The 115343-nt window shown below is 65.9% G+C and carries 97 protein-coding genes, 1 pseudogene and 1 riboswitch (2 of these 99 cut by a window edge); of the genes and pseudogenes, 40 read left to right on the forward strand and 58 right to left on the reverse strand.

Features of this window, described 5'->3' with window-relative positions; all coding sequences use genetic code 11:
* Positions 1 to 131, reverse strand: the 5' portion of a protein-coding gene (locus AC1DS6_RS04550) for a hypothetical protein (protein WP_441632395.1). Its footprint begins 130 nt before the window's first position; the window shows 131 of its 261 coding nt (coding positions 1-131); its start codon is at positions 129 to 131; the stop codon falls past the left edge of the window.
* 485 nt (positions 132 to 616) lie between these two features.
* Positions 617 to 2281, reverse strand: coding sequence for an S-layer protein (locus tag AC1DS6_RS04555; protein WP_477102170.1), 1665 nt, complete (start codon positions 2279 to 2281; stop codon positions 617 to 619).
* A gap of 333 nt (positions 2282 to 2614) precedes the next feature.
* Between AC1DS6_RS04555 and AC1DS6_RS04560 the strand changes: the two genes are divergently transcribed.
* Together AC1DS6_RS04560 and AC1DS6_RS04565 are read left to right on the forward strand one after the other, a co-directional pair.
* Positions 2615 to 4747 (forward strand): LamG-like jellyroll fold domain-containing protein, encoded by a 2133-nt coding sequence (locus tag AC1DS6_RS04560; protein ID WP_477102171.1) that lies wholly within the window; start codon positions 2615 to 2617, stop codon positions 4745 to 4747.
* Between the two features lie 182 nt (positions 4748 to 4929).
* On the forward strand, positions 4930 to 5391 hold the full coding sequence (locus AC1DS6_RS04565; RefSeq protein ID WP_477102172.1) for a YjjA family protein: 462 nt from the start codon (positions 4930 to 4932) through the stop codon (positions 5389 to 5391).
* Between the two features lie 33 nt (positions 5392 to 5424).
* Here the strand turns inward: AC1DS6_RS04565 and AC1DS6_RS04570 are convergent, their stop codons facing one another.
* Entirely contained in the window at positions 5425 to 6978 is a 1554-nt protein-coding gene (locus AC1DS6_RS04570) for a methyl-accepting chemotaxis protein (RefSeq protein WP_035865338.1), read from the reverse strand.
* Between the two features lie 296 nt (positions 6979 to 7274).
* Positions 7275 to 7530: riboswitch (cobalamin riboswitch) on the forward strand.
* Positions 7531 to 7654: 124 nt separating this feature from the next.
* On the opposite strand from AC1DS6_RS04570, the gene AC1DS6_RS04575 reads away from it, so the two are divergent.
* The 3 genes from AC1DS6_RS04575 to AC1DS6_RS04585 are packed head-to-tail and all read left to right on the forward strand — an operon-like array spanning position 7655 to position 12550.
* Positions 7655 to 9901, forward strand: coding sequence for a TonB-dependent receptor (locus AC1DS6_RS04575; RefSeq protein WP_477102173.1), 2247 nt, complete (start codon positions 7655 to 7657; stop codon positions 9899 to 9901).
* Positions 9902 to 9909: 8 nt separating this feature from the next.
* Positions 9910 to 11439 carry a PepSY domain-containing protein gene (locus tag AC1DS6_RS04580; RefSeq protein WP_441632406.1) on the forward strand — a complete coding sequence of 510 codons (1530 nt, stop codon included), beginning with the start codon at positions 9910 to 9912 and terminating at the stop codon, positions 11437 to 11439.
* Positions 11440 to 11491: 52 nt separating this feature from the next.
* On the forward strand, positions 11492 to 12550 hold the full coding sequence (locus AC1DS6_RS04585; protein WP_477102174.1) for a HoxN/HupN/NixA family nickel/cobalt transporter: 1059 nt from the start codon (positions 11492 to 11494) through the stop codon (positions 12548 to 12550).
* A 117-nt stretch (positions 12551 to 12667) separates the two neighbouring features.
* Here the strand turns inward: AC1DS6_RS04585 and AC1DS6_RS04590 are convergent, their stop codons facing one another.
* From AC1DS6_RS04590 to AC1DS6_RS04635, 10 genes are all read right to left on the reverse strand, one after another.
* Entirely contained in the window at positions 12668 to 12985 is a 318-nt protein-coding gene (locus tag AC1DS6_RS04590; RefSeq protein WP_477102175.1) for a HigA family addiction module antitoxin, read from the reverse strand.
* A 31-nt stretch (positions 12986 to 13016) separates the two neighbouring features.
* A complete protein-coding gene (locus AC1DS6_RS04595) occupies positions 13017 to 13295 on the reverse strand; it encodes a type II toxin-antitoxin system RelE/ParE family toxin (protein WP_441632412.1) in 279 nt (92 codons plus the stop codon).
* 168 nt (positions 13296 to 13463) lie between these two features.
* Complete coding sequence (locus tag AC1DS6_RS04600) at positions 13464 to 13967, reverse strand: vWA domain-containing protein (RefSeq protein ID WP_441632414.1); 504 nt, start codon at positions 13965 to 13967, stop codon at positions 13464 to 13466.
* Positions 13968 to 14125: 158 nt separating this feature from the next.
* Positions 14126 to 15190 carry a magnesium chelatase ATPase subunit I gene (locus AC1DS6_RS04605; RefSeq protein ID WP_441632416.1) on the reverse strand — a complete coding sequence of 355 codons (1065 nt, stop codon included), beginning with the start codon at positions 15188 to 15190 and terminating at the stop codon, positions 14126 to 14128.
* A complete protein-coding gene (gene cobN / locus AC1DS6_RS04610; protein ID WP_477102176.1) occupies positions 15187 to 19002 on the reverse strand; it encodes a cobaltochelatase subunit CobN in 3816 nt (1271 codons plus the stop codon). The genes AC1DS6_RS04605 and cobN overlap by 4 nt, the downstream gene beginning before the upstream one ends.
* Positions 19003 to 19026: 24 nt before the next feature.
* Complete coding sequence (cobW, locus tag AC1DS6_RS04615; protein WP_441632420.1) at positions 19027 to 20106, reverse strand: cobalamin biosynthesis protein CobW; 1080 nt, start codon at positions 20104 to 20106, stop codon at positions 19027 to 19029.
* A 162-nt stretch (positions 20107 to 20268) separates the two neighbouring features.
* Entirely contained in the window at positions 20269 to 24417 is a 4149-nt protein-coding gene (locus AC1DS6_RS04620) for a cobaltochelatase subunit CobN (RefSeq protein WP_477102177.1), read from the reverse strand.
* 8 nt (positions 24418 to 24425) lie between these two features.
* Positions 24426 to 24857, reverse strand: coding sequence for a DUF2149 domain-containing protein (locus AC1DS6_RS04625; protein ID WP_441636446.1), 432 nt, complete (start codon positions 24855 to 24857; stop codon positions 24426 to 24428).
* A complete protein-coding gene (locus AC1DS6_RS04630; RefSeq protein ID WP_441636448.1) occupies positions 24857 to 25531 on the reverse strand; it encodes a MotA/TolQ/ExbB proton channel family protein in 675 nt (224 codons plus the stop codon). Before AC1DS6_RS04630 ends, AC1DS6_RS04625 begins: the two co-directional genes overlap by 1 nt.
* Before the next feature lie 520 nt (positions 25532 to 26051).
* Entirely contained in the window at positions 26052 to 26555 is a 504-nt protein-coding gene (locus AC1DS6_RS04635; RefSeq protein ID WP_441636450.1) for a DUF6630 family protein, read from the reverse strand.
* Between the two features lie 539 nt (positions 26556 to 27094).
* On the opposite strand from AC1DS6_RS04635, the gene AC1DS6_RS04640 reads away from it, so the two are divergent.
* From AC1DS6_RS04640 to AC1DS6_RS04665, 6 genes are all read left to right on the forward strand, one after another.
* Complete coding sequence (locus AC1DS6_RS04640; protein WP_441636452.1) at positions 27095 to 27262, forward strand: hypothetical protein; 168 nt, start codon at positions 27095 to 27097, stop codon at positions 27260 to 27262.
* Between the two features lie 194 nt (positions 27263 to 27456).
* Entirely contained in the window at positions 27457 to 30213 is a 2757-nt protein-coding gene (gene mgtA, locus AC1DS6_RS04645; RefSeq protein WP_477102178.1) for a magnesium-translocating P-type ATPase, read from the forward strand.
* A gap of 137 nt (positions 30214 to 30350) precedes the next feature.
* Positions 30351 to 31073, forward strand: coding sequence for an MgtC/SapB family protein (locus AC1DS6_RS04650; protein WP_477102179.1), 723 nt, complete (start codon positions 30351 to 30353; stop codon positions 31071 to 31073).
* A gap of 1213 nt (positions 31074 to 32286) precedes the next feature.
* Positions 32287 to 33216: a Bug family tripartite tricarboxylate transporter substrate binding protein gene (locus tag AC1DS6_RS04655; protein ID WP_441636466.1), complete on the forward strand. Its 930-nt coding sequence runs from the start codon at positions 32287 to 32289 to the stop codon at positions 33214 to 33216.
* 96 nt (positions 33217 to 33312) lie between these two features.
* A complete protein-coding gene (locus AC1DS6_RS04660) occupies positions 33313 to 34512 on the forward strand; it encodes a CaiB/BaiF CoA transferase family protein (protein ID WP_035868222.1) in 1200 nt (399 codons plus the stop codon).
* Positions 34509 to 35348, forward strand: a complete 840-nt coding sequence (locus tag AC1DS6_RS04665) for a citryl-CoA lyase (protein ID WP_441636458.1) — start codon at positions 34509 to 34511, stop codon at positions 35346 to 35348. Before AC1DS6_RS04660 ends, AC1DS6_RS04665 begins: the two co-directional genes overlap by 4 nt.
* A 9-nt stretch (positions 35349 to 35357) precedes the next feature.
* Here AC1DS6_RS04665 and AC1DS6_RS04670 read toward each other — a convergent pair whose 3' ends face one another.
* The 7 genes from AC1DS6_RS04670 to AC1DS6_RS04700 form a co-directional block, all read right to left on the reverse strand.
* Positions 35358 to 36587, reverse strand: a complete 1230-nt coding sequence (locus tag AC1DS6_RS04670; RefSeq protein WP_441636460.1) for a GGDEF domain-containing protein — start codon at positions 36585 to 36587, stop codon at positions 35358 to 35360.
* Positions 36588 to 36858: 271 nt separating this feature from the next.
* The gene (locus AC1DS6_RS04675) at positions 36859 to 37587 is read right to left on the reverse strand and encodes an IclR family transcriptional regulator (RefSeq protein WP_441636462.1); all 729 of its coding nucleotides are present in this window, start codon (positions 37585 to 37587) and stop codon (positions 36859 to 36861) included.
* Between the two features lie 108 nt (positions 37588 to 37695).
* On the reverse strand, positions 37696 to 39309 hold the full coding sequence (locus AC1DS6_RS04680; protein WP_477102180.1) for an FAD-binding oxidoreductase: 1614 nt from the start codon (positions 39307 to 39309) through the stop codon (positions 37696 to 37698).
* A 21-nt stretch (positions 39310 to 39330) separates the two neighbouring features.
* A complete protein-coding gene (locus AC1DS6_RS04685) occupies positions 39331 to 39798 on the reverse strand; it encodes a hypothetical protein (protein WP_477102181.1) in 468 nt (155 codons plus the stop codon).
* 224 nt (positions 39799 to 40022) lie between these two features.
* Positions 40023 to 40805, reverse strand: coding sequence for an anti-sigma factor family protein (locus AC1DS6_RS04690; RefSeq protein ID WP_441637572.1), 783 nt, complete (start codon positions 40803 to 40805; stop codon positions 40023 to 40025).
* A complete protein-coding gene (locus AC1DS6_RS04695; protein ID WP_477102211.1) occupies positions 40802 to 41341 on the reverse strand; it encodes a sigma-70 family RNA polymerase sigma factor in 540 nt (179 codons plus the stop codon). The genes AC1DS6_RS04690 and AC1DS6_RS04695 overlap by 4 nt, the downstream gene beginning before the upstream one ends.
* Positions 41342 to 41387: 46 nt before the next feature.
* Positions 41388 to 41543 (reverse strand): hypothetical protein, encoded by a 156-nt coding sequence (locus AC1DS6_RS04700; protein WP_200876776.1) that lies wholly within the window; start codon positions 41541 to 41543, stop codon positions 41388 to 41390.
* 753 nt (positions 41544 to 42296) lie between these two features.
* Here AC1DS6_RS04700 and AC1DS6_RS04705 point away from each other — a divergent pair.
* The 3 genes from AC1DS6_RS04705 to AC1DS6_RS04715 are packed head-to-tail and all read left to right on the forward strand — an operon-like array spanning position 42297 to position 48279.
* Complete coding sequence (locus tag AC1DS6_RS04705; protein ID WP_441636815.1) at positions 42297 to 43547, forward strand: efflux RND transporter periplasmic adaptor subunit; 1251 nt, start codon at positions 42297 to 42299, stop codon at positions 43545 to 43547.
* A 15-nt stretch (positions 43548 to 43562) separates the two neighbouring features.
* Positions 43563 to 46763, forward strand: coding sequence for an efflux RND transporter permease subunit (locus tag AC1DS6_RS04710; RefSeq protein WP_441636813.1), 3201 nt, complete (start codon positions 43563 to 43565; stop codon positions 46761 to 46763).
* 1 nt (position 46764) lies between these two features.
* Complete coding sequence (locus AC1DS6_RS04715) at positions 46765 to 48279, forward strand: efflux transporter outer membrane subunit (RefSeq protein WP_477102182.1); 1515 nt, start codon at positions 46765 to 46767, stop codon at positions 48277 to 48279.
* Between the two features lie 18 nt (positions 48280 to 48297).
* Here the strand turns inward: AC1DS6_RS04715 and AC1DS6_RS04720 are convergent, their stop codons facing one another.
* The 3 genes from AC1DS6_RS04720 to AC1DS6_RS04730 all read right to left on the reverse strand — a co-directional run bounded on the left by AC1DS6_RS04720 (position 48298) and on the right by AC1DS6_RS04730 (position 51608).
* Positions 48298 to 49068 (reverse strand): class I SAM-dependent methyltransferase, encoded by a 771-nt coding sequence (locus AC1DS6_RS04720; RefSeq protein ID WP_441636809.1) that lies wholly within the window; start codon positions 49066 to 49068, stop codon positions 48298 to 48300.
* Positions 49069 to 49276: 208 nt separating this feature from the next.
* The gene (locus AC1DS6_RS04725; RefSeq protein WP_441636807.1) at positions 49277 to 50272 is read right to left on the reverse strand and encodes a hypothetical protein; all 996 of its coding nucleotides are present in this window, start codon (positions 50270 to 50272) and stop codon (positions 49277 to 49279) included.
* A 199-nt stretch (positions 50273 to 50471) separates the two neighbouring features.
* Complete coding sequence (locus tag AC1DS6_RS04730) at positions 50472 to 51608, reverse strand: 4-hydroxyphenylpyruvate dioxygenase family protein (protein ID WP_441636805.1); 1137 nt, start codon at positions 51606 to 51608, stop codon at positions 50472 to 50474.
* A gap of 407 nt (positions 51609 to 52015) precedes the next feature.
* Here AC1DS6_RS04730 and AC1DS6_RS04735 point away from each other — a divergent pair, with 407 nt between their 5' ends.
* Entirely contained in the window at positions 52016 to 52849 is an 834-nt protein-coding gene (locus AC1DS6_RS04735) for a shikimate dehydrogenase family protein (RefSeq protein ID WP_441636803.1), read from the forward strand.
* A 104-nt stretch (positions 52850 to 52953) separates the two neighbouring features.
* A complete protein-coding gene (locus tag AC1DS6_RS04740; protein WP_441636801.1) occupies positions 52954 to 54303 on the forward strand; it encodes an MFS transporter in 1350 nt (449 codons plus the stop codon).
* A gap of 55 nt (positions 54304 to 54358) precedes the next feature.
* Here the strand turns inward: AC1DS6_RS04740 and aroQ are convergent, their stop codons facing one another.
* Both aroQ and AC1DS6_RS04750 read right to left on the reverse strand, forming a co-directional pair.
* Positions 54359 to 54811 (reverse strand): type II 3-dehydroquinate dehydratase, encoded by a 453-nt coding sequence (gene aroQ / locus AC1DS6_RS04745; protein ID WP_441637382.1) that lies wholly within the window; start codon positions 54809 to 54811, stop codon positions 54359 to 54361.
* Positions 54812 to 54881: 70 nt separating this feature from the next.
* Positions 54882 to 55241: a Gfo/Idh/MocA family oxidoreductase gene (locus tag AC1DS6_RS04750; RefSeq protein WP_441637389.1), complete on the reverse strand. Its 360-nt coding sequence runs from the start codon at positions 55239 to 55241 to the stop codon at positions 54882 to 54884.
* A 300-nt stretch (positions 55242 to 55541) separates the two neighbouring features.
* Here AC1DS6_RS04750 and AC1DS6_RS04755 point away from each other — a divergent pair, with 300 nt between their 5' ends.
* The 8 genes and pseudogenes from AC1DS6_RS04755 to AC1DS6_RS04790 form a co-directional block, all read left to right on the forward strand.
* Positions 55542 to 58124: a type VI secretion system Vgr family protein gene (locus tag AC1DS6_RS04755; protein ID WP_441637384.1), complete on the forward strand. Its 2583-nt coding sequence runs from the start codon at positions 55542 to 55544 to the stop codon at positions 58122 to 58124.
* A gap of 7 nt (positions 58125 to 58131) precedes the next feature.
* Positions 58132 to 60090 (forward strand): zinc metalloprotease, encoded by a 1959-nt coding sequence (locus AC1DS6_RS04760; RefSeq protein WP_477102183.1) that lies wholly within the window; start codon positions 58132 to 58134, stop codon positions 60088 to 60090.
* A gap of 80 nt (positions 60091 to 60170) precedes the next feature.
* Positions 60171 to 61046, forward strand: a complete 876-nt coding sequence (locus AC1DS6_RS04765) for a hypothetical protein (protein ID WP_477102184.1) — start codon at positions 60171 to 60173, stop codon at positions 61044 to 61046.
* Between the two features lie 146 nt (positions 61047 to 61192).
* Positions 61193 to 62068 carry a hypothetical protein gene (locus AC1DS6_RS04770; RefSeq protein WP_477102185.1) on the forward strand — a complete coding sequence of 292 codons (876 nt, stop codon included), beginning with the start codon at positions 61193 to 61195 and terminating at the stop codon, positions 62066 to 62068.
* 14 nt (positions 62069 to 62082) lie between these two features.
* Positions 62083 to 63381, forward strand: coding sequence for a type VI secretion system protein TssL, long form (tssL, locus tag AC1DS6_RS04775; protein WP_477102186.1), 1299 nt, complete (start codon positions 62083 to 62085; stop codon positions 63379 to 63381).
* Positions 63382 to 63402: 21 nt separating this feature from the next.
* On the forward strand, positions 63403 to 63681 hold the full coding sequence (locus AC1DS6_RS04780) for a PAAR domain-containing protein (RefSeq protein WP_441629336.1): 279 nt from the start codon (positions 63403 to 63405) through the stop codon (positions 63679 to 63681).
* A gap of 48 nt (positions 63682 to 63729) precedes the next feature.
* Entirely contained in the window at positions 63730 to 64002 is a 273-nt protein-coding gene (locus AC1DS6_RS04785; RefSeq protein ID WP_441629338.1) for a hypothetical protein, read from the forward strand.
* Between the two features lie 167 nt (positions 64003 to 64169).
* Positions 64170 to 64343: pseudogene (locus tag AC1DS6_RS04790) on the forward strand (LysR family transcriptional regulator); the annotation flags it as partial.
* A 9-nt stretch (positions 64344 to 64352) separates the two neighbouring features.
* On the opposite strand, the gene AC1DS6_RS04795 reads toward AC1DS6_RS04790, so the two are convergent.
* Together AC1DS6_RS04795 and AC1DS6_RS04800 are read right to left on the reverse strand one after the other, a co-directional pair.
* Complete coding sequence (locus AC1DS6_RS04795) at positions 64353 to 64700, reverse strand: HigA family addiction module antitoxin (RefSeq protein WP_441629340.1); 348 nt, start codon at positions 64698 to 64700, stop codon at positions 64353 to 64355.
* Positions 64701 to 64768: 68 nt separating this feature from the next.
* On the reverse strand, positions 64769 to 65536 hold the full coding sequence (locus tag AC1DS6_RS04800; protein WP_441629342.1) for an IclR family transcriptional regulator domain-containing protein: 768 nt from the start codon (positions 65534 to 65536) through the stop codon (positions 64769 to 64771).
* A gap of 131 nt (positions 65537 to 65667) precedes the next feature.
* Between AC1DS6_RS04800 and AC1DS6_RS04805 the strand changes: the two genes are divergently transcribed.
* From AC1DS6_RS04805 to AC1DS6_RS04815, 3 genes are all read left to right on the forward strand, one after another.
* On the forward strand, positions 65668 to 67551 hold the full coding sequence (locus AC1DS6_RS04805) for a bifunctional sugar phosphate isomerase/epimerase/4-hydroxyphenylpyruvate dioxygenase family protein (protein WP_441629344.1): 1884 nt from the start codon (positions 65668 to 65670) through the stop codon (positions 67549 to 67551).
* Between the two features lie 33 nt (positions 67552 to 67584).
* The gene (locus tag AC1DS6_RS04810) at positions 67585 to 68406 is read left to right on the forward strand and encodes a 3-oxoadipate:acetyl-CoA acetyltransferase (protein WP_441629346.1); all 822 of its coding nucleotides are present in this window, start codon (positions 67585 to 67587) and stop codon (positions 68404 to 68406) included.
* A gap of 118 nt (positions 68407 to 68524) precedes the next feature.
* Entirely contained in the window at positions 68525 to 69073 is a 549-nt protein-coding gene (locus tag AC1DS6_RS04815; RefSeq protein WP_441629348.1) for a shikimate kinase, read from the forward strand.
* Between the two features lie 48 nt (positions 69074 to 69121).
* Here the strand turns inward: AC1DS6_RS04815 and AC1DS6_RS04820 are convergent, their stop codons facing one another.
* Positions 69122 to 70345 (reverse strand): benzoate/H(+) symporter BenE family transporter, encoded by a 1224-nt coding sequence (locus tag AC1DS6_RS04820; RefSeq protein WP_477102187.1) that lies wholly within the window; start codon positions 70343 to 70345, stop codon positions 69122 to 69124.
* A 132-nt stretch (positions 70346 to 70477) separates the two neighbouring features.
* On the opposite strand from AC1DS6_RS04820, the gene pdxR reads away from it, so the two are divergent.
* Positions 70478 to 71971, forward strand: a complete 1494-nt coding sequence (gene pdxR, locus AC1DS6_RS04825) for a MocR-like pyridoxine biosynthesis transcription factor PdxR (RefSeq protein ID WP_477102188.1) — start codon at positions 70478 to 70480, stop codon at positions 71969 to 71971.
* A gap of 58 nt (positions 71972 to 72029) precedes the next feature.
* Here pdxR and AC1DS6_RS04830 read toward each other — a convergent pair whose 3' ends face one another.
* The 6 genes from AC1DS6_RS04830 to soxC form a co-directional block, all read right to left on the reverse strand.
* Complete coding sequence (locus AC1DS6_RS04830; RefSeq protein ID WP_441629353.1) at positions 72030 to 72917, reverse strand: ABC transporter permease; 888 nt, start codon at positions 72915 to 72917, stop codon at positions 72030 to 72032.
* Between the two features lie 18 nt (positions 72918 to 72935).
* On the reverse strand, positions 72936 to 73787 hold the full coding sequence (locus AC1DS6_RS04835) for an ABC transporter ATP-binding protein (protein WP_441629354.1): 852 nt from the start codon (positions 73785 to 73787) through the stop codon (positions 72936 to 72938).
* A gap of 1 nt (position 73788) precedes the next feature.
* A complete protein-coding gene (locus AC1DS6_RS04840) occupies positions 73789 to 74823 on the reverse strand; it encodes an ABC transporter substrate-binding protein (RefSeq protein ID WP_441629355.1) in 1035 nt (344 codons plus the stop codon).
* Positions 74824 to 74891: 68 nt separating this feature from the next.
* Positions 74892 to 75818, reverse strand: coding sequence for a TauD/TfdA dioxygenase family protein (locus tag AC1DS6_RS04845; protein ID WP_441629356.1), 927 nt, complete (start codon positions 75816 to 75818; stop codon positions 74892 to 74894).
* A gap of 209 nt (positions 75819 to 76027) precedes the next feature.
* Positions 76028 to 76624 (reverse strand): c-type cytochrome, encoded by a 597-nt coding sequence (locus AC1DS6_RS04850; protein ID WP_477102189.1) that lies wholly within the window; start codon positions 76622 to 76624, stop codon positions 76028 to 76030.
* Complete coding sequence (gene soxC / locus AC1DS6_RS04855; protein WP_477102190.1) at positions 76611 to 77891, reverse strand: sulfite dehydrogenase; 1281 nt, start codon at positions 77889 to 77891, stop codon at positions 76611 to 76613. The genes AC1DS6_RS04850 and soxC overlap by 14 nt, the downstream gene beginning before the upstream one ends.
* A gap of 235 nt (positions 77892 to 78126) precedes the next feature.
* Here soxC and AC1DS6_RS04860 point away from each other — a divergent pair, with 235 nt between their 5' ends.
* The 5 genes from AC1DS6_RS04860 (at position 78127) to AC1DS6_RS04880 (ending at position 82824) form a co-directional block, all read left to right on the forward strand.
* Positions 78127 to 79224: an ABC transporter substrate-binding protein gene (locus AC1DS6_RS04860; RefSeq protein ID WP_477102191.1), complete on the forward strand. Its 1098-nt coding sequence runs from the start codon at positions 78127 to 78129 to the stop codon at positions 79222 to 79224.
* Positions 79225 to 79228: 4 nt separating this feature from the next.
* The gene (locus AC1DS6_RS04865; RefSeq protein WP_477102192.1) at positions 79229 to 80083 is read left to right on the forward strand and encodes an ABC transporter permease; all 855 of its coding nucleotides are present in this window, start codon (positions 79229 to 79231) and stop codon (positions 80081 to 80083) included.
* A gap of 24 nt (positions 80084 to 80107) precedes the next feature.
* On the forward strand, positions 80108 to 80929 hold the full coding sequence (locus tag AC1DS6_RS04870; RefSeq protein WP_441629361.1) for an ABC transporter permease: 822 nt from the start codon (positions 80108 to 80110) through the stop codon (positions 80927 to 80929).
* Between the two features lie 40 nt (positions 80930 to 80969).
* Positions 80970 to 81812 (forward strand): ABC transporter ATP-binding protein, encoded by an 843-nt coding sequence (locus AC1DS6_RS04875; RefSeq protein WP_477102193.1) that lies wholly within the window; start codon positions 80970 to 80972, stop codon positions 81810 to 81812.
* Between the two features lie 61 nt (positions 81813 to 81873).
* Positions 81874 to 82824, forward strand: a complete 951-nt coding sequence (locus AC1DS6_RS04880) for a TauD/TfdA dioxygenase family protein (protein WP_477102194.1) — start codon at positions 81874 to 81876, stop codon at positions 82822 to 82824.
* A 55-nt stretch (positions 82825 to 82879) separates the two neighbouring features.
* Here AC1DS6_RS04880 and AC1DS6_RS04885 read toward each other — a convergent pair whose 3' ends face one another.
* The 5 genes from AC1DS6_RS04885 to cyoA form a co-directional block, all read right to left on the reverse strand.
* Positions 82880 to 83992, reverse strand: coding sequence for a substrate-binding protein (locus AC1DS6_RS04885; protein WP_441629364.1), 1113 nt, complete (start codon positions 83990 to 83992; stop codon positions 82880 to 82882).
* A gap of 182 nt (positions 83993 to 84174) precedes the next feature.
* The gene (locus tag AC1DS6_RS04890) at positions 84175 to 84540 is read right to left on the reverse strand and encodes a cytochrome o ubiquinol oxidase subunit IV (RefSeq protein WP_477102195.1); all 366 of its coding nucleotides are present in this window, start codon (positions 84538 to 84540) and stop codon (positions 84175 to 84177) included.
* Complete coding sequence (cyoC, locus tag AC1DS6_RS04895) at positions 84540 to 85178, reverse strand: cytochrome o ubiquinol oxidase subunit III (protein WP_035866678.1); 639 nt, start codon at positions 85176 to 85178, stop codon at positions 84540 to 84542. The genes AC1DS6_RS04890 and cyoC overlap by 1 nt, the downstream gene beginning before the upstream one ends.
* Positions 85179 to 85186: 8 nt before the next feature.
* Positions 85187 to 87163: a cytochrome o ubiquinol oxidase subunit I gene (cyoB, locus tag AC1DS6_RS04900; RefSeq protein ID WP_441629365.1), complete on the reverse strand. Its 1977-nt coding sequence runs from the start codon at positions 87161 to 87163 to the stop codon at positions 85187 to 85189.
* Positions 87164 to 87171: 8 nt separating this feature from the next.
* The gene (cyoA, locus tag AC1DS6_RS04905) at positions 87172 to 88137 is read right to left on the reverse strand and encodes a ubiquinol oxidase subunit II (protein WP_276288204.1); all 966 of its coding nucleotides are present in this window, start codon (positions 88135 to 88137) and stop codon (positions 87172 to 87174) included.
* Positions 88138 to 88774: 637 nt separating this feature from the next.
* On the opposite strand from cyoA, the gene AC1DS6_RS04910 reads away from it, so the two are divergent.
* The 3 genes from AC1DS6_RS04910 to AC1DS6_RS04920 all read left to right on the forward strand — a co-directional run bounded on the left by AC1DS6_RS04910 (position 88775) and on the right by AC1DS6_RS04920 (position 92447).
* Positions 88775 to 89743: an aliphatic sulfonate ABC transporter substrate-binding protein gene (locus tag AC1DS6_RS04910; protein WP_441629366.1), complete on the forward strand. Its 969-nt coding sequence runs from the start codon at positions 88775 to 88777 to the stop codon at positions 89741 to 89743.
* Between the two features lie 111 nt (positions 89744 to 89854).
* Positions 89855 to 91129 (forward strand): O-acetylhomoserine aminocarboxypropyltransferase/cysteine synthase family protein, encoded by a 1275-nt coding sequence (locus tag AC1DS6_RS04915; protein WP_477102196.1) that lies wholly within the window; start codon positions 89855 to 89857, stop codon positions 91127 to 91129.
* Between the two features lie 505 nt (positions 91130 to 91634).
* Positions 91635 to 92447 (forward strand): MetQ/NlpA family ABC transporter substrate-binding protein, encoded by an 813-nt coding sequence (locus AC1DS6_RS04920; RefSeq protein ID WP_441629367.1) that lies wholly within the window; start codon positions 91635 to 91637, stop codon positions 92445 to 92447.
* 130 nt (positions 92448 to 92577) lie between these two features.
* Here the strand turns inward: AC1DS6_RS04920 and AC1DS6_RS04925 are convergent, their stop codons facing one another.
* The gene (locus AC1DS6_RS04925) at positions 92578 to 92994 is read right to left on the reverse strand and encodes an NUDIX hydrolase (protein WP_441629368.1); all 417 of its coding nucleotides are present in this window, start codon (positions 92992 to 92994) and stop codon (positions 92578 to 92580) included.
* 258 nt (positions 92995 to 93252) lie between these two features.
* Between AC1DS6_RS04925 and AC1DS6_RS04930 the strand changes: the two genes are divergently transcribed.
* Positions 93253 to 94251: an aliphatic sulfonate ABC transporter substrate-binding protein gene (locus tag AC1DS6_RS04930; RefSeq protein WP_477102197.1), complete on the forward strand. Its 999-nt coding sequence runs from the start codon at positions 93253 to 93255 to the stop codon at positions 94249 to 94251.
* 49 nt (positions 94252 to 94300) lie between these two features.
* On the opposite strand, the gene AC1DS6_RS04935 is transcribed toward AC1DS6_RS04930, so the two are convergent.
* Positions 94301 to 95131, reverse strand: coding sequence for an SDR family NAD(P)-dependent oxidoreductase (locus AC1DS6_RS04935; protein WP_477102198.1), 831 nt, complete (start codon positions 95129 to 95131; stop codon positions 94301 to 94303).
* A gap of 120 nt (positions 95132 to 95251) precedes the next feature.
* Here AC1DS6_RS04935 and AC1DS6_RS04940 point away from each other — a divergent pair, with 120 nt between their 5' ends.
* Entirely contained in the window at positions 95252 to 96205 is a 954-nt protein-coding gene (locus AC1DS6_RS04940; RefSeq protein ID WP_441629371.1) for a GlxA family transcriptional regulator, read from the forward strand.
* 37 nt (positions 96206 to 96242) lie between these two features.
* On the opposite strand, the gene dmpG is transcribed toward AC1DS6_RS04940, so the two are convergent.
* The 15 genes from dmpG to poxR form a co-directional block, all read right to left on the reverse strand.
* Positions 96243 to 97295: a 4-hydroxy-2-oxovalerate aldolase gene (gene dmpG / locus AC1DS6_RS04945; RefSeq protein WP_441629372.1), complete on the reverse strand. Its 1053-nt coding sequence runs from the start codon at positions 97293 to 97295 to the stop codon at positions 96243 to 96245.
* A 24-nt stretch (positions 97296 to 97319) separates the two neighbouring features.
* The gene (locus AC1DS6_RS04950; RefSeq protein WP_441629373.1) at positions 97320 to 98285 is read right to left on the reverse strand and encodes an acetaldehyde dehydrogenase (acetylating); all 966 of its coding nucleotides are present in this window, start codon (positions 98283 to 98285) and stop codon (positions 97320 to 97322) included.
* 55 nt (positions 98286 to 98340) lie between these two features.
* A complete protein-coding gene (locus AC1DS6_RS04955; RefSeq protein ID WP_441629374.1) occupies positions 98341 to 98661 on the reverse strand; it encodes a 2-hydroxymuconate tautomerase in 321 nt (106 codons plus the stop codon).
* Positions 98603 to 99391 carry a 2-oxo-3-hexenedioate decarboxylase gene (gene dmpH / locus AC1DS6_RS04960; protein ID WP_441629375.1) on the reverse strand — a complete coding sequence of 263 codons (789 nt, stop codon included), beginning with the start codon at positions 99389 to 99391 and terminating at the stop codon, positions 98603 to 98605. Before dmpH ends, AC1DS6_RS04955 begins: the two co-directional genes overlap by 59 nt.
* Positions 99392 to 99430: 39 nt before the next feature.
* The gene (gene dmpE / locus AC1DS6_RS04965; protein ID WP_477102199.1) at positions 99431 to 100213 is read right to left on the reverse strand and encodes a 2-oxopent-4-enoate hydratase; all 783 of its coding nucleotides are present in this window, start codon (positions 100211 to 100213) and stop codon (positions 99431 to 99433) included.
* An 8-nt stretch (positions 100214 to 100221) separates the two neighbouring features.
* Entirely contained in the window at positions 100222 to 101676 is a 1455-nt protein-coding gene (locus AC1DS6_RS04970; RefSeq protein WP_477102200.1) for a 2-hydroxymuconic semialdehyde dehydrogenase, read from the reverse strand.
* Between the two features lie 121 nt (positions 101677 to 101797).
* On the reverse strand, positions 101798 to 102730 hold the full coding sequence (locus AC1DS6_RS04975) for a catechol 2,3-dioxygenase (protein ID WP_441629378.1): 933 nt from the start codon (positions 102728 to 102730) through the stop codon (positions 101798 to 101800).
* A 66-nt stretch (positions 102731 to 102796) separates the two neighbouring features.
* Positions 102797 to 103138, reverse strand: a complete 342-nt coding sequence (locus tag AC1DS6_RS04980) for a 2Fe-2S iron-sulfur cluster binding domain-containing protein (RefSeq protein WP_477102201.1) — start codon at positions 103136 to 103138, stop codon at positions 102797 to 102799.
* A 13-nt stretch (positions 103139 to 103151) separates the two neighbouring features.
* Positions 103152 to 104219: an NADH:ubiquinone reductase (Na(+)-transporting) subunit F gene (locus AC1DS6_RS04985; protein ID WP_035866709.1), complete on the reverse strand. Its 1068-nt coding sequence runs from the start codon at positions 104217 to 104219 to the stop codon at positions 103152 to 103154.
* A gap of 56 nt (positions 104220 to 104275) precedes the next feature.
* Positions 104276 to 104635 (reverse strand): phenol hydroxylase subunit P4, encoded by a 360-nt coding sequence (locus AC1DS6_RS04990; RefSeq protein ID WP_035866711.1) that lies wholly within the window; start codon positions 104633 to 104635, stop codon positions 104276 to 104278.
* A gap of 39 nt (positions 104636 to 104674) precedes the next feature.
* Positions 104675 to 106189, reverse strand: coding sequence for an aromatic/alkene/methane monooxygenase hydroxylase/oxygenase subunit alpha (locus tag AC1DS6_RS04995; RefSeq protein WP_276287562.1), 1515 nt, complete (start codon positions 106187 to 106189; stop codon positions 104675 to 104677).
* A gap of 41 nt (positions 106190 to 106230) precedes the next feature.
* Complete coding sequence (locus AC1DS6_RS05000; protein WP_035866715.1) at positions 106231 to 106503, reverse strand: MmoB/DmpM family protein; 273 nt, start codon at positions 106501 to 106503, stop codon at positions 106231 to 106233.
* A 10-nt stretch (positions 106504 to 106513) separates the two neighbouring features.
* The gene (locus tag AC1DS6_RS05005) at positions 106514 to 107509 is read right to left on the reverse strand and encodes an aromatic/alkene monooxygenase hydroxylase subunit beta (protein ID WP_441629381.1); all 996 of its coding nucleotides are present in this window, start codon (positions 107507 to 107509) and stop codon (positions 106514 to 106516) included.
* A 66-nt stretch (positions 107510 to 107575) separates the two neighbouring features.
* Positions 107576 to 107794 (reverse strand): phenol hydroxylase subunit, encoded by a 219-nt coding sequence (locus AC1DS6_RS05010; protein ID WP_045239875.1) that lies wholly within the window; start codon positions 107792 to 107794, stop codon positions 107576 to 107578.
* Between the two features lie 1276 nt (positions 107795 to 109070).
* Positions 109071 to 110783, reverse strand: a complete 1713-nt coding sequence (gene poxR / locus AC1DS6_RS05015; protein WP_477102202.1) for a phenol degradation transcriptional regulator PoxR — start codon at positions 110781 to 110783, stop codon at positions 109071 to 109073.
* Between the two features lie 176 nt (positions 110784 to 110959).
* On the opposite strand from poxR, the gene AC1DS6_RS05020 reads away from it, so the two are divergent.
* Both AC1DS6_RS05020 and AC1DS6_RS05025 read left to right on the forward strand, forming a co-directional pair.
* Positions 110960 to 111916 carry a patatin-like phospholipase family protein gene (locus AC1DS6_RS05020; protein WP_441629383.1) on the forward strand — a complete coding sequence of 319 codons (957 nt, stop codon included), beginning with the start codon at positions 110960 to 110962 and terminating at the stop codon, positions 111914 to 111916.
* 81 nt (positions 111917 to 111997) lie between these two features.
* Positions 111998 to 113215, forward strand: a complete 1218-nt coding sequence (locus AC1DS6_RS05025) for a CaiB/BaiF CoA transferase family protein (protein ID WP_441629384.1) — start codon at positions 111998 to 112000, stop codon at positions 113213 to 113215.
* Positions 113216 to 113304: 89 nt separating this feature from the next.
* On the opposite strand, the gene AC1DS6_RS05030 is transcribed toward AC1DS6_RS05025, so the two are convergent.
* Together AC1DS6_RS05030 and phaZ are read right to left on the reverse strand one after the other, a co-directional pair.
* Entirely contained in the window at positions 113305 to 113958 is a 654-nt protein-coding gene (locus AC1DS6_RS05030; protein WP_035862536.1) for a peroxiredoxin, read from the reverse strand.
* A 166-nt stretch (positions 113959 to 114124) separates the two neighbouring features.
* A protein-coding gene (phaZ, locus tag AC1DS6_RS05035) for a polyhydroxyalkanoate depolymerase (protein WP_477102203.1) crosses the window boundary here: on the reverse strand, positions 114125 to 115343 show its 3' portion. It continues 8 nt past the right edge of the window; 1219 of the gene's 1227 nt are visible here — the last part of the coding sequence; its start codon lies beyond the right edge, outside the window; it ends in the stop codon at positions 114125 to 114127.

Below are 115343 nucleotides of genomic sequence, written 5' to 3' on the forward strand. Positions count from 1 at the left end.
GGTAGCGGCGCGGGCTGCACCTGCGACGCCGGGTCGCGCCCCGCTTCGGCGGCGGCCTGCATGCGGCGCAGGTCGGCGAGCACCAGCGGCGAGATACGATCGAGCAGACGGCTGGACCTTAGCTTGTTCATGGCGGCCTTCCCCGGATGGATGTCGCCAGTGTAGGCCGGCGTCCCGGCCGTTGAATGTGCCCTGAGACACGCTCCGGAGCGGATTTCGCGCGATGTCACGCTCCGCGCGGCCAGGCTCTCCGGGGCCAGGCTGCCTTTGAACTGGTGCGCGAGTGGGTTCTGTTGATCGAGGGTGGTCCGCTGGTGTCGCTACGTCTTCTTGCTGACGCTGGGGGTAATGGCCATGGCGATCCGTGTCCTTGCTCCAGGAGGCTACACAAGCGCGCCTGCCATTGCCGGGCAGGCCGCGCCGCTAAGGGCCGGTGCCTTGCGCGTCCGGCCCGCCAGTGAAAGCCGATTCATCGCTGTCGTCAAGACGCGGTGCCGCGTAATCGTGCCGCCGGCATGGCAATGCGCAAAGATCTGAACACTGCAATCGAAAACGTTCAGATCGCATGGTATCGCCATGCCGGTCCAGCGGCTTGCGGCCTTACGTGCCTACGCGCTTACGCGCCGGACGCGACCGTCACGAACACCGGGTTCGAATAGAACCACAGGTCGTTGTAGTTGCGCGCGTTGATGGCATCGAAGCGTGCCGCATTCTCGACCAGGTCGGTCTTGGTGTCGGGCAGCGGGTTGCCGTTCGCGGTTTCTCCCGGCACGTTCAGCCCGAGATTGGTGCCCCGCAGGCGGAAGTACTGGCTCTTGGCCGCGGTGAACGTGTAGGTCACCGTGTTGTAGCCATCCTTGTCCAGCTTCCAGTCGGTCTTGGTGAAGGTTGCGATGACCTTCGTGGAATCATTGGTCTCCTTGCTGTATTCCGGCGTACCAGGCGCGGGGCGACGGGTGACGTCGCCGGCGATCAGGTCGATATGGTCCACGGTCGGCCTGACGTTGACATTGACGCCGCTGTCCAGCGGATACTCGAACCGGTTCCGGTCCGGGCTCTTGAAACGGATCGTGACAGTGACCTTGTCACCCGCCTTGGCCATGAGTTCGCCGCCCATCTCGCGCTTGGTGCTGCCGGCCGCCACATTGAAATCCAGTGCATTGATCAGGTCGCCGAACACCGAGAAGGACTTGCCCGCACGCAGGCTGTCCAGCAAGCCCTTGATGCCGGTGCCTTCCATCCACAGGTAGTTGCGTGCGTATTCGCCCGGGAAGTAGCCGCTGCTGAACTGGCCGCCCGCGGTCTTGAAATGGTGGTCCGAGTTGGCGAGGTTCCAGAAGCGGCGCCCGTCGCCCAGCAGGGCATCCCAGATGCCACCGACTTGTGCCACCACATAGTCCACGCCGCCATAGGTGCGCGACTTCAGGTTGGCATCGATATAGGCGCTGTTGTAGCCGCCGCGATCCGGCTCCATCTGGTTGCCGACCATGCCTTCCACCGCGAACACGATATTCGGCGCGAGGTCGTTCAACTCACGATAGTTGGCGGCGGTGTACTTGCCCGGATTGCGCGACGGGTGGTTGATCAGCGCGTAGCTGCTGTCCGGGTAATTTGTCTTGAGCCAGTTGAAGGCCAGCAGCGCGTCGGCGTGCGTGGTAAAGGCGCGCGGGCCTTTGGCATTCCACGCCGCCACGTCCACCGGATTGAACAGGGTGTCGGCGCGGTTGGTGAAGAAATACTCGAACTCGTTGGCGGCCTTGAGGGCCGGTGCGAGCGCGGGCGAGCCGGAGAAGATGCCCACGTTCATGTGGTCGTGGGTCGGCATGTCCCACTCGAAGGCGGAGAAGATCAGCTTGCCGGGATAGCGGCCGTCAGCCTGCATTTGCTTGACGGCAGGCACTTCGTAGTCCGCCATGCCCTTCGAGAATGCCACCGAGCCGCCAGGGATGGCCGTGCCGGCCGGGTCGCGATCCGAGACGCGCAGGTGGTTCGACAAGGCCATCCAGTCGAGGTTGCTCGCGGTGAACGCCTGGTCGAGCACCGTGGCCAGGGGGCTCTGCGCATCGTTGGACTGGATCGTATGTACATGCAGGTCGCCGGTGGTCCACTTGCCCGTGACTTCCGCGACCGGCGGGGTGACCGGCGCGGCCGGCGCGGCCGGTGCGCCGGGGGTGGCCGGAGTGGCGGGGCTGGATTGGTCGCCGTTGCCGTTGCAACCGTAGAAGCCGCCGGCGATGCATAGCGAGGCGGCCAGGCCGATGATGGATTTGGAGTGACGCATTGGATTTCCCTGGTGACGTTTTACGTATTGACCCGATCTGTCCGCGCGCCCTGGGCCGCCGGGCGATGCGTGTCACTGGCATCACCCCTCGCCCGGACGCACTGGCAAAGATTCTTGTGGGCGCCGATGTTGACGATCGTTAGTGACAGAAAGGTGACGTCGGGAAAACAAATCCTGTTTTTTGGTAAAACGATACACTTAGCCAGCCTAATGTCGCCTCTTCGAGACAAAATTCCAACCTACAGAACAAAAAACAAATGCCTGCGACATCTCTTCATGCGCATGTCATCTCTGCTGGCTAGCTTTGCCGCTTCTTGTTCCACATGGAAAGTCATGACAAAGAAGCACGAAGCCGATGCGCGGCAACAGGTACAGAAGACAACAACCAGCGTGCCGGACGAACGCCGCAGGAGCTTGCTCAGGGCCGGACTGGGTGCGACGCTGCTGCCGGCAGGCGGCAGTGCATTGCTGGCTGCGTGCGGGGGTGGGGGTGGCGACGACGCGCCCGCCGCGCCGAGCACCGGCAGCCCGGCACCGCAGCCACCGGCCGGCCCGCAGCTGGCATCCAATTTCGCGCTGGCGGTACTGCCCGATACGCAGTTCTACTCGCGCTATGCAACGCTGGCGGAGAACGACCAGTTCGGCCGCAAATTCAACAGCGAGCCGTTCCAGGCGCAGACCAACTGGGTCGCGGACAATGCCAAGGCGCTCAACATCCCCTTCCTGATCCATCTCGGCGACGTCGTGGACCAGCAAGGCAAGCCCGAGCAGTGGGTGGTGGCCGACCAGGCCATGAAGGTGCTTGAGAGCGCCAAGATCCCGTATTCGATCCTGGCCGGGAATCACGATGTCATTCTCGACCTCGACTACAGCGGCGGCCCGAACGACACCGGCACCGACACGGAGCGCACGCTGGCCAACGAGCCCTACCTGAAGACGTTCGGCACGGCCCGGGCCAGCAAGCAGGCCACCTTCGGCGGCCGCGACCCGAGCGGCTTCCACGAGTACCACGTGTTCGAAGCCGAAGGGCAGAAGTTCCTGGTGCTCTCGCTATCGTGGCGCGTCTCCGACAACGGCATCGCGTGGGCACGCCAGGTACTGCGCAACAACCCGACGCTGCCAGCCATTCTCGCCAACCACCAGTTGATCAATATCGACAAGGACGGGGTTACACCGCTCGAGGTGCCCTACGGCCTGCTGCTGTGGGAAAAACTGATCAAGGACAACGACCAGATCTTCATGACGCTGAACGGCCACTACCACGGCGCCGCGCGGCTTACCAAGACCAATGTCTACGGCAACGCCGTCGAGGAAATGGTGGTCGACTATCAGATGGCCTACCAGGGCGGCAACGGCCTGATGCGGCTGTACGAATTCGACCTCACCGCCAACCAGATCAAGGTGCTGTCATTCTCGCCGTGGGTGCCGCAAAAGCCCAAGCACACGCTCAATGGCTTCGACCAGGCCGTGCTCGACGCGCCCAACGAGACCTTCACCATCCAGATGGACTTCGCCAAACGCTTTGCGCGCTTCAATCCGGGCTTCAAGGCCGCCACGGCAACGCGTACATCGCTGGCGGACCAGGCCAAGGCGATGATTCTCGCGGGCTTCAAGGAACCTGTGAAGGCCGAACAGAAGCCTGCCAGCAATTCGGAGGACTATCCGCACGTGGCGCAAACCGTGGCGCACTGGCGCTTCTTCGGGGGCGCCGCGGGCAGCGCGGTGCCGGTGGGACAGGTCGTGGCCGACCAGTCCGGCGCCAACCCGCTAAGCCGCGCCGCGCTCAATGTGGACGGCGTGACTGCCGCCCAGCTGGGCGATGTGGTGTGGTCCGACGACCACCACTACCTGTCGGCCGCGCCGGGCAGCGTGCGCTTCCTGAACACCAACAAGAACGCGCCGCTGCGCATGAGCTATTTCGTCACGGGAAGCACGGCACCCATCAATGCCGCCACCCTGGAAAGCGGCTACACCGTCGAAGCTTTCATCAAGATCGACAAGAACTGGAGCGCCGGCAACAACGCGTGGATGAATATCATGACGCGCGACGGCAAACGCGGGAGCCTGGCCGGCTTTACCGGGGGCGACCCCGAGTCGCCGCCGCTGCTGTTCGCCATCTCCAGCCTGCGCGAAGTGCAATGGGAAGTCGTGCCGGTGCTGAGCGGCAGCCGCGACGGCAAGACCAACTGGTCCGGCGAGATCATTGCCGACAAGTGGCTGCACGTGGCCATCGTCAACGACGATGTCAGCCATGAAACCATTCTCTACGTGGAAGGCGCGCCGGTGCTGCGCAATGCCGGCAACGCCCCAGGCCTGGCCACGCTCGCGGCGGACATGCCCTGGGTAATCGGCGGCGGTTCCTGGGACGGTGCGCGCGCCGACGGCTTCTTTGGCAGCATTGGCGAGATCCGCATCGTGGGCAAGGCCCTGCAAGCCGCCGAGTGGCTGACGGCACGCAAGGCCTGAGGCCGGATAGGGGGTGTAGCCGCGGCGTCTCCCGGCGCAGCCTGGCATCGGGGCGGACGGTGGCGGATTGCGCCCCGATTGCACCTGGATTGCACCTGGATTGCGCCCGGATTGCGTGCAATGGCAATCCGGGCACGCACTATAGTGGAAGCTGGTTTCCACCAAGCCGGGAGGATCGCCGCATGAACGCCAGAATCTATCGCAACACAGTCGTGAAGATCCTGATCGCCACGCTGATGCCGGTGGCGGCAGCGCACGCGCAGCTCGGGGACATGCTCAAAGGCGCGACGCAGGGCAACGAGGGCGCCATCGGCGGACTCGGCAGCCTGGGCGGGATGGGCAGCATGCCTTCGCTGCAATCCCTGACGTCCGGCAGCACCGGCAATATCGCCGGCATACTGGAATTCTGCGTCAAGAACAACTATCTCGGCGGCGCCAGCGGCGCCGCTTCCGTCAAGGACAAACTGCTGGGCAAGGTTGAAGGTGGCTCGCCCACCGCCGATAGCGGCTATACCGACGGTGCCAAGGGCATCCTGCACAACAGCGACGGCAAGCAGTTCGACCTGAGCGGCGGCGGCCTCAAGGATCAGGTCACCAGGCAGGTCTGCGACAAGGTCCTCGCCCAGGGCAAGTCGCTGCTGTAAGCAGCGGCTTGCCGCCCCTGCCGGGGCGGATACTCAGGCAGCCAGGCGGAACGCCGACACCGCGTGATGCAGTGCGTCGGCCTGATCTTCCAGCGAAGCGGCGGCGGCGCTCGCCTGCTCCACCAGCGCCGCGTTCTGCTGCGTCATCTGGTCCATCTGCGCGACCGCGCGATTGACCTCTTCGATGCCGGTGCGCTGCTCCGCGGTGGCCGATGCGATGCCATCCATGATGGACGTCACGCGGCTGACCGCGTTGACGATCTCGGCCATGGTCTGGCCAGCCTGCTCGACCAGGGCAGAGCCGCTGTCGACCTGGCCCACCGACTCGACGATCAGCGTCTTGATCTCCTTGGCCGCGCCCGCGCTGCGTTGCGCTAGATTGCGCACTTCCCCCGCCACCACGGCGAAGCCGCGCCCCTGCTCGCCGGCGCGAGCGGCTTCCACCGCGGCGTTCAGCGCCAGGATATTGGTCTGGAAGGCGATGCCGTCGATCACGCCGATGATGTCGTTGATCTTGCGCGAGCTGGCGGTGATGCCGCGCATCTTGTCCACCACCTGGCTCACCACGCTGCCGCCCTGCTGCGCAATCTGCGAGGCGTCGGCCACGTACTGGCTGGCCTCGGTGGCGTTGTCGGCATTCTGGCGCACCGTCGCCGTGATCTGCTCCATGCTGGCCGCGGTCTGCTGCAGCGAGGCAGCCTGCTGCTCGGTACGGCTCGACAGGTCGGTATTGCCGGAGGCAATCTCCTGCGCGGCCGAAGTAATGGATTCGGCCGACTGCTGGATCCCCGAGACCGTGCGCGCGAGCTGGTCGCGCATATGGCCGATCGCGTACATCAGGCTGGCGCGGTCATCCGGGGCGACCGTGACCTGCGCGGTGAGGTCGCCGCCAGCCATGCGCAACGCAAGCGCCGCCGCGGTGGCGGGCTCGCCGCCGACCGAGCGCTGGATGCTGCGGATCAGGAGCGTCGCCACCACGGAAATCACGATGCCGAGCAACACCAGCAGCCCGAGCGACTGATACAGCGAGGTGCGGAATTGCGCCTCCACGTCATCCATATAGGTGCCCGCGACGAGGTCCCAGTTCCACGGCTTGTAGCGTGCCACGTAGCCGACCTTCGGGCTTGGCTGGTCGCTGCCAGGCTTGGGCCACCAGTAGTCCAGATGACCCGAGCCTTCCGCCGAAGCGCCACGCGCCGCGATATCGACGTACAAGGCGTTGCCCTTGGCGTCCTTGAAATCGCGCAGGTTCTTGCCATTGAGCTTGGCGTTGATGGGATGCATCAGCATCACGGAATCCGCGCTGACGATGGTGATGTAGCCGTCCTTGCCATAGCGCTGCGCGGCGATGCGGGCAGTGGCCTGGGCCTTGGCCTCATCCTCGGTCATCTTCCCCTGGCGTGCCTGCTCGGCATAGTCGCGCACCAGGGACAGCGACATATCGACCACGTTGGCCAGTTCGCCACGACGGTCCGCCATCTGCAACTGGCGGGTCTGGAAGGCGTGCATCACGGTCAGCAGGAGCAGACCTAGCCAGGCCAGCACGAGAGGGATCCACAGCTTTTTTCGCAAGGTCAGTTGATTCATGAAGTTCGCTTTTTCTAGGCAAGTACCAGCGATGCGGGAGACACGCGGCATCTCCGGGATATCGGAACGGCTTGCGCCTTCTTTAGCGTCAACTGGGGAAAGCCCGCAAGAAAAAAGCAAGAAGCGGCATCTATATCGTACAAAGCACCACAGTGAAGAGAGATCCCGTCGTGACGAGGACGCCGGCACTCTCATGGTGCATTGCCGGCCACCCGAATATGCCTGTCAAAAACCACTGGAATGCGGCTACAATCCGCCTCGCATTCGGATTCACTGTTGCAAGTGAATTGCAATTGGAATGCAAATGGTTCGAAGGTGCCCTCGCGCGCGTCAAGCGGCGGGGGTTAAACGGGAAACAGGTGCGCCACGGCCAGGCCGCGGCAAATCCTGTGCTGCCCCCGCAACGGTCAGCAGGTACAAAGGTGTCACGCCGCGCCCGTAGGCAGCGGCAGCCACTGCGCATCGATGCGTGGGAAGGCGGCACCCCGGACGCGCCCCAGTGGCAGGCGTCCCCCTGCGAGCCCGGATACCGGCCTTCGACCGATCACCGAGGCTGCGGACGGGCGGCCAGGCGTGAGGCGGCTGGCCATGGGCCCGCCGCCACTGCGCGCTCGTCCGTGGCTTCTTCGTTCATTGCCGCCAGGCGGGGTCGCCTGCGGCCAACGATGGAAAGTCCATGTCCGCGCGCCCTCGCATTGCCCGCACCCCCCTGCCGGGCTCCTCCAGGCACCTTTTCACTCCCGCCCCGCGCAAGCTGGCGCACCACTGCGCGCTCGCGCTCTCGCTCGGGGCCTTTGCCACGCTGGGCACGGACGCGGCCTGGGCCGCGGACGATACGCCAGCCTCGGAGCGCTCCCAGCCGTCTCGGAAAGACACCACGGTGCTACCGGCGGTGATGGTCACCGGTGACTCGCAGTTGCCAGGGCTGGCACTGTCGGAGCCCACGGGCACGGGCAGCCGGCTTGGCCTGACCCCGCTGGAAACGCCTGCCAGCGTCGAGGTGCTGTCCGGCGAGACGATACGCGAGCGCGGCGACCAGTCGGTGCGCGAAGCCGTTACCCGCACCACCGGCATAACCTCCAACGGCGCCCCCGGCAACGGCGGCACGTCGCTCACGGCGCGCGGCTTCTCCGGACAAGGCTCGGTGATGCAGCTGTACGACGGCACACGGCTCTACGTCGCCTCCGGCACCGTGACCTTCCCCTTCGACACCTGGTCGGCGGACCGCATCGAAGTCCTGCGCGGCGCGGCCTCGGTCATGTACGGCGAGGGCGCGATCGGCGGCGTGGTCAACGTGATCCCCAAGAAGCCGCTGCGCGCGCCGATCGCCAACGAGCTGCAGCTCACCGGCGGCACCCAGCGCACCGCGCGCGCCGCCTTCGACAGCGGCGGCGCGGTCAACGAGAATCTCTCGTACCGCTTCAATGCCAACTACGCGCGCTCCGGCGGCTGGGTGGACCGGGGCGATTCGCGCAGCCTGGCGGTGTCGGCCGCGGTGCGGCTCGACGTATCGCCGGAGTTCAATATGACGCTGTCCTATGACGACGGCGACCAGCACCCGATGCAATACCTGGGCACGCCGCTGGTCAGCGGCAGCCTGGACACCTCCCTGCGCAAGAAGAACTACAACGTCGGCGATGCCGAGATCACCTACCGCGACCGCTGGACCCGGCTCGCCGCGCAATGGCAGCCCAATGAACGAGTGACGGTGCGCAACCAGTTCTACTACCTCACCAGCCAGCGCCACTGGCGCGATGCCGAGTCCTATACCTTCCTGCCGGCAACCGGCCAGGTGCGCCGCACCGACTACCTGGAAATCCTGCACAACCAGGAGCAGGTGGGCGACCGCGCCGACCTGAAGATCGACGGGCAGCTGTTCGGCATGGCCAATACCGCCCTGGTGGGATTCGACGTCAACCGGATCAACTTCACCCACAGCAACAACTCGCCCTACGGCGGTACCTCCACCGTGAATGCCTACCAGTTCGATCCGGGCCAGTTCTTCAGCCCGCCGGGCATCGTCACGTCGCCGCGCTTCCGTACCCACACCACGCAATACGCGCTGTTTGGCGAAGACCGCCTCAAGCTGACTCGGCAATGGTCGGTGATCGGCGGCGTGCGGCTCGACCATGCCGAACTGGAGCGCGGCAACCTGGTCTCCGGCGACGACTGGACCCGCAGCTTCAACAACGTCACCTGGCGCGCGGGCACGGTCTACGAATTCACACCCGCCTTTTCCGTCTACGCGCAGTACGCCACGGCCACCGACCCCCTTGGCGCACTGATCACCACCTCGGATGCGCAAAAGGACTTCAAGCTCGCTACCGGCAGGCAGATCGAAGCCGGGGTCAAGCAGTCGTTCTGGAACCAGCGCGGCGAGTGGACCTTTGCCGCCTACCAGATCGTCAAGAAGAACCTCCTCACGCGCAATGCCGGCAACCCGGCGCTCTCGGTGCAGGTAGGCGAGCAGTCCTCGCGCGGGCTGGAAGCCTCGGTCAGCGTGGAACTGATGCGCGGCCTGCGCGTGGATGCCAACGGCACCTTGCTGCGGGCCCGGTACGACGACTTCACCGAAAGCGTGAACGGCGCCCTGGTCTCGCGCAACGGCAACGTGCCGACGAACGTGCCGCAGCAGGCGGCCAACCTGTGGCTGACCTGGGCCTTCGCGCCGCGGTGGCAGGCCGGCGGCGGCCTGCGCTACGTGGGCAAGCGTTATACCAACAATGCCAACACGACGGCCATGCCGTCGTACACGGTGGTCGATGCCTCGCTGCAATGGCGCATATCGCGCAAGACGGCGCTGACACTGCGGGTCTACAACCTGTTCAATCGCGACTACGCCGAATCGTCCGGCAACAGCGGCGCCCAGTGGCTGCTGGGACGGCCGCGCGCCGCTGAGCTGTCGGCCAATTTCTACTTCTAGGCCAGGCCATGGCGAGCACGCCCCTGTCCTGGCGCGAGTCCTGCTGGCGCTTCACGCGCCGCTGGCTCTATCTGGTGCACCGCTGGGCCGGCATCGCCGGCTGCCTGCTGATCGCCATGTGGTTCCTGTCGGGACTGGTCATGATGTATGTGGCCTTTCCCGCGCTGACCGACGCCGAGCGCCTCGCGGGGCTGCCGCCGCTGGACGTGGCCACGGTGCGGGTCTCGCCCGATGCGGCGATGGCCGGCGCAGGCCTCGCCCGCTTTCCGCGCAGCCTGCGCCTGGAAATGATGGGCGCGCACCCCGTCTATCGCATGGTCGACTGGAACGGGAAGCCACACACCGTGTCCGCGCGCAACGCGGCCCGCATCGAACAGGTGGATGCCCCCGCCGCGCAAGAGATCGCCCGGCGCTTCTCCGGCGCCGCCGGCGCGCGCTGGATCGAGACCGCCGAGCGGGACCAGTGGACCGTGCCCAACGGACTGAATCCCTGGCGCCCGCTGCACCGCATTGCGCTGGACGATGCCGCCGGCACCGAGCTGTATGTCTCCGCGCGCACCGGCGAAGTCATGCGCGACACGAACCGCAACGAGCGATTCTGGAACTGGCTTGGCGCGGTCCCGCACTGGCTTTACTTCACGCCGGTGCGGGCCGATCCGCCGCTGTGGCGGCAGGTGGTGCTGTGGACATCCGGCGTCTGCATCGCCGTGGCGATCAGCGGCATCTGGATCGGCTGGCTGCGCCTGCGCGTGCGCCGCCGCTTTGCGCATGGCAGCGCCGGCGGCACCTCGCCCTATCACGGCTGGATGGCCTGGCACCATATCGCCGGCCTGGCCGGTTCGCTGTTCCTGCTGGCCTGGCTGGCAAGCGGCTGGCTATCGGTCAATCCCAACCAGTGGTTTCCGGGGCGCGCGTTTGCGCAGCCCGCGCTGGAGCGCTATGCGGGCGAAGTCCTGCCGCGCTTTCCCGCCAGGGACGCCACGGCGCTTGCGGGGATGCCGCCTGGCACCGGCGCGCCCCCGCGGGAAATCAAGATGGCCTGGCAGGCCGGATTGCCGGTCTTGCTGGTGGCGCGGGCCGCTGCCGGCGCCGCGGTCACGACGCAGGCTTACCGTGCCGACACCGGGGCGCCGCTTGCGATCTCCGCCGGGGCGCTCGCGCAGGCTGCCGCCCGGCTGGTGCCGGACGCGGCTGTCGCTGGCAGCGACCTGCTGCAACAAGACGACGCCTACTGGTACAGCCACCACCAGCCGCGCAAGCTGCCGGTGCTGCGCGTGCGCTTTGACGATGCCGCCGAAACCTGGGCGTATATCGATCCCGACAACGGCAACCTGCTCGGCCGCAGCGACAGCAGCCGGCGCGCCTACCGGTGGTTGTTCAATGCCGCGCATAGCTGGGATCTCGGCTGGCTGCTGCGGCATCGCCCCGCCTGGGACCTGGCGGTCTGGCTGCTTTCGATCGTCGGGCTGGCAGGCGCTGTCAGCGGCGTGGTGATCGGCTGGCGCAGGTTGTTTCGCAGGCGCCGCCGCCGGGCATGAATCCCGGCGGTCGCCCATTTACCCAACATTCCGGACCGTTCACGGAGCCCCCATGTTTCGCTTCCTCGCCAGCATCTTCAACGACCAGGACGCCGACGTGCGCCGCAAGGTCATTGCGCTCTATGTCTTCCTGATCGCCGCCAACGCCGGGGCGTGGGTGTGGGCGCTGGTGGCGTTCCGCGAGCACCCCATGCTGCTGGCCTCGGCGGTCCTGGCCTACACGCTCGGCCTGCGCCACGCCGTCGATGCCGACCATATCGCAGCCATCGACAACGTCACGCGCAAGCTGATGCAGGAAGGCAAGCGCCCGGTGACGGTCGGCTTCTTCTTCTCGCTCGGCCATTCCACCGTGGTCACGCTGATGTCGATCGGCATCGCCGTTGCCGCCGCCGCGCTGCAAACGCGCTTTGCGGACATGAAAGCCGTGGGCGGCATGATCGGCACCAGCGTGTCCGCGCTGTTCCTGTTCCTGCTGGCCTTCTTCAACCTGCTGATCCTGATCTCCGTGTGGCGCGCCTTCCGGGCGGTCAAGCGCGGCGAGGCGCTCAAGGAGCAGGACCTGGACCTGCTGCTGAACAACCGCGGCGTGCTGTCGCGGCTGTTCCGCCCGCTGTTCCGGCTGGCCAGCCGCAGCTGGCACCTGTTCCCGATGGGGCTGCTGTTCGGCCTCGGCTTCGATACCGCCACCGAGGTGGCGCTGTTCGGGCTATCGGCGGCGGAGGCGGCAAAAGGCGTGCCGTTCTGGACCATCATGGTGTTCCCCGCGCTGTTCACCGCCGGCATGTCGCTGGTGGACACCACCGACGGCATCCTGATGCTGGGCGCCTACGGCTGGGCCTTCACCAAGCCGATCCGCAAGCTCTACTACAACATGACCATCACGCTGGTATCGGTGATCGTCGCGGTAGTGATCGGTGGCATCGAAGCGCTCGGACTAATCGCCGACAAGCTCGGGCTGGAAGGCGGCCTGTGGGACGTGATCGGGGAGCTGAACGAACATTTCGGCATGCTCGGCTATGTGATCATCGGCGTGTTCGTGCTGAGCTGGCTGATCTCGATGGTGGTGTACCGGGTCCGGCGCTACGATGAGATCAAGGTGCGGATGGGGTGAGGTCTGGCGAGGCGGACCTGCGCCGCTCGCTGAAATGGGAACCACATCGGCGCCCTTGCTCAAGCCATTGAGCGAGTGTGGCCGGAGCGGAACTTATATGGGCTTCCCGCCGGTGCCCTATGCGCAGGACGGCTCCGCTTCGTCCATGACCGGACGAGCAATCGGCTTGATGTGTTTCCGGGGCTTCTGCGCGGCCATCCAGAGGTCGTAGGCCGTCTGCATACCGCACCACATCTCGCGGCTGGCACCCAACGCTTCTTCCAGGCGAATGGCAATATCGGGCGTAATTGCCGCATGGCCGTTCACGATACGGGAGAGCGTGGCACGCGTCACTTCGATGTGCTCGGCGAACGCCGTGATCGTCATGTCGTCGAGGCCCGCCAGCCATTCAGCGAGGACCGTGCCGGGATGCGGAGGCTTGTGCATCCGAGTCATGATGGGCTCCTTGATGTCAGTACTTTGAGGGTCAGTGGTAGTCGCGGTAGTCCACAACCAGCGCATCACCATCCTCGAATCTGAAGGTAATGCGCCAATTCCCATTGACGCTGATTGACCAGTGTCCGGCCATGCGGCCTTTGAGTTCGTGCAATCTCCAACTGGGCACGCCCATGTCCTCCGGCTTGATGGCGTGGTCTAAAGCACCAAGCTGTATCCGAAGTTTCTCGGCATGCCGAGGCTGAATCCCGGCTTTCGATCCGGTCTCGAAGAATCGCTGCAGGCCGGAGTGAGCGAAGCTTTTGCTCATTGCAAAATCATGAGAAATGTATAGCCTGACTATACGAATGACAAGCCTGACGCCAACGCCCAAGGCCGCCATCCAGGCCACCGAGTGTACGTTTCGCTTTCACGCTCATGATCCGGCGGAGGAAATGGCATCCTACACCACACTGTATAAACATACAGTGCTGGTATCTCACCCGATCAACGCATCCGCCACCAGATACTCTCCCTCCCACCTCTGCGCCAAATGCCGGCAACGCCCCAACGCCACCGCCTGCCGCTCGAAATCCACCACCATCACCGCATCTGCCCCATGCGGACGCGGCGGCTGCTCCATGCTGCGGCCATCGCTTAGCAGCCACAACCAGCGCTGCTGCGCCGGACGGCGGTGCGCAGCCTGCGCCAGCAGCTGGCCGGCACGCTCCATGCCAAGCGCCAGCGGCGTACCGCCGCCACCGGCAATCGGGCGGATCCAGGCTTCGCTCCACGGACGGGCCCGCGCTGGCTGCAGGCGCACCTCCGCCCGGCCTCCGGCGAAGCACACCAGCGCCACTTCGGCGCGCGCCTGGTAGGCGCGCTCCAGCAAGCGCAGGAGCACGCCTTTCGCAAGCGCCAATTGGCGGCCATGGAGCATCGATGCCGAGCAGTCGAGCACGAAACAATGCAACACGCCGGCATGTGCCTGCTGGGTTCGCATGCGGAGGTGGCCGGCGGCCAGCGGTTCGGTGCGCTTGGCCGCGAGCGTGCGCGGCCAGTGGATGCGCAGGCCTGCCGGGAGGCCTCGGGGAGAGGCGAAACGGGGTGCCTGCCACCGGTTGCCGCCTTGCCCGGAATCGGCGGCGGCCTGCCGGTGGCTCAGGCTTTTTTTGCGGGCAGCGGCCTCACGGATTTGACGGCGGCGATGCCCGTCGTGCTGGCCGCCGACGGCGGCGGAAGCGCTCCCCAGGGGTTGCCGGCGCCCGCCGCGCCGGTATCTGCCCTATCGCCCCCGCCATCGCTGGCACGGCTGGATTCCCCGGCATCGCTGGCATCGCCATGCCTGTCGGCATCGGGCGCCGCCTGGCGCCGATGGTGCAGCACCAGTTCCGCGACGGCATCCACATGCGCCGGCACCACCGCCGCATCGCATTGCAGGGCCGCCAGCGCGCGCGCCGCGCGCAGCATCACCAGGTCGGCGCGCACGCCGTCGACGGCAGCGGCCAGGCACAGCGCGCTGACATGCTCGTGCACGGCATCGCTGAACGATAGCGACGGCAGCGCCGCGCGCGCCAGCCGCACCTGCCGCGTCAGCGTGTCCTGCTCGGCGGCAAAGCGCGCGCGCAGCGCCCCGGGATCGCTGTCGAACGCCAGCCGCGCCTTGACGATGGCCTGGCGCTGCGCGGGATCGGTGCAGTTCTCCAGCGCCAGCGCCAGACCGAAGCGGTCCAGAAGTTGCGGACGCAACTCGCCCTCCTCCGGGTTCATGGTGCCGACCAGCACGAAGCGCGCCTCGTGCTGGTGCGACACGCCGTCGCGCTCCACCACGTTGACGCCGCTGGCGGCTACATCGAGCAACTGGTCGACCAGGTGATCCTGCAGCAGGTTCACCTCGTCCACGTACAACACCCCCTGGTGCGCTCGCGCCAGCAGGCCGGGCGCGAAGCGTACCTCGTTCTGCTGCAGCACATGGCCTAGGTCAAGCGTGCCGGTCAGTTGCTCTTCGCTGGCGCCCAGCGGCAGCGTGACGAACTGGCCCTCTGGCAGCAGTTCGGCCAGCGCGCGCGCGGCGGTCGACTTGGCCGTGCCGCGCGGGCCGCTGACCAGTACGCCGCCGATGCCGGGGTCCACCGCGGCGAGCAGCAGCGCTTGCCGCAGACGCTGCTGCCCCACCAGGGCACTGAAGGGAAACGGCACGCGCAGGAGCCGGGCGGTCGCATTCATGAGGGCATTCCTTCAAGCGCCTGCTCGCTGTCGAGCAGGTGTTGTTCCAATTGGGCGCGGCGTGCGCCCGGCTCCTGCCACAGGCCACGTTGCACCGCTTCGAGCAAGCGCTCGCAGATGGCGTGCAGCGCGCGCGGATTGTGCTGCCGCAGGAAGGCGCGGGTGTCCGCGTCGTTCACATAGGCATCGGTCACCAGGGCGTACTGGTGGTCGGCCACCACGCGCGTGGTGGCATCGAATCCGAACAGGTAGTCCACGGTGGCGGCCATCTCGAAGGCGCCCTTGTAGCCATGCCGCTTGACGCCGTCGATCCACTTGGGATTGACCACGCGCGCGCGGATCACGCGGCTGATTTCTTCCTGCAGGGTACGGATGCGCGGCGCCGCCGGATTGCTGTGATCGCCGTGATAGATGGCCGGCTGGGCACCGCCGAACGCGCGCGCGGCGGCCACCATGCCGCCCTGGAACTGGTAGTAATCGTTGGCGTCGAGCAGGTCGTGCTCGCGGTTGTCCTGGTTCTGCACCACCGCATCCAGGCTGGCCAGCCGTTCGGCAAAGCTGGCGCGCGCTTCGACGCCATCCGTGCCCTGTCCGTAGGCGTAGCCGCCGGCATGCAGGTAAGCCTGGGCGAGATCGTGGTCGTCCTGCCAGTTGCGGCTTTCGATCAGATCCTGCAGGCCCGTGCCGTATCCGCCCGGCCGCGCGCCGAACACGCGCCAGCCCGCGCGGCGGCGCGCCTCGGCGGCCGGCACGCCCTGCGCTTCCAGCCGCGCTCGCTCGCTTTGCACGCGTGCTCGCACCGGGTTGAGTTCGGCCGGCTCGTCCAGTTCGGCCACCGCCTGCACGGCGGCATCGAACAGGCGCATGACGTTGGCGAAGGCATCGCGGAAAAAACCCGACACGCGCAAGGTCACATCAATGCGCGGGCGGTCGAAGATCGTCATCGGCAGGATCTCGAAATCGGTCACGCGGTAGCTGCCGGGCGCCCACTTCGGCCGCACGCCCAGCAAGGCGAACGCTTGCGCGATGTCGTCGCCGCCGCTGCGCATGGTGGCGGTGCCCCATACGGAAAGCCCGATCGACTGCGGATATTCGCCGTGCTCCTGCAAGTGGCGCTCGATCAGCTGGCTGGCGGACTTCAGGCCCAGCGTCCAGGCCGTGCGGGTGGGCACCGCGCGCGTATCGACCGAGTAGAAATTGCGCCCGGTAGGCAGTACATCGGGCCGTCCGCGCGAAGGCGCGCCGCTGGGGCCGGGCGGGACGAAGCGCCCGGCCAGCCCGCGCGACAGTTGCAGCATTTCCTGCGGGCCGCAGGCATCCAGGCGCGGCATCACGTCCCGCTGCAGGCGTGCCAGCACGGCAGCGGTCCGCGGCAGGGAACGCGCCATGCCGTCACCGGCGTCCGCCGCGTCAAGCAATGCCGTGGCCAACATCTCCAGCCGCTCGCGCGTATCGCCATGATGGCGCCACGGCCCCGCGTCGAGCGCCGCCATTTGCGCCGGACGCGGCCCTTCCCATGGCGCGGACCAGTCGGCATCGAGCGGATCGAAGCCGCCGCCCAGCGCCAGGTCGGCGGCCAGCGCCGTCAGCAAGCTGGCCTGCGCGCCCTTGCCGTCGCCCACCGGAAAGCGCCCGAGCGCGAGCAGCGTGTCGCGCCGCTGGCGGCCCGCCGGCGACACGCCGAAAACATGCAGGCCATCGCGGATCTGCGATTCCTTCAGCTCGCACAGGTAAGCGTCGGTGCGGTTGAGCAGCGCGTCCTCGCCATCGCTGTCGGCGGGGGCATCCAGCCCGAGCTCGCGATGCAGTTGCTGGTCGACGATCAGCGTCAGGATGGCCTTGCGCAGCAGCCGCGCGCGGCGCGGGTCCACCGCCAGCGCCTCGTAGTATTCGTCGACCTGGCGCTCCAGGTCTTGCAGCGGGCCGTAGTTCTCGGCGCGCGTGAGCGGCGGCATCAGGTGGTCGATGATGACGGCCTGCGCGCGCCGCTTGGCCTGCGCGCCCTCGCCCGGGTCGTTGACGATAAAGGGATAGAGATGCGGCAGCGGCCCCAGGATGGCATCCGGCCAGCAGCTGTCGGCCAGCGCCACGCTCTTGCCGGGCAGCCACTCCAGGTTGCCATGCTTGCCCACATGGACGATGGCATCGGCGCCGAAACTGTGGCGCAGCCAGAAATAGAAGGCCAGGTAGCCGTGCGGCGGCACCAGATCGGCATCGTGGTAGCTGGCATAGCCCTGGGTGCCCGCTTCGCCGGGCAGCGCGTACGCGCGGGCCGGCTGCAGCCCCACGAACAAATGGCCGCTGCGCACGCCGGCGATCATGAAACGGCCTTCGCGCACCATCGGATCCTGTTCCGGGCGGCCCCAGCGTTCGGCAATGGCGCGCCGGTTCTCTTCCGGCAGGGCGGCCAGTTGCCGCAGGTAGTCCGCCATCGGCAGGCTCTGGAAAGCCGGCCGCAGGTCGCGTTGCGCCAGGTCGTTGGTGATGCCCCGGGTCAGCCCGCGCATCAGGTCGTCGCCGTCCGCCGGCAAGCCTTCGCAGTGGTACCCCTGTTCGCGCAGCATGGCGAGAATACCCACGGCCGAGGCGGGCGTATCCAGGCCCACGCCGTTGCCGATGCGCCCTTCGTTGGCCGGATAGTTGGCCAGCACCAGCGCTACGCGCTTGTCCGCATTGCCGAGCTGCCGCAGGCGGCACCAGCGGCGGGCCAGCTCGGCCACGAAGGCGATGCGCTCCGCGTCAGGCTGGTAGCGCACCACGTCGACCTCGGTGTAAGGACAGCGATAGGCCAGTCCCTTGAAGCTGACCGCGCGCGTGATGATGCGGCCATCGACCTCGGGCATGGCGATATGCATGGCGACATCGCGCGCCCCGAGTCCCTGGCTGTCGCGCAGCCAGTCCTCGCGGTTGCCGCCGCTCAGGATGACCTGCAGCACGGGCGCATCGCCGGCAAGTTGCGGCGATTCGGGCGCATCGAGCGAGGAAACCGCGAACGCCGTCGTGTTGAGCACCAGCGCCGCGCCGTGCTCCGCGCACAAGTGCTGCATGACGTCGCGGCACAGCGTGTCCTTGAGCGAACTGACCGCCAGCGGCAGCGGGCGCATGCCCTCGGCGCGCAAGGCCGCGATCAGGGCATCGAACACGGCCGTGTTGCCGGCCTGCAGGTGCGAGCGGTAAAAGACCAGCGCCACCACCGGCCCGTCCGGATGGCCGTCACGCTCCCATTCGCGCTGCCAGTCCGCCGCCGTGGCCACGCCGTGCGCCGGATGATAGATCGCTGCCTGCGGCAGCACGCGCGGCTGCAATGCCGGCTCGCCCCAGCCAAAGGCATGGTGCGCGAGGCAGCGGAAGAACTGTTCCGCGTTGTCCGCGCCGCCTTCGCGCAGGTAGCGCCACAGGTTGCTGGCCAGCGCTTGCGGCGCATTGCTGCGCGCAAGCAGGTTGGCATCTTCGGCCAGGTCGCCAGAGAACATCACCAGCAACTGGCCGCGCGCGCGCGCCAGTTCGGACAGCCGCTCCAGGCCGTAAGCCCAGTCGCTATCGCCGCCGAGATGATCGACCACCACCACCCGCGCGTGCTGCAGCACATCGTCGACGTACATGTCGAGCGAGGCCGGCTGGCGCAGGTACATCTGGTTGGCCAGCCGCACCGTGGGGAAGTCCGCGCCCAGGCGCGGAAAGACGCCGGCCAGCAGCGACAGCGTGGTATCCGCCGCGCTCAGCACCACGATCTCGGCCGGGCTCTGCTCGATGCGCACCACGCCGGCGTTATCGTCGACGAAGCCGCCCGGGCGGGTGGAAAGCAGATGCATCGGGTGCCTGGGCTAGGGTCTGCCTCAAGCCACGCGCACGGCGCCCGCCAGCGCGGTTTGCAAGGCGGCCTGCAGGGCGGGCTGGTCAAGATCCTGCCCGATCAGCACGATGCGGGTGGACTGCGTCTCGCCCGCTTGCCAGCGGCGGTCGAAGTAGCTGTCGAAGCGGCGGCCCACGCCATGCAGCACCAGGCGCATGCCCTTGCCCGGCAACGCGGCGAAGCCCTTGATGCGGTAGATCGTATGGCTTTCCACCAGTTGGCGCAGGCCATCGATCAGTGGATCGCGGTCCACCTCGCCGAGCTCCACCACCACCGAATCGAACTCGTCGTGATGGTGGTCGGCGTGATCGGGATCGTCCGCCGAGCCGTGGTGGTCGGGCCGCAGGTGAATGCTCTCCTCCGAGGCACGGTTCAGCCCCAGCAGCAGCCCGATATCCAGCTTGCCGCCCTGCGCGCCGACGATCTTCACTTCGGCGGGGATTTCCGGACGGATCAGCGCTTCCACTTCGGCGCGCTGCGCCGCGTCGATCAGGTCGGTCTTGTTGAGGATGACGAGGTCGGCGGCGCCTAGCTGGTCTTCGAACAGTTCATGCAGCGGGGATTCGTGGTCGAGATTGGGGTCGGCCTTGCGCTGCGCGTCCACGGCGTCCGGATCGGCGGCGAACTGGCCGGCGGCGGCCGCGGCGCCGTCCACCACGGTGACCACCGCGTCGACCGTGAAGGCGCTCTTGATGCTGGGCCAGTTGAAGGCCTGCACCAGCGGCTTGGGCAGCGCCAGGCCGGATGTTTCGATCAGCACATGGTCGATGTCGGCGCGCCGCTCCAGCAATTGCTCCATCACCGGGAAGAATTCCTCCTGCACCGTGCAGCACAGGCAGCCGTTGGCCAGTTCGTAGAGCTGGCCATTGCTCTCGCCGGACTCGTCGCAGCCGATGCCGCAGCCCTTGAGGATCTCGCCGTCGATGCCCAGTTCGCCGAACTCGTTGACGATCACCGCGATGCGGCGGCCGCCGGCGTTTTCAAGGATATGGCGCAGCAAGGTGGTCTTGCCGCTGCCAAGGAAGCCGGTGACGATGGTGGCGGGGATTTTACGGGTCTGCATGGGCGGATTTGCGAATTCGGCGTTGGGGTTGAACCGGGGCTTGCGAAGCGATGCGGGCGTTTGGCAAGTTATGCACCACGCAGCCGGTAAGCGGCGGCGGTCCCGGCCGCTGCGAGGGGATCAGCATAAAGAGATACGGAGGTGCTGTCCACCGGCGCCGCGTCAGCTTTGCGCCGGTCCGCGCCGCCGGCCGCGCCACCACTCGGCGCCCGCGCCGGCGCCAACCAGCAGCAGCATCAGCACGGCGGCCCGGAGTGCCTCGCGGGGCGCAAGGCCCGTCAGGGGCGCGGGCGGCGCGAGCTTGAGCACGCGGCTTTCCAGCAAATGGCCGGTGACTGGCCCGGTGGCCGGCTCGGTGGAGGGACGCGGCGCCGGTGGCTGCGGCGCGGCCTGGCGCGCAGGCCGTGCCGCAAGCGTCTCGGCCAATCCCGCGCGTGCGCCCTGCGCGGCCGGCTCCCGCCCCGGCATGGCGCGCGCCAGCCGCTCGGCGAATGCGCGCAGCGTATCCGACGGCAGCCGGGCTTGCTGCCCCAGCCCGGCGATGTATTGCATCAGCACCGGATTGCCGCAGCTATTGGCCGAGCACGACAGTCCGTCGCGGTTGACCGATTCCACATAGCGCCGCGCCATATCGGCGCGCTCTTGCGCCGTGAAGCGATAGCTGCCCTGCCGGTCCACCTCAAGCAACCGTGCCAGGATGCCCTGCCGCGCGTGCGGGTTGCTTTGCGAAAAGAAGCGGTCCATGCCCAGCCCGTGCTTGTCGGCCACGTAGACTTCATACGTGTTCTGCCAGAAGCTGCCGCTCATCTGCTCCGGGCTCGTGGCCTGGAAGCCATAGAGATGCTCGATCTCCTTGAACATCTCGCGCGCGCCGGCATAGCCGGAGCGCTGCATGTTTTCGATCCAGCGCGGGTTCCAGTTGCGCGCGTTGAGCTCGGTTGCCAGCCAGGTGCGGGCATCGACAGTCTGCTCCTCGCCGGCGCGGCGCAGGTTGTGCAGCCAGAAGCGCGGCGCCTGCCCGCTGACCGCGCGCGTGGCCATGTTCAGGCCGCCGGCGTACTGGTAGGTATCGTCGTTGTCGAGCGCGCCGTACAGCGTGCTGGCGCGCGAGAACAGCACGGCCTGGTTGGACTTGAGATGGCTGGCCAGCGCCTGCGGCGCGGTTTCGCCCCAGCCTTCGCTTGAAAACGCGAAGTTCATATAGCGCAGGTATTGCCGCGCCAGCGCGCCCGGCTGTTCCCCGGCCTGCGGCACATCCTTGCTCTGCTCCACCATCTGCTGCACGCCGATGCTGTAGTTGCCGGGCTTGGCGGCAAACACGCGGGCGCGGGCCAGGCGGCCGGCCAGTTGCGGTTCCACGCCGGCCGCCAGCAGCGTTGCCCGCGCCTCGCGGTCGTGGCGGCTGATGGCGTTGTCGCCGGCGGCGGCGGCCAGGCGCGCGGCCTTGTCCAGCAGCGCCACCTTGTCGCCGAAACCGTCGCGGTAAATGCCGGAAATGGTGAACAGCACGTTCACGCGCGGGCGGCCGAGTTCGGCATCGGGAATCAGGCGCACATCCTCAACCACGCCGCGGGCATTCCAGACCGGCTCCACGCCCATCAGGTAAAGCGCCTCGCTCTCCATCGCGCCCTGGTGGCGTTCGGTCTCGCCGTACCACAGCACCATCGACACCTGTTCCGGCGCGGCGCCGGTTTCCTCGCGATAGCGCGCCAGTGTCTGCGCCGCCAGTTGCTTGCCGAGTGCCCAGGCGGCCGGCGTGGGGATCAGCGCGCCGTCGAAGGCATGCAAGTTGCGCCCGGTGGGCAGGCCCTGCGGGGTGCGAACCGGATCGCCCAGCGGCGCGGTCGGCAAGTAGCGGCCCGCCAGCACGGTGATCAGGCCGTCGAGTTCGCGGCGCGGCGATTCGCGCAACCGCGCCAGCCACTCCCGCGCCATCGACAACGCGGCCTTCGCCTTGTCCGCCAGCGGCTGCCCATCGCCGACGCCGGCGGTGTCGGGCTCGCGTCCCTCCACCAGCGCGCCCGCCCAGCGGGACAAGGTATCCTGGCCGATGCGGCGCGTCTCGCCCGCGTCAAAGGCGCTCCCCAGCACGGTGGCCAGCGCCTGCTGCTGGATATCCGGCGGTGGCAGTTCGCCTAGCGCATGGATGCCCAGCGGCACCGGCTCGGCCTCGACCTTGTGCAGGAAGCGGTGGATCACCGGCTCGACCTGCGCCCAGGGCGCGCCGAGGTCCAGCCCGAGCTGGCGGTCCAGGCCCAGCGCGCGGATCTGCGCCAGTGCCTGCAAACGGTATTGCTCGGCAAGTGCCGGAGAGCTGTCGGCGGCGGCTTCCTGCTGCTCGATCACTTCGTCCAGCTTCGCCAGCGCGTCCGGCCAGCCCGCGCGGGCGATCAGCGGCGTCAGGTGGCTGACCAGCACGGCCGCGCTGCGGCGCTTGGCCTGGATCGCCTCGCCGCCGCCGTCCTGGATGTAGTAGTAGGCGTTGGGCAGGTCGCCCAGCAGCACTTCGGCACTGTCGCCGCCGCTCTGCCCCACCTGTTTGCCCGGCAGCCATTCCAGCGTGCCGTGGCGGCCAACGTGGACCATCGCGTCGGCGCCAAAGGCGTGGCGGCACCAGAGGTAGGCCGCGATATAGGAGTGCGGCGGCGGGGTCACCGTATCGTGCGAGCTGTCCATCGCACGCGCGAACGTGGAGCGCAGCGGCTGGGGGCCGACGAACAGGTTGCCGAAGCGCAGGCCCGGAATGACGAAATCCTGCCCGCCGTGGCCATCGCCAACCAGCATCAGCGGATTGCGCTCCGGCGGCCCCCAGGCTGCCAGCACCGACTGGCGGAACGCCGCCGGCAAGGCGTCGAACCAGCGCTTGTACTGCGGCATCGGCAGCAAGCTGACCCTGCCGCGCGACACCATCTCTGCCAGTTCGCCGGGCGACCATTCTTCCATGTTGCGGCCGTTGCGTTCCAGCAGCGCGGTGAGTTCGGCCGTGTCCGGCAACGCGGTGCCGGTGCGGTAGCCGGCTTCCCGCAGGCGCGCCATGATTTGCACCAGCGACGGCAGCGTGGCCAGGTAACTGGCGCCGATATTGCCGCGGCCCGGCGGGTTGTTGTAGTAGAGGATGGCGATGCGCTTGTCCGCCGCGGGCTTGTCCTGCAGCGCGATCCAGCGCCGCACGCGGGCCACCGCGGCGTCCGCGCGCTCCGGCACGGCCCGGCTGGTCTTGGCGCCGCCCTCGTCCTCCAGCGTGGCGAACAGGATCGGCTCCGTGGCGCCGGCACGCTCGGGCGTGTTGAGCAGCAGCGGCAACCGCTCGCCGCCGATGCCGCGCACGTCCGCGCGCCACGCTTCCTGGCTGTCGCGCGTGGCGATCAGGTTGATGGCATGCAGGCCCCGGCGTTCCAGCCAGGACTTGTCTTCGGCCCGGCTGATAGTGAGGTTCAGCGTCAGCAGCGCGCGCAAAGGGCTGTGGCCGTCGGCCGCCAGCATCGGTTCCAGCCCGGACAGCGGCCAGCCAAACGCCGGCACCGCGCCGATGCCCTGGCGCTCCAGCGCCGCGATCAGGGCATCGATATGCGCAAGGTCCTGCTGCCGATAGTTGCTGGCGTAGAAGGCGATGCCGACCAGCGGCGCCTGTGCAGGCAGGCCGCCGGCTCCGCCGCCGCGATACCAGGCCAGGTAGTCCTTGAGCGTGGCGAAGGGCTGCGCGGCGCGCGGATGATAGATGCCGGCCGTGGGCAGCGGGCGCGGCGGCGGCACGGCGATGGCTTGCTCCCCGCGCACCGCGGCCACCAGCCAGGCCAGCCAGCCGGCCAGGTTGTCGGCGCCGCCGGCGCTCCAGTAAGCCTCGGCGGCCTGGTTACGCGCGGCGTCCATGCCGATGCCCCAGGCGGCCTCGGCGGAGGCGGCCGGCGCCGCCAGCACCAGCGCGCCGCGCTGCCGCGCCTGGCGCACAGCCGGTGCCACCTGCCGGAGCACGGCAGTTGGCGCGAAGTAGGCGTAGACGACATCGGCGGCGGCCACCTGCGCGGGATCGGGCGCCGTGGTGACGGCGTCGAGCCGCACCCTGCCCGGTCCCGCCAGTTCACGCAGGCGCGCCTCGGCGGCGGGCAGCAGATGGGTATTGGTAGTGATCAGCAACACGCGGACAGGGGCACGGCCGCCATCGGCTGCGGGTTGCACCAACCCCGCCGCGTGGGCTCGCCCGCACAGCAGGACAAGCGCGAGCAACAGCCAATGCAACGGGCGGGACCGGAACATCGCATCCGCCAGCATCGTCATCGGTGCGAGGGACACCGTGAACGGCGTGCGCGGCATCGAACCCATCAACGCGCAGCCGGCGCCGATGCCGCCGGGACAGGCCGGGTGCCCGGCGCCGCGCCTTCCGGCACATACACCACGCTGCCGTCCGGCAACTGGTAGGCCACGCCCAGCCGCGTGCCCTCGCCGGTCTTTTGCTGCGCGGACATTTTGCTGACCTTGACCTCCCTGCGGTTCTTCTCCAGCAACTGCAGCTCGCCGGTCCGCGGGTCGCGCTGGACCATGGTGAATTGCGAATCGGGATTGAGCAGTTGGGTCAGGCTGAAGGCTTGCGTGAGCGCCACCATCAGGCCCACGGCAAAGACGATGGAGGCGTCGAACAGGTTGGCGACGCCGGCCAGCGGGTCTTCCCGGTGCACCGACGCCAGCTCGCCCTGCGCGCGGCGGCGCCGCACAAAGCGCCGGCGCCTGAACTGGTGTCCTTGACCCGCGTCCATCAGGCGTGCGCTCCGGCGAACTGCGCCGCGCCGCGAACATGCGCTGCCTCGGGCAAGGCCCGCAGCACCAGCTCGCACAGGTTTTCCATTTCCTTGAGGTCGACCCGCGCCCAACGTTCGCGGGTCAGCGTCAGCACGTAGGCGATGCCGCCCAGCACCAGTCCGCAGACCACTGCGCCGAAGCCAATCACCAGGTGATTGACCATGCCGGCCATGTCGCCGGCCAGCAGCGATTGCAGCGCCGGCCCGAGCGGGATGATGGTGCCGGCCAGGCCCAGCATCGGCGCGATGCGAACCAGCGTGCGGGTCAGATCGAGCCGGTTGGCCACGCGCATTTCCTCGCGTTGCAGCGTTTCATCCAGCCACAGGTCGAGGTGTTCGTGCGAATCGAGCCGGGCCAGCCGTGCTTCCAGCATGTCCCAGAATCGGGCGAGCGAAGGCGACAACGATGCCGCGCCCAGATGCGGCCGCGTGCCGTTGCGCAGGCTGGCGGCCAGCGCATTGGCCAGCGCGGGCAGATCGCTGGCCGGCGCATTGGCGCGGCGGCGCGACTGCACCAGCAGGCTGCCGAGATCGGCCAGCGAAAGGACAAACAACGCCAGCAGCGCCAGCGCGACCGGCCAGAAGAACGCCGTGGAAAGGCGGTAGAAAATCTCGGTGACGGCGCTTTCCATCGTGATTGGCGGCTAGGAGTTGATGCGGATTGGCGAACCGGGTGAGGGCCCTGGCGAGCCCCGGCGCAGCATTGTACGTCGGCGCCGGCGCGGCGCAATCACGCACGCCGGGGTAAGTGCCGCTCCCAGGCAAAAAAGCCAGGCCACATTGCATGGCCTGGTTGGCAAAACGGCAGCAGGGGGCACTGCTGCCGGCGGGTATGAGATGCCGCAAGGGACACCTCGGCGAACAGGTTAGCGCCTTGCGATTGTGGTAACGCGAGGGGACTGACGCGGCTTGCCCGGCGCCCGCCACAATGTTGTCCTCAAGGGAACGGCGCGTGCTTCGGTGGGAAACGATAAGAGCCAGGCCGAACGCATCCGGCGGATCGTGGAGGAGGCTGGCTTTAGCTGCGCGAGCCAAGGTCGGCGAACGGGAAAGCCGACGGCAATGCGCAACGCGCGCAAATGTCAACAAATGTGAATGCGAGCGACATTCGCGCCGCGGCCCCGTTTGCAAGTGCGGGGCCGCGGCGGCGGCTCAGTAGGTTTCGTCGGCGGGATCGATCATCAGGTGCAGGCGGCTGGCGAGTTCAGCCAGCGCGGCCTCGTCGCGGCTGCGGATCATCCATCCTGCGTAGGCATCGGCCTGTGTGTCCCAGCACCACAAAGTAAAGCCCGCCGCGCGCAATGAAGCCTGCGCGATGGCCATCAATTGCGGCACATCGTGCCGCGCGAGAAAGGCACTTGAAAGCGGATCGGTCACGCCCCAGCCGACACGCACGCCGACGCGGTCGCACAGAGCCTGCACGCTGCGGACCAGGGCGGCAGTGTCCTTCCATTCCACGTAGAAGCCCGCCGCATGGCCGATCGCCTCATTCAGGGGCCACAGCAGCATTTGGCCGTCGCAGCCTGTTTCAGCGCGCGCTAGCGCCCGCTGAAACGAGGCCCAGTATTCTTCCGCGGCATCCTGATCGTGCAAGGAAATCAGCAGGATCAACTCACGCAAGGCAGCCTGCGTTTCACTTGGGAGCACTATGGTCATAGACTTCTTGCTGGTTGAGGAACACAGGAAACCGAAGGGATCCGGTGCGTGCAGGGCACAACGCGATGCCGCGCGGATCGCAGCCCCCTATTCTGACAAAGGTTGGTGCGAGGCGCCATATGAAAGCGCAACGAGATCGCACCCGCGGACACGCCGGCGTAGCGGCGCACGGTCCGAACGGCATGAAATTTAGGACTCGTCTTAGCGCGCGACGAAGCCGGAAGAAAAGGGTTGCCAAGCGCGCATCGGCTTTGCTACGCTTCGCCCCGTTATCGCTACGGAGTCATCTCCATGGACAGTTGTTCTAGTTGGCCTCCGGCCAAACTCTGAACGGCTAGGCAAGTCCAGGCGTCTTATCGCCACTGCCTAGCCGATACCGGCGGGTAGTGGTCCGTTGCACGGGTTCTCCGTGCGACTCCCTCCCAGTTCGTTGCAAAAGCCTGCGGCTATCCAGCCACGGAGCGCGCTCGTCCGCGCCCCGCGATGTGGTACCCGCCCCTGCCAGCGCGCGCCTTCGGGCCATCGCGCAAGGAGGCCTCATGCCGTCTCTCCTCATCGCACAACACGCCTTGCTGGCGCTGCAGATGCTGCGCTGGCACGCCGGCCGCCCCGGCCGCGCCGCCGTGCTGCTGCTCGCACTGGCGCTGCCGCCGGTCTGTCCTGCCGAAGCGCGTCATGACGACGCGCACCGCCCCCCGCCGGGCTGACGCTCGCACCCGGCCTGGCGCCGCATTGCCGGCACGCCGGCTCGCACCTGCGTACGAGCCCTGGCGAGGCTGGCCTCCCACGCTGCCCCCCTGTTCTTGCACTTGCAGTATCCGTCCATGGCGGCGCCTCGCCCTAGCCGCCCCGATCACGCATCGCCGCCCGGCTCGCCGGGAACCACTGGGAAACCGCACCGATGAACCTGATGAAAACGCTCTTCGTCGCCTTCCTGCGCACGCGCCGGGCGACCCACCACTTCCGCCGGCTGGCGATGTTTGAGTCGCTGGGCAAACCGGGCCCCTCACGCACGGTGCCGGAGCAACTGGCGCAATCCCTGAAGCGCGCCGCCAGAGAAGACGTGCCTGACGTGCTGGTACGGATGCGCTCGCACGAGGACGGCCTGACCGGCGCCGAGATGGAGGAACGGCTCAAGCAGTTCGGCCCCAACGAAGTCGACCATGAGAAGCCGCTGCCTGCATGGCTGCACCTGTGGCATTCCTACAGCAACCCGTTCAATCTGCTGCTGACGCTGCTGGCGGTGATTTCCTATTTCACCGAGGACATGAAAGCAACGCTGGTCATCGGCACCATGGTGACGTTGTCCACCATCCTGCGCTTCGTCCAGGAACGGCGCTCCAACCAGGCCGCGGAAAGCCTCAAGGCCATGGTCAGCACCACCGCCACGGTGATCCGCCGCGACCTGGCCGCCGGCGTTGCCGCCGTCAGCGCGGAATACTTCAACGTGCACGTGCACTCCCGCCCGCCGGCCAGGATCGAAGTGCCGATCCGCAAACTGGTGCCGGGCGACCTGGTAGCGCTTTCCGCCGGCGACATGATTCCCGCCGACTGCCGCATCATCGCCGCCAAGGACCTCTTCATCAGCCAGGCGGCAATGACGGGGGAATCGCTGCCCGTGGAAAAATTCGCGGAACTGCGCGACCGGCAGGACAGCCCGCTCGAACTCTCCAACATCGTCTTCATGGGCACCAATGTGGTCTCGGGCGCGGCCACCGCCGTGGTGCTTGCCACCGGCAACCAGACCTACTTCGGCACGCTCGCCGCGCGCGTCACCAGCACCGAACGCTCGGCCACCGCCTTCCAGGCCGGCGTCAACCAGGTGAGTTGGCTGCTGATCCGTTTCGCGCTGGTGATGGCGCCGCTGGTGCTGCTGGTCAACGGCTTCACCAAGGGCGACTGGATGCAGGCCTTCCTGTTCGCGCTATCGGTGGCGGTGGGCCTGACGCCGGAGATGCTACCGATGATCGTCACCTCCACGCTGGCCAAGGGCGCGGTGATGCTGTCGCGGCGCAAGGTGATCGTGAAGCGGCTCGACGCCATCCAGAATTTCGGCGCGATGGACGTGTTGTGCACCGACAAGACCGGCACGCTGACCCAGGACAAGATCGTGCTGGAGCGGCATACCGACGTGCTCGGCCGCGTGAGCACCGACGTGCTCAAGCACGCCTACCTGAACAGCTACTACCAGACCGGGCTGAAGAACCTGCTTGACCGCGCGGTGCTCGATCATGTGGAGTTGCAAAGCGAGTTGAAGCTGACGCAGCATTACCGCAAGGTCGATGAGATCCCCTTCGATTTCGAGCGGCGGCGCATGTCGGTGGTGGTGGCCGAGCGCGAGGACCACAACGAACTGATCTGCAAGGGCGCGGTCGAGGAAATGCTGGGCATCTGCTCGCGCGTGCAGATCGATGGCACGGCGCAGGCGCTGGACGCCGGTATGCTGGCACGCGTGCGCCAGGTGACGCACGACCTCAACGAGGAAGGCTTGCGCGTGGTGGCGGTGGCGATGAAGGAAACGCCCACCACGCAGACGCAGTACGGCGTGGCCGACGAATGCGAGCTGACCCTGGTGGGCTACATTGCCTTTCTCGATCCGCCCAAGGACTCCACCCGCCCCGCGCTGCAAGCGCTGGCGGAACACGGCGTTACGGTCAAAGTGCTGACCGGCGACAACGAGCTGGTCACCGCCAAGATCTGCCGCGAAGTGGGGCTGCCCGTCACGCGCGTGCTGCTGGGGCCGGACATCGAGAAGATGGACGCGCCCACGCTGGCGCGCGCGGTGGAAGAGCACAATGTGTTCGCCAAACTGTCGCCGCTGCACAAGGAGCAACTGGTGCTGGCGCTGCGCGCCAACGGCCACGTGGTTGGCTTCATGGGCGACGGCATCAACGACGCGCCCGCGCTGCGCGCGGCCGACATCGGCATCTCGGTGGACAGCGCGGTGGATATCGCCAAGGAAGCCGCCGACCTCATCCTGCTGGAAAAGAGCCTGATGGTGCTGGAGGAAGGCGTGATCGAAGGCCGCCGCACCTTCTGCAATATGCTGAAGTACATCCGCATGACGGCCAGCTCCAATTTCGGCAACGTCTTCTCCGTGCTGGTGGCCAGCGCCTTCCTGCCGTTCCTGCCGATGCTGCCGCTGCAACTGCTGGTGCAGAACCTGCTGTACGACGTCTCGCAGATCGCCATCCCGTTCGATCGCGTGGACAAGGAACTGGTCTCGCGCCCGCTGCGCTGGAACCCGGGCGATATCGGCCGCTTCATGGTGGTGTTCGGCCCGATCAGCTCGATCTTCGATATCACGACCTATGTGGTGATGTGGTACGTGTTCGCCGCCAACAGCGTGGAGGCGCAGGCGCTGTTCCAGTCCGGCTGGTTCGTGGTCGGGCTGCTCACGCAAACGCTGATCGTGCATATGATCCGCACGCCCAGGCTGCCCTTTATCCAGAGCCGCGCGGCCTGGCCGCTGACCATTGCCACCGTGGCGATCATGGCGGTGGGCATCTGGCTGCCGATGGGACCGCTGGCGGCATACTTCAAGCTGGAGGCATTGCCGCCGGGCTATTTTCCCTGGATGATCGGCATCGTGCTGGGTTACGCCTTGCTGGTGACGGTGGTCAAGCGCTTCTATATCCGGCGGTTCGGGTGGCAGTAAACGCCCGGCGGCGCCCCCGCCACCCTTGCGGGGGGCGCCGCCCGTGACATCAGGATGACACCTGGCGGGCGTAAAAGCAGGCACGACAGAATGACAGGTACCAAAAACAATAACTTTCAAGACCGGGGAAAACCATCATGTCCCTCCAAGCTTTCCAGAACATCAACCTGGACTCGCTGCTCGACACCACCGTCAGCCTGACCACCGCCTTTGTGCTGGGCGCGGTGATCGGCTACGAGCGGCAGATCCGCCAACGCACCGCCGGCCTGCGCACCAATGTGCTGGTGGCGGTGGGCGCCGCCATCTTCGTCGACATGGCCAACCGCATGGCCGGGCACGACGGCGCGGTGCGGGTGGTGGCCTATGTGGTGTCGGGGATCGGCTTCCTCGGCGCCGGGGTGATCATGCGCGAGGAAGGGAATGTGCGCGGGCTGAATACCGCCGCCACGCTATGGGGCTCGGCGGCGATCGGCGCCAGCGCCGGTGCTGACCTGATACTGGAGGCCGGGCTGGGGTGCCTGTTCGTGCTGGCCGCCAATACGTTGCTCAGGCCGGTGGTTAACCGGATCAACCAGCAGCCAATGGATACGCCTGCGGTGGAAGTCACCAATACGGTCTATGTGATCGCGCCGCGTGCTTCGCAGAAACAGGCCTTGCGGTTGCTGGAGCAGACGCTGGAGGCGGGGAATTATCCTACGCGGGATCTTGAGGTGCATGCGTTTGGGGATAGCGATGTGGAGATTGAGGCGGTGTTGACTTCGACTTCCGTCGATGGGGATGTGTTGGATCGGTTGATGGCGCGGTTGGCTGAGGCGGAGTTTGTTCATCAGGCGTTTTGGAGTCCTAGTACTACGGATTGAGAGGGGGGGTTCTGAGGTTCTCTGCAGGTTCTCTGGGGTTCTCGCTGTTTGGTGTTCGGTGTTGGCTTTTGGACCCAACAGCGTACGACATCCCCCTGCGGGGGACGCCGGTCACTCTTCTTTGCTTCGGCAAAGAAGACTAACGAGAAGAAAGCCGACCCTGCCGGGGGCAGAGCCATCAGGCGATTCGGCGGCAGTGATTCCGTCGTACGGGCAGTGGCTTCGGCTGGCATGCTCTACCGGCTTTAACGGCAGCACGACTGCATGACCCAGTGGTTTCGTGGTGCGGCCCCCGATGGCGGGCGCCGTGCCCATTCGGCCATCTGCCGTTCGCGATGCAACGGGCTGCGCTATCTCATGCTTTGCTGGTTTCGTGGTTTTTGTCTCTGACGGCAAATACCCTGCCATTCGACACCCTGCCGTACCGGCGCTTGCCTTGACGGAATACAGCCGTCCTCGTTTCGTGGTGGGCCCCTTGGCCCGGTCAGCGAACACGAATCTGACGATGGTGTTGTGCGGTTCACTACCATGACATGCGCGAGGCCACGGGCGACTGAGCGCGGGCCACCGCGCCCACCACGAAACCCATCATTGCGAAGTTGCGCGGCGCCCGTCCCTGCGAACGGCAGGGACCGAACAATCACCGCGCGTGCCGCCAGAGACAAAACCACGAAACCACCAAGGCGGGCAGCGTCGTGGCGCTCGGCACCGCGAACGGCAGATGGCCGAATGGGCACGGCACCCGCCATCGGGGGCCGCACCACGAAACCATTGGGTCATGCAGTGGCGATGTCCTTCAAGCCGGTGAGGCACGCCAGCCAACACTCAGGGCCGTACGACGAAACCACCGAGGCCCATAAGCCTTATTGCTCTGCCCCCGGCAGGGTCGGCTTTCTTCTCGTTAGTCTTCTTTGCCGAAGCAAAGAAGAGTGACCGGCGTCCCCCGCAGGGGGATGTCGTATTCCTTTGGGTCCAAAAACCAACACCGCTCCATAAAAAACCCCCAAGCCCCAAAACCACATAAAACCCCACCCTTGACAACCCTCCCCACCCCTCCTATCCTCTCGAATAAATTCCCTAAGTAAGACCACTGTTCTATCCTACAGAACACAAAAAATCACCCAACGGTGCAGAGCACCACCCCAAACAGGAGACAAAATTGACCCTCTTCCCCTCCCCCATCCGTGCCCTGCTCCTCCTCGCCATCCCCGCCATGCTCGCCACCGCCGCCACCCCCGCGGCAGCGGACAGCTACCCGAGCCAACCCGTGCGCCTGGTAGTACCCTTCCCCCCCGCCGGCGGCACCGACGTCATGGCCCGGCTGGTGTTCAACAAGGTAGGCATGTCCACCCACTGGAACGTGGTGGTGGAAAATCGCGCCGGAGCAGGCGGCAATATCGGCATGGACGCAGTAGCCAAGGCCCGTCCGGACGGCTACACGCTGGGCATGGGCCAGACCGCCAACCTGGCGATCAATCCCACCCTGTATCCCAAGATGCCCTACGACGCGATCAAGGATTTCACGCCAGTGGCGCTGGTTTCCGCGCAGCCGCTGGTGCTGATCGTGCGCAAGGATGCGCCATACAAGAACCTGGCTGATCTCGTTACCGCCGGCAAGGGCAAGCAGCTATCGATGGCCTCGGCCGGCACCGGCACCGTGGGCCACCTCACCGGCGAGATGTTTGCCCGCCGCACCGGCATCAAGATGTTGCATGTGCCGTACAAGGGCGCCTCCCCGGCACTGACCGACCTGCTGGGCGGCCAGACCGATTTCTACTTCGCCACGCCGCCCATCGCGCTGCCCATGATCAAGGCCGGCAAGCTGCGTGCCCTGGCGGTGACTTCGGCCAAACGCATGCCGCTGCTGGCCGACGTGCCCACCGTGATCGAAGGCGGCTACGCCGGCTTCCAGGCGGAGGACTGGAAGGCGCTGGTAGCGCCGGCCGGCACGCCGGCGGACGTGGTCAAGCGCGTCAACGAGGAAATCAACAAGGCCATCACCCAGCCCGACACCATCGCCAAGATGCGCGAGGAAGGCAGCGAGCCGCGCGGCGGCAGCCCTGCCGACCTGGGCGCGTTCATGAAGGCGGAAAACACCCGTTGGGGCACCATCGTGCGCCAGTCCGGCGCCAAGGTAGAGTAAAGCCTCCCGGTCTTTACCGCCCCGACCGCTCCGCACCCCGGGGCCGGCTTCGCTGCCACGAAGCCGGCCCCGGCACTGATACCTGGAATCCGCGCCATGCAAAAACCGCTACGCCATATCCGCGTCCTCGATCTCACCAATGTGCTGGCCGGCCCTTTCTGCTGCCACCAGCTGGCCCATATGGGCGCTGAAGTCATCAAGGTGGAAACGCCGGGCACCGGCGACCTCGCCCGCCAGCTCGGTGCCGACGCCGAACTCAACCGCCGGCTGATGGGCGTGTCCTTCCTGGCGCAGAACCCCGGCAAGCGCTCCATTACCGTCAACCTCAAGCACGCGCGCGGCAAGGAAGTGTTCCGCAAGCTGGTGGAGAGCGCCGACGTGCTGGTGGAGAACTTCCGCCCCGGCGTGATGGACCGGCTGGGGCTGGGCTTCGACGCTCTCAAGCTGATCAATCCCAAGCTGATCTACTGCGCGATCTCCGGCTTCGGGCAGGACGGCCCGCTCTCGGACCTGCCGGCGTACGACCAGATCATCCAGGGCATGTCCGGCGTGATGAGCATCACCGGCGACCCGCAGACCGCGCCTTACCGCGTGGGATACCCGGTCTCGGACACCATCGGCGGCATCACCGCGGCCTTTGCCGTGGCCGCCGCGCTGGCCGACCACCAGCGTACCGAGGGCTATTTCATCGATGTGTCGATGCTCGAGGCCACCCTCGCCACCATGGGCTGGGTGGTCTCCAACTACCTGATCGCCGGCAAGACTCCGGCGCCGATGGGCAACGAGAACATGACGGCCAGCCCGTCGGGGGCCTTCCACACCGGCGAGGGCCTGATCAATATCGCCGCCAACAAGCAGGAACAGTTCGAAGCGGTATGCCGGGTGGTGGGTCGCCCGGAACTCGCCACCGACGCGCGCTTCGCGGAACGCCAGGCGCGGCTGGCCAACCGCGCCGAGCTGACGCGCGAGCTGGAAGCCGAGCTGGCGAAGAAGTCCGCCGACGCATGGTGGCAGTTGTTCAACGAGGCCGGCGTGCCGGCCGGCCCGGTCTACAGCGTGCCGCAAACGCTGGACCACCCGCAGGTCAGCGGGCGCGGCATGATCGGCGACTTTGCCGACGTGCCCGGCGTGGGCCGCGATATCCGGCTGGTGCGCACGGGCTTCAAGCTCAACGGCGAGGCGCCGTCGGTCGATACGCCGCCGCCGGAACTCGGCCAGCACACCCGCGAAATCCTCGCCCAGCTCGGCTATGGCGAAGCTGACATCGAAACCCTGCAACAGGAGCGTGCCGTATGAGCGAACCCATCAACGAAGGCCAGCGGCTGTCCCAGGACTGGTGGCGCACCGAAATCATCGACATGCAGCCCGGCGAGATCCGCTACCGCGGCTATCCCATCGAGCAACTGATCGGTCAGGTGTCGTTCGCGCAGATGATCTGGCTGATGCTGCGGGGCGATCTGCCGGGCCGCGGCCAGGGCGAATTGCTGGATGCCGCGCTGATGTCGGCGGTGGACCACGGCCCGCAGGCGCCCAGCATCGCGATCGCACGCATGGCTGCCACTTGCGGTGTGGGGCTGAACAACGCCATGGCGTCGGCCGTCAACGTGCTGGGCGACGTGCACGGCGGCGCCGGCGAGCAGGCGGTGGAGTTGTACCAGGATGTGGCGCGGCGCGTCGACGGCGGACAAACGCAAGAAGAAGCGGTCAAGGGTGCGCTGGCGGATTACCGCGACAACCACGGCAAGTTCGTGTCCGGCTTCGGCCACCGCTTCCATCCGCTGGACCCGCGCGCTCCACGCCTGCTGGCACTGGTGGACAAGGCCGCGGCCGAAGGCGTGGTTTCGGGCCGCTTCGCCGGCATCGCGCGCGCGGTGGAGGCCGAACTGGGCGCCGGCCGCAGCAAGCCCATCCCCATGAATATCGACGGCGCCACGGCCGTGATCTATGCCGAACTGGGTTTCCCTGCCCCCCTGGCGCGTGGGCTGTTCTGCCTGTCGCGCTCCGTCGGCATCCTGGCCCACGCATGGGAGCAAACCCAGCAAGGCGGCCGCAACAAGGGCCCCATCCCGCGCCAGTACATCTGGACCTATGACGGCCATCCGCCGCGGGACGTGCCGCCCGCGCAGGACTGAGCGGTAGAACTACCGGATCGGCGCGTGGACGGAATCGCCCACGTCGCCAGGTACCGGCCGCGTGGCCGGCGCCATCCAGGACGCCAGCGCATAGCGGTCCCGGCCGAACTCCTTGGCCGCGTAGAGGGCACGGTCGGCCGCCGCGAACAGCGCGCGCCACAGCCCGTCCACCCCCGCCGCCCCGCCCCGCAGCTCGGCCACGCCGATGCTTACGCTGGCGAAGGCCGTCCCGTCGCCGGGCAGCGGGATGGCACGCACTTTCTTCAGGATGCGGTTGGCCAGCGTCGTGGCCTGGCCTTCATCGGTATGCGGGCAGAGGATGCAGAACTCCTCGCCGCCGTAGCGGCCGGCCACATCGGAGGCGCGCCGCGAATTGTCAATGGCCTCCGCAATCAGCTTGAGCACGCTGTCGCCGGCATGGTGGCCGTTACGGTCGTTGACCTGCTTGAAATGATCGACGTCGATCACCAGGCACGACAAGGGCTGGCCGTGGCGCTCCCATGCCGCTACCAGGCTGGTAGCCGCCTTGTCGAGCGCGCCGCGGTTGAGCAGGCGCGTCAGCGCGTCCAGCCGGGCGCCGTCTTCCTTGGCGGCGATAACCTGCTCCATTGCCATCAGCGTGAAGCCGAACAACCCCAGCAAGGTAGCCACAAGCGGCGTCAGCAGCAGGAATGCGTCCGCACTGCTGGCGTAGAACGGGCCCGAGGCCACCATGCCGTTCACACCGGCGGCGAAGCCGGCCAGTTGCGTCGTCAGGTGCATCAGGCTGGCGACCACCACCAGCGGCGTGCCGATGCTGCGCCGGCCCCCGTGGGCGCACAGCAGCGTGCCGGCGGTCAGCGCAGCCACCAGGGCCAGGCAGCCATAGCCGATCACGTGCATGCGCGCCTGGCTGTTGGCCATGCCGGCGACCCCGAGCAGCGCCAGTCCGGCCACCGACACGCCCACTGCCAGCGAGCGGTCCCACGAGACCAGGCCGCAGTAGATCCGCACGCCGCGGTAAATCAGCAGCCTGCCGGCGATAAACGTCGCCGCGCCCGCGGCGCCGACATAAACCAGGCGCGCCGACGCATTGGCGGCCAGCACCAGTCCGGCCGCCGACACCAGCAGGTGCCCCCATGCCCACAGGCGCCCGGCGGCACTGGGACGCAAGGCCGCCAGGAGGCCCGCCGAAATGGCCAGCGCGCTGGCGTACACAACCACCATGACGACGACGATCGTTTGCTGGTCTAACTGCACGGGATTCCTTTGAAGATACCGTGTTGCCGGTGACGTTGACGGGAAGGTGCGGGGGCGGGGGCGGCCTGGATACCGGGTCAATTTCGCAAAGGCGCATGATAACGTCATGGGGCCCCACCGGGCACCCCCGACAAGCCGGGCATGGTTGTCCCTGACAAACATCGTTGGTTTCGTGTCAGGTTCGGACGGAGGAAGCGACGCAGCGCTAACAGCGAGCCGGCGTGCGTCCGGCGACCGTGGCAAGCGCCAGCGAGGCCTGGATCCCCGGGTATCAGACAGGAAACGGGAAGGTGCCCCCCAGCGCCACAGTCAGGTCACGCGCCGCAAGCAGCACATGCGGGCGAAACGCCTCGTCAAAGCGCGGCGTGGGGCAGGTCAACGTCAGCGCGCCCTTCAGCTGGCCGTCCGGACCGAACACGGGCGATGACACGCCGGCAATGTCCGGGATCCGGTCGCCAACCAGCGCGGCAACGCCCTCTTCCCGGATCTTCTGGTAGATCTCTCCGCGCGCGCCGCTGAATGCGCGCAGCACGCGGCCGCCGGCGCCGCGGTTGCGCGGCAGCAGTTCGCCCGCCTTGGCGTGGTCGCGCACCGGCTGCGGCGAATCGACACGGTACAGGCACAGGCGATGCTCGCCCTGCTCGACGTGAAAGGCGGCGCTCTCGCGCGTGGCCTGCACCAGTTGGCGCAGCACGGGCATCACCACCATCTCCAGCGAGAAGGAGGCGGAATACACCGAGTGCAGGCGAGCCACTTCGGGACCTAGCCCATAGCGGCCATCGGTATGACGCAGGATCAGCCTGGCATGTTCGAGCGACGCCAGCAAGCGCAGCAGCGTGCTTTTGTAGAGGCCCGTACGCTGTGCCAGTTCGACCAGGCTCAGTGTGGTGTCGCCAAGATGGAACGCGGAGAGCACATAGAGGGCCCGGTCCACGGCTACGGCGCCGCCTTCCGCGGCATGCTTGTCGGCTTCGGATAGCTGGGCAGCTTTACGTGGCATGTATGTAGAAACAGGAAACAGGAAACAGGACTGGAAAGCTTGAATGGCGCAGGCGAAGGAACGACATTCCCGCACACAGTTCCACGGTATAGAACGGCACCAGCCTTGTCAATTGTCCCCGCCACCCTGCGCGCGGGGACGCCGCCCGCGTGGCCAGATGCCCTGCTTCCCCGGCGCCAGCATGCCCACCGGGTCGAGCGCATCCTTGACCCGCTCGACCAGCCGCAGCATGGCATGCCCGTTGAAATCCTGCTGTGCCGCCACGCGGTCCATCAGGTCCGGATGGGCGCGGTACAGGCCGTAGCCTGCGGCGCCCAGTTCGCCCGCCAGCCGGTGCGCAAGCGCGCGCGCCTGGCTGCGCTGCTGCGGGTCGGCACGATCGAAGATGGCGGCGAAGATGTGATGCAGGCACCGTGGCGCCGCGGTGAAGCCACCGTAGTAGTCGAAGCCGTGCGCCGCCGCGCGATCGCGCACCAGCAGGTATTGCCGCATGGCATCGGCACCGGTGGCCGGGCACAGTGGCGAGATATCGAGGTGCGCGCCGTCGCCGCCGCACCACGCCAGCATGCGCATGGCCGACAAGCTGGGCACGCCAAGCAGGCCCAGCGCGCCTGCGCTGTCCGGCGGCGCGCTGGCCACGCCGGCGGCGTCGTACGGCCAGGCCCGCAGGCGCGCGCCGGGGATCGCGCCGAATGCCTTGCGCGCGATGCGCCAGCGCGCCTGCACCAGCGCGGCCGGTCCGTACAGGCCGAAACGCAGGTTCCACCAGCCGATGTCCAGCTTGCGGATCATGGCTTGCAGCGCCGTTGCCGGCATGGGGCCGGCACCGTCATACCAGTCGCTGCGCGCCGACACGCCGGCGGCCCAGCGCACGGCGCTTTCGATCACGGCCGGCCCGTGCACGACCTCGGCCAGCCGCAGCGGGCGCAGCGTGTCGACTACCGTCTCCAGGTCGGATTCGCGGGCAAAGCTGGCCTGGCACAGCAAGACCGTCTCCGGCGCGGGCATCAGCCAGATGCCCATCTTGGTGACGATGCCGAGATTGGATTGCATGAACAGGCCATCGATGCCAGGGCCATAGCCGTCCCGGTGCAATTGCCAGGCCGTGCCGCCGGACAGCGCGCCCATGCCGGTGCGCACGATCTCCCCGCTGGCCAGTACCACCTCCATGCCGCACTGCATGGCGGCGTGATCGCCATAGGGCGTGACGCCAAACCCGCGCTCCAGCGTATTGCCGATCACGCTGCCCCAGCTGACCGCCGGCGGATCGATCCACAGCGCAATGCCTTCGCGGCGCAAATGCGCGTGGAGATCGAAATAGCTGACGCCCGGCTCCACCAGCGCATAGGCCAGCGCCGGGTTCACTTCGAGAATGCGGTTCATGCGCCGCAGGTCGAGCACCAGCGTGCCGCGCTGCCGCGGCGCGGCGCCGCCGTAGCCCAGGTTGCGGCCAATGGAAACCGGCCAGAGCGCAAGGCCCGCGGCGCTTGCCACGCGCAGCGCGTCCTGCACTTGGGCAATGCTGGCCGGCAGCAACACCGCGGAGGGGGCGAAGGCCCCCGGATCTTCATCGGGCAGTGGCGAGTAGGGATCGAGATAGGCGGCGAGGTCGGAGGGCGCGGACAATACCGCGCCCTCCCCGAGCACCGAGGCGAAATCATCCAGGGCCCGCGCAAACCGCGCCGTGGAACAGTCGGGCGGAAGCACCTGTTTCGCATTCACGTCCGGCGCCGGCCTCCCTCCTCAATGGTGGTGGCCACCGCCACCGCCGCCCCCATGGAATCCACCCTGGAATCCACCGCGGAACCCGCCCCGGAACCCACCGCGCATGCCGCCATGGAAGCCGCCCCCCGCGTGCGCGAAGGACATGTGGTGCATATGGTGAAAGTGATGAAAACGGTCAACGAAGATAAAGCTCGCCCCAAAGCCGACACCGACCGGCGCCCAGTACCACGGATCGACGTAGTAAGCCGGCTGCGTATAGATCATGGTGCCGCCGGAGCTTTCCACCATCTGCCACGAACCGTCCGGCTGCAGGCAGGCCAGCCCGACCACTTGCTGCAGGTAGCCATCGATCTCCACCTGTCCCGCCATCTGCTGGCAGGGCGACGAATAGCCGTTCCATGCGTCAGCGGCCATCTGCGCTGCGGCCGGCACGCTCAAGCCGAGGCCGGCAAGCAACGCCGCCACGGCACCCAGAGCTTTTCCCATGATGTCATCCCAGGGAACGAACGCCCGACGTTTGCGACGTACCAGGGCAACGCGCAAGGCACATCCCGCGGCACATCGGTTTGCCTGCAGGACCCGCTGGCGCGGCTGGCGCACGCGCCTGCGCGCCTGCATTACGTAAACGGATTGGCGCCCCCGCTTATTCCCCCGTTTATTCCCCCGTTCATGCCACGCTGCCTGACGTCGTCAAAACGCGCCGCGGACCGCTATCGCCACGCCTCCGGATGCCCTCCCAGGCTGGCGCAGACATCGCCGGCGATGGCGCGCAGGCGAGCTTCGCCCAGTTGGCCTGACAGCGCATAGCCGGCTCCGCCCCCGACCCAGTAATAGGTGCGGCGGTCCGCCTGGCGCAGCAGGCCGAGCGAGGCCGAAGCCGGCGCCGCCGGCGTGATGTACAGCGTGAGCCGCTCGCCGGCCGCGTTCTGGTACATCAGTTGCGCAGCCGGGCCGGCGTCGCCCACAAGCAGCCGGCCACCCAGCAGCGCGAATCCGTATTCGTCCAGCGACGGGATGGTCAGCGTGCGCGCGAGCCGGCGCGACAACCAGGCCTGCAAGTGTGGCTGGTCGGCAGCCGCCACCTCGACCGGATGGCGCTGTTCGGGCGCGAACACCGCGTAGGCGGCATCGGCGTGGCGCGCGAACTCGCGGGGATCGGCGCTCGCACCGGGAAGCCAGGCCACGCCGAGGGCCAGCGCCATTCCGGCCAGCGCCCAGCCCAGCGCGGCAAGGGCACGGCGCCACCAGCGCGGCCGCGCCCTGACCAGCACATAACGCAGGTTGGCTGGCAGCGGAAACAAGGCCTTGAGCGCGGCATTCTGCTGGCGATAGCGCTCCGCCAGCATTGCCGCCTGCGCGTCATGCGCCAGCGCCGCGCGGGCGGCCGCCGCTTCGGACTCCGGCAGTTCGCCGTCCACCAGCGCGCACAAGCGCGCTATCGCCTCGATATCCGGTGCGGGTTGGCTGGAGCCAGTTTCCCGATCGTCGTTCATGGCGTATTTCTCACCACCTTGAGCGGCACGTGCCGCTCGCTGTTTCCACCTGCGCCACCGGTGCCATCGCCAAGCCACGCGCGCAAGCGCTCCCGCGCCCGCGCCAGGCGCGACATCACGGTGCCAGGCGGCACCTGCAATACCGCGGCGGCCTCCTGGTAGCTCAAGCCCTCCAGCACGATCAGCAGCAGCACTTCACGCTGCTCTGCCGGCAGCCGGTACAGCGCGCGTTGCACATCGCGCAGCAAGAGCCCGTCGATTTCGCCTGCCGGGGCCTCCTGCCGCTGCCACAGCGGGTCGGCGTCGTCCACGGCCACTTCGCGGCGGCGGCGCAACTGATCGATATAGAGATTACGCAGCACGGTCAGCATCCAGGCCCTGACGTTGCTGCCCGCGCGCAGGCGGCTGCCCTGGGCGATCGCGCGCTCCGCGGTGTCCTGCACCAGGTCGTCCGCCCACGCGGCGTCGCCGGTAAGGGCGCGCGCATAGCGCCGCAGTTGCGGAAGCCAGACCGCTATGTCATCGCCAAAGCTCACAGCTGACAAGACATGGGGCACGCATCCCGATGCATCCGCGCGGATCTCAGTACCCGCCGCCGCCCATGCCGCCGGTGCCGCTCGTGCTACGACTGCCGTCGCGCGAGGCCGATGACTGGCCGGACCCGCCGCCATCCGACGAGCAGGCCGCCACCGCCATCAACGCCAGCAGCAATGCTGAAACCAGTCGGAGCGCTTTCATGTTGGTCTCCTTGGTGGCAGGCCACGCGGCGGCGGCATCGGCCGATGCCGCATGCGCCACGGCCGGCTGCGCGCATGCCGCCGCCGGTCCTGCCCAACGGGTAAACGCATGGCGCCCCGGTTTTATTCCATCGCAGGGGGTGCGTCGCTGTCCGCCGCCGCAATCGCGGCGTATCGCCGACTTCCGCGCCAGGCTCGTGCGGCCCGCGATACTTCACGACGTTCCTTGCATTGTCATGCAAGTGATCTAGAGTGATGTGATGCGCCATTTCGCCCCGCCGTTTCGCCCCACTCTGCCCTGCTGTGACGGTAAATGAATAGTCACAGCGCTTCACGGCATGACGGCATGACGTCACGATGAAGTGATCGAGCAATGGCTGGATTGAGTGCACTGACACAGGCTCGCATTCAGTTTGCGGAAATCACCTTCCTCCACCTCGTTCGTCCTGCCATTTCCCATGGCCAGGTCAGGCATCAACGCTCTCACGGCCTTTCCCGCGCGCCGTGCGAGGCTTCCGGCCATCGCCGCCGCCCTGATCGCGGCCACGACCGATAGCCGAACCTTCAACGATGGCCTTGCGCGGCGCAAAGCCGGAATGGCTGCCGCCTTGCTTCCCCGGCGCCGGCCGGCGCCCCGCCGCGCCGCATCCGTCACCGGGCCGTCAAGCCGCCCCGCCGGCCCGGTCCGGCGGGCATCCGGCGCATGCGTGTTTTCGTGTCTCCAGTCCCCTACCACCGATTCCGAGGTTCTTTCATGCGCATCGAGCGGGTTCCATTTCGCCATATCAGTGCCGCGACGATTGCCGTAGTGCTTGCCGCGTGCGGACAGAAACCTGCTGCGCCGCCGCCCCCGCCGCTGGAAGTCGGCGTCGTCACCGTCAAGCCGGCCACCGTGCCTGTCACGACCGAACTACCCGGCCGCACCAGCGCGTTCCTGGTGGCGCAGGTGCGCGCGCGGGTCGATGGCATCGTGCAGCGCCGGGAATTCACCGAGGGCTCCGACGTCAAGACCGGACAGCGTCTCTACAAGATCGACCCGACGCCCTACATTGCCGCGCTCAACAATGCCAAGGCGGCGCTGGCGAAGGCGCAGGCCAACGTCGGCACGCAGCAAGCGCTGGTCCAGCGCTACAAGATACTGGTCGGGGCAAACGCCGTGAGCAAGCAGGACTACGACAACGCCGTTGCCGCGCTGGGCCAGGCGGTGGCCGACGTGGCAGCTGGCAAGGCTGGCGTGGAAACGGCGCAGATCAACCTGGGCTACACCGATGTCGTCTCGCCGATCACCGGGCGCAGCGGCGTGTCGCAGGTCACGCCGGGCGCCTACGTGCAGGCCAGCCAGGCCACCCTGCTGACCACCGTGCAGCAAATGGACCCCATCTACGTCAACCTGACGCAATCGAGCGTGGAAGGCCTGCGGCTGCGCCGCCAGATCCTGGAAGGCCGGTTGCAGACCAGCGGCGCCAACGCCGCCAAGGTCACGCTGCTGCTCGAAGACGGCCGCACTTACCCGCAGACCGGCCAGATCCAGTTCACCGACGTGAGCGTCGACCAGGGCACGGGCTCCGTCACGGTGCGCGCGATCTTCCCCAACCAGGACCGGGTGCTGCTGCCGGGCATGTTCGTGCGCGCGCGCATCGACGAGGGCATGAACGACAAGGCCATCGTCGTGCCCCAGATCGGCGTCACGCATGACCAGAAGGGGCAGCCGGTGGTGCTCGTGGTCGGCCAGGACAACAAGGTAGCCCAGCGCCAGATCGCCACTTCGGGCACCTTCGGCAATGGCTGGGTGGTGGACAGCGGCCTGCTACCGGGCGATCGCGTGATCGTGAACGGCGTGGAAAAGGCAAAACCCGGCATGACGGTAAAGCCGGTCGAGGCCCAGGTGCCGGCGCAGCCGGCCTCCGGCGCGCAGGCAACGCCCCCCGCGAGCGCGCCTGCGGCATCGGCGACAGCGGCGCCATCGTCGGCGCCATCCCCGTCATCCACCCCGGCCGCGCAATAAAAGGGAGCCGCCTTCATGGCAAAGTTCTTTATCGACCGGCCAATCTTTGCGTGGGTGATCGCCATCATCCTGATGCTGGCCGGCCTGGCCTCCACCGCCACGTTGCCGGTTGCCCAGTACCCGACGATTGCCCCGCCCGCCGTCCAGATCAGCGCCACCTATCCCGGCGCTTCCGCAAAAACCGTCGAAGATACCGTCACGCAGGTAATCGAGCAGCAGATGAGCGGTCTCGATCACCTGCTCTACCTGTCCTCCACCAGCGACGACTCCGGCACGGCCACCATCACGCTGACCTTCGCGGCCGGCACCAATCCGGACATTGCGCAGGTCCAGGTACAGAACAAGCTGCAACTCGCGACGCCGCTCTTGCCGCAGGCCGTGCAGCAACTGGGCACCAAGGTCACGAAATCGAGCAGCAGCTTCCTGCTGATCCTCGCCTTTGTGTCGAAGGATGGCAGCATGGGCCGCTACGACCTCGCCAACTACGTGGCATCGAAGGTGCTGGACCCGGTCAGCCGGATCGACGGCGTCGGTACGGTGACGCTGTTCGGCACGCAGTACGCGATGCGCATCTGGCTGGACGCGACCAAGCTGAACAACTACAGCCTGACGCCGATCGACGTCAAGAACGCGGTCGCGGCGCAGAACGTGCAGGTGGCCGGCGGCAGCCTGGGCGGCACGCCGTCGGTGCCGGGACAAATGCTGCAGGCCACCATCACGGAAGCCACGCTGCTGCAAACCCCTGCGCAGTTCGGCAATATCCTGCTGAAAGTGAATACCGACGGCTCGCAGGTGCGCCTGAAGGATGTGGCGCGGATCGATCTTGGCGGCGAGAACTACAACTTCGACACCAAGTACAACGGCCAGCCGACCGCGGCCTTCGGCATCCAGCTCGCCACCGGTGCCAACGCGCTCAGCACAGCAAAGGCGGTACGCGCCAAGATGACCGAGCTGCTGCGGTACGCGCCGCAGGGCGTGGTGGTGGAGTATCCGTACGACATCACGCCGTTCATCACGCTGTCGATCGAGGAAGTGATCAAGACCCTGATCGAAGGCATCGTGCTGGTGTTCCTGGTCATGTACCTGTTCCTGCAGAACCTGCGCGCCACGCTGATCCCGACGATCGCGGTGCCGGTGGTGCTGCTGGGGACGTTCGCGGTGATGTCGGTGGTGGGGTTTTCGATCAACACGCTGTCGATGTTCGGCATGGTACTGGCCATCGGCCTGCTGGTGGACGATGCGATCGTGGTGGTGGAGAACGTCGAGCGGGTCATGGCCGAGGAAGGCCTGTCGCCGCGCGACGCGACGCGCAAGGCCATGGAGCAGATCACCGGCGCGCTGGTCGGCGTGGCCCTGGTGCTGTCGGCGGTGTTCGTGCCGGTGGCGTTCTCCGGCGGCTCGGTGGGCGCGATCTACCGGCAGTTCTCGCTGACCATCGTCGCCGCCATGGTGCTGTCCGTGATGGTCGCGCTGATCCTGACGCCGGCGTTGTGCGCGACCATGCTCGAGCCGATCCCGAAGGGCCATCACGACGAAAAGACCGGCTTCTTCGGCTGGTTCAACCGTACGTTCGCGAAGAGCCAGCAGAAATACCGTGGCGGCGTGGTGCACGTGATCCGGCGCTCCGGCCGCTGGCTGATCATCTACCTGGTGGTGATCCTGATCGTGGGCTTCCTGTTCGTGCGGCTGCCCAAGGCGTTCCTGCCGGAAGAAGACCAGGGCACGATGTTCGTGCTGGTGCAGGCGCCCGTGGGCTCCACGCAGGAGCGCACCGCCAAGGTGCTGCTGGATGTGCAGCAGTACCTGCTGAATAGCGAGAAAGACGCGGTCGAGGCGGTGCTGACGGTGAACGGCTTCAGCTTTGCCGGCCGGGGGCAGAACTCCGGCCTGGTGTTCGTGCGGCTGAAGGACTTCAAGCAGCGCGAGTCCGCGGACCTTAAAGCCCCTGCCCTGGTCAAGCGGATCTTCGGACATTTCGCCGGGTACAAGGACGCCAACGTGTTCCCGTTGAATCCGCCGTCGATCCCGGAACTCGGCACGGCCGCGGGTTTCGACTTCGAGTTGCAGGATCGCGCCGGCCTGGGCCACGAGAAACTGATGCAGGCGCGCAATATGCTGCTCGGCATGGCGGCGCAGGATCCGATGCTCGCGCAGGTCCGCCCGAACGGCCTGAACGACACACCGCAGTTCAAGGTCAACATCGACCGCGAAAAAGCCAATGCGCTCGGTGTCAGCGCCGCGGACATCGACCAGACTTTCTCCGCGGCATGGGCTTCCCTGTACATCAACAACTTCCTCGACACCGACAACCGGATCAAGAAGGTCTACGTGCAGGGAGAGCCGAGATTCCGCATGAATCCCGAGGACCTGAACGCCTGGTACGTGCGCAACGCGTCCGGCGGCATGGTGCCGTTCGCGGCATTCGGTTCGGGGGCCTGGATCTATGGATCTCCCAAGCTGGAACGCTTCAACGGCATTCCGGCGACCGAGATCCAGGGCGCGGCCGCTTCCGGCAAATCCACCGGCCAGGCGATGAACGCCATGGAAGCCATCGCCGCCAAACTGCCGCCCGGCATCGGCTACGAATGGACGGGCCTGTCGTACCAGGAGCGCCAGTCCGGCTCGCAGGCGCCGATCCTCTATGGCATTTCGATCCTGTTCGTGTTCCTGTGCCTGGCCGCGCTGTATGAAAGCTGGTCGATTCCGTTCTCTGTGATCATGGTCGTGCCGCTCGGCGTCCTGGGCGCGCTGCTGGCAGCCACCCTGCGCGGGCTGGAGAACGACGTGTTCTTCCAGGTCGGCCTGCTGACCACGGTGGGCCTGTCGGCCAAGAACGCCATCCTGATCGTGGAATTCGCCCGCGACCTGCGCGACCAGGGCATGAGCACCATCAATGCGGCGGTGGAGGCCTCCCGCCTGCGCCTGCGCCCGATCCTGATGACATCGCTCGCCTTCATCCTTGGCGTGATGCCGCTTGCGCTCAGCAACGGCGCGGGCTCGGGCAGCCAGCATGCGATCGGTACCGGCGTGATCGGCGGGATGCTGACGGCGACCTTCCTGGCCATCTTCATGATCCCGATGTTCTTCGTCGTGATCGGCAAGTTCAGCAAGACCAAGGCAGCGCCGGGGACGCCTCCCCCGCCATCGCCGCCTTCCGGCCAGCCTGACCAGCCGGACAGCAACGGCGACGCCGGCATGCACAGGGAAGGACACTGAGATGCCCAGACTCGCATCGATCACGACCGCCGTGGCCATCCTGGCCGCCGGCTGCACGCTCCAGCCACGCTACGAGCGCCCGGCCGCCCCTGTTGCGCCGGCCTTCCCCGCCGGCGGCGCCTACGGCCAGCAGCCCGCCGCGAGCGGCGCGGAGAGTACCACGGCGGCCGCGCCGGCGACCGATATCGGCTGGCGGGATTTCTTTGCCGATCCGCGTCTTCAGCGCCTGCTCGAGCTGGCGCTGAAGAACAACCGCGACCTGCGCGTGTCGGTACTGAACATAGAAGCGGCGCGGGCGCAGTACCAGATCACGCGCGCGGCGTTGTTTCCCTCGGTCAACGCGGCGGCCTCGGGAACCCGGGCGCGCACGCCGGCGAACCTGACGGTCGCGGGCCGGACCATTGCGGCCGAATATTCGGTCGGCCTCAACGCGTCATGGGAAATCGACTTCTTCGGCCGTATCCGCAGCCTGTCGGACCAGGCGCTCGCGCAGTACCTGTCGCTGGCGGAAAGCCGCAAGGCGGCAGAGCTTGCCCTGTTGTCTTCGGTGGCGAACCAGTATCTCGCCATGCTCGCCTTCGACGATGCGCTCGCCGTCACGCGCGCCACGCTGGTGACGGCCGAGGAGTCGTTGCGCATCACCAGCCTGAAGTTCGATGTCGGGACCGGCTCGGAGCTTGACCTGCGGCAGTCCGAAGGCGTCGTCGAGCAGGCGCGCGCCAACCTGGAAACGGAAGCCCGGCTGCGCGCGCAGGCGGAGAACGGGCTGGTGCTGCTGGTGGGAGAGCCATTGCCGGAGGACCTGCCGCCGGGCCTGCCGCTCAACAGCCAGGCCCTGCTCGCCGATATCCCGGCGGGCCTGCCGTCCGACCTGCTGACGCGGCGCCCCGACATTGCCGCCGCGGAGCAATTACTGCTGGCCGCCAACGCGAACATCGGCGCGGCGCGCGCGGCTTTTTTCCCCCGCGTGACGCTCACGGGCAATGCGGGCACGCTCTCGCCAACGCTCGGCGGCCTGTTCAAGCCCGGTTCCGGCGCGTGGTCATTCGCGCCGCAGATTACCCTGCCGATCTTCCAGGGCGGCCAGAACGTGGCGGCCCTGGACCTGGCGCAGGTACAGAAACGCATCGAGATCGCCAGCTACGAGAAAGCCATCCAGACCGCCTTTCGCGAGGTGTCCGATGGCCTGGCCGCGCGCGGCACCTTCGACAACCAGATCAAGTCACTGGAACGCTTCACCGGCTCGCAGGAGCGCCGGCTGGTGCTGTCGGACCTGCGCTATCGCAACGGGGTGGACAGCTACCTGAGCGTGCTGACCGCGCAAAACGACCTCTACAGCGCGCAGTTGCTGCTGATCAACGCGCGGCTGCAACGGTTGACGAACCTGGTCGATCTCTACCAGTTCCTCGGCGGCGGCTGGATCGAACGAGCGGGTGACACGCCGCGCCCGGCCGACGCGCCGGCCGACTACGGCATGACCGCACCGGCTCCGGCGCCAGGCACGGCTTCCCCGTAGCCCCCCCGCCCGCGCCTGCTACCCCAGCCGCTGGCAGCTATACGCCTCGGTCCGGTAGGGAAACGCCACGCTCGGCTTGCCGGCCAGCGCCGGGCTGCCGTCGATCACGGCCTGCAGCCGTGCGCGCACCGCATCCTGCTGCGCCGGCGGCAGCGAGGCAATGAAACTGACCGACATCACGCGGTCCACGACCACCTGCTGCGCGGGACCGACATGCTCGTAGGGGAAGGCGGACAGGGCTAGTTCGCCGAAGCCTGCCGCCGGAAACACCGCCTTCCAGTCGCCTTTGTAGAAGCGCGGCGCATCGCCCTCGAACGGCGTCATGATGGCGGTGAGCCGCGCCACCCAGTCGACCGATTCGTCGCGTACGTTCCAGACCAGGCCGAGCTTGCCGCCCGGGCGCAGCACGCGGCCGATCTCGGCCATGGCGGCGCTGTTGGCGAACCAGTGGAAGGCTTGCGCGCAGACCACCGCGTCGACGCTGGCGCCGGGCAGCGGGATGGCCTCGGCGGTGCCCTCGAGCGCCTGCACCGAGGGCACCGCGGCGCTGAGCCGCGCACGCATGGCCGCAACCGGCTCGACCGCGATCACGGTGGCGCCGGTAGCCAGCAGCAGGCGGCTGAACTTGCCAGTGCCCGCGCCCAGGTCCAGCACGGTCTTGCCGGCCCGCAGGCCAAGCTCCTGTTCCAGCCAGGCGCCAAGCGCCGGCGGATAGTCGGGGCGGCCACGGGCGTAGGTATCGGCCTGGCTGGAAAAACCCTGGGCGGCGGCGTGATGGATGTCGGTCATGGGTGCGCGATTCTCTGAGTGCGTGGGACGGGCACGCCGGAGCCGGCAAGCGTGCAGGCGCGGCTCGGGAAGTGGCGGCAGCGGGCGGCGCGCGGTCAGGACCGTGGGAGTCTTGCCGTCGCGGCGGCGGCAAGCCGACAAGCTACGCCTTCCGCGCCGCCCCCGCAAGCACCGGTAAGCCCCGGCGGCGCGCCCCGGCCTGGGAGGCTCAGAAAGAGGGAACCGGGTTCTGGCCCTGGCTCACCAGGTACCTGCCGTCCTGGAAACGATAGCGCACCACTGCGTCCAGCGAGCGGCGCCGGGGCTTGGCCGCGCCGCCGGGCACCTTGACCTCCTCGCCCTGGAACGTCAGCGTGAGCTCCCCCGGCGCATCCGTGCCGAGCGCGAAGGCCGGCTTGCCCTCCACCTGGTAGCAGACCTGCTCGCCATCGTCCTGGCTGTCCGTGCCGCGTTCGGCGGGCGCGAGCGGCTTGCCGGCGAGCGCGTCCGCGCACGGTTCCAGCGCACCGCTGTTTTCCGCGCTCATTGCCACGCTGCCCAGCAAGGTCGATATCTGCCCCGGCGCCAGGCGATAGACGGAGGCCCAGCTGCCGCAATAGCCCTGCCAGCAACTGCCCCAGGTCTGGGTCAGCGCGAAATCCGTGGCTGAGATCTTCGTGACGGATGACTGTCCCAGCGAGCCTTCCACGCCGGTGTAGTCATAGCCGTCGACGCGCCGGTCCAGTTGCCAGGCTTCACCGTTGCGCGTGAAAAAATACGCACCCAGCCAGGCGCCCGCGGCGTGGCTATCGTTGCGCGTGCCGCCTTCATCCACGGTCACGCCTTCGGTCAGCATCACGGCGTGGATGTCATCCAGCCGGATTACCTGGATCGGCTTGACGTCGATGGTGTCCTCCACCAGCGGCGCCTCGCCCTTGCCCTTGTACTCCTGGTCCGGCAAACGGGCGCGCACCACGCGGCCCTTGTCGTCGTCGCGCCAGCCGGGAAAGGCGAGCCGGATCAGGGCCTCGCGCTTGAGGCTGTCGGCCTGCGCAACCGCCGCGGAGGCCGGCCTGGCCTCGGCGGACGAGGCGCCGGCCGCCTCGGGCGAGGTGTCGTGCCGGGAGCACGCGGGCAAGCCGAGGCAAAGTGCCAGGGCCGGCGCCAGCATCAGCCGGGCAAGGGTTGGGCATGCCGGAAAGACAGCGGGAGGGCGAAGATTCATGGTGACGGCGAACGCGAGGGCCGCGGCTGCACGGCCTGAAACAAGGGAGGAAAAAGCTGGGACGACACCGGCGCCGCGCTGAGCACGGGATGCCGCGAACCGCACTATCCGCGAGCAAGTCCGTGCCGTCAAGCCAGTGCGGCATCGCCGTTGGCGGCCTGGCGTGGCAGCTGGCACTGCGCGGCCATCCGCAGGCCGGTCAGGCCGGCGACCTGGGCGCGCGGGCCATGGCCGCTTCCAGCGCCGGCAGGTTGCCCTCGCCGAAACCGTGGTAGCCGTCGCGCTGGACGATCTCGAAGAAGAATTCGCCGGCCTCGCGCCGGGCGAAGGCTTGCAGGAAGCGCTCGCGCGTCCCGTCGTCGCGCTGCGCGCCATCCACCAGGATGCCATAGCGCCGCAACGCGGCCAGATCCAGCCCGTGGCCAGGCACGCGCGCATCGACGGTGTCGTAATAGGCTGGTGGCGGCTCGACGAAACGCACGCCGTTGCGCTCCAGCGCGGCCGCGCTGGCCACGAGGTCGTCGGTCGCCAGCGCAATATGCTGGATACCCTCGCCGTGATGGCCGGACAGGTAGTGCTCCATCTGGTCGTGCCGCTGCGTGCCCTTCTCGTAGATCGGGATGCGGATCAGACCGCATGGCGAAAGCAGTACGCGTGAATCGCTGGCGACATGCCAGCCGGCGTTGACTTCGTGGATCTCGCGAAACCCGAGCACGTTGCGGTAGAAATCGAGCCACTCTTCCAGGTGGCCCGGATCGACCGCCTGCGTCAGATGGTCCACGCGGGTGAGGCCGGCTGCGGTGGACGCGGCGGCGTCCGAAGCCGCATGGGCCAGCGAGCGGAAATCGACGTCGTAGATGGAGATGTCGCCTACGTCGCCGGGCCGGCCTTCCTTGCCGCGCCAGCGGTCGATGAAGTAGATGATGGACTGGCCGATGCCCTGGATGGCGGGAATGTTCAGTTCCATGGGCCCCACCGTCCCGCCCTCGAACGGCCATGCGCCCGCATCGATCGCGCGCGCGAAGGCCGTTGCCGCATCGTTCACGCGAATGCCGACCGCACAGATCGACAGGCCGTATTCGGACGCATAGCGGGTGGCGAAGGAATCCGGCTCCGCGTCGACGATGAAGTTCATCTCGCCTTGCCGGAACAGCTTCACGTTCTTGTGCCGGTGCTGGGCAATGGCATGGAAGCCGAACCGCTCGAAGGTACGCCCGAGCGCCACGGGGTCGGGAGACGCGAATTCGATGAACTCATAACCCATGATGCCCAGCGGATTCTCCCAAGGCTGGAAATCGTCGCCGCGCGGGGAAAAAGCGTCTGCCGACAGGCTCATGTCTCTGCTCCTTTATGGAATCCGTGGTGGCTGCGGGTGTGGCGTCACTCATCATAGCAAGGGCCCCGGCTTCGCTCTAGCCCGGCCGCAAGACCCGCGCGCGCCGAACCGGGTGGGCGCGGCGGCAGCCGAAGCGTAGCCGCCGCCCCCGCAGCCAACAATGGCAACAGCCCCGGCCCGCCACATTATTCGTGCACCGGCGAACGATGAACGCACGAAACTGGCGTAAACCCTTATCTCGCCTTGCCGCTCTGTCCGGGTAGGTGGAGCACCGGGGGCAAACCCGAATTTCGACCTATAATCGCGCGCATTCGTCCATCTATCGCGCATTGTGCCGATTGAATCTCTTGGAACAAGCCACTTGAGCCTCTAAGCTTCGGCTATCCACATCGAACCCGGCCTACATCATGATCAACGGCAAGACCACTCTCATCGCCCATATCGGCTACCCCACCGAGTCATTCAAGGCGCCGATGATCTACAACCCGTGGTTCGAACAGCGCGGCATCAATGCCGTGGTGGTGCCCATGGGCCTGAAAGCGGAGGACTTCGCGAGCGGATTCCGCGCGCTGTTCCGGCTGACCAATATCCGCGGCGCGCTGATCACCATGCCGCACAAGGTCACCACCATGGAACTGGTGGACGCGCTCACCCCGACCGCGCGCATCGCCGGCGCCTGCAACGCCGTGCTGCTGCGCGAGGATGGCACCTTGCTGGGCGACCAGTTCGATGGCGCCGGATTCGTGCGCGGCATCCAGCGCAAGGGCTGCCGGCTGGAGGGCGCCAGCGTGCTGGTCTCGGGCTGCGGCGGCGTCGGTTCGGCCATCGCCGCGTCGCTGGCTGCCGCCGGAGTGGCGCGGCTGGGGCTGTTCGACGCGCGCGAAGCCTCCGCGCAAGCGCTGGCGGCACGCCTGCAGTCGCACTATCCGAGCCTGCAGGTCAGCGTGGGCGCCAACGACCCCGCCGGCTACGAAGTGGTGGTCAACGCCACGCCGCTGGGCATGAACGAGACGGATCCCCTGCCCTTCGACGTATCGCGCATCGATCCGCAGGCATGGGTTGGCGAGGTGGTGATGAAATCCGAATACACGCCCTTGCTGCGCGCGGCCATCGCGCGCGGCTGCAAGGTCCAGGTCGGCACCGACATGCTGTTCGAAATGATTCCGGCCTACCTGGAATTCTTCGGCTTCGGCACGGCAACGGCCGATGCGTTACGCGCCGTGGCCAGGATCGCCTATTGAGCGGCGCGCTCGCCGGCCACGCAGCGGGTACGCTGCCGCAAAAGCACAGACGCCATGCCACGGCAAGGGCGCAAGACAGAATGGAAATTCCCGGAGACACCCCCATGACTACGACACATAAGGACCTTGTCACGCCACTCGCCGTGCATGGCACGATTGGCGACAAGATACGCTCGGCCTTCGCCGTCGGGCGCATGCGCTGGGGCATGCTGGCCCTGGTGTTCTTCGCCACCACGCTGAACTACATCGACCGTGCGGCGCTGGGCGTGATGCAGCCGGTACTGGCCAAGGCCATGAACTGGACAGCCCAGGACTACGCCAATATCAACTTCTGGTTCCAGGTTGGCTATGCCGTGGGCTTTGGGGCGCAGGGGCGCTTTATCGACAAGGTCGGCGTGAAGCGCGCGTTCCTGATCGCGGTGCTGCTGTGGAGCGTCGCCGCCGGCGCGCACGGCCTGGCGGTGTCGGCCGTTGGCTTCATGGTTTGCCGCTTCTTCCTGGGCCTGACCGAAGCCGCCAACTATCCCGCCTGCGTCAAGACCACGCGGCTGTGGTTTCCGGCGGGCGAGCGTGCCGTGGCCACGGGCCTGTTCAATGCCGGCACCAACGTCGGGGCCATGGTCGCGCCGGTCATGCTGCCGCTGATCCTCGTGGCCTGGGGCTGGCAGGCCGCCTTCTTCTGCATCGGCGCGCTCGGCCTCATCTGGGTGGTGTTCTGGGTGCGCAACTACTACGATCCCGAGCAGCACCCGCGCGTCAGCCAGGGCGAGCTGCGCTACGTACAGCAAGGCGTGGAACCCGCGCCGCAGAAGGTGCCGTACTCGCGCATCCTGCGCATGCGCGGCACCTGGGCCTTCGCGCTGGCCTACACCATCACGGCCCCCGTATTCTGGTTCTATCTCTACTGGCTGCCGCCGTTTCTCAACCAGCAGTACAACCTCGGCATCAACGTGACGCAGATGGGCATTCCGCTGATCGTCATCTACCTCGCCGCCGATCTCGGCAGCGTTGGCGGCGGCGCGCTGTCGTCGCTGTTGATCGGCCGGGGCATGGCGCCGGTGAAGGCACGGCTGCTGTCGATGCTGCTCTTCGCCGCCTGCATCACCATGATCGTGTTCGCCGCCGGCGCCAGCAGCCTGTGGATGGCGGTGGCCGCGATCTCGATCGCCATTGGCGCGCACCAGGCCTGGACCGCGAACATCTGGAGCATGGTGATGGACTACACGCCCAAGGAAGTCATCAGCTCCGTGTTCGGCTTCGGCGGCATGATGGGCGCCGTCGGCGGCATGTTCATGACCCAGCTCGTCGGCTACGTGCTGACCAGGACGCACAACAACTACTCGGTGCTGTTCACCATGATTCCCTGCGCGTATTTCCTCGCGCTGGCCTGGATGTACTTCATGGCGCCGCGCGCAGTCCCTGGCGCGATCGAGGGCCAGTCCCCCGCTCACTGAAACGCATGACGGCGCGAGGCGCGGCCCGGCGGCTTTCCGCCGGGCCGCGCCGCTTTCATTTAGCCGGCGTGGCTCTCAGCTTCGCGCCAATGAACTGCAGCGCGAGGCCATAGCCCTGCGTGCCGAAGCCTGCCATCACCGCCTCCGCGATATCGGACAGGTAGGAATGGTGGCGGAACGCCTCGCGCTTGTGCACATTCGAGATATGCACCTCCACGAAGGGAATCGCCACGCCGGCGAAGGCGTCGCGGATCGCCACGCTGGTGTGCGTGAACGCGCCGGGATTGATCAGGATGTAGCTGACGCCCTCGGTGCGCGCCGCGTGGATGCGGTCGACGATGGCGCCTTCGTGGTTGCTCTGGAAGCAGTCCAGCGACAAGCCCATTCCGGCGGCCTGCTGCTTCAGGGCCGCCTCGACGTCCGCCAGCGTGGTCGAGCCATAGATCTGCGGCTCGCGCGTGCCCAACAGGTTCAGGTTGGGGCCGTTGATGACGAGTACGGATTGCATGTTGTTTCCTCTTTCCCAGGTGTTCTTGCCGGTCTTCCGATCGGTGCCGCCTTGCTGGCGGATGCACGGCTCAGGCCTCCACCGTCCCGACGATGCAGCCTGTGCGCGCAGCCTCGGCGATGGCCTCGGCGACACGCAGATTCTGCAGCCCATCATGCACGGTGGCAAGAGGCTTCGCCGTGCCGTGGATCACGTCGCAGAAATGCGCGAGCTGCCGTTCGAGCGGGTCCTCGTGCACCAATCCGGCCACGCTGGCCTGGAATGGCTTTAACCATGAGCGGTCTTTGTCGCGCGCGCAGGTCTTGAGTCGCATGGTCTGCACGGCTAGCGATCCGTGCGCACCGGCGATCAGGTAGCAGTCCTCATCCGGATAACTTCTGGCCCTCCTAGAAGCCCGGCACGCAACGCGCAAGGATGGCCGGACATGCACCAGACAGCAGTACCTGACCGCGTCGTTTGCGCGCCACGCAATGTAAGCAATTTGCAAACGCGCTAGCGCGGGTATTGCCTCTTGCGCCAGGCTGGTCGCGCCATCCGAAATGAGCGTGATATCAGCCGTAACTCATTCCGCTTTTCATTTGACTTCGATAGCGAATTCGGACGCGTCCGATTTACTCGCTAAGCGCACCTATTTAGCATCACCCTGAGTCACTGCGCCTGGACTGGCCGAACCGCGTGGCAGCCGCCATGCGCAAGCCACCGAGTTCCAATCTCTCACGGAGTGTTTTGCATGGGTCATCGCTTGCCGTCGTTTTCCTCCCGCACCGTCCGCGTCACCGGTGCGGGCATGCCCACTTTGCTTGGCCAGCCGATGCTGGTGTTCTCCAAGCTGTCTGGCACCGAAAGCATCAACAGCCTGTTCGCCTACGAACTGGAACTCAAGACCCCGGATGCACGCAATGCCCTGTATGGCCCTGCCGCCGAACTGGACATGGAAGCCATGCAGGGGCAGGAACTGACGGTTGAAATTGAACTGGACGGCGCCGGGTCAGGCCCTGAAGGTGGCGTCGGCAAGGGCACGCGCGAAATCACCGGCATCGTCACCGACCTGTACGGCCCCATCTATGAGAACCAGCACGTCGTCTACCGCATGACGCTGCGCCCCTGGCTTTGGCTCGCCACACAGACCACCGATTACAAGTCGTTCCAGAACATGACGGTGATTGAAATCGCCGAGAAAGTGCTGTCGGATTACACCTTCCCGGTCGAGCGGCGCCTGTTCGGCATCGAGTACCCTCGGCGCGAATGTCAGTGGCAGTTCGGTGAAACGGACTACCGGTTTCTCTGTCGCATCCTCAGCGAATTTGGAATCAACTTCCATTGGGAACACGCAGATGGCCATCACCGCATGGTGTTGACCGATGGCAACGGCGCCTTTCGCAAATTCCCCAGCGCCGCCTATCACACGATCAGTTGGTATCCCTCTTCGGATCGCGTGGATAAGGAACACCTGCACGCCTTCGAAATCCACGACCGGCTGGTGTCGGGCAAGTGGACGCACGGCGACTACGACTTCAACCAGCCGCGTGCCGATCTGAACGTCACCAGCAAAGATCCGCGCGACACCAGCCACCCGATGCAGGAACGGTATGTGTGGCCGGGCGACTTCACCCAACCCAAGACCGGCAGCGATGCCTGGCAGGAAGGCGACATGCTCGCACGCATCCGCATGGAAGCGATGCGCCAGCACGGCTACCGGGTGCGGGGCAAGGGCAACGTGCGCGCGATGGTGCCGGGCTGCATGTTCACACTCAAGCGGTTCATGCGGCGCAAGGCGAACCGCGAATTCCTGATCTATGCCGCGCGCCTGTGGATCGAGGACGTGGGGGAAGTCTCCGGCAGCGGCCAGCAATGGCGCTGCGAGGTCGAATTCGAAGCGCAGCCCAGCAATGAGATCTTCCGCCCAGAGCGCGTGGAAAAGCCCAAGGTGGGCGGCTATCACAGCGCCAGGGTCGTCGGCCCCGAGAACCAGGCCATCTGGTGCGATGACGTGGGGCGGGTCCGCGTCCAGTTCCCGTGGGACCGCTATGGCAAAGACGACGCGAACAGTTCCTGCTGGATTCGCGTGGCCGACTATGCCTCGGGCGACCAGTTCGGCAGCACGCACGTGCCGCGCATCGGCCAGGAAGTGCTGGTGGAATTCATGGGAGGCGACCCGGACCTGCCGATCATTGTCGGGCGGGTGAACAACCGCCTGAACCTGCCGCCCTGGAACCTGCCCGGCCAGCATGCCCTATCCGGCTATCGGAGCAAGGAGCTGTTTGGCGAGGGCCGCAACCACACACTCTATGACGATACCCAGGATCAACAACAGGTCCAGGTAGCCTCGGCCTACCAGAACAGCTTGCTGGCGCTGGGCCACAACGTGCGGGTAAAGGACGCCGAGGGGCGCAAGGACAAGCGCGGCGAAGGGTTCGAGTTGCGCACCGATGGCAAGGGCGCCATCCGTTCGGACGGCATGCTGATCACTACCGAGGCCCGGCGCAAGGCAGAGGGCCATGCGTTGGCGATGCGCGAAACGATCCAGCGGCTGGAACAGGCACTGGGCGAAGCACGCAATGTGCTGGAGGCCAGCATCGCGGCCCTCGCGCAAACCAATGAACAGGAGGATGTAGCCGAGGCCATCGCGGCGCAAAACCAGGTTATCCGGGGCACAGGCGACCCCCTTGGGGAACTGAGCGAACCAATGCTGATAGTGGCAAGCCCGGCAGGCATCGCCAGCACGACCGCCAAGACCACGCACCTGCACAGCGGCGACCACACAGCGCTGACCACCGGCAAGCATCTCTCCCTCTCCAGCGGCGCCAGCATCGTCGGCAGCGCGGGTAAGGGCGTTTCGTTGTGCGGCCACACAGAGGATGTCAAGCTGATCGCGCGCAAGGGCAAATTCATCGCGCAGGCGCAGAACAATGAGATGGAGATGGTGTCGCGCGACACGCTGCGCATCACCAGCACCGAGAAGAAAGTAGAGATCACCGCCGCCGAGGAGATCGTCTTCAACGTAGGCGGCACGTACTACCGCATGACGCCCAGCTCCATCGAAAGCGGCACCAGCGGGTCCTGGGCGGTCCACGCGGGCAGCCGCTTGCTCACCGGCCCCAAGACCCGCACCACGCCCATGCCCAGCTTCGGCAAGGGCTACTCCGGCTTCTACAAGCTGCACTGGGAAGACGCCAACCAGCCAGCGCCCTACCAGCCCTATCGCATCACGCGCGCCGATGGCAGCGTCATCGAAGGCGTAACCAACGCCGATGGCGAAACCGCGCTGCGTCTGGCCGAATTCGGCGAACCCCTGAAAATCGAACTCCTGTAAGGACACCATGGCGACCCATCCTTCCCAGCCCGCCAAGACCGCGGCCCCGCTCCCCACGCTGACACTGAAGCCCGGCGGCGCAGTTTGTCAGGTGGAGCTGCCGCTGCGGCCCCTGCGGATTTACTTCCAGACCTACCCCGGCATGAGCGGCAAAGTGTCCGAGCGCGCACTGGCTGGCATCTCCTACAAGCTGCGCATTCCCGGCCGGCCAGACATCGAGAGCCAGACCGAACCCAACGGCCAGATCCTGCTGCCGGGATTGCGGCCGGGGTTGACCGGAGAACTGGAAATCCTGGGGACAACCATTCACCTGCAACCGCGCGACTACAGCGCCGACGAAGCGACCGACGGCCGGACGACGATGAGCATCCAGGGCGCGAAACGCCGCCTGATGATCCTGGGCTATTACGACAAGCCGTACTGTTATGTACCACCGAACACACGAGTGGAACCCCAGACGCCCAACGACAAGCTGGATCATCTTGAAATCGAGGACGCCATTCTTCGCTTCCAGGTGGACAACGGCCTCATGCCGGACGGGGAAATCGAGCGTCACGAAGTGGGTGCCGATGGCAAGATCGATCCGGGCCGGAAATATGGCTTTCACACCGACATCGCAAGCTCCACCATCAGGCAGTTTCATCCCGATTTCGTGGCCCGGCTGGCGGCAGGCGGCGGCAGCGCCCCGCCGGACACGATGACACCGTGCGCCGTACCGCCACCCCAGCCGGCCAAGGGCAAGCCGCAGCCAGGCAAGTCGCAGCCACTCGCGCGGGAGATCTACGAAGGACACCGCTTCGTGCCGGTGCGCTTCGTGCGCGAGAACTACAACAGATTCGATCCGAAATACCCGGAACTGGATGACCGCGGCTATGTCGATGGCAGGCCCGGCCCCGTGGTCAGCCTGACGAATGGACAGACCATTCAGATCTACCTGCAACGCCTGCACTTGTTCAAGAATGTGCCATTGTCCGTCAAGAGCACGGATGAAAGCGTGGTGACGGTTGGCACGCCATCGGGCGATATCGTGCAACTGACTGGCGTGGCTGGGGGTGAGGACACGTTTCCTGCGGAAGCCGTAATCGAAGTCCGTTACGGTAGTGCAAGCGGCCCAATCCTTCATCGCCTCTACGTGGAGGTCTATAAGGCCATCCATGTCGCCGTGGTCGTGCACGCCATGACCATCGGCCAGAAGGACAACCCTGCCATTGCGCCGGTTGGCCCGGGCCTGACCCGTCACGATATCTGGAACCTGTTCGACAAGGTCAACGACATCTGGCGCGCGGCCGGCATCCAATTCAAGATCGAAGGCTGGCTCGACGAGAAAATCCGGCTCACGAAGGCCGGTGAAATGAATGCTGTCGAGTTCGAAGAAATAACCAGCATCAATCGGATAAGCGGCAAGCTCAATATGTACCTGGTCCGAACCATGAGCGGGATTGGCATCGGATGGGGGGCCTGCAACACCGCGCTCGTGGTTGGCGAGAAGATGGCTGGCGGCTTCGAACAGGCCGCACCGGAAGTCATACAGGCCATTGCCCACGAAATCGGACACTACCTCGGTTTATGGCATCCCGGCACGATCAACGCCAGCGGTGACGATGTAGCGAACCCGCCTACCCGGCCGGAAGACCACGCCATGCAGGATTACTGGTCGCGCCGGAGCCTGATGTACGTTTCCACCGCACTGCAGGCGACGCCCCCGCTTCAAGCCAACGTACGTCAACGCGGACGCTTGAACGATGTGGGGTATGGCAGAACACAGTACCCCAATGGGGGATACGTCGACTGCGGCGGCAAGATGCTGTGCTGCAAAGTCGTGCCAAACATCATTTCTCGTCCTCAAGATTCCGAGATCTCCAGGGCGCGAAGCCTTGCACTGGTTAACCAATCCAAATCAAAAGGAACCGACACCGCATGGAGCCAAGACATCGACGCCAAACCCGGTCATGGCATGTTTGCCTGACGCTGCTTTATGGCATTGCCACGGCAATGCTGGCCCTATCCGCCACCGCGCAAACCGCATCCGTGCAGGAGACCCAAGCCATGCCAACCCTGGCCCAACTGATCGACGACAAGAAATGGGACGAGGCCAAGACATACTGCCGCACTTACCGGAACGAGGTCATTCCCGAGATCAAGGCGATTCTCGCCCGACGTTATGCCAATAACCTCACTGCGGCCGCCAAGGAAAGTGAGACGAAGGATGCCGCTTATGCTTGCTTGAGGCAGATCCGCACACAAGAATCCGCGCTGCTTCTAGCGCAGGGCTTCGGCAATGGCGGCGGATACAACAGCATCTATGGCTTGATCGAAGATCCGCGGCCTGAGGTCTACCCCATTCTCAAGGCAAAACTGCGGCCTCCGGAAAATGCGCGAGACAAAAACCTCCTGCTGACCATGGCCCAGATATCTGTTCCTGTGGAGCAACGCGTTGCCGATATCAGACCATACCTGGAAGCGAAATATTATGGCGTGCGTCAGGGTGCGGTTCTCGGACTTGCACTACTGGATGATCCCGGCAGCATGGAACGCATGGCCTATGAGTTAGGAACGAAATGGCGCGATGGGAAACAGTACTTTCTATGGACGTTCTATCACTTCCGTGCCTGGAGAATTCCAAAGTTCGTCCCGGTGCTGATCCCGGTCCTGAACGACCCGCAGCCACTCGAAGACATCGGCGTCCGCCAGTACCTCCCCGGCGGCGTCGAGCAGGCCATGACACCCGAAGAACAGCGCTATTGCCGCGCACGCGACTACGCGCTGAACATCATCGCCAAGACACTGAAGCTGGACCTGCCGTTCAAGATCGCGGAACACGTCACCTACACCAAGGAACAGCGTGAACTCGTCAAACAGAAACTGCGCGATCTTGGCTACACCGTGACGGATGCGCCATACCCGGTTACGCCAGCGGATTGAGGACGACGACCGACAACATGGAACCAAGACATCGACGCCGAACCCGGTCATGGCGTGTTTGCCTGACGCTCTTCTGCGGCATTGCCACGGCAATGCCGGCCCTATCCGCCACCGCGCAAACCGCACCCGCTCAGGAGACCCAAGCCATGCCAACCCTGGCTCAACTGATTGACGACGAAAAATGGGACGAAGCCAAGACATACTGCCGCACTTACCGGAGCGAGGTCATTCCGGAGATCAAGGCCATTCTCGCCAAACGCTATGCCAATAACCTCACCGAGGCCGCCAAGGAGAGTGAGACGAAGGATGCCGCTTATGCTTGCTTGAGGCAGATCCGCACACAAGAATCCGCGCTGCTTCTAGCGCAGGGCTTCGGCAATGGCGGCGGATACAACAGCATCTATGGCTTGATCGAAGATCCGCGGCCCGAGGTCTACCCCATTCTCAAGGCAAAACTGCAGCCTCCGGAAGAGGAAGATGACAAGGAGCTCCTGCTGACCATGGCCCAGATATCCGTACCTGTGGAACAACGCGTTGCCGATATCCGACCATACCTGGAAGCGAAATATTATGGCGTGCGTCAGGGTGCTGTTCTCGGACTTGCACTGCTGGATGATCCCGGCAGCATGGAACGCATGGCCTATGTGCTGGGGACAGACCGGCGCCAGCGCAAATGGAATTTCCTTCGTACCTTCTATGACTTCCGCGCCTGGAGAATTCCAAAGTTCGTCCCGGTGCTGATCCCGGTCCTGAACGACCCGCAGCCACTCGAAGACATCGGCGTCCGCCAGTACCTCCCCGGCGGCGTCGAGCAGGCCATGACCCCCGAAGAACAGCGCTACTGCCGCGCACGCGACTACGCGCTGAACATCATCGCCAAGACACTGAAACTGGACCTGCCGTTCAAGATCGAGGAACACGTCACCTACACCAAGGAACAGCGTGAACTCGTCAAGCAGAAGCTGCGCGATCTTGGCTACACCGTGACGGATGCGCCATACCCGGTTACGCCGGCGGATTGAGGGAGACGTTGACCATGGACGCGCAGAAGAAGCCCGAACCCGCGACGGACACGCCGCCCTCAGCCAGTGGCATGGCACAAGCACTGAGTAATGACGGCAAACCAGCCGCTATCAATTCGGAAGAACCCAGGCCGAAGAGGCGCGTGATTCGGCCGCCACCCACCATGGAACAGCGCTTGAAGACGATGCTGTCGGCGCCGAATCCACTGATGGAAGCCGCCTGGCCACTCGCTCTCGCTGTTGCGGAGATGCCGCCGGTGAAGGATCGGGAGATGGTTCCGCATCTCCATGACATCGTGACAGCGGAGTTGAAGGATTTCCAGGAACTGGCCGAACGGGCGAACATCAAGCACGAACATATTGTCGCTGCGCACTATTGCCTCTGCAGCGCCATCGATGAAGGCGTTCAGCGGCACGATTGGGGGCAAGGCTGGTGGACGACGAACAGCTTGCTGGTCCTGCACCATCAGGACAACCGGGGCGGCGAGCGCTTCTTTCAGCTGCTGGCCCGGCTGCTGAAAAACCCGACGGAGAACATCGACGTCATCGAGGTGATGTACATCCTGCTGTCACTGGGATTCCAAGGCCGCTATTGCAAGATGCCAGATGGAACACAGCGTATCAATGCCATTCGCCGGCGGCTGTACGACCTGCTGCTACAGCATCGCGGCCCCGTACCGAAAGCACTGTCGCCCCACTGGAAGCCCGCACCGCCTGGCCGCTTCCCCCCGCTGCGCGTCATACCTGTCTGGATCACCGTAGCGCTATCCTCGGTGATCCTCCTCGGAATGTTCATCTCGTTCAAATATCAGCTGTTGGTCAAACAGCGCGAAGTGCTGCAAATACTCACGGACATCGGCAACATGAAGCCACCGCCCCCGCCCATGCCACTACGGCTCACAGAGCGCTTGAAGGACGAGATTGCGCGCGGTGTGGTGGCCGTCAAGGACGATTACCGCCGCAGCACCGTGGTGTTTCGGGGCGACGATATGTTTGGCGCAGGCCAGGCCGAGGTACGCAGGAAACTATTACCAGCGCTCGATAAGCTGGCCGCCGAGTTCAACAAGGTGGAGGGCACGGTGCAGATCATCGGCCATAGTGACAACCAGCCGATCAAGAGCGCCCGCTACCCATCGAATCAGGCACTGTCCGAGGAGCGCGCCACCGTGGTCAGCGAATACCTCGCCAGCAAGGGCGTCGCCAAGGAGCGGCTGGAAGCCGTCGGCAAGGGGGATAGCGAGCCGTTGACGGACAACGCCACCGCAACCGCACGCGCCACCAACCGCCGCGTCGAAGTGGTCGTCACCCAATAAGCCAGTTCAGGAGAACACAGGATGCAACGCAGACTCATCAAGAAGGGCGACAAGACCAGCCACGACGGCGTGGTCGCTACCGGGTCCGAGGTGGACCTGCTGGACGGCCAGCCGATGGCCCGCCTGGGCGATCTGGTGGACTGCCCCCAGCACTACCCGGACGGGCGGCCGCACGGCATCAACAAGATCATCGAAGCGACCTCCGGCCTGATGATTGGCGAGCGTCCCGCTGCCTGCGAAGGCGATGGCACCGAATGCGGCTGCGTGCTGATCGGCAGTTCGGACGCCATGGCAGGCTGACTTGGCTCGATACGCTCTACGCACCTTCCCAAACTCAAGGAAACAAGCATGCAGTATTTCGCATTCGGCATCATATCCGTGTTCTCCGCCCTCCTGTTTCCGGCGATCTATCTGGCCGGTTATGGGCTGCGCCGGATCGGCGCCTGGTTCAATCGCGCCGATCCGCCCCGCGACCGTGTTGGTGCCTATGTCATCGCCGCCCTGTTGTTCGGCTTCCTAGTGGGCTCGCTCCTGCAACCCTTGTGGGACTGCCTGCAGACCGGTGAGTCGCTAGGGACATGCGTGATGCGGCATTCGCCAACTGCCGGCCTTGGACAGTGAAGTGCAGGACTGGCTCGCCCGGGATCAACCAGTTGGCCCAACGAGCGGACGGTTCGTCGGCGGGTGAAATCCGAGCCATGGGAAAGCGCGGCACTGACCGTGGGCCTGTCAGGCGATAAGAAGTTGCGCTGCCGAGCTGGCCGCCGCTGTGATCTGCCGCAGGAAACGATGCGCTGGTGCGGGTGCTGCCGGCTGACCGGCAACCAGCCGATGTGTGGGCGGTGACGACCGCGCGGGCTTCGGGGTCGGCCAAGATGCGGGTGTGCATCGATTTTTTGAAAGCGCAGCTTACCGAAGGGCCGCATGTGCTGGCGACGGCGTTGGGGGATGGTGGGGAGTGAGTGGATCCATCACGCCGCCAGCGGCGCAATCTCGCGAGCTATCGCTTCGCCGGCGGCCGCTTGCGCAACGCGCAAGTCATAGGTCGCTTGCAGATTCGTCCAGAATTCAGGCGTGGTGCCAAAGTGCCGCGTCAGGCGCAGCGCAGTATTCGGCGAAATGGTGCGGCGGCAGCGCACGATGTCGTTGATGCGCGGTGCCGGCACGTGCAGGGCCACCGCGAGCGCATTCGCGGACATATTGAGTGGAACGAGGAAGTCCTCGCGCAGGATTTCTCCCGGGTGTGCCGGCTCGATCGTTTCACCGGTTGCGACATCCGAGAGGTCGACCTTGTTAAGGTCCGCACGTTTGATTGTCATGGTGGCCTCGGTGGTCAGTGATAGTCAGTTGGCCGGCAAACACACACTCTTGCGGCGCGCCTGGTTGCTCACAACACCCGCATGATCGATATCGCCGTATCCTGCAAAACCTGCAACACCCGCTCCAGCGCCTGCTCCGCGCTCTCCTCCCCGATCTGCATATTCACGCTCAGCGCGGCGATCACTTTCCCATGGCGATCCCGCAGCGGCACCGCCACCCCCCGCACGCCGATCTGCAACTGCTGCTCGACCAGCGCATAACCCTGCGCGCCCGCCTTCCTGATCTCGGCCAGCAGCCGGTCCTGCTGCATGATCGTGTACGGCGTGTACGGCGTCAGCACGACGTCTTCCAGCCACGCCTTGACCCTGTCCTCAGGCTCCGAGGCCAGCATCATCACGCCGGCGGAAGCCAGCGGCGCCGGCACGCGCGCACCCAGCACAAAACCCGTATTCATCACCCGGCTCGTACCCGTACGGCAGATAAACACCAGTTCCCATGCATCCAGCACGCTCAGGTACGCCGGCTCGCCGACCGCCGCCGTGATCTGCTGCAGGAAAGGCTGCACCGTGCGCGGCAGGCGCGCCGAGTCGAAGTAGGACCAGCCCACCTTGAGCACGCGGGGGGTCAGGCTGAACAGCGTGCCGTCGCTGGTGGTATAGCCCAGATGCTCCAGGGTGAGCAGATAACGTCGTGCCGCGGTACGTGTGAGGCCCGTCAGCTGGGCCGCCTGCGTCGGCGTCAGGCGCGGATGATCGTTATCGAAGGCCTCCAGGATGGCCAGGCCCTTTTCCAGTCCGGCAATCCAGTCGCGCCGGTTCAGCGGTTCTTTATCCATAGCGATAACCCTAGTTCCGAGCGCCAGTCGCTCTCAATGGCGCGATTATCGCACGTATGCGCGCGGATTGCGCTTGTTGCTGCGTCAGATCGGTCCTAACCTTCCCCTACACGAAGCACGCAGGATCTGACATGCAAACCGCAGCCTGGCGCCATCCGAAATCGATCGCCACCGTATCGCTGTCCGGCACCTTGCCGGAAAAACTGGAAGCGGCCGCCGCGGCCGGTTTCAATGGCGTCGAAATCTTCGAGAACGACCTGTTGAATTTCGATGGCTCCCCTGCCGATGTGCGCCGCATCGCGGCCGATCTCGGCCTGGATATCCCGCTGTACCAGCCCTTCCGCGATTTCGAGGCGATGCCCGACGAATTCCGCGCCCGCAACATGGCGCGCGCTGAACGCAAGTTCGACGTGATGGAGGAACTGGGCGCGCGCATGGTGCTGGTCTGCAGCAATGTGCAGGGCATCGCCATCGACGATCCCGCGCGCGCCGCCGCCGACCTGCGCGCCATGGCCGAAGCCGCGGCGAAGCGCGGGCTCCTGGTGGGCTTCGAGGCGCTGGCCTGGGCCCGGCACACCAGGCTGTGGCGGCAGGCATGGGATATCGTGCGGCGGGCCGACCACCCCGCGCTGGGCCTGATCCTGGACAGCTTCCACACGCTCTCGCTGGGCGACACGCTGGAAGGCATCGACGAAGTGCCGGCGGAGAAGCTGTTCTTCGTGCAACTGGCCGATGCGCCCCGCATGAGCATGGACGTGTTGTCGTGGAGCCGGCACTACCGCAACTTTCCCGGCCAGGGCGATCTCGCCGTGACCGAGTTTGCACGCGCGGCCATCGGCGCGGGCTATCGCGGACCACTGTCGCTGGAGATCTTCAACGACGAATTCCGCGCGGCGCCCGCGCGCCTGACCGCGCAGGATGGCCTGCGCTCGCTGATCTGGCTCGAATCCGAAGCCGGGGGCCCCGCCCTGCCAGCCGCGCCGCATTTCGGCGGCGTCGACTTCCTGGAATTCGCGGTGGACTATGTAGCCGGACGGGAACTGGGCACGCGGCTGCGTTCGCTGGGCTTCAGCCACGCCGGCCGCCACCGCTCCAAGGCGGTGGACCTGTACCGCCAGGGCGGCGTCAATATCATCCTCAACGCCGAGCAGGACAGCGCCGCCGCGGAGCACTTCCAGCTTCACGGGCCTTCCGTCTGCGCGCTCGGGCTGAAGGTGGACGACGCCCAGCGCGCCGTCTCGCGTGCGCGGGCCTTGCTGTGCAAGGAATGGCGCGAGCCCATCGGCCCGGACGAGCGCAGCATTCCCGCAGTGCGCGCGCCGGACGGCATGCTGTTCTACCTGATCGACGAGAAGGACTCGGACCGCAGCATCTACGAGAGCGACTTCGTGCTGGAACCCGGCTGCGCCGACGACACAGGCGCGGGCCTCACGGCCATCGACCATATCGCCCAGGCCTTGCCACCGCACCGGCTCGACAGCTTCGTATTGTTCTACAAGACGGTGTTCGGCCTGCAGGCCGAGGCGCTGCACGAGATCGCCGACCCGTACGGACTGGTGAAAAGCCGCGCCATGGTCAGCCCGGAGCAGAACATCCGGATTCCGCTCAACGTCTCGGAAAGCAGCCGCACCGCCACCGGCAGGTTCGTCACGGCCTATGCCGGCTCGGGCATCCACCACATTGCCTTCCGTACGCCCGGCCTGAGCGCCACGCTGGAGCGCATCGTTCCCGCCGAGGCCGCCATGCTCCACGTGCCCGACAACTACTACGACGATGTCGGCGCGCGGCTCGGACTGGACGACGCGCTGCTGGAGCGCCTGCGCCGGCAGCAACTGCTCTACGACAAGGATGCCGGCGGCGAATTCCTGCACGCCTACACCGAGCCCTTCCACGACCGCTTCTTCTTCGAGCTGGTGCAGCGCGACGGCTACCTCGGCTTCGGCGCGGCCAACGCCTCGCTGCGCATGGCGGCCCAAGCCCTGGCCAGCCGCAACCACAAGGCCCGGCCCGCCTGAGGCGGGCACCACAATCGTTCCCCGGAGTTTCAAATGCAAGAACCCTGCATCATCTCGGTGGCCATCACCGGCTCGGTCCCCCGCAAGACGGACAACCCCGCCATCCCCATCTCCGTCGCGGAGCAGATCGAGAGCACGCACGAGAGCTTCGAGGCGGGCGCCACGCTGGTCCACCTGCACGTGCGCGACGAAGCCGGGAACTCCAGTTCGGACCCCGCGCGTTTCGCGCAATTGCAGGACGGCATCCGCAAGCACTGCCCCGGCATGATCGTGCAGTTCTCCACCGGCGGACGCGGACGCGCCATGGAGCAGCGCGGCGCCATGCTCGACCTGCGCCCCGACATGGCCTCGCTGGCCACCGGCTCGGTCAACTTCCCCACCACGGTCTACGAAAACCCGCCCGATTTCGTGCGCGCGCTGGCCAAGGCCATGCGCGATTACCACATCAAGCCCGAGATCGAAATTTTCGATCTGGCGATGCTCTACAACACGGCGGACCTGGTCAAGGAAGGGCTGCTGCTGCCCCCGGTGCATGTGCAGTTCGTGTTCGGCATCAAGAACGCGCTGCCGGCGCGCAAGGAGATCCTGGAGTTCCAGGTGGAGCAACTGAAGAAGGTGCTGCCTGGCGCGACCTGGACCGCGGCGGGGATCGGCCGGCACCAGCTGGAAGTCAACCACTGGACGCTGCAACTCGGCGGCCACTGCCGCACCGGCCTGGAAGACAACGTGCGCTGGGACAAGGACACGCTGGCCGCCAGCAATGCGCAACTGGTCGGCCGGGTAGCGCAGTTGTGCGCGGAGTATGGCCGCGCCGTGGCCACGCCCGCGCAAGCGCGGCAGCTGCTCGGTCTGTGAAGCCCCTTGTACCGAAGCCGCCGAAGCAACGGAACACCGTGCCGTTTTGAGCGGCGCCCATCTCGTGCTAACGTAGAGAAGACCGAATCCGGAGCCTGCCGCTGGCTCCCCCCCACACTTGGACTTCGAAAACCTCTTCTTCATCGGCTTCATGGGCGCCGGTAAGACCACCATTGGCCGGACGGTGGCGCGCCGGCTGGGGCTGCCTTTTTTCGATACGGATCACGAAATCGAGGCGCGTTGCGGCGTGCGCATTCCCACTATCTTCGAGCTGGAAGGCGAGGAAGGCTTCCGCCAGCGCGAAACCCGCACGCTCGACGAGTTGACACAGCGTAAAGGCATCGTGCTGGCCACCGGCGGCGGCGCCGTGCTGCGCCCGGAAAACCGCGAGATGCTGCGCTCGCGCGGCTACGTGATCTACCTGAGCGCTTCACCCGCGGAGTTGTGGCAGCGCACCCGGCGCGGCCGCAACCGCCCGCTGCTGCAAGGCCCCAACCCGCGCGCCACGCTGGAAGCCCTTTACCGGGTACGCGATCCGCTCTATCGCGAGGCGGCGCACCTGGTCATGCCCCCGCACGGCGAGAGCGTGGCGAATGCCGCCGGACGCGTGCTTGCGAAGCTCGGGCTCGAAAACTCGACTCTGCTGCGTCCGCAAGGCGATAGATAAGGCCACTCCTCAGCCTGTGGCAGCGGTCGCGGCGGGGTATAAAGTGGATTAGCCGCACCTGGAACATCTGAAACTGCCATGGATCAATCCATGCACAACCAGACCGACAAGCAATCCCCAGAATGCACCGCCAAGCCCGAATAGCGTGACGTCGGCCGCTGTCGCCAGAAATGTCATCAAGGCCGTTTCACGTCCACGTGGATCGCCCAGCGCGGTTGCGAGGCTGCCGCCAATTGCCCCCAGCAAGGCGAGGCCAGCCAGCGTGGTAATGAAAGTCGCGGGGAGCACCACAAACAACGTCACCAGGGTCGTACCGAACACACCGACGAGCGTGTAGAACACCCCGCAGGCAAGGCCGGCGATGTACCGCCTGGCTGGATTTTCGTGCGCCTCCTTGCCCGTGCAGATTGCCGCCGTTATCGCTGCCACATTGAATGCATGGGAGCCGAAAGGCGCCATCAGCAGGGAACCAAGCCCGGTCACCGTAAGTATGGGATTGGCACTGGTCTTGAAGCCGTCGTTGCGCAGCACCAGCATTCCCGGCATGTACTGGCCGGTCAGCGTGATCAGGAACAGTGGGAGCGCAACGCTAAACACCGCGTTGAGCGAGAAGGCTGGCGTGGTCAGCACGGGTGCAGCCAAACTCAGCGCAACACTCTGGAAGCTGACCTGCCCCAGCCCAAGCAACAGCATGATGGCGATCACCAGTACGCCAATGATCGCATAACGCGCCGTAAAGCGGCGCAGCACTGCATAGCTGAGAATCAGTGCGCCTACCAACAACGGATCAACGCCCGCGCCACCAAAGGCACCCATGCCAAAGCGCAGCAAAATGCCAGCCAGAAGGCCTGCCGCGATGCCTGATGGGATCATCTTCACGACCCGCTCGAAGTAGCCCGACAGCCCCAGCACCACAAAACCAAGGGCGGACAGCATATAGGCGCCGATGACTTCCGGATAAGGCGTATTCGGCAGTACTGAAATGAGAAAGGCAGCTCCTGGCGTAGACCATGCCGTGATGATTGGCTCGCGATAACGGTAACTCAGCCAGGCCCCGGTCACTCCGACGCCGATCGAGATCGACCAGATCCATGAAGCGGTCAGCTGGGGGCTCAGTCCAGCGGACTTCGCGCCCTGGAGCACCAGAATAAAGGTCCCACCGTAGTTGACGAACACCGAGATCAGCGCCGCAACGATTGGATGCAGCAAGTCGTCTGATCGGCGGACCGTCGCCGTCAAGGGGGCCGCGCTTGAGTCTTTGATTGGTTGCATAGGTCCCGAGTTTGCGGTCTAAATGGTCTATTTTGAATATCCACTTATGTATAATTAATCAGACCACTTTGTGACCCAAGCGCCTTTTGCAGCGCTTGCCCAGGCACACACAGACCAGACCAAATCGCCCTTGTGAAGACGCGCGCCACTGCTTATCCGATCTGGACCGGCTTCCTGCCGTCACAAGACGATCCCCTATCCCTGCGCGAGCAACTGGTGCGTTTTTTTCGCAGAGGCATCGCGGATGGCACCTTGCAGGCAGGCATCCGGCTTCCGGCATCGCCGGTACTGGCGCTGGAACTCGGCATGTCGCGAATGACTGTCACCGATGCCTACGAGCAGCTGATCGCCGAGGGGTTTCTGCAGGCGCGTCAGGGCGCGGGTACCTATGTGGCGGCCCGGATCGGCAACAAGGCGCAATCGCTATGCACGCCTGTAGCCCCGCGGCAAGCAACGATGGGGTCGGCACGCGCGCGACTGCTGGTCGGTCCCGATTCAATGTCGGTCGCGCATGCGGCGTGGCCACTGACCCCGGGTCTGCCAGCCCTGGATGCATTCCCCTACGCGCTATGGGGCCGCCTTGAGGGCCGCATCTGGCGCCGGCGCACGCCGCCGGATTTTTCGTATGGCGACCCGCAAGGTTTCCTGCCATTGCGAGAAGCGCTGGCGGAGTATCTCGGCGCGGCGCGCGGTGTAAGCTGCCGTTCGCACAACATCGTCGTTACCCCCGGCGCGCAAGCGGCAATCCTGATCGCAACGCTAGCGCTCACGGATAGCGGGGATCGCGTTTGGGTGGAGAATCCCGGATACGATGCCGCCTATCGCAGCCTTTTGCTATCCGGAGTGAGCGCGGTCGGTATTCGCGTGGATGCAGAAGGCCTGGATGTGCTCGATGGGCGCTCGCGCGCGCCCGATGCAAAGCTTGCGGTGGTGTCGCCCTCGCACCAATACCCGCTGGGCGTCACCATGAGCCTGGCACGGCGCCTAGCACTCTTGCAGTGGGCCCACGATGCCGATGCGTTCATTCTTGAAGATGATTACGATAGCGAGTTCCACTACGATTGCGCGCCGACGACTGCCCTGAAAGCACTTGATGGCGACAACGGACGCGTGATCTATATCGGTACACTTAGTAAGCTGCTGGCCCCAGGCCTGAGGCTGGGATTCCTGGTCGTGCCCGACGATCTGATCGATATTCTGCAAAAAGTGCGCAATGGCAGCGGCCACCGTGTGCCGATGTCGCTGCAGGTCACTGCCGCAGAATTTGTCGGCAACGGCCATCTCGGCACGCATATTCGCAGAACCAAATCGCTCTACGCGCAACGGCGCTCTGCCTTGCTGTCGGCTATCAGTGCCGCAGGCAGTGGAGATCTGTCCGTCTTGACCGCTACCACGGGACTGCATCTCCTTGCGGAGTTACCCGATGATTGCGACGACCAGGCGCTGGTAGCCGCCGCACGGGCACAACAGATTGGCGTCGCGCCGCTATCGGGATTCTTCGCGCCGCCGTGCACAAGCGCGCGGCAAGGCTTGCTGATGGGTTTTGGCAATACCCCCGCGGAATCCATGCCAGGCGCCATCCAGACACTGTGCCGGCTGATCGAAACACAGCGCACTTCGCGCTGAAGCCAGTCGTCGCCGCTGGCGCTCTGCCCGCTCCACGCCGTTGCGGGCCAATACCGCCTTAGTGCTGCATGCCCCAGCGGCGCACTGTCACGCGTTCCAGCGTCTTGAACACCAGGTTCTCCACCAGCAGGCCGATCAGGATCACCATGGCCAGGCCGGCGAACACGCGGTCGGTGTACAGCTCGTTGCGGTTCTGGAAGATGTACCAGCCCAGCCCGCCCTTGCCAGACGACGCGCCAAACACCAGCTCGGCCGCGATCAGCGTGCGCCAGGCGAAGGCCCAGCCGATCTTCAGACCGGACAGGATGGCGGGCAGCGCGGCCGGCACCAGGATCAGCAGCACATAGCGCAAGCCGCGCAGCCCGTAGTTGCGCCCGGCCATGCGCAGGGTGTCGGGCACCCCGCGAAAGCCCGCATAGGTGTTCAGCGCCAGCGGCCACAGCACCGAATGCACCAGCACGAACACCAGGCTCTTGCTGCCCAGCCCGAACCACAGCAGCGCCAGCGGCAGCAGCGCGATGGCCGGCAGCGGGTTGAACATGGCGGTCAGCGTGTCCAGCACATCGCGCCCCAGCTCGGTCGAGACCGCCAGCGTGGTCAGCACGAAAGCCAGCACGATGCCGCCGGCGTAGCCTTGCAGCAGCACCGACATGGAGATGCCCGCCTTGGTCAGCAGCTCGCCATTGCCGATGCCTTCGGCAAAGGCGCGCGCGGTGGCGAGAAAGCCCGGCAACAGCAGGTCATTGTCCTGCACGCGCGCGATGATTTCCCACAGGCAGGCCAGCACCGCCAGGATCAGCGCCTTGCGCAGCCAGCCTTGCTGCCACAGGCGTTGCGGCCAGGGCAAGGCGCGCGCCACCGGCAAGGCGGTGAAGGGTTCGAGCTTGCGCTCATATTCGGCGCGGACCACCGTGGTGGCGGGAATAGATGACGTGCTTGTGCTCATGGTCGATCCTGGCGGGGCTCAGCGCGCCTGCGCGGTGCGTGCCGTCGACGGCGCGGCGTGCGGCGGCTCGTCGAACAGCAGATGATGGATGCGTTGCGCGGTAGCCTGGAACTCCGCGCCCCCCTGGCTGGCCAGGTCGTACTGGTGGCTGTTGAGTTCGGCGCGCACGCGCCCCGGATGCGGCGACAGCAGCAGGATGCGGCTGCCGACCACCAGCGCTTCCTCGATCGAATGCGTGACGAACAGCAGCGTGAAGGCGGCGTCGTTCCACAGCGCCAGCAATTCCTCCTGCATGCGCCGGCGCGTCAGCGCGTCGAGCGCGGCAAAGGGCTCGTCCATCAGCAGCACCTTGGGCCGCATCGCCAGCGCGCGGGCAATCGCCACGCGCTGCTTCATGCCGCCGGACAGGGTGTGCGGATAGGCATCGGCGAAATTCGCCAGCCCGACTTTGTCGAGAAAATGCAGCGCGCATGCCGAGGCCTCGCGCCGTGACATGCCGCGTGAGCGCACCAGCGGGAACATCACGTTCTGCCGCACCGTCTTCCAGGGCGGCAACTGGTCGAACTCCTGGAACACCACGATGCGGTCGGGGCCGGGCGCGCTGACGGGCACGCCCTCCAGCCGGATCTCGCCCTCGCACGGCGGCACGAAGCCCGCCACCGCCTTGAGCAGGGTCGACTTGCCGCAGCCCGAAGGGCCAAGCAGCACAAAGCGATCGGCGGCATGGACATCAAAGCTGACCTGGTGGGTGGCCCGCACCACGCGCTCGCGGGTGCGGTACTCCAGCGAGACGCCGTCGACCTGCAACAGCGGCGTGGCTGCGGCGGGGCGCGCGGAAACCACGCGTAGCGGGGAAGGCTGCACGGCCATGTCAGCTACCCTGGGCAGTGGCCGGGTCCTGGAAGAAATAGTCTTGCCAGGATTTCGGCTGGTTGCGGATGGCGCCCACCCGATGCATGAACTCGGCCAGCGCGAAGGTGTTCTGCGGCGTGACCTTGAACTGCACCTGCGGGTTCTTCAGGATCTTGACCAGCAGCGCGCGGTCGATCCGGGCCTTGTTCACGCGGATATACAGGTCGGCCGCAGCTTCCGGGTTGGCAGTGGCGAACCGTGCCGCCTCGGCCAGCGCATCGACAAAGGCGCGATAGGTCTTGGGATTGTCATTGCGGAATTTCTCGGTGGCGTACAGCACCGTGGCCGAGCTGGGGCCGCCCAGCACGTCATACGAGTTCAGCACGATGCGCGCATTGGGGTTGCCGGCCAGTTCCTGTTCCTGGAACGGCGGGTTGCCGAAGTGGCCGCTGATCTCGGTGCCGCCGGCGATGATGGCCGCGGCCGCATCGGGGTGCGGCACCGCCACGGTCCACTTGTCCAGGCGATTGAATTCCTTGTCGCCCCATTGCCTGGCGGCGGCAAGCTGCAGCACGCGCGACTGCACCGATACCGACACCGCGGGCAGCGCGATGCGGTCCTTGTCGGTGAAATCGGCAATGGTCTTGACCTTGGGATTGTTGCTGACCAGGTAGTACGGGAAGTTGCCCAGCGACGCCACGCCCTTCACATTCTGCTTGCCGTGCGTGCGATCCCACATCGTCAGCAAGGGCCCCACGCCGGCGCCGGCGATATCGATCGCGCCGGACAGCAGCGCATCGTTGACGGCCGCGCCGCCGGACAACTGCGTCCACTCCACCTTGACATCGACGCCCTGCTGCCTGCCGTGTTTCTCGATCAGTTGCTGGTCGCGCGCCACGTTGAGCAGCAGGTAGACTACGCCGAACTGCTCGGCGATGCGGATCTTCCCTTCCGCACGGGCCGCGCCGGACATCGCCATGCCGGCAGCCAGCGCGAGCGCGACGGCGCCACGCGGCCAGCGGGCGGAGAAGAGACGGGAACGAAGCAGGGACATGCGGAACTCCGGTGGATTCGGTTCGGTGGATTCGGTATGGGACAGGATGATCCAGACGTGCGTGCCGGTCAGACCGGCAGGTCGCCCTCGATCGTGGTGCGATACATCACGCGGCGCAGCGACTCCGGGCAGCCGGCGGCCAGGTGCAGCAGCGAGCGGTTGTCCCAGAACACCAGGTCGTGCTCCTGCCATGCGTGGCGATAGACGTGTTCCGGCTTCACGCTATGCGCGAACAGTTGCGCCAGCAGGTCACGGCTTTCATCCTCGGGCAGCCCGGCGATGCGCGTGGTGAAATGCTCGCTGACGAACAACGCGCGGCGGCCGGTCTCCGGATGCGTGCGCACCACCGGCTGCAGCACCGGCGCCACCTGCGCGATCTGCTCGGGCGTCAGGTTGGGACGCCACGGGCTGCGTTGCTGCAACTCGGCGTACCTGGCCAGGTAGGTGTGCTCGGCATTGCGCCCTTCCACCGCGCTCTTCAGGTGCGCGGGCAGCGTCTCCCAGGCCAGGTGCATGTTGGCGAACAGCGTATCGCCGCCCTCGGCCGGAAGCTCCTGCGCATGCAGCAGCGAGCCCAGGCTGGGCTTTTCCTTGTACGAGAGATCGGAATGCCAGAAATGCCCGGCGTCGCCCAGGCCGATCGGCTTGCCGTCCTTGAGCACATTGGAGACGATCAGTATCTCGGGATGACCGGCGAGCTGGAACTGATGCAGCACATGGATCTGCAACGGCCCGAAGCGGCGGCTGAAGGCGATCTGCTGTTCCGGCGTGATGCGCTGGTCGCGGAACACCACCACGTGATAGTCGAGATGCGCGCGATGGATGCGCGCGAAGTCTTCCGCGGACAGCGGCTCGGACAAGTCCAGGCCGATGATCTCCGCGCCGAGCGGCGCCTCGAACGGACGGATCTCGAAAGCGGCGCTGCCGGAAGCAGCGGCTGAAACGGCGGGGGCGGCAGCAAGCGTGAATGAGGCCGTGTGGGTTCCAATCGTCATGACAGGCTCTTAAGCGGGGGACCTAAAACGGAAGACCTAAAGTGCGGATCCGATATCGGATCCAGGTGCGATGCCGTTTCCGGCAAAAGCCGGGCCCTGCACCGCTCGTTCTCAAGCTTTGCACTGTAGAGTTCCAGGCCTGCAGCGGTCAACGAATGAAATCGCTGCCGCTTATCCGTTTAACGCATATCCATGTCTTTACATTGGACTCAGGGTCGCGCCGCACAGGCGTTGCGGCAGGGCACGTTGGCGGTATCGGGCCGGCCGTCGGCAACGAAGCCATCGCGGTTCGGCATCCGCACCTGCGGTAGGGTCCGCGCATCGAGCACAGCCTCCGCGGGCACAATGCCGTTCAGATGCAGCAGGTAGGCCGTGACCGCATAAACCTCGTCCGCTTTCAGGCTTTGCGGCGCGTTGTAAGGCATCGCGCGATTGATGAAATCGAACACCGTGGTCGCATACGGCCAGAAACTGCCGATGGTCTTCAGCGGCGGCTTGCCATTCGCGTGCGCGCTCTTCAGACTCCCTTGCCCGCCCACCAGCGCATCGGCCGGTTTGCCTTCGCCCTTGATGCCGTGGCACGCGGCGCATAAGTTTTCGTAGACCTGCTTGCCGCGCGCCACGCTGCCACTGCCCGGCGGCAGGCCGGCGCCATCGGGCGTGACGTCGATATTCCATGCGGCGAGATCGCGCTCGCTGGCCAGCAGGCCCAGGCCATAGGTCTGCGCCTGTGCCCGCGGGCACACCGCGACCATCGCCAGCAGGACAGCACCAAGGGATCTACGGAGAGTGTCAGGCGCGCGCATTGGCAATCCTCCCGTCGGCGCCCACGCGCCATGCCTGGATGGCGTTGTAGTGATAAGTGGACTCGTAGCCGCGCGCGGCCACCAGTTGATCCGGCAAGGGCTGCACATTGCCGGCCTCGTCGATGGCGCGGCTTTGCAGCACCGCGGGGCCGCCATCCCAGCGCCACGACAGCCGGAAGCGCGTGAGCGCACGGTCGAGCACGGGATCCTGCAGCTTTGCCTCGCGCCAGCTGCGGCCGCCGTCCACGGATACGTCCACGCGCCGGATGCGGCCATGGCCGGACCACGCGAGCCCGGAGATTTCATGGAAGCCCCTGTCGCGCAGCACGTGATCCGGCGCGGGAAACGTGATCACCGATTTCACGTCCATCAGGAAGGTGAACTGGCGCGCGCTACCGTCGGGCAGCGAGTCGGTGTACTTCGCGGTTTCCTCGCGCGTCATGAACGGCTCGCGCCCGAGCTTGAGGCGGCGCAGCCACTTGATGCTCATATTGCCTTCAAAGCCCGGCAGGAACAGCCGCAGCGGATAGCCGTGCTCGGGCCGCAGCATCTCGCCGTTCTGCGCGTAGACGAGCAGCGCATCCTCCAGCGCCTTGGCCATCGGCACGCTGCGCGTCATCGCCGCGGAATCGGCTCCCTCCGCCAGCACCCAGGCCGCTTCCGGCTGCACGCCCACCTCTTCCAGCACGACGGAGAGCGGCACGCCGGTCCACTCGCAGCACGACAGCAAGCCGTGGCTGATCTGTACCGAAGTGGCGCTCGGCGCGCGCCATTCGCGCCCGGTATTGCCGGAGCATTCGAGAAAGTGAATGCGCGACACCGATGGCAGCCGCACCAGGTCGTCCATGGTGAAGATGCGCGGACGATCCACCAGCCCATGCACGGCCAGCCGGTGCAGGGCAGGATCGATCAGCGGGATGCCGGCGTGGTGGCGCTCGAATACCAGGCCCGTGGGCGTGATGATGCCGTGCAGGTCTTGCAGCGGCGTCATCGATGAGTTGGCGCCGGGCATCGGCGCGGCGCCCCGGTTGCGCCGGATCACGTTCTTCTCGAACTCAGCGGGCTGGCCGTAGGCGCGCCACAGCACCGGCTCGCCGGGCGCGCGCGTCCACGGCGGCACCGTCAGCGCTTCGGCACGCGCCGTGGCTGGCGCAGCCGCCGCGAGGGCACCGGCGCCAAGCGCCACGCCGCCCAGTCCTGCACCCTGGCGCAGGAAACGGCGCCGGCCGGATTGCGGCTGCGCGTTCTTCTCGTTCTTGTTCGTCATGGGCTCGCCAAGGTCACGGTTCGAAAATGGCGCACTCTATGCCACCCCGCTGCTTCGCGGAACGAAGGAAAACGCATGCCCTTATGCGTGGCCGCGCAAACATTGCCACCTGCGGCGCATATGCGCGCAGCCCATAACCAAAGCCAAAAACATTCCTTCTGCCGCGCCGGCAGCACCGCGTATCTTGAGAGCCGTCGATTCACTCTTCACCGCTTTGCACAGGGATACAGCCAAGATGGCAATCACGCGACGAACCCTTCTCAAACGCCTTGCCGTATCCAGCCTGGGTGCCGCCGCTTCCGCCAGCCCGCTGAGCGCATTCAGCGCCAGCGGCGCCGCCAGGCCCGACGTGATCCGCATTGGCGTGGCGCAGCCGGCCACCGGCACGCCGCCGAGCTTCGCGGGTAGTTCGATGGCCATCGCCCATGCGCGCGGATGGCTGGAGGAAGCGTTCAAGCCCTCGGGCACGCGTATCGAATGGTTCTTCTTCAAAGGCGCGGGCCCGGCGGTGAACGAGGCCATCAGCACCAACCAGCTCGACTTCGCCATGCAGGGCGACCTGCCCGCCATCGTGGCGCGCGCCGCCGGCCTCAAGACGCGGCTGGTGCTGGCCACGGGCGTGCGCACCAATATCTATATCGGCGTGCCGCCCGACTCCCCGCTCAAGACGGTGTCGGACCTGCGCGGCAAGCGCGTGTCGCTGTTCAAGGGCACCAATATGCATCTGCCGGCATTGCGCCTGCTTGAGGCCAATGGCCTCGCCGAAAAAGACCTGCGGCTGCTGAACCTGGACACCGCCGGCTACCTGGCCGCGCTGACAACACGCGATATCGACGGCGCCATCGGCGCCATGGACATCCTGCGCCTGCGCGACAAGGGCGCGGTGCGCATCCTTTACTCCAGCAAGAGCCAGTCGCCGATCTACACGCGCCAGAGCCATGTGCTGGTGACCGACGCCTTCGCCAGCAAGTATCCGGAAGCCACCCAGCAACTCGTCAAGGCGGCGGTGCAGGCCGCGCGCTGGGCCTCCGACGAGAAGAACCGCGAAGACGTGCTGCGCACCTGGGCGCGCGCCGGCACGCCTTACGAGCACTGGAAGGAGGACTATGAAGGCGAACCGCTGCGCGTGCGGCTGAACCCGAACTTCGACCCCTTCCTGGTCAGCCGCTACAAGGACGCCACCGAGCAGGCCTACCGCCTGCGCCTGTCGCGCGCCAGGTTCGATGTCGACCAGTGGATCGATACGAGCTTCCTCAAGAACGCGCTGAACGACCTGAGCCTGCAGAGCTACTGGCCGGTCTACCAGCCGAACGGCAAGATTCTCGGAGCCTGACGCGATGGCCGCCGACGATTCCCTTGCGCTGCCCCGGCCTGTTTCAGCCGGGCCAGCGCCCGAGCACGGCGGCAAGGCGCACCGCCACTGGCGCCCCGGCCTGCATCACGCCGCCTGGCTGCTGGCCTGGCCGGTGCCGCTGGCGCTGCTGCTGGCCTGGTACGTGGCGGCACGCTTCGCATGGATCCCGCCGCAGGTCCTGCCCGCGCCCGACGCGGTCTGGCACACGCTCGCCGAGCTGTACCAGAGCGGCGAGCTGCAGGCCAACCTGGCCGTCAGCGCGCTGCGGGTGGCGGGCGGCTTTGCCCTGGGCCTGGCCGGCGGGCTGGCGCTGGGCGTGGCGATGGGCCTGTCGCCCGGCTTCCGCGATTACGTCTATCCCACCTTCAAGGCCTTCAGCCAGGTGCCCGTGCTGGGCTGGCTGCCGCTGCTGATGCTGCTGGTAGGCATCGACGAAGCGCTCAAGATCATCCTGATCGCCAAGGCCTCGCTGGTGCCGATCGCGCTCAATACGTACAAGGGCATCCAGAACGTGCCCACGCGCTATATCGAAGTGGCGCGGGTGCTGAAGTTCACGCGCTGGCAACTGCTGTCGCGGGTGGTGTTTCCCGCCGCGGCCGCGCCGGTCTGGAATGGCATCCGCTATGGGCTGACGCACGCCTGGCTGGCGCTGGTGGTGGTGGAGCTGCTCGCATCATCCGAAGGGCTCGGCTACATGATCGTTTATGGCAGGCAACTGTTCCAGCTCGATATGGTGATCGCCGCGGTGATCGTGGTGGGCGCGGTCGGGTTCGCGCTGGACAAGGTGCTGGCGCTGGCCGAGCGCGCGGTGCTGCGCTGGCGCAAGCCGGGCCTTTGATCGCTGCAATACAAGGAGGCCAGGATGGCCAATGCAATCACGACGCCAACCACCCGATCCGCCAGCGCACGTGCCGTGCGCATGCCTCGCGCGCTGCGCGGCTGGGTCCTGCCGGTCGCGCTGATCGTCCTCTGGTGGGCCGCGGTGCGTTTCGGCTGGAGCACCTCGCCGCTGCTGGTGCCGGTTTCCAAGGTCTGGGACACGGCGGTGCAGCAGGTGCGCAGCGGCGCCCTCTTCGTGGCGCTCTCCGCCAGCCTGTGGCGCGACCTGGCGGGCTTCGCGCTCGGCGCCAGCGTGGGCCTGGTGTTCGGCACCGCGCTGGGGCTGTCGCGGCTGTTCGAGCAATTGTTCGGCCCGACCTTCCACACCATCAAGCAGATCTCGCTGTTTGCGTGGATTCCGCTGATCTCGGTGTGGTTCGGCCTGGGCGACACCGCCAAGGTGGTGTTCCTGTCGCTGGCGGCGTTCTTCCCCGTGGTGCTCAATACCTTCGAAGGCATCCGCGGCGTGCCCGCGGACCTGCTGGAAGTGGCCCGCGTGCTGAAGTACTCGCGCTGGCAGGTGCTGCTGCGCGTGGTGCTGCCGTCGGCCTCGCCGTCGATCTTTGCCGGCATCCACCTGGCCCTGATCTACGCATGGCTGGCCACGCTCGGCGCCGAGTACATGCTGGTCTCCGGCAAAGGCATCGGCAATACCATGACCGATGGCCGCGAGAATTTCTGGATGGACCTGGTGATCTTCGGCGTGATCGTGGTCGGGCTGGTCGGCTTCACGCTGAACTGGATCGCCAGCCGTATCGAAAGCCGCCTGCTGGCATGGCGCGGCCGCTCCGTCGCCGCGTTCTGAATCGCCGGCTCTCCCAACAACTCACTGGAGAAACCCGCTCATGGCCCATGCCGGCACGCTCAGCATCGAGCACCTGCGCAAGCAATATGAAGTCAAGGGCGAGCCCTTGCCCGTACTGGAAGACATCACCCTCTCGATCGCGCCCGGCGAGTTCGTCAGCATCGTCGGCGCCAGCGGCTGCGGCAAATCCACGCTGCTGCGGCTGGTGGTGGGGCTGGAGGAGGACTACAAAGGCGAGATCCTGCTCGACGGCAAGCGCGTGGCCGGCACCAGCCTGGACCGCGGCATCGTGTTCCAGGAGCACCGGCTGTTTCCCTGGCTGACGGTGGAGCAGAACATCCGCATGGCGCTGCTCAACGCCGACCTGACCGAGGCCGGGAAACGCCGCACCGTGCGCGAGCATATCGGGCTGGTCGGGCTGGCCGGCTTCGAGACCGCGTTTCCGCACCAGCTCTCCGGCGGCATGTCGCAGCGCGTGGCCATCGCCCGCGCGCTGGTCACGCGCCCGGAGATCCTGCTGCTGGACGAACCCTTCGGCGCGCTCGATGCGCTGACCCGCGCCTACCTGCAACAGGAGCTGCACCGCATCTGGCAGGCCGAGGGCATCACCATGATCCTGGTCACGCACGATGTGGAGGAAGCCATCTACCTGGGCGACCGCGTGGTGGTGATGGAGCCGCGCCCCGGCCGCATCCGCCGCATCCTGCCGGTGCCGATGGCGCATCCGCGCGACCGCGCGGCGCTGTCCTTCGCGCGGGTCAAGGACGATGTGCTGCAGGAATTCACCGGGCGCCCGGCCGACCTGGCCGAAGCGCCCATCCGGCGCCTGCCGGATCCCGACGCCGGCGGCGGGTTGCCGCCGCATATCCGGTTCGCGATCTGAATCGCACCCTATATTGCTCCCCTGATCGCGCCCTTTATTGCCACCCACAGGAGAATCCCAGATGACCCAGCAGCAAACCGCAGCCCAAGTCACGCTAGACATCCACCCGGTAGCGGGGCGCATCGGCGCCGAGATCCGCGGGCTAAAGCTGGCGCCGGACCTCGATGCCTCCACCTTCGGCGCCGTGCGCGCCGCGCTGTTGCGCCACAAGGTGCTGTTTTTCCGCGGCCAGGACCACCTCGACGATGCCGCGCAGGAAGGCTTCGCCAGCCTGTTCGGCACACCGGTGCCCCACCCTACCGTGCCCTCGCGCGACGGCACGCGGTTCCTGCTCGAACTCGATTCCGGGCACGGCGGCCGTGCCAACTCCTGGCATACCGATGTGACATTCGACCTGGCCTACCCGCAGGTCTCCGTGCTGCGTGGCGTGGTCATTCCGGAGGCCGGCGGCGACACCGTGTGGGCCAATACGGCGACGGCCTACCTGGATCTGCCGGAGGCATTGCGCGAACTGGCCGACCGGCTCTGGGCGCTCCACACCAACGACTACGATTACGCGGCCACCCGCAATACGGCCAGCACCGAGGCCATCAAGCGCTATCGCGAAGTGTTCACTTCCGCCATCTACGAAACCGAGCACCCGGTGGTGCGCGTGCATCCGGAGACCGGCGAGCGCACGCTGGTGCTGGGGCATTTCGTCAGGAAGCTGCTGGGCTACTCGTCGTCCGATTCGCAGCATCTGGTTTCCGTGCTGCAGGATCACGTGCATCGCCTGGAAAACACCGTGCGCTGGCGCTGGCGCGCGAACGACGTGGCGATCTGGGATAACCGCGCGACGCAGCACTATGCGATCAACGACTACGGCGACGCGCACCGCGTAGTGCGCCGCGTGACCATAGCGGGCGATGTACCGGTCAGCGTGGATGGGAGGCGGAGCGTGGCGGTGAAGTCGGGGGCGCCCAGGCACGGCGAGCCGGCTAATCACGCTGCCCCGGCAAGCGCGGCGGCCTAAGGCAACGGCATGCGGGTCCGCGCCGGGCGGTTCGCGCCCGGCCACTTTGCATTGCCTAGCTGATGCCTTGCATGCACTCCTTCGGATCGACAACCCCCAGGCTTTTGACAATCCTGAAGCTGCCGTTGCTTGCCTGTGCAATGTACATGTTCATGCGAACGTGATGCTGACCGGGCACCATTTCAGCCGGACCACCGGGCCCTTCAGCAATCCTTGCGTGGTCTAGCGCCTTGATGACATCCTCCTGCTTTAGCGAGCCCGCCTCCTTGACCGCAGCCTCCCAGAGCCTCAGGCCCCGGTACATGCCCGAACACGCGCTGCCGGCAGTGAACCTGGCAGTGCCCGGATAGCGCTTGTCGTACTGATCGATCAGTGTCTTGCTGAAGGCATCGCTGACGTTCTGGTAGTAGTCGAGGCAACTGTACAGGCCCTCCACATGCGCGGCCGGCACCAGGTTCAGGAAATTCTCGTCGAAATACGTGCAGACTATGTATCCGCCTCGCTGCGTGAAACCGGAGCGGTAGAGCTGCTCGAGGAACGGCGTGAGCCCGGGAGGGACGATGGTATTGAATACCACCTCTGCGCCAGTGGACGCGATCAGGTCGATTGTCTTGCCATAGTCGGCGTGATCGAGGGGAAAGTACTCCTCTCCGGCAATCGAGCCGCCGTGGGCCGTGACAACCTGACGGACCTTCTTGTTCATCGTGCGCGGCCAGATATAGTCCGCTGACGGCAGGTAGAATTTCCTCGCCCCCGTTTGCTGCATCAGCCAGGGTATGAGAGGCTCAACCTGCTGCGCTGGCACCGGGCCTGTGCAGAAGATCAGCGGGTCACATTCCTGTCCCTCGTATTGCTCCGGGTAAATGTAGAGCTTCTTGCCATTCACTACGGCAGGACCCTTGATCGCCTGCCGCGTGGAGCTGTAAATGCCACCGAAGAGCACATCGACCTGATCCTGCCGGATGAGCTTGGCAGCTTTGGCTTCCGCTACGCTGTCCGTGGTCGCGCTGTCCTCAAGGTACAGATCTATTTGCCGCCCCAGCAAGCCACCCGTTGCGTTGATGTCATCGATCACCATCCTGGCCACGTTTGCATTGGCGATTCCCGCGAACGAGAGCGGCCCCGTCTGGTCCGTGATGACGCCCACCTTGATGGATGATTCCTTCATGGCGCATCCCTCCTCTCAAGAATGCTGGCGGTAACGGCGCTCGCCAATTCTTGCTGCTGTCCTTCGCACTCAACCAGCATAGGTCAATTCAGGACCGTCCCGCCAGGATCGCGCCCATGCCGGGCGCAAAACGACAAAGGCGGCCCGGAGGCCGCCTTTGTCAGCGCTGATGCGTAGATCGCTCAGTGCACCATCATATTGCTGTTCATGTTGTGCATGATCCACAGCGAGCCCGCCACCACGATCAGCAGGATCAGCGCGGTGAAGGCCAGCGCCATCACGTTCCAGCGCTGCTCCGAGGAGCTGTCCAGATGCAGGAAGTAGACCAGGTGCACAACGATCTGCACCACGGCCAGGCCCAGGATCACGGCCAGCGTGGTGGAGGCTTCCAGCGTGCCGCCCATCACCAGCTTGAACGGGATGACGGTCAGGATCACCGCCAGCACGAAGCCGATCACATAGGACTTGACGCTGCCGTGGCTGGCGCCGGCGGACGTGGTGCGATGCGCGTCGTGCGCGCCGGCGGTAGAAACGTTGCTGTGTTCCATTACATCGCTCCCATCAGGTAGACCACGGTGAACACGCCGATCCAGACGATGTCCAGAAAGTGCCAGAACAGCGCGAAGCAGGCCAGGCGCTTGGTCATGGTGGCGGTCAGGCCCTTGCGGGATATCTGCCACATCAGCACGGCCATCCACAGCAGGCCGCTGGCCACGTGCAGGCCGTGGGTGCCCACCAGCGTGAAGAAGGAGGACAGGAACGCGCTGCGTTCCGGACCCGCGCCTTCGGCGATCATGTGATGGAACTCGTTGATTTCCATGCCGATGAACGCCACGCCCAGCAGGAAGGTCACGCCGAGCCAGAACTGCAGGCGGGCGCGCTGGCCGTTGTGCAGCGCGATCATCGCCATGCCGGAGGTCAGGCTGCTGAACAACAGCAGGAAGGTCTCGACCAGGACGTAGTTCAGTTCGAACAGTTCCTTGCCCGAGGGGCCGCCCGCCACTTCGCCGCGCAGCACCGCGAAAGCGGCGAACAGTCCGGCGAAGATGATGCAGTCGCTCATCAGGTACACCCAGAAACCGAACACCGTGTTGGCACTGGTGTCGTGATGGGCGTGGTCGTGCGAGTGGGCATGCGCCGCGTCGGCGGCATGCGCGGGATAACGATGTAGAGCTTCAGTCGTCATGATTCGATTCAGGCCTGTGACGCGATGCGCTGGAAATGGCTCGACTCAACCGCCTCGACTTCACGTGCGGGCACGTAGTAGTCGATATGGTCGTCGTTGCTGCGGAAGATGAAGCTGACGATCATGCCCACCAGGCCAACCGCCGCCAGCCACCAGATATGCCAGGTCAGGGCGAAGCCGAGCGCCAGGCTGAAGGCACCGATGTAGAAGCCAGCGCCGGTGTTCTTCGGCATGTGGATCTGCTCGTAGTGCGCCTGCATCTGCGGCAGCTCGCCGCGTGCCTTCATGTCGGCGAAGGCGTCGAGGTCACGCACCACCGGGGTGTGCGCGAAGTTGTAGAACGGCGGCGGCGACGAAGTTGCCCACTCCAGGGTACGGCCACCCCAGGGATCGCCGGTGACGTCGCGCAGTTCGTTGCGGCGGCGCACGCTGACAACGATCTGCAGGACCTGGAACACGATGCCGAGGCCGACAAACAGCGCACCCACCACGGCCACGTACAGGTACGGGTTCCACGCCGGGTTGTCGGTATGGTTCAGACGGCGGGTCATGCCCATGAAGCCCAGCGCGTACAGCGGCATGAAGGCCAGGTAGAAGCCGATGATCCAGCACCAGAACGCGCACTTGCCCAGGCCTTCGTCAAGCTTGAAGCCGAACGCCTTGGGGAACCAGTAGGTAATGCCGGCCAGGTAGCCGAACAGCACGCCGCCGATGATCACGTTGTGGAAGTGGGCGATCAGGAACAGGCTGTTGTGCAGCACGAAGTCAGCCGCCGGCACTGCCATCAGCACGCCGGTCATGCCGCCGATCACGAAGGTGACCATGAAGCCCAGCGTCCACAGCACGGGCGTGGTCATCTGCACGCGGCCGCGGTACATGGTGAACAGCCAGTTGAAGATCTTCACCCCGGTCGGGATGGAGATGATCATCGTGGTGATGCCGAAGAACGCGTTGACGTTGGCGCCCGAACCCATCGTGAAGAAGTGGTGCAGCCAGACCAGGAACGACAGCACCATGATGGCGCTGGTCGCGTAGACCATGCCCTTGTAGCCGAACAGCTTCTTGCCCGAGAACGTCGAGATGATTTCCGAGAAGATGCCGAACGCCGGCAGGATCAGGATGTACACCTCGGGGTGGCCCCAGATCCAGATCAGGTTCACGTACATCATGGCGTTGCCGCCCATCTCATTGGTAAAGAAGTGCATACCGAGATAGCGGTCCAGGCCCAGCAGGCCCAGCGTGACGGTCAGCACCGGGAAAGCGGCGATGATCAGCACGTTGGTGCACAGGGCGGTCCAGGTGAACACCGGCATGCGCATCAGGGTCATGCCCGGCGCGCGCATCTTGAGGATGGTCACCAGGAAGTTGACGCCGGTCAGCAAGGTGCCGAGACCCGAGATCTGCAAGCTCCAGAGGTAGTAGTCCACCCCCACCCCGGGGCTGTACGCAATCCCGGACAGCGGCGGGTAGGCCAGCCAGCCGGTACGCGCGAACTCGCCAACGCCCAGGGAGACGTTGACCAGCATGGCGCCGGCCACGAACAGCCAGAAGCTCAGCGTGTTGAGGAACGGGAAAGCCACGTCGCGCGCGCCGATCTGCAGCGGCACCACCAGGTTCATCAGGCCCGTCATCAGCGGCATCGCCACGAAGAAGATCATGATCACGCCGTGGGCGGTGAAGATCTGGTCGTAGTGCTCGGGCGGCAAAATGCCGGTGGCGCCGTTGGTGGACAGGGCCAGCTGGGTACGCATCATGATGGCGTCGGCAAAGCCGCGCAGCAGCATGATCAGCGCAACCACGGTGTACATGATGCCGATCTTCTTATGGTCGACCGAGGTGAACCAGTCGTTCCACAACCACTTCCACTTGCCGAAATAGGTGATCAGCGCGCATAGCGCCACCCCACCCAATGCCACCATCGACAACGTGCCCATGATGATGGGCTCGTGGAACGGGATGGCATCCAAACTCAATTTGCCAAACATCTTAACTCCTAGGAATTCGAGCCCGGCGCCGGCGTAGCGGGCGCGGCCATGGACACCTGGCTCACGCCAAGGGTGTTGCGCGAGGTGCAGACAGGACCGAACGACGTGCCGTTACCGGCGATCGCGCCGCCTGCGCCGTCCATGTACTTGTGCAGGATGCCGTGGTACAGCTGCGGATCGACCTTGGCGTAGAGCGCCACGGGATTCGCCTCGCTGGGCTTGGCCAGTTCGCTGTAGTCGGCCAGGGTCAGCTGGTTCGACGAAGCGCGGACCTGCTTGACCCATTGTTCGAAGTCGTAGTTGGAGACCGCCTTGGCCTTGAACTTCATGCCGGAGAAGCCGCCGCCGCTGTAGTTGGCCGACATGCCGTCAAAGATGCCGTTCTCGTTGGCGATCAGGTGCAGCTTGGTCTCCATGCCCGCCATGGCGTACACCTGGCTGCCCAGTTGCGGGATGAAGAAGGAGTTCATGATCGAATCGGACGTGATCTTGAAGTTCACCGGCGTGTTGACCGGGAACGCGATCTCGTTGACCGTGGCGATACCCAGTTCCGGATAAATGAACAGCCACTTCCAGTTCATCGCCACGGCCTCGATGGTGACGGGCTTGACGTTGGATTCGATGGGCTTGTAAGGGTCCAGGTCGTGAGAGGACTTCCACGTGATGATGCCCAGCACCAGGATGATCAGGCAGGGAATCAGCCACACCACCACTTCGATACCGGTGGAGTGCGACCAGTCCGGCTCGTAGCGGGCCGACTTATTGCTGGCGCGGTACTTCCAGGCGAAGGTAAAGACCAGGACGATCACCGGAATCACGACCAGCAGCATCAGCCAGGTCGCGATCAGGATGATGTTTTTGACGTCGGCGCCAATCTGGCCCTTCGGATCTAGCACGGTCATGTTGCATCCGGCCAGCAGCAGGGCGGCGCAAGGCAGTAACCGCGTCCAACGCGGAAGTTTGGGTATCTTCATGTCACGACTGGTTGAGTTGGCCACGGCAGCGACGGCGCGGCGCGGTTTTGCTGCCGGATGCGGGAGCAAGCGGCAGGCTTAAGGCTGGGGGAAACTGGGTCAGATCCGGGTCAAGCGCCCTGTGTGCCAGGCGACGCACCGATCAGGGGCAGGCTGGCTTGGTCCTTGTGGGACGGATCATTGTGGGACTGCGGTGGTCCACACAGGAGGATGTCGGCACGGCGACGCCCGGTATGTTCGCCCGGCGGGCAAACAGGGTATTCAGGTGAGGGTCGCGGTACGTCTGACATCGTGGCGCGAAATCTACCGCATCGCAGCATTGAGGGTAAACCCGTGAGCTAGAACACACTGTTCAGCAAATCGGACAATGCAACTTCTCCGCCCATCCCACGTTCAACTCCGCACTAGTTCAGGATAATTTTGCCTGCGGCAAGGTGTCGCAGGGGTGCGCACCCTTGAAAGCAGCTGCACCAATCCAGGAAGGGGCGCCATCACACGCGGAGCGTGACATCGATCACATTCATGGGTATCACCCGGCGCCGTTCTATTCAAATGCAATAAGCTTCGTTCCCCTCCCCGCGCGATTTCGCAACCATAGGGCCGCAGACAAACCAAGACCCTTCCCGGAGAAATCGCAATGCATCCTTTCCGCCGCTGGCTGCCCTTCGCGGGCCGCGCCCTGGCTATCGCCGCGCTGTCCTGGTCCGCCGCCGGCCATGCCGCCGACCTGGCCGTGCGCGTGGGCTACCAGAAGGCCGGCCTGCTTGCCGTGCTAAAGGCCCAGGGCTCGCTGGAGAAAAAGCTCGCCCCGCTCGGCTTCAAGGTGGAGTGGAAGGAATTCCCCGCCGGCCCGCAACTGCTCGAAGCGCTCAACGCCGGCGGCATCGATTTTGGCTACACCGGCGCACCGCCGGCTGTCTTCGCCCAGGCCGCGCGCGCCAACTTCGTCTACGTCGGCGCCGAGCCCGGTGGCAAGACCAACGAGGCGCTGTTCGTGCCGGAGAAATCCTCCATCCGCTCCGTGGCCGATCTCAGGGGCAAGCGCATCGCCCTGCAGAAGGGCTCCAGCTCCAACTACCTGCTGGTGCAGTTGCTGAAGAAGCATGGCCTCAGCCTGCAAGACATCCAGCCCATCTACCTGCCGCCGGCCGATGCGCGCGCCGCCTTCGAGAGCGGCAACGTGGACGCGTGGGTGGTCTGGGACCCGTACTACGCGCTGGCGCAAAAGGCGCTGAAGGTGCGCACTATCGCCGACTACGAAGGCGTGCCCTCGCCCTTCAACTTCTATGAAGCCGCCAACGGCTTCGTCAAGGCGCAGCCGCAGATCGTCAACGCCATCCTGGAGCAACTGCGCACGACCGGGCTGTGGGTGGTGAAGAACCCCGGCGAGACCGCCGCCCTGCTGGCGCCCGCCGTGGGCCTGGACATACAGGTGGTCGAAGCCTGGCTCAAGCGCGTGCCGTACGGCGCCACGCCGGTAACGCCGGAGGTGGTCGCCGTCCAGCAGCAGGTGGCCGACCTGTTCCATGAGCAAAAACTGATCCCCACCGCCGTCAAGGTGAAGGACAACGTCTGGCAGGCAAGCTTCCCGCTGGCCAGCCACTGAGCGGATCCGCGGCGGCCCCGGCCACGGTCCGCCACGGTGACATGCGGGAGCCACGACTGCTACCATGCCTGCTCCTGAGCGCCATCATTCCAACAAGAAGACAACGACATCATGAAAATCGAGACGATTGCCGTTCACGGCGGCTACTCCCCGGACCCGACCACCCGTGCGGTGGCCGTGCCCATCTACCAGACCGTGGCCTATGCGTTCGACAACGCGCAGCACGGCGCCGACCTGTTCGACCTCAAGGTGCCCGGCAATATCTACAGCCGCATCATGAATCCCACCAACGACGTGCTTGAGCAGCGCCTGGCCGCGCTCGAGGGCGGCGTGGGCGCGCTGGCGCTGGCGTCCGGCATGGCGGCCATCACCTACGCCATCCAGACCATCGCCGAGGCCGGCGACAACATCATCTCGGCCAGCCAGCTCTACGGCGGCACCTACAACCTGTTTGCCCACACGCTGCCGCTGTCCGGCATCGAGACCCGCTTTGCCGACGGCCGCAATCCCGCCGCCTTCGGCGACCTGGTGGACGCGCGCACCAAGGCGATCTTCGTCGAATCCGTGGGAAATCCGCTGGGCAATATCGTCGACATCGAAGCCATTGCCAAGGTGGCGCACCACCACGGCATCCCGCTGATCGTCGACAACACCGTGCCGTCGCCCTACCTGTGCCGGCCCTTCGAACACGGCGCCGACATCGTCGTGCACTCGCTCACCAAATACCTGGGCGGCCATGGCAACAGCGTGGGCGGCGCCATCGTCGACAGCGGCAAGTTCCCGTGGGCCGAGCACAAGGCACGCTTCAAGCGCCTGAACGAACCCGACGTGTCCTACCACGGCGTGGTCTACACCGAAGCGCTCGGCGCCGCCGCCTATATCGGCCGCGCGCGCGTGGTGCCGCTGCGCAATACCGGCGCGGCGCTGTCGCCGTTCAATGCCTTCCTGATCCTGCAAGGCATCGAGACGCTGGCGCTGCGGCTGGACCGCATCACCGAGAACGCGCTGGCGGTGGCGCGTCACCTGAAGGCCAGCCCGAAGGTGGAATGGGTCAACTTCGCCGGCCTGCCCGAGCACCCGGACCACGCGCTGGTACAACGCTACCTGGGCGGACGCGGGCCGGGCATTTTGTCGTTTGGCCTGAAGAGCGGCGGCCGCGAAGCCGGTGCACGCTTCCTCGATGCGTTGCAGCTGTTCACGCGCCTGGTCAACATCGGCGACGCCAAGTCGCTGGCAACGCATCCGGCATCGACCACGCACCGTCAGCTCGACGCGGCGGAACTGAAGGCCGCCGGTGTCAGCGAAGACATGGTGCGGCTGTCGATCGGCATCGAGCATATCGACGATCTGCTGGAAGACCTGGAGCGGGCGCTGGCTGCGGCCTGAGTCCTGCGTGTGTAGCGCCGCGGCGCGGCGCTGGCGAAAAAGGCCGGTGGCATGGTGCCACCGGCCTTTTAGCTTTCTGCCGTCCGGTTTCCGCGCGTTGGTCCTGATGTCACTCCGGAGACTACGACGCTTGCTCCCAGTCGCGCAGCATCGTTTCCGCCGCCTCAATAAAACCGGCGCCGTGCATGCAGTGACCCAAATAAAAACGCCCGCAGGTTAAGCGGGCGCAAACCCAATTCCCTTGGGGGGAACGGAGGAGACGTCTCAATACTAGCCGCAATCCGGGTTATCCCGCAACGATGCAATTGCCATATGCATATTCCGCAGCGCAATAACCGATGCCTGTACAAAGCGCCTGGAATCGCAATCCTTGCTTATGCACCAGCGTTATATGACCATGCACATTTACTCGTTCCTTGAACGTATCAACTTCCCTACAATGGCCTGCTTGTTGGCGCCACGCCGGCACGCCACGATGCACATAATCCAATAAGGGGAGCTTTAGATGAAGATGGGTTTCGGGATTCGACTGATTGCCGCGGTGCTCGCGCTTGGCGTTATCCAGACGGCCGGCGCGGCCGATCCGGACAAGAAGGAAATCCGCTTCGGCGCCACCGCCGGTCCGTACTCCGACCAGATCCGCTACGGCATCAAGCCCCTGCTGGAAAAGAAGGGCTACAAGGTCACCATCGTTGAATTCAGCGACTACGTGCAGCCCAACCTGGCGCTGGCCGATGGCGCCATCGACGCCAACGCGTTTCAGCACGTGGCCTACCTGAAGAAGTTCTCCGGCGACCGCAAGCTGCAACTGTCCGAAGTCATCCAGGTGCCCACCGCGCCGATCGGCATCTATAGCCGCAAGCACAAGTCGCTGACGGAAGTGAAGCCGGGCGCTTCGGTGTCGCTGCCCAACGATCCGTCCAACCTGGCGCGCGCCATCGCCATGCTGCAGCAGATCGGCTGGATCACGCTGAAGGCCGGCACGGACCCGATCCGTGCCAGCGAGCGCGATATCGAAGGGAATCCGAACAAGCTCAAGCTGATCCAGCTCGAAGCCGCGCAACTGCCGCGCTCGCTCGACGACGTGGACTATGCCTTCGTCAACGGCAACTTCGCGTTGTCCTCGGGCCTCAAGCTGACCGAGGCGCTGAGCCTGGAGAAGATCCCCGACTACTACATGAACCTGGTTGCCGTGCGCACCGCCGACACCGGCAAGCCGTTCGTCAAGGACATCCGCGACGCGTACCAGTCGCCGGAGTTCAAGGCCACCACGCAGCAGCGTTTTGCCGGCTTCCTGCCTCCGGCGTACCAGCGCTAAGCCAGGCCGCGCACCGATGGCGCGGCGCTGCCAGGGAGCCCCCATGCGGGGCTCTTTTTTTTGGCTCTTCGCCGATCTGCGTGATGGGGTGAGGGTCTCAAAACGACGCTAAGCGGAAGTTGGTCCGATGCTATACAAGCTCTGCGAGTCGCATTTCAATGGTCGAGAGTGCATTTCTGAACAGCCAATGCCACCGATCCGATGGAGCGTGACCTAACGGATGCCAAAAAAATCTGAAGTCATGACCGCCATCGTCCTTTGCGTGATGCACCCAATTGTTCGGTAGCGAACGGGTCGCCTCACAGATGTGCAGAGACCATATCTGGTGTTCGTAACCGGATTGCCATAAGCCCAAGTCGACCGTAGCCACTCCATTTACACCAGACTCTTCGCACAGTTCGCGGACGGCGGCATCCGCGGGATGTTCTTCGGCCTCGATAGTGCCCTTGATAATCTGTAGACCGGCCAGGGGGTGCTCAAATGCCAGGATCTCAAGGCGGTTCTGCGCTGTTCTCAGCACGACAGGACATGCTTTGGTCGGTTTCATATGGGATTCTCTGCGAAAGGACCTAGTAGATATCAGAATCACAGCGTCGAGCTTGATGAAGTCTAACGCACTCGACCCAGCCGATATTCATTGGACCTTTCTTTGACGCGCCATCATGCACATCGGCACGCACCGGCGCCGGCTTATCCACACCTCCCCGCATAAGCAACTGCGGCATTCTTCGTTCCCCGCCCCCGTGCCATGCCCTACGCTCTTGTGCTGATGATGGAGTCGGCGGAACACACGGGGAGAGCGACAATGACAAAGTTGACAAGGGCATTCGACAGGCGGCGCCGGCAAATCGTGGTGGGCAGCCTGGCCACCGCGGGCACCGCAGCGACATTCGGCCTGGCCTTGCCCGCGCGCGCGCAGGCGCAGGCGCAAAAACACACGCTACACATCGGCTTCCAGAAATCGTCCACGCTGATGATCCTGCTGAAATCGCGCGAGACGCTGGAGAAGGCACTGGCGCCACTGGGCGCGTCGGTGCAATGGTATGAATTCACCTCCGGGCTGCCGCTGCTGGAGTCGCTCAATATCGGCAATCTCGACCTGAGCGCCGACGTGGCCGACGCGGTGCCGCCCTTCGCGCTCGCTGCCGGCGCCAACCTGACCTACTACGCCATCGAGACGCCCTCGCCCGAGGCGCAGGCGATCGTGGTGCGGCAGGATTCGCCGATCAGGGAAATCGCGCAGCTCAAGGGCCAGCGCATCGCTTTTGCCAAGGGGGCGGGCGCGCATTACCTGCTGCTCGAAGCCCTGGCCAGCGCGGGCCTGTCGATCCGCGACATCGAGCCCGCCTACCTGAGCCCGGCCGACGCGCGCGCCGCCTTCGAGCGCGGGAGCGTGGCGGCCTGGGTGATCTGGGACCCTTTCCTGGCAGCCGTGCAACGCCAGGCCAACGCCCGCATCCTGCGCGACGGCAAGGGCCTGTCGAGTTACCGGCGCTTCTACCTGGCCGCCACGCCCTATGCGCAGCGGCATGCGGACGTGCTGGCGGTGGTCTACGATGAGCTGCGCCGCGCCGGCGAATGGATCAAGCAAAACCCCGCCGTCGCCGCGCAATGGCAAGCACCGCTGATTGGCCTGGACGCACCCACCGTGGAAGCCGCCAACCGCCGCCGGACCTACCAGGTGCAGACCGTGGACGCGGCATCGCTCGACGAGCAGCAGCGCATTGCGGATGCCTTCACCAGCCAGAAGATCCTGCCGCGCAAGGTGGTGGTGGCGGAGTCCCCGGTGTGGCGGCGCGCCTGAGCTTTCGGGACGCCAGCCACTGAAGCTTGCGTCCCGGCCACCGTCAGCCTCAGCTTGCCGCAGCCACCTTGAAGCGCGCCGCCGGCACGCTGCGCGACAGGTTCGGCCCCAGCGCCGCGCGGGCGGCCTCGAAGGCGTCCCAGTCGGCCGCGTCCGGCAGAGACGGCAGCGTCACCACTTCGCCCTGGTCCAGCCCGGACAGGGCCGCGTCGACCAGGTCGTCCGCGCTCATCACCCACCCTTGCGGCAGGCTCTCCACCGGCTTCCCGGCCACATCCCAAAACTCCGTGCGGATCGCGCCGGGCAGCACAGCCTGCACCCGCACCCCCTTGTCCGCCAGCTCGTGCTGGAGCGACTGCGTAAAGGCCAGCACAAAGGCCTTTGATCCGCCGTACACGCCGTTGAGCAACTCGGGCGCCACCGCCACGATCGACGCAATGTTGATGATCGTCCCCCTGCCGCGGGCCACGAGTCCATGCGCGGCGGCGTAGGTCAGCCGGGTCAGCGCCGTGACATTGAGTGCAATCATCGCCTGCATCTTGGCGGCATCTGACTCGAGCAACGGACCGGCGGCGCCAATGCCCGCATTGTTGACCAGCAATGTGATGCTGGCGTCGGTGCGCAGCAGCGTCTCAAGGCGGCCGACGTCGGCGTCCGCGCCAAGGTCCGCGGTCACGACCTCGACGGAGCGCCCGGTCTCGCTGGTCAGGCGGCCGGCCAGCCTGGCGAGCCGTTCGCGGTTGCGTGCGACCAGGATCAGGTCGTAGCCGCGCCGGGCAAGCCGGTCCGCGTAGACGGCGCCGATCCCCGAGGATGCCCCGGTAATCAAGGCCGTGCCGCGATGCAGCGTGGTTGCTGTGGTTGCTGTGGTTGCTGCCATGTTCGTTCTCCGATGCTGCTGCCGGCCCCATGCCGGCCCTCACGGAACGAAGATTAGGTGCATAATCCAGTGGCATCAATGTCATAGATGCCACCTTTTCCGCCATCGTCGGGATTCGCCATGCTACGTATCGGAATCGTCCTTTATCCTGGGTTCCAGGTCATGAACCTGGGCGTCACCACGGTCCTGGAGTTCGCCAACCGCACCGCCGGCAAGGCCCTCTACGACGTCCGCCTGCTGTCCGAGCATGGCGGCCCGGTAGCCACCTCGGCCGGCTTTTCGGTTACTACCGAGCCATTCGGCGATGAGGCGTTCGATACCCTGCTGGTAGTCGGCGACAACGATATCCAGCCCGCGTCGCCGGGCCTGGTGGCGTTCCTCCGGCAAGCGGCAACTTCCACCCGGCGCGTCTGCGCCACCTGCACCGGCGCGTTCAACCTTGCCGAAGCGGGCCTGCTCGACGGCCGCCGCGCCACCACCCACTGGTTCTATGCGGCCCGGTTGCGGCGTGCCTATCCCGGGGTCAGCGTGGAGGAAGACCGCATTTTCATCATCGACGGGCCGGTGTGGACCTCGGCAGGCATGACCGCCTGCATCGACCTGGCGCTCGCGCTGGTCGAGAAGGATGCCGGCGCCGTGATCGCGCGCCAGGTGGCGCGCAAGCTCGTGGTCTATCACCGCCGCGCCGGCGGGCAATCGCAGTTCTCCGCGCTGCTGGAACTCGAACCCAAATCCGATCGCATCCAGTCCGCCCTCGCCTTTGCCCGGCAAAACCTGCATGAAGGCTTGTCGGTCGAGCAACTGGCCAACGCCGCGAACCTCAGCCCCCGCCAGTTCAGCCGCGCCTTCCGCGAGGAGACCGGGCAAACCCCGGCCAAGGCGGTGGAACACCTGCGCATCGAAGCCGCGCGGCTGATGATGGAGTCCGGCCGGCACCCGGTCGACGTGGTGGCGCGCGAGACCGGTTTCGGCGATCGCGAGCGGATGCGGCGGGCGTTCCTGCGGGCATTCGGGCAGCCGCCGCAGGCGATACGGCGGATGACGAGGGTGGAGGAGGAACCGGCGCAGGCTTGAGGGAAGCGGCGCCCGCGCCCGACGCGGGCGCCCTGCCTTACGCCGCGATCCGCGTTGCTCCCGCCTCGCGCCGCGCCACCAGATCCAGCGCCACATCGACGATCATGTCTTCCTGGCCGCCCACCATGCGGCGCTTGCCCAGTTCCACCAGGATGTCGACGGTCTTCAGCGCATAACGCGCGGCCGCGGCCTCGGCATGGCGCAGGAAGCTGGAATAGACGCCGGCATAGCCCAGCGCCAGCGTCTCGCGATCCACCCGCACCGGGCGGTCCTGCAGCGGGCGCACGATCTCGTCGGCGGCATCCATCAGCGTGTAGAGGTCGCAGCCATGGTGCCAGCCCAGCCTGCTCGCCGCGGCGATGAATACCTCCAGCGGCGCGTTGCCGGCGCCCGCGCCCATGCCGGCCAGGCTGGCGTCGACGCGGTCGCACCCCTCCTCCACGGCGACGATGGAGTTGGCCACGCCCAGGCTCAGGTTGTGGTGCGCGTGCATGCCGGTCTGGGTTTCCGGCTTGAGCACATCCTTGAAGGCGCGGAAGCGGTCGCGCACGTCGTTCATATTGAGCGCGCCGCCGGAATCCACCACATAGACAGTCTGCGCGCCATAGCTTTCCATCAACCTGGCTTGCTGCGCCAGCGCGGCGGGCGTGGTCATGTGGCTCATCATCAGGAAGCCCACCGTGTCCATGCCGAGTTCGCGCGCGTACTCGATATGCTGGCGCGAGACATCGGCCTCGGTACAGTGCGTGGCAACCCGCACCACGCGCGCGCCGGCGTCGTACGCGGCGCGCAGGTCGTGCACGGTGCCCACGCCGGGCAGCAGCAGGGTGGCGACCTTTGCATGGCGTACCGTTTCGGCCGCGGCGGCGATCCATTCGAGATCGGTATGCGCGCCGAAGCCGTAGTTGAAGCTGGAGCCGGCCAGGCCATCGCCGTGCGCGACTTCGATCGAATCCACCCTGGCCGCGTCCAGCGCCGCCGCGATGCGGCGCACGTCGTCCAGGCTGTACTGGTGGCGGATGGCGTGGCTGCCGTCGCGCAGCGTGACATCCGAGATATAGAGTTTCTTCTGCGTGGCTTGCTGGGTCATGTGTTGTCTCCGTGCGCCCGCCGCTTACGCGGCCAGCCGGGTTTCCGCCAGGCGCTCGGCGCAGGCGAGCGCGGCGCTGGTCATGATGTCGAGGTTGCCGGCATAAGCGGGCAGGTAGTGGGCGGCGCCTTCCACTTCGAGGAAAATCGATGTCTTTAGCCCGCTCATCGGCCCCAGCCCCGGGATGTTCAACGGCGCGGACGGATCGATGCGCTCGAACTGCACGCGCTGCTTGAGCCGGTAGCCGGGCACATAGGCCTGCACCGCCTTCGCCATGGCTTCCACGCTGGCTTCCATCGCCGCTTCGTCGGCGTTCTCGGATAGCGTAAACACCGTGTCGCGCATCATCAGCGGCGGCTCCGCCGGGTTCAGCACAATGATGGCCTTGCCGCGCGCCGCGCCGCCTACCGAGCAGATCGCCTGGCTGGTGGTCTCGGTGAACTCATCGATATTGGCGCGCGTGCCCGGCCCGGCCGACCTGCTGGAGATGGACGCGACGATCTCGGCATAGTGCACCTTCGCCACGCGCGATACCGCCGCCACCATCGGGATGGTGGCCTGGCCGCCGCAGGTGACCATATTGATATTGCTGGCGCCGAGCTGCTGGTCCAGGTTGACCACCGGCACAACGTAAGGCCCGATCGCGGCCGGGGTCAGGTCGATCACCTGGATGCCGTGCTGCTGCAGGATCTTGTTGTGGTGCGAATGCGCGCCGGCAGAGGTGGCATCGAAGGCGATGCGGATCTCGCCGAATCCGTCCATCCTCACCAGGCCTTCGATGCCCTCGGCCGTGGTGGGCACGCCCAGCCGCGCGGCCCGGGCCAGGCCGTCCGACGCGGCGTCGATGCCGACCATGGCACCCATCTCCAGATGCCGGCCGTGGCGCATTACCTTGATCATCAGGTCCGTGCCGATGTTGCCCGAACCGATGATGGCTACCTTGTGCTTGCCGGGCGGATGGCTGCCGCCGGCGCCTGCTTTCATGTCCATGTTGTCTCCGTGCCCGGGCAGTCCAGTGCCGCCAGGCATTCCGTATGCCGCTCCCTCAGCGGCCGAGTTCCTTCGCTGTCTTGCCCGCGATGCCAAACTGCGTCTTGGGCACCTCGGTGATCATCACGCGCACGCTCTCGATCGGCGCACCGATCGATTCCACGGCGGCGTCCGTCAGCGCGCTGATCAGGCGGGCCTTTTGTTCTTCGGTCCGGCCTTCGATCAGAAACACTTGCATGATGGGCATGGCTCTTCTCCTGCTGTGTGGGTTGAGTGGGCAATATCGTACAGCGCCACCATCACGCTGGCCTGGCGCATCAGACGAAGCGCATCGATACAGCGCCGAGATGCTGGTAGCGCACCGTGATGTTGTCACCGGCCGCCACCGCGATGGCCTCGGTCACGCCGCCGGTCATGATGAAGACGCCCGCCGGCAGCTCGCGCCCACGCGCACCGAGCATGTTCGCCAGCATGGCCACGCTGCTGGCCGGATGGCCCAGCACCGCCGCGCCGGCCGCCGTGGCGACCACTTCGCCGTTCTTCTCCAGCACCACGCCGAGGTTCTTCAGGTCGATGCCTTGCGCGCTGCAATGCGTGCCGCCCGCCACGAAGCGGGCCGACGAAGTGTTGTCCGCGATCACGCTCTTCAAGTCGAAACGGAAGTTCTCGTAGCGCGAGTCGATCACCTCCACCGCGGGCAGCACGAAATCGGTGGCGGCCAGCACGTCGCCGATATGGCAACCCGGCCCCTTGAGCGGATGCTTGAGGACGAAGGCGATCTCGGCTTCCACCTTGGGATGGATCAGCGATGCGGTATCGATGGCGCCGCCGTCCATGCAGGCGCCGTAGTCGGTCAGGAAGCCGTAGACCGGTTCGGTCACGCCCATCTGGCGCATCTTGGCGAAGGAGGTCAGCCCCATCTTGAGGCCGGCGATGCGGGTGCCGCGCGCTTCCTTGCGTGCCCGGATCGCGTCCTGGATGGCATAGGCGTCATCCCAGTCCATGTCGGGATGGGTGTCGGTGATCTTGCGCACGGGCTCACGATTGAGCTCGGCGTTTTCCAGGTGCTCGGCGAGCTGCTGGATGATGTCTTGGGTGAGTTTCATGGCGATGTCCCGGGCTGCTTATCCAGATCTGGGGTCCGTTCAAATGAAGCGCACACCGGCCGAGCCGATGCCGCCCAGGCTGATGCGAAGCTGGTCGCCGGCCTTGACCGGCACCATCGCGGCGAGCGAGCCGGACAGGATTACCTCGCCCTTCTTCAGCCTGATGCCGAGGCGGCCCAGCGTATTGGCCAGCCACGCCACGGCGTTGGCCGGATGGCCGAGCGCGGCGGCGCCCGCGCCGGTGGCGACGATCTCGCCGTTCTTCTCCAGCGTCATGCCGACCGTGCCGAGATCGAGGCCGCGCGGGTCCACCGCCGCATCGCCCAGCACGAATACGCCCGAGGACGCGTTGTCCGCCACCGTGTCCTGGATGCGGATCTTCCAGTCGCGGATGCGCGAGTCGACGATCTCGAAGCACGGCAGCACGTAGGCGGTGGCGCGCAGCACATCGGCATTGGTCACGCCCGGGCCTTCCAGGTCTTCCTTGAGCACGAAGGCGATCTCGCCTTCGGCCTTGGGCGCGATCAGCGTATCGGCGGCAATGGCCGCGCCATCGGCGTAGACCATGCCGGACAGCAGGTGCCCGAAGTCCGGCTGGCGCACATCGAGCATGTCCATCACCACCCGGCTGGTCACGCCGATCTTCTTGCCGATCACGTGCTCGCCGGCGTCCAGTCGGTGCTGCACCATGGCGAGCTGGATGCGGTAGGCATCATCGATGGACAGCTCGGGGTAGCTCCCGGTCAGCGGCGCGACGGCCTGCCGCGTGGACAGCGCGTGGTGCAGGCTGGCGCCGATGTCGAGGATTTGTTCGGGTTTCATGGACTGGCTCACAGTTTCACGCACACATTGCGCAGCTCGGTATAGAACTCCAGCGAATGCACCCCGCCCTCGCGGCCGATGCCGGATTGCTTGGCGCCGCCAAAGGCGGTGCGCAGGTCGCGCAGGAACCAGGCGTTGATCCAACATATGCCGACGTCCAGGGCGCTACCCATGCGGTGGGCGGTGCCCAAGTTGGATGTCCACACCGTGGCGGCCAGGCCGTAAGGCGTGTCGTTGGCAAGGTGGATCACTTCTTCCTCGGTATCGAACGGCGCGATATGGCAGCAGGGGCCGAAGATCTCCTCGCGGATCACGGCCGCATCCTCGGGCAGCCCGGTCCAGATGGTGGGCTGCACCCAGGCGCCTTCGGCCAGCGCGCCGGGCATCTCGGGCACGCCGCCGCCAGTGACCACGGTGGCGCCCGCCTCCGCCGCCTTCTTGTAGTAGGACAGCACCTTGGCGCGATGCTCCAGCGACACCAGCGGGCCCATGTTCACGCCCTCGTCGCCCGGTCGGCCAATGCGCAAGCCCTCGGCCCTGGCCTTGAGCGCCGCGACGAAGCGCTCGAAGATGGGCCGCTGCACGTAGACGCGCTCGGTGCCCAGGCAAACCTGGCCGCTGTTCTCGAAGGCCGAGCGGGTGATGCCGGCGACTGCCTTGTCGAAGTCCGCGTCGGCGAACACGATGCCGGCGTTCTTGCCGCCCAGTTCGAACGAGACGGGGCGCACGCCATTGGCGGCGGCTCTCATGATGGCCTCGCCGGTACGGGTCTCGCCGGTAAACGTGATGCCGTTCACATGCGGGTGCGCGCTCAGGAAGGCCCCGGCGGAATCCGGGCCGAAGCCGTGGACCACGTTATAGACGCCCGGCGGCACACCGGCCTCGTTCATCACTTCGCCCAGCAGCGTGGCGGTGGCGGGGGTTTCCTCGGACGGCTTGACCACGACTGTATTGCCGCATGCCAGCGCCGGGCCGACCTTCCAGGTCATCAGCAGCAGCGGCAGGTTCCACGGGCACACCACACCGATCACGCCGCGCGGCGAGCGCACCGCGTAGTTGATGGCCTCGCCGCCGTCCGGCGTGGCCATGGCGAAGCTCTCGGTCGGCACATTCTTGATCAGGTCGGCGAAGACCTTGAAGTTGGCCGCGCCGCGCGGGATATCGATATGGCTGGCGAGGGACAGCGGCTTGCCCGTGTCGGCGATCTCGGCTTGCAGGAAATCGTCGAAGCGGCGGTTGATGCCGTCCGCTACGGCGTGCAGTATCTCGACACGCCGTGCCACGGTCATCTTGCCCCAAGGGCCTTTCAGCGCTTGCCTTGCCGCTGCGACCGCGGCATCGACCTCGGCCTGCCCGGCTTCGTGCACACGGGCGATCAGGCTGTTGTCGACCGGGTTGCGGTCGTCGAACTGGCGGTTGGTGGCCACCCATTCGCCGTTGATGAAGTTCTTGAACTCTTTCATGTTGTCTCGCTGGTTGCGGCAGCGTGCGCCGCATCTTGCTGGTGATTCGCCTTTCTCCCCTCTCCCGCAAGCGGGAAAGGGGAGAAAACACTTGGCATCGGCCGTGACGCTACGCCGGGAATCAGGTCAATACACTCAGGAACGCATCGTTCAGCTTCCGGTCGTGATAGAAGATCGCCCGGCCCAGTTCGTTGTCGGTCCAGGTGATGGTCGGCTTGTCCGGATAGTGGATATACCCGCCGGAGAAGACCTCATTCCGGTTGCCAGAAGGGTCAAAGAAGTAGATGGTGGCGCCGCGCGTAATGCCATGCCGCGTCGGCCCGATATCGAGCGACACATCCTTCTTGGAAATGATGTCGGCGGCCTTCAGCACCTCGCCCCAGTTGTCCAGGTTGAACGACGCGTGATGGAACTTGTTCTTCTCGGCATGACGAATGAACGCAATGTCATGCGCCTTGTTGGAACAGGTCAGGAAAGCGCCGATCATCATCTTGTCCGGGCCGGCCACCACCTGCTCGGCCAGCGTGAAGCCAAGCACGTCGCGGAACAGCCTGACGGTGCCATCCAGATCGTCGCCATACAGCAAGCAATGATCGAAGCGGCTGGGCGCCATGCCGCGCAGGTCGTCCGGCCACGGGTCCGGGTTGCTGTCGCCGGTCAGGCAGCCCAGCTTGTCCTTGTCGGCGAAGAGCTCGATCGGATGGCCGGTGGGAATGGTGAAACGGAAGCGCACGCCGGTATGCGGATGCTCGCCGGCAGGAATCCACCGGAAATCCGATGCGAGGCCGGACTGCTCCACCTCCCGCGCCAGCCGTTCCAGCGTGCGGCCGCTATCGACGCGGAAACCCATGTAGTCCATGCCCGGGCTGTCGGCCTCGCGCAGCACCACGCTGTGGTGGTCGTGCTCGTCCCAGGCCTTCAGGTAGACGCGCCCTTTGTCGTCGCGCGCGGTTTCGATCAGTCCGAGTACTTCGGTGTAGTGTTTCAGCGCCGGTTCGAGTTCCAGCACGCGCAATGCCACGTGCCCGGGGCGCAATACGCCTGTCAATGCCATGACGGTCTCCTTGATGATGGGGTTATCGGTCCATCTTTTTTATTGCTACGTTTTGCTGCAAGCTTGCTACGTTGATTCCTTCGCTTCCTGTGCCTCCCGCCGCTCCCGCTGCCGGTCCAGGCAGCGCTGCAGCAGCGCCACCGGCCGCAGGCGGATATCGCTGTCCGGATAGGCCTTGCACGCCAGCACCAGGCCACTGCCCTCCTCCTCGGCCGACAGGCAGGCCCGGCTCATCTTGCCGGTGCGGTAGCGGCCGGCCTCGATGCGCACCTTGCAAACCCCGCAGCCGCCGCCACGGCAGCCGGCGGGTATGCCGCGCTTGCCAAGCGCTTCCATCGCGCGCAACAGGTTCTGCTCCGGCGCGCACGGATAGCGCTGGCCGCTTCCCGCAATCTCCACGGTATGCATGGCGCCCTCTCCTTCAGATCTTGAACAGCGGGCTGCGCGCGCTGTTCTGCGCATCGCCGGCGGAGATGAACTTCTCGGTGTGGATGTCCTCCTCGAACAACCGGCCCTGCATCAGCGTGCGGATGCAGGCTTCGATCATCGGTGGCGGTCCGCACAGGTAGGCCTTGTGCCCCCGGAAGTCAGCGGTGGCGCCATTGGCGTAAAGCCCGTGCAGAACGTCATGCACGTAGCCGCGCGCGCCATCCCAGCCACTGCCGGCCGGTTCGTCGGATAGCGCCGGCACATAGCGGAAATTCGGATGCGCGTCGGCCAGTGCGCGGAACGCCTCGTCGTAGTACAGCTCCGCGCGATTGCGCGCGCCTTGCACCAGCGTGATCGGCAAGGTCTCGCCGGCAGCCAGCATGTCCAGGATCATCGCGCGCGGGCTGGACAGACCGGAACCGCCCGCCAGGAACAGCATCGGCACCTGCGCGGACTTGCGTACGAAGAAACGGCCGTAGGGCGCCGAGAAACCAAGCTCATCGCCCACCGCGAGCTGCTCGTGCAGGTAGGCCGTAGCCTGGCCGCCTTCCACGCGACGCACATGCAGTTCCACCAGGTCGTCACCCGGACGGTTGGCCAGCGAGAAGGCGCGCGGCTGTTCGCAGCCGGGCACCCGCAGGTTGAGGTACTGGCCGGCCTGGAAGGCGGCGGCATTGCCGTCCTTCACGCGCAGCCAGATGCCGCGGATGGTGGGCGTCAGCGCGCGGGTCTCCACCACTTCGGCGCGGTAGTCCGCCAGCGGCAGCCCGAGCGAGTCGGCATCCTCCTCGATGTCGGCCTCGATCACCATGTCGGACTGCGCGGTGGCGCAGCAAGCCAGGCACTGGCCGCCGTCGCGCTCGAAGTCCATCAGGGCGAAGCTGGACGCTTCGCCATGCTCGAACTCGCCCTCCACCACCTGCACCTTGCAGGTGGCGCACAGGCCGTGGCAGCAGGCGTGCGGCAGCCACACACCGTTGCGCAGGCAGGCATCCAGCACGGTCTGGCCGGGCGCGATCGGGATGGTCTGCCCGATCGGTTCAATGGTCAGGGAATACATCTTGTGTCTCCTACTAGCCTACTAGTCCTTCTGATCGTTCCAGCCACGGCGCCGGCTTAGCTGCAACTGCCGTCGATGCCGTCCAGCCCCGGCGTGCGGAAGCGGATTACTGCCTTGTGGCCCAGGCCGTTCTCTTCCAGCGTGCGGTCCAGGTCCGGCTGCCAGGGCGCGTTGCCGCGCAGCCATTCCACGCGGCTCCAGTCGATGCGGGCAAAGTCGGGGTGGTAGCCGTACACGCCGGGTAGCACGTTCTCCACGACATCGCGCAAACGCATCGACGGCGGAAAAGGCAGGCAATGCGGCGCGCAGAACAGCAGGTGGCGGTCCCAGCCGATGTACAGCAGGCGGTTGCCGTGGAACACGGCCTCGCGATCGGCCGGTTCGAACTCGTAGGGGCCAATGGATACGACGGACATGGTGGTCTCCTTATCTTCTGTCTCTTGTCGGTTGCGCGCTCAGGCCGCCGTGTCGGGCACGCCCTTCCAGGTGTTCCAGTTCTTCTGATCCTGCGACCCTTCGAAATCGAGGTTGTCCGCGCCGACGTTGATGCGGTACCACTTGAGCACATCGTCCAGCGAGGCGCCGCCGCAATTGCCCTGGTAAATCTGGTGCACGGGCAGCCAGGCCTGGGCGTACTTCTGCGGCTCGCCGTCGAAGATGTCCTTGCAGCCGTCCGAGCAGAAGTGAAACTGCATGCCGTGGTAGGTGCTCTCGCGGTAGCAGGTCTGGGTGGGATCGTCAGGCTCCGAGAACACCATCGGGATCTGGCAGGTCTGGCACAGCATGGGCAGCGTTCCGTTATAGAAGCGCTCGCCTTCCTGCTGGCGCTCCAGCCAGTAGTCGAGACGCGGCTTGTAGTAGCGCGCGAAGGTGTCGGGATACTTCTCCGTCAGCCAGGCCATTTCGTCCTGCTTGGGCACCCAGGTATGGAAGCCGGCCGCGGCGGCGTAGTTGTAGAAGGTGCCCCAGGCCTCGTGGGTGATGCGGTCCTTGGTCTTGGTGGCCACCTCGTGGTACTTGGGCATGCGCAGGCCGTAGCGCTCCAGGTCCTTGAACAGCGCGCCGCCGGCCTGCTCGAAGTACATCTCCCAGGCTTCGGCCCACGACATCACGCGCTTGGGCAGCATGTAGTCCATCATCATGCCGACCAGCGTGAGCAGGCGGAAACCGCGCCAGAACCATTTGTCCAGCCACTTCTGCAGGATCGGGATATTGTCCGGGTCCTGCTGGCACAGGAACTTCACCACCTCAAGGCCCAGCGTCATATGGCGCGATTCGTCGGACTGCGCGGAGAAGCCGAACGTCACCGTAGCCATATCGCCGTTGTAGGCCGCGCCCGACATGAAGGGCATGAACAGCAGGTTGGTCAGCACATATTCGAAGGAGAACGAGATCGCGGTGATGAACTCGAACGGCCCCGCGCTCATGGCGTCCTCGAAATAGGACTTGGGCACGGACAGGTACCAGACCCGGTCGTGCATGTGCTGCCACTCGCCGAAGCCGTTGAAGTACTTGTTGTAGACCGACAGCGTGTGCATCTGGGTCTGGGCATGGCGCAGCTCGTCGATCGACTGCATCTGCGCCGCGACCCGCGCACCGGCGCCGCGGAAGTGCCGCCCGAGATGGGCGTAGCCGCGGTGCGCCGCGTATTCCAGCGGGGTCACGCCGGTCAGGAACAGGCGCAGCGCATTCAGATAGCGCGGGTCCGAGACGTTGAGGTGGCCATTGTTCTGCACGAAGGAGTCGATGATGGCGTACAGCTTGCGCTCCTTCTCCGACTGGTATTTCCAGTAGGCGTCCATGGTCATGCGGAACGGGTCTTCCCACTTGTCCCAGTCGTGGATCTTGATGCCCTCGTACTTGTCGTAGGGAAAGACCTTGTCCATCGGCTCGTAGGTGGTTTCCCAGCCGAGGTCGCGGGTCATCGTCGCGTATTTTTCCCGCAGGTTCAGCTTCTTGCGTGCGTCCATGGTGTTCTGTCTCCGTTTTTCTTTGCGGTGGGCGGGCCGTCTCAGGCGTTCCAGTGCAGGGTGAAGGCGTCGTCGTCTTCGTCGATGTTTCCCGACAGCGAAATCAGGTTCAGGTGGATCTCCTGCAGGTCCCACTCGCGGCCGAGCTTTTCCGACACCAGTTCGCGCACGATGGTCAGGTGGCCCGGCGCATCGATCTTCACCATGGCGGGAAACTGCGACACCACGGCGTGCGGGTTGGCCTCGGTGATGGCTTCGATGATGGGACGGGTGTCGTCGTTGCTTTGCAGCGCGATATAGACGTTGGCGGTCATGGCGGGCTCCTCAGGCGGCAAGGCCAAGCTTGTTCAGGCGTACGTCGAACTGCTCCAGGCACAGCGCGATCACCTGCTCGCCACCCTCGCCCAGCAAGGTGTCGGCCACCGGCACCAGCGCCTCGGCCACCTGCGTGCGCGCGGCGCGGGCCCAGCCGGACAGCAGCACGCGGTTGGCGTCGGATTCGGCAGCGGCGGTTTGCACCACCGAGTCGACCCAGCGCGCATGCTCTTCACGCCAGTCGTTCATGAACTCGGTCAGCACCGCCAGCCCCGTGCCGCAGCCGCGGACGATGGCGGCGTCGGCGTGCTGGTACACCATCGGGTAAAGCAGGCCGTCGAGCACCAGGTTCTGGGTAACGAAGGTCTCGAACCAGTCCTCGATCACGAAGCTGCGCTCGACCAGCCGGCGCATCGGCTGCCACGCGGCGCTCTCCATCCAGGCCACCTTGGCGCGCTCCAGCGCCACGCCGGTATTGCCGTCGAGCAGCATGCCGATGCGCGTCAGGTACTGGGCAATGCCGAGACGGTCCATCGCGCAGTAGGTGCAGGCCTGCGTGATGGCCGTGCCCCAGCCGTAGTCGGCGCAATAGAAGTTGTTCATGTTGGCGCCCCACTCCACATGGCGCAGCGGCAGCAGGCCGTCGGCCAGGCGGTCCTGCCATTCGGCGGGCAGCGCCTGCAGCAAGCCGCGCTTCTCCACGAAGGCGAAGCTCTTCTCGGTGGCGTCCTGCTGGCGGCCGCGCGCCGTCACGTAAGCGCCGTAGAAGTACTGGCGCGGGTCCTTGAGCGCGTACCAGTCTTTCATCACGATGGCGGTGCGGCGCTTGTCGTAGATCTCGTGCTGCGGATCCCAGGTCGGGCGGTAGTGGAAATTGACCTCCGACTGCACGTCGTAGGTTGCCTCCTGGTAGCGCGAGGCGGGCTTGTCGCCGAAGCGGCGGGCCACGTGGCCGTAGGTCTGGCGCAGCGGCTGGATCTGCTGGGTCTTAATGTCGACTTGCATCGCTTTGGTCTCCTGGGTCTTGCTGTTTTTTATGTGGGGGGAACGGGTGCGCGGGGCTTGGCGTGCTCAGTCGTCCTGGCCGGCCACCGGAGTTTCCGGGGGCAGGAAGCGCACGTGGTTGACGCTGCAAAAAGCCTCGAACATCGGCTCGGGCATGATCAGCTCGACGTTGAGCTCCGGGTCGGACACGCTGAAGGCAAACTGCACGAAGCCTTCCGGCGTGCGACCGCCGACGCGGACGTAGCGGGGCGTGGCTTCAAACAAGGGGACCGACTGGTTGATCATGGCGCTGCTCCTTCGCTTGGCTTGTATGGCCTCTATTGCGAAGAGCGTGCCAGCGGATGCAAATCACGACGGCACAAGGGATCCTGGGAATCTTGCCGGACCGGCTTGCGCGTTTACCCGAAGCGATGCCCGCGCCATAGCTCTATCAATTGATGAAGATGGCGGCGACATTTGATCAATTGATCAAATGTCGCGCCGGGCGGTGGTTTGCGGGCAGTCGGCGGAATCGCGGTAAGGCTGCGGCGCTGCAACAGTGATGGGGGCGGGGGGAGGTTAGAGGTAGGAGGGGGAAGGGATTGCGGGCGCATGCGGCGCAACAACCGGATTGGTCACTTGCTTGGGGTGTGGATTGCTGACTGCATCAAATGATTAAATGGCTTTTGGGTGGTGGGTGGCGCGGTTTGTTTGAGCGGCGTTGGTTTTTGCACCCAACAGCTATACGACATCCCCCTGCGAGGGTGGTCGGTGTTTGTTTGAGCGGCGATGGTTATTGCACCCAAGTGCGTACGACATCCCCCTGCGGGGGACGCCGGTCACTCTTCTTTGCTTCGGCAAAGAAGACTAACGAGAAGAAAGCCGACCCTGCCGGGGGCAGAGCCATCAGGCTCTCGAATATCGATGATTTCGTCGTACAGCCCAGAGTGCCGGCGGGCTTCTGCCGGTACCGGCTTGACTGGCCACGATCCTGCCAGCTTCCGGGATTCGTGGTGAGGCCCCCGGTAGCAGACATCACTTGCTTCAAGCCGTCTGTCGCTCGCGTAGTGGCCGGCCACGAAGTTTCAGGCGGTCCGGTTCCGTCGTGGGCGCGGTGGCACCGGGTGATATGCCCCAGGCCTTCACCACCGCGCCCGCCCCACCACGAAACCATTGGCATGTGGTGTGTCGTGGTGGTCCGTGCCGGTAACGGCAGATGTGGGAATGGTCACCACACACGAGGTCAAGGGCATCACCACGAAACCCATGGATCATGCCATTGCGATGCCCTACAAGCTGGTAACGGCAGATGCCAGCAAAACTGCGGCCGTACGACGAAACCAGCGCCCCTCGCCCCCGCGATTGCTCTGCTCCCGGCAGGGTCGGCTTTCTTCTCGTTAGTCTTCTTTGCCGAAGCAAAGAAGAGTGACCGGCGTCCCCCGCAGGGGGATGTCGTACGCACTTGGGTGCAATAGCCATCGCCGCTCAAACAAACACCGACCAACCCAGCAGGGCGATGTCGTACGGCTGTTGGGTGCAAAAACCATCGCCGCTCAAACAAACAGCGACCAACCCAACCAAATCACCCCCCCTCCCCCCGAATCCCCCTCGTCTTCCACCGATACGCCAACTGCGGCCGCGTAATCCCCAACAACCGCGCCGCCTGACTCATATTACCGTTGGCGCGCTGCATCGCCGCTTCCATCAACACGGTCTCGACATCGCCCAGCGCGAGCTGCTGCTCGGCCATATGGTCAAGCAGCCCGTGCACCGCCGCTTCGCGCAGTTCCGGCAGCGTGCCCCTGACACCCAGGCGCGGCGCGGTGTCCATCCCCTGCGGCGCGCTGCTGGGCAGGAACAGGTGGTCCGCGGAAATCTGCCCGCCATTGCTGGCCAGGATCACGCCGCGCTCGATCACGTTTTCCAGTTCGCGGACGTTGCCCGGCCAGTCGTAGCGCCTAAGTTCCGCCAACGCGCGGTCGGTGATGCCGACGATCTTCTTGCCGTGGCGCGCGCCGTAGCGGGCAATGAAGCGCTCTACCAGCAGGCGGATATCGTCGAGGCGCTCGCGCAGCGGCGGGATGGTGACGGGATAGACGTTGAGCCGGTAGTACAGGTCCTTGCGGAAAGTCCCCTGCTTCACGGCTTCGGCCAGGTCTACGTTGGTGGCGGCCACCAGCCGTACGTCCACCTTGCGCGGCTCGGTGCCGCCCACCCGCTCCACCTCGCCTTCCTGCAGCACCCGCAGCAGCTTGGACTGCGCCGACGCCGACAACTCGCCCAGTTCGTCCAGGAACAGCGTGCCGCCATGCGCCCGCTCGAAGCGGCCGGGGCGCGACTGGTGGGCGCCGGTGAAGGCGCCCTTCTCCACGCCGAACAGCTCGGCTTCGATCAGTTCATCGGGGATCGCCGCGCAATTGACGGCGATGAAAGGCTTGTCGGCCCGCGCGCTGACCGCGTGCAGCGCTTGCGCGAAGCGCTCTTTGCCGACGCCGGTCTCGCCCAGCAGCAGCACCGTGACATGGCTTGCGGCGGCGCGCTGCAACAGGCCCCAGGCAGCGCGGAACCCGGGCGCGCTGCCCACCAGATCGGCGGGCTTGCCGTTGTTGCGCTGCAGGGCGCGCAGGTGCTCGACCTCGCTTTGCAGCTCCAGGATGGTCTCGATCACCGGGTCGGGCTGGTAGAGCTTTAGCACCTCGGCACCGTCCTCCCACGCTTCCAGCGGCTTGCCGACGATGCGGCAGTGATCGTGGCCGCAGGCGATGCACTCCACCTCGCGGTAGAGGATGGTGCGGCCCATCAGGGCCGAGGTATAGCCCGTGGCGTAGCCGATCTGCATCCAGCAGGCCGGCTCATCGACGATGCCGAACAACTGGCGGTGGACATCGCCTTCGAAGGAGTCTTCCCACAGGAATTCGCCGTCGTAGATGCCGGCGGCGATGTCGATATCCACCTTCACCGGGGTCACGCGCACCACGCCTTCGATGGTGTGCAGGCAGGGCCCGATCTCCAGCAGGCCGAAGTCGCTGTCGCCGGGGCGCAGCTTCTTCGCCAGTTCCGCGTCGCGCATGCCGGAATGGAAGCCCATGCGCATGAACAAGCCCCGCGCGCGCTCCATGCCCATGGTATCCACCAATTCCTTGCGCAACGCGCCCAGCGCGCCGGTGTGGATCAGGATCATGCGCTGCTCGTCCAGCCAGATGGAGCCCTCCTCCATGGCAAAGCGCAGGCGCCGCGCGAGATTGGCCAGGCCATCGCGCATGGTGGCCGAAAACTTGTCGGTTGAACTGCTCATTGTCTCCTCTCTTGGCGGCCTCGAAATCTTGGCGCGCGCGTGCTTTTTCTGGCACTGTATGCACATTATGTGCCATCGGCGCCCTCCGCCCGCGGCAGACGCCTGTCGCGCAGGCGAAATGTCGCCTATGCTTCCTTTACAGGATTCCCCTGCGCTTTCGCACTGCACCACAGACCATGGAAAAAACCGCATTTGTCTTCGCCGGCGGCGGCAGCCTCGGCGCCGTCGAGGCCGGCATGCTGCGCGAGCTGGTGGCGTGGGGCATCAAGCCCGACTTCGTCGTCGGTGCCTCCGCTGGCGCCATCAACGGCGCCTACTATGCCTGCAACCCGCACGTGGCCGGCACTACCCAGCTGGAAACGCTCTGGCGCGGCTTGCGCCGCGCCGAAGTCATGCCGTGGTCGTGGCGCAGCCTGTTCGGCATGTTGCGCGGGCAGCGCGCCCATCTGGTCGACTCCGCCGCCCTGAAGCGCCTGCTGTCCCGCCATTTCGGCGACATGCCGCTGGAGCGCGCCGAACTGCCGCTATATGTAGTCGCCACCGACATGCAGACCGGCGCGGAGGTAGTGCTGTCCTCCGGCAGCCTGGTCCAGTCGGTGCTGGCCAGCGCCGCCATCCCCGGGGTGTTCCCGCCGGTGGCACTGGGCGGGCGGCAACTGATCGACGGCGGCGTGGCCAATAACACGCCGGTCTCCACCGCCATCCGCCTGGGCGCCACGCGCGTGGTGGTGCTGCCCGCGGGCTTTGCCTGCGCGGCGCGGCGCGAACCGCGCGGCCCCATCGACCATGCCTTCAATGCGCTGTCGCTGCTGGTCGCGCGCCAGCTGGTACAGGACCTGGAGCGCTGGGCGGACCACGCGCATATCTCGGTCGTCCCGCCCTTGTGCCCGCTCGACGTCTCTCCGTACGACTACACGCAGTGCGGCACGCTCATCGACCGCGCGGCCGCCGCCACGCTGGCATGGCTCAACGCCGACGGGCTCAGCAGCCGGCATATCCCCGGCGCGCTGCACCCGCATTCGCACGACGAAGCCAACCCGAGTTGCGACTTCGATCCGAACCAGGCGGCGCAGCACGAGCACGGCCAGCACAAGTCCCACGCCGGCCACACCCACGCTTCCGCCTCGCCGTAAGCCGGCTTCCGCATTGGCGAATTGCGTGCACGGCAAATCCCGCGAATGATGCGGGATCTCTACTTCCCGGATGGCAGGCACATGAGCGCAATTCTCGAAGGCATCAAGGTACTCGACCTGACGCGCGTGGTGGCGGGCCCATGGGCCACGCAGAACCTGGCCGACATGGGCGCCACCGTCTACAAGATCGAGAAACCCGGCGACGGCGACGACACTCGCAAGATGGGCCCGTTCCTCACCGACGCGCAAGGCGCGGCCACCAACGACTCCGCCTTCTACCTCGCCTGCAACCGCGGCAAGCAATCGCTCACCATCGATATCTCCAGGCCCGAAGGCGCCGAACTGGTACGGCAACTGGCCGCGCGCTGCGATGTGGTGGTGGAGAATTACAAGGCCGGCAGCCTGAAGAAATACGGGCTCGACTATGAGTCCATCCGCGCGCTGCGCCCCGATGTGATCTATTGCTCAGTCACCGGCTTCGGCCCCGACGGCCCCTACGCCGCCCGCCCGGCCTACGACTTCATCCTGCAGGGCATGGCCGGACTGATGAGCACCTGCGGCCAGCCGGACGGCACCCCCGGCGGCGAGCCGATGCGCACCGCCATCCCCATCACCGACATCCTCACCGGCCTCTACGCCACCGTCGCCCTGATGGGCGCGCTCTATCACCGCCAGGCCACCGGCGAAGGCCAGTACATTGACGCCGCCATGCTCGATGCCTCGGTGGCGGTCAATGGCCACCTGGCGCTGGGCTACCAGATGACCGGCAAGCTGCCCCGGCGCGCCGGCAACACCAACCCGGTGGCCGCGCCCTCCGAAGTGTTCGCGTGCCGCGACGGGCACCTGATCATCGCCTCCGGCAACAACGGGCAGTTTGCCGCGCTGTGCAAGCTGCTTGGCTGTCCGGAACTCGCCGCCGATCCGCGCTTCGCGCAGAACGTCGACCGGGTCGCCAACCGGGAGACCTTGCGCGAAGCGATTGCCGCGCGTGTTGCCGGGCGGGGTTCGGCTGAATTGCTGGATACGCTCGAGCGTGCCGGCGTGCCTGGCGGGCCCATCAATGAGCTCGACGAGGTGTTCGAAGATGCGCAGGTCAGGCATCGCGGGTTGCTGGTGCGGTTGCCGCATGGGCGGGGGGTAGATGCGCCCAGCTTGCGCAGTCCGCTGCGGTTTTCGGCCACGCCGGTGGAAATGCGGTGCCCGCCTATGCTGGGGGAACATACGGAGGGGGCCCTTCGCGCTGAGTTGGGGCTCGGCGAGGCTGAGTTGGGAGGGTTGAGGGAAAGGGGGATTTTGTAGAGAGACTGGTACACCCTGACGGCCGCTTCGCATCACGTGGGCGGGGAGGCCCTGGCGGGCCTACCCGCCCACGTGGCGGGTGCCTAGCCTTACTTCGGCTGCGCCACTACCCGCAGGTACGGTTTGAGCGTCTTGAATCCTTGCGGGTACTTCTTCTTTGCGTCTTCGTCGGATACGGAGGTGGGGATGATCACATCGTCGCCCGGCTTCCAGTTGACCGGCGTGGCTACCGTGTGTTTTGCGTTGAGCTGCAGGGAATCCAGCAGGCGCAGCACTTCGTCGAAATTGCGGCCCGCGCTCATCGGGTAAACCAGCATTGCCTTGACCTTCTTGTCGGGCCCGATGAGGAAGACCGAGCGCACCGTGGCGTTGTCCACGGCAGTGCGCGGGCCACCACTTGCGTTCGGGTGAATCATGTCGTAGAGCTTGGCGACCGTGAGGTCGACGTCGCCGATCATGGGATAGTTGACAGCGTGGCCCTGCGTTTCCGCGATGTCCTTGACCCAGTTCTGGTGGTCACTGACGGGGTCCACGCTGAGCCCGATGATCTTGGTATTGCGCCGGTCGAATTCCGGCTTGAGGCCGGCCATATAACCCAGTTCGGTAGTACAGACCGGCGTAAAGTCCTTGGGATGGGAGAACAGGATCGCCCATTTGTCCCCGATCCATTCGTGGAAATTTATCTTGCCTTCCGTGGTATCTGCCGTGAAATCGGGGGCTTCGTCACCGATGCGAATCGACATATTCAGTCTCCATGTGATGGGTGGGTGCAAATCTGCGGAAGGCCGACGATAGCGGCTGCATCCCGACGCTACGCTGAGCGTTGCAGGCGTCTAGCCCAGTATAGTGGGCCGTGACGAGAACAAGTATGGAAACAAGCGGCGCAAACGCTGCTCCGGCACAAGGACGCTAGGCGTACTCCCGGATCAGGTCGCGGACCACGGGATACACCTCGGTCCGCCACAATTGCCCGGAGAACAGCTCATAGTGGCCGCACTGCGCCGCCGTGAGCTGCCGCCTGTGGCGCGGCGCGATGCCGCTGCACAAGTCTTGCGCCGCGTGGGTCTGGCCGCGGCCGGAGATGTCGTCCCGCCCGCCCTCCACGGTGAGCAGGCCGATATCGCGCATGTCCCGGGGACGCACGGCGTGGCCCTGCACGCTCCAGTTGCCGCGGGCTAGCCGGAACTCCTGGAACACGATGCGGATGGTATCCAGGTAGAACTCCGCCGCTATGTCGATTACCGAGTTGTACTCATCGCAAATGCGCCGGTGCGCCGGCGCGTGCTCGGCATCGCGGTGCACCAGGTCAAGGTAGTAGTCCCATTGCGCACCGACCATGCGCGCCGGATGTGCCATCACCAGGCCGGCATGCTGCAGGAAGCTGGGGTACACCTTGCGGCCCGCACCAGCATAGCGGGCCGGCACCGTGCAGATCAGGTTGCTCTCGAACCACGCCAGCGGCTGGCGGGCTGCCAGGCGGTCCACGGCGGTCGGGTTGCGGCGGGCGTCGATCGGGCCGCCCATCAGCACCAGGCTTCTTGGCACCGGCTCGCCTGCGCTGGCCAGCAGCGATGTCGCCGCCAGTGCCGGCACGGTTGCCTGGCAGACGGCAAGCACGTGCAGGCGCTGCCCGCCGATATGCCGGATGAACGCCTGTATCTCGCCGACGCAGTCGTCCAGGCGGAACGGCCCCTCGGCCGCGGGCACGTGACGCGCATCGCGCCAGTCCGTCACATAGACTTCATGAGCGGGCAGCAGCATTTCAACGACTTCTCGCAGCAGCACGGCGTGATGGCCGGCCAGCGGCGCGCACACCAGCACCGCCGGCCGGCGCTCCGGCGCGGCGGCTGCCTCGTGGGCAAAACGCAGCAGCCGGCAAAATGGCCGTTCCAGCACGACCTGCTCGTCCACTGCCGCGACGCGGCCATCCGCGTCGTACGCGGTGACGCCGAAGGCGGGCTTCCCATAGGTCTTGCCCAGCCGGTAGAGATACTCATAGCCCGCAGCAAAGCAAGACGCCCCAGGGACATGGGCGAACGGGCTGCCGGGGTCAGTGAATGCGTTCGTGGCCTGCGCCGCCCACGCTGTCCACGGCTCGATCAGCGAACGCTGGTACTCGATGAACTTG

Source organism: Cupriavidus sp. 05L310, assembly GCF_056398185.1.

Excerpts from the sequence above, each read along its gene's own strand:
- AC1DS6_RS04555 (WP_477102170.1), bottom strand. The coding sequence starts at position 2,281 with ATGCGTCACTCCAAATCCATCATCGGCCTGGCCGCCTCGCTATGCATC.
- AC1DS6_RS04560 (WP_477102171.1), top strand. The coding sequence starts at position 2,615 with ATGACAAAGAAGCACGAAGCCGATGCGCGGCAACAGGTACAGAAGACA.
- AC1DS6_RS04565 (WP_477102172.1), top strand. The coding sequence starts at position 4,930 with ATGAACGCCAGAATCTATCGCAACACAGTCGTGAAGATCCTGATCGCC.
- AC1DS6_RS04570 (WP_035865338.1), bottom strand. The coding sequence starts at position 6,978 with ATGAATCAACTGACCTTGCGAAAAAAGCTGTGGATCCCTCTCGTGCTG.
- AC1DS6_RS04575 (WP_477102173.1), top strand. The coding sequence starts at position 7,655 with ATGTCCGCGCGCCCTCGCATTGCCCGCACCCCCCTGCCGGGCTCCTCC.
- AC1DS6_RS04580 (WP_441632406.1), top strand. The coding sequence starts at position 9,910 with ATGGCGAGCACGCCCCTGTCCTGGCGCGAGTCCTGCTGGCGCTTCACG.
- AC1DS6_RS04585 (WP_477102174.1), top strand. The coding sequence starts at position 11,492 with ATGTTTCGCTTCCTCGCCAGCATCTTCAACGACCAGGACGCCGACGTG.
- AC1DS6_RS04590 (WP_477102175.1), bottom strand. The coding sequence starts at position 12,985 with ATGACTCGGATGCACAAGCCTCCGCATCCCGGCACGGTCCTCGCTGAA.
- AC1DS6_RS04595 (WP_441632412.1), bottom strand. The coding sequence starts at position 13,295 with ATGAGCAAAAGCTTCGCTCACTCCGGCCTGCAGCGATTCTTCGAGACC.
- AC1DS6_RS04600 (WP_441632414.1), bottom strand. The coding sequence starts at position 13,967 with ATGCGAACCCAGCAGGCACATGCCGGCGTGTTGCATTGTTTCGTGCTC.
- AC1DS6_RS04605 (WP_441632416.1), bottom strand. The coding sequence starts at position 15,190 with ATGAATGCGACCGCCCGGCTCCTGCGCGTGCCGTTTCCCTTCAGTGCC.
- cobN (WP_477102176.1), bottom strand. The coding sequence starts at position 19,002 with ATGCATCTGCTTTCCACCCGCCCGGGCGGCTTCGTCGACGATAACGCC.
- cobW (WP_441632420.1), bottom strand. The coding sequence starts at position 20,106 with ATGCAGACCCGTAAAATCCCCGCCACCATCGTCACCGGCTTCCTTGGC.
- AC1DS6_RS04620 (WP_477102177.1), bottom strand. The coding sequence starts at position 24,417 with ATGCCGCGCACGCCGTTCACGGTGTCCCTCGCACCGATGACGATGCTG.
- AC1DS6_RS04625 (WP_441636446.1), bottom strand. The coding sequence starts at position 24,857 with ATGGACGCGGGTCAAGGACACCAGTTCAGGCGCCGGCGCTTTGTGCGG.
- AC1DS6_RS04630 (WP_441636448.1), bottom strand. The coding sequence starts at position 25,531 with ATGGAAAGCGCCGTCACCGAGATTTTCTACCGCCTTTCCACGGCGTTC.
- AC1DS6_RS04635 (WP_441636450.1), bottom strand. The coding sequence starts at position 26,555 with ATGACCATAGTGCTCCCAAGTGAAACGCAGGCTGCCTTGCGTGAGTTG.
- AC1DS6_RS04640 (WP_441636452.1), top strand. The coding sequence starts at position 27,095 with ATGCCGTCTCTCCTCATCGCACAACACGCCTTGCTGGCGCTGCAGATG.
- mgtA (WP_477102178.1), top strand. The coding sequence starts at position 27,457 with ATGAACCTGATGAAAACGCTCTTCGTCGCCTTCCTGCGCACGCGCCGG.
- AC1DS6_RS04650 (WP_477102179.1), top strand. The coding sequence starts at position 30,351 with ATGTCCCTCCAAGCTTTCCAGAACATCAACCTGGACTCGCTGCTCGAC.
- AC1DS6_RS04655 (WP_441636466.1), top strand. The coding sequence starts at position 32,287 with ATGCTCGCCACCGCCGCCACCCCCGCGGCAGCGGACAGCTACCCGAGC.
- AC1DS6_RS04660 (WP_035868222.1), top strand. The coding sequence starts at position 33,313 with ATGCAAAAACCGCTACGCCATATCCGCGTCCTCGATCTCACCAATGTG.
- AC1DS6_RS04665 (WP_441636458.1), top strand. The coding sequence starts at position 34,509 with ATGAGCGAACCCATCAACGAAGGCCAGCGGCTGTCCCAGGACTGGTGG.
- AC1DS6_RS04675 (WP_441636462.1), bottom strand. The coding sequence starts at position 37,587 with ATGCCACGTAAAGCTGCCCAGCTATCCGAAGCCGACAAGCATGCCGCG.
- AC1DS6_RS04685 (WP_477102181.1), bottom strand. The coding sequence starts at position 39,798 with ATGGGAAAAGCTCTGGGTGCCGTGGCGGCGTTGCTTGCCGGCCTCGGC.
- AC1DS6_RS04690 (WP_441637572.1), bottom strand. The coding sequence starts at position 40,805 with ATGAACGACGATCGGGAAACTGGCTCCAGCCAACCCGCACCGGATATC.
- AC1DS6_RS04700 (WP_200876776.1), bottom strand. The coding sequence starts at position 41,543 with ATGAAAGCGCTCCGACTGGTTTCAGCATTGCTGCTGGCGTTGATGGCG.
- AC1DS6_RS04705 (WP_441636815.1), top strand. The coding sequence starts at position 42,297 with ATGCGCATCGAGCGGGTTCCATTTCGCCATATCAGTGCCGCGACGATT.
- AC1DS6_RS04710 (WP_441636813.1), top strand. The coding sequence starts at position 43,563 with ATGGCAAAGTTCTTTATCGACCGGCCAATCTTTGCGTGGGTGATCGCC.
- AC1DS6_RS04715 (WP_477102182.1), top strand. The coding sequence starts at position 46,765 with ATGCCCAGACTCGCATCGATCACGACCGCCGTGGCCATCCTGGCCGCC.
- AC1DS6_RS04720 (WP_441636809.1), bottom strand. The coding sequence starts at position 49,068 with ATGACCGACATCCATCACGCCGCCGCCCAGGGTTTTTCCAGCCAGGCC.
- AC1DS6_RS04725 (WP_441636807.1), bottom strand. The coding sequence starts at position 50,272 with ATGAATCTTCGCCCTCCCGCTGTCTTTCCGGCATGCCCAACCCTTGCC.
- AC1DS6_RS04730 (WP_441636805.1), bottom strand. The coding sequence starts at position 51,608 with ATGAGCCTGTCGGCAGACGCTTTTTCCCCGCGCGGCGACGATTTCCAG.
- AC1DS6_RS04735 (WP_441636803.1), top strand. The coding sequence starts at position 52,016 with ATGATCAACGGCAAGACCACTCTCATCGCCCATATCGGCTACCCCACC.
- AC1DS6_RS04740 (WP_441636801.1), top strand. The coding sequence starts at position 52,954 with ATGACTACGACACATAAGGACCTTGTCACGCCACTCGCCGTGCATGGC.
- aroQ (WP_441637382.1), bottom strand. The coding sequence starts at position 54,811 with ATGCAATCCGTACTCGTCATCAACGGCCCCAACCTGAACCTGTTGGGC.
- AC1DS6_RS04755 (WP_441637384.1), top strand. The coding sequence starts at position 55,542 with ATGGGTCATCGCTTGCCGTCGTTTTCCTCCCGCACCGTCCGCGTCACC.
- AC1DS6_RS04760 (WP_477102183.1), top strand. The coding sequence starts at position 58,132 with ATGGCGACCCATCCTTCCCAGCCCGCCAAGACCGCGGCCCCGCTCCCC.
- AC1DS6_RS04765 (WP_477102184.1), top strand. The coding sequence starts at position 60,171 with ATGCCAACCCTGGCCCAACTGATCGACGACAAGAAATGGGACGAGGCC.
- AC1DS6_RS04770 (WP_477102185.1), top strand. The coding sequence starts at position 61,193 with ATGCCAACCCTGGCTCAACTGATTGACGACGAAAAATGGGACGAAGCC.
- tssL (WP_477102186.1), top strand. The coding sequence starts at position 62,083 with ATGGACGCGCAGAAGAAGCCCGAACCCGCGACGGACACGCCGCCCTCA.
- AC1DS6_RS04780 (WP_441629336.1), top strand. The coding sequence starts at position 63,403 with ATGCAACGCAGACTCATCAAGAAGGGCGACAAGACCAGCCACGACGGC.
- AC1DS6_RS04785 (WP_441629338.1), top strand. The coding sequence starts at position 63,730 with ATGCAGTATTTCGCATTCGGCATCATATCCGTGTTCTCCGCCCTCCTG.
- AC1DS6_RS04795 (WP_441629340.1), bottom strand. The coding sequence starts at position 64,700 with ATGACAATCAAACGTGCGGACCTTAACAAGGTCGACCTCTCGGATGTC.
- AC1DS6_RS04800 (WP_441629342.1), bottom strand. The coding sequence starts at position 65,536 with ATGGATAAAGAACCGCTGAACCGGCGCGACTGGATTGCCGGACTGGAA.
- AC1DS6_RS04805 (WP_441629344.1), top strand. The coding sequence starts at position 65,668 with ATGCAAACCGCAGCCTGGCGCCATCCGAAATCGATCGCCACCGTATCG.
- AC1DS6_RS04810 (WP_441629346.1), top strand. The coding sequence starts at position 67,585 with ATGCAAGAACCCTGCATCATCTCGGTGGCCATCACCGGCTCGGTCCCC.
- AC1DS6_RS04820 (WP_477102187.1), bottom strand. The coding sequence starts at position 70,345 with ATGCAACCAATCAAAGACTCAAGCGCGGCCCCCTTGACGGCGACGGTC.
- AC1DS6_RS04830 (WP_441629353.1), bottom strand. The coding sequence starts at position 72,917 with ATGAGCACAAGCACGTCATCTATTCCCGCCACCACGGTGGTCCGCGCC.
- AC1DS6_RS04835 (WP_441629354.1), bottom strand. The coding sequence starts at position 73,787 with ATGGCCGTGCAGCCTTCCCCGCTACGCGTGGTTTCCGCGCGCCCCGCC.
- AC1DS6_RS04840 (WP_441629355.1), bottom strand. The coding sequence starts at position 74,823 with ATGTCCCTGCTTCGTTCCCGTCTCTTCTCCGCCCGCTGGCCGCGTGGC.
- AC1DS6_RS04845 (WP_441629356.1), bottom strand. The coding sequence starts at position 75,818 with ATGACGATTGGAACCCACACGGCCTCATTCACGCTTGCTGCCGCCCCC.
- AC1DS6_RS04850 (WP_477102189.1), bottom strand. The coding sequence starts at position 76,624 with ATGCGCGCGCCTGACACTCTCCGTAGATCCCTTGGTGCTGTCCTGCTG.
- soxC (WP_477102190.1), bottom strand. The coding sequence starts at position 77,891 with ATGACGAACAAGAACGAGAAGAACGCGCAGCCGCAATCCGGCCGGCGC.
- AC1DS6_RS04860 (WP_477102191.1), top strand. The coding sequence starts at position 78,127 with ATGGCAATCACGCGACGAACCCTTCTCAAACGCCTTGCCGTATCCAGC.
- AC1DS6_RS04865 (WP_477102192.1), top strand. The coding sequence starts at position 79,229 with ATGGCCGCCGACGATTCCCTTGCGCTGCCCCGGCCTGTTTCAGCCGGG.
- AC1DS6_RS04870 (WP_441629361.1), top strand. The coding sequence starts at position 80,108 with ATGGCCAATGCAATCACGACGCCAACCACCCGATCCGCCAGCGCACGT.
- AC1DS6_RS04875 (WP_477102193.1), top strand. The coding sequence starts at position 80,970 with ATGGCCCATGCCGGCACGCTCAGCATCGAGCACCTGCGCAAGCAATAT.
- AC1DS6_RS04880 (WP_477102194.1), top strand. The coding sequence starts at position 81,874 with ATGACCCAGCAGCAAACCGCAGCCCAAGTCACGCTAGACATCCACCCG.
- AC1DS6_RS04885 (WP_441629364.1), bottom strand. The coding sequence starts at position 83,992 with ATGAAGGAATCATCCATCAAGGTGGGCGTCATCACGGACCAGACGGGG.
- AC1DS6_RS04890 (WP_477102195.1), bottom strand. The coding sequence starts at position 84,540 with ATGGAACACAGCAACGTTTCTACCGCCGGCGCGCACGACGCGCATCGC.
- cyoC (WP_035866678.1), bottom strand. The coding sequence starts at position 85,178 with ATGACGACTGAAGCTCTACATCGTTATCCCGCGCATGCCGCCGACGCG.
- cyoB (WP_441629365.1), bottom strand. The coding sequence starts at position 87,163 with ATGTTTGGCAAATTGAGTTTGGATGCCATCCCGTTCCACGAGCCCATC.
- cyoA (WP_276288204.1), bottom strand. The coding sequence starts at position 88,137 with ATGAAGATACCCAAACTTCCGCGTTGGACGCGGTTACTGCCTTGCGCC.
- AC1DS6_RS04910 (WP_441629366.1), top strand. The coding sequence starts at position 88,775 with ATGCATCCTTTCCGCCGCTGGCTGCCCTTCGCGGGCCGCGCCCTGGCT.
- AC1DS6_RS04915 (WP_477102196.1), top strand. The coding sequence starts at position 89,855 with ATGAAAATCGAGACGATTGCCGTTCACGGCGGCTACTCCCCGGACCCG.
- AC1DS6_RS04920 (WP_441629367.1), top strand. The coding sequence starts at position 91,635 with ATGAAGATGGGTTTCGGGATTCGACTGATTGCCGCGGTGCTCGCGCTT.
- AC1DS6_RS04925 (WP_441629368.1), bottom strand. The coding sequence starts at position 92,994 with ATGAAACCGACCAAAGCATGTCCTGTCGTGCTGAGAACAGCGCAGAAC.
- AC1DS6_RS04930 (WP_477102197.1), top strand. The coding sequence starts at position 93,253 with ATGACAAAGTTGACAAGGGCATTCGACAGGCGGCGCCGGCAAATCGTG.
- AC1DS6_RS04935 (WP_477102198.1), bottom strand. The coding sequence starts at position 95,131 with ATGGCAGCAACCACAGCAACCACAGCAACCACGCTGCATCGCGGCACG.
- AC1DS6_RS04940 (WP_441629371.1), top strand. The coding sequence starts at position 95,252 with ATGCTACGTATCGGAATCGTCCTTTATCCTGGGTTCCAGGTCATGAAC.
- dmpG (WP_441629372.1), bottom strand. The coding sequence starts at position 97,295 with ATGACCCAGCAAGCCACGCAGAAGAAACTCTATATCTCGGATGTCACG.
- AC1DS6_RS04950 (WP_441629373.1), bottom strand. The coding sequence starts at position 98,285 with ATGGACATGAAAGCAGGCGCCGGCGGCAGCCATCCGCCCGGCAAGCAC.
- dmpH (WP_441629375.1), bottom strand. The coding sequence starts at position 99,391 with ATGAAACTCACCCAAGACATCATCCAGCAGCTCGCCGAGCACCTGGAA.
- dmpE (WP_477102199.1), bottom strand. The coding sequence starts at position 100,213 with ATGAAACCCGAACAAATCCTCGACATCGGCGCCAGCCTGCACCACGCG.
- AC1DS6_RS04970 (WP_477102200.1), bottom strand. The coding sequence starts at position 101,676 with ATGAAAGAGTTCAAGAACTTCATCAACGGCGAATGGGTGGCCACCAAC.
- AC1DS6_RS04975 (WP_441629378.1), bottom strand. The coding sequence starts at position 102,730 with ATGGCATTGACAGGCGTATTGCGCCCCGGGCACGTGGCATTGCGCGTG.
- AC1DS6_RS04980 (WP_477102201.1), bottom strand. The coding sequence starts at position 103,138 with ATGCATACCGTGGAGATTGCGGGAAGCGGCCAGCGCTATCCGTGCGCG.
- AC1DS6_RS04985 (WP_035866709.1), bottom strand. The coding sequence starts at position 104,219 with ATGTATTCCCTGACCATTGAACCGATCGGGCAGACCATCCCGATCGCG.
- AC1DS6_RS04990 (WP_035866711.1), bottom strand. The coding sequence starts at position 104,635 with ATGTCCGTCGTATCCATTGGCCCCTACGAGTTCGAACCGGCCGATCGC.
- AC1DS6_RS04995 (WP_276287562.1), bottom strand. The coding sequence starts at position 106,189 with ATGGACGCACGCAAGAAGCTGAACCTGCGGGAAAAATACGCGACGATG.
- AC1DS6_RS05000 (WP_035866715.1), bottom strand. The coding sequence starts at position 106,503 with ATGACCGCCAACGTCTATATCGCGCTGCAAAGCAACGACGACACCCGT.
- AC1DS6_RS05005 (WP_441629381.1), bottom strand. The coding sequence starts at position 107,509 with ATGCAAGTCGACATTAAGACCCAGCAGATCCAGCCGCTGCGCCAGACC.
- AC1DS6_RS05010 (WP_045239875.1), bottom strand. The coding sequence starts at position 107,794 with ATGATCAACCAGTCGGTCCCCTTGTTTGAAGCCACGCCCCGCTACGTC.
- poxR (WP_477102202.1), bottom strand. The coding sequence starts at position 110,783 with ATGAGCAGTTCAACCGACAAGTTTTCGGCCACCATGCGCGATGGCCTG.
- AC1DS6_RS05020 (WP_441629383.1), top strand. The coding sequence starts at position 110,960 with ATGGAAAAAACCGCATTTGTCTTCGCCGGCGGCGGCAGCCTCGGCGCC.
- AC1DS6_RS05025 (WP_441629384.1), top strand. The coding sequence starts at position 111,998 with ATGAGCGCAATTCTCGAAGGCATCAAGGTACTCGACCTGACGCGCGTG.
- AC1DS6_RS05030 (WP_035862536.1), bottom strand. The coding sequence starts at position 113,958 with ATGTCGATTCGCATCGGTGACGAAGCCCCCGATTTCACGGCAGATACC.